Genomic DNA, 113,064 nt, shown 5'->3' with positions numbered 1-113,064 from the left:
GATGATCACGAACGGTGCACGGTTGTAGTACTGGTACACGGCCTGCACCATCGGCGTGCCGGGGTTCTGCGCGTTGAACTCGACCAGCGAGCTGATGTCGCCCAGCCCCAGCTGGTAGACGCCGCTGGCAATGCGAGTGATGGAGGCGACCGAGCCGGCGCCGGTGTCGATGCTCACGTCGAGCCCCTCGTCCTTGTAGTAGCCCTTGGCCAGCGCCAGGAAGAAGGGAGAGGTCTGCCCGTTGATGCGGAAGTCGAGCGTGAACTTTAGCGGGGTGAGCTTGCCGTTGCTGCCTTGAGCGAAGACGGCAGGGGCGGCAAGGGTGGCGGCACTGGCCGCGAGGAAGGATCGACGTTGCATGTGGGGCCTCGGAAGCTTCGGGTCTTGAATCCCCCTGCGCAGGGCAGAAGGCGTTTCAAGAGCAATTTCCGGGCGGGCGCACGTTCGTGGTGCGTGCGCTGCTGAACGCTTCTACTCTTGCAGCAGGTCATGCACGACGCATGCCAAGGGCCCTTTCGAGCATTTTGCTCGGGCATTGAGGGTGAGGGCTTGGAGGGGCAGCCTGGCCGGGCGCAAAATCCGGGCGCGCAATTTGCAAGGCATGTTGCGCAGAGTAGAAGCGTTCAGCCGCGCGATGCCCACGCATCCAGGCAGGAAATTGCTCTTTCACGTTCGTCCCCACGCAACAAAGAAGGAGTCCGCGCATGCTCGTTACCCAACAACCCGTCTTCCGCAAGTTCTGGCATGCCGTCATGCCGCTCACCGAACTGGCACAGGGCCCGAAGCCTTTCAGGCTGCTGGGCGAAGACATCGTTCTCTTCATCGATTCCGACGGCCAGCCCGCTGCGCTGCGCGATCGCTGCTGCCACCGCACCGCGAAGCTGTCGAAGGGCTGGTGCGTGGACAGCGAAGGCCAGGCCTGCGGCACCGGCGCCATCCAGTGCGGCTACCACGGCTGGACGTACGACCGCAGTGGGCAGGTCATCCGCATTCCGCAGTACGAAGCAGATCGCAAGATCTCGCCCGAGTACCGCACCGCTGCCTACCGCTGCACCGCGCGCTATGGCTATGCATGGGTGGCGCTCGAAGAGCCCATTGCCGACATTCCCGCCATTCCCGAATTCGACGACCCGGGCTACCGCACCATCTTCCAGTTCTACGAAGAGTGGCAGACCAGTCCGATGCGCGCGCTCGAAAACTCTTTCGACAACTCGCACTTCAGCTTCGTGCACCGCGCCACCTTCGGCGTGGCCGCGAGCCCGAAGCCGAGCAAGTACGAGCTGGTGGAAAACGAATCGGGCTTCTATGCCGAGACGGTCATCGAAGCGACCAACCCGGTGAAGTTCCATGCGATCAGCGGCGTGACCGACCCGATCACCACGCGCCACATGCGCAACGCCTACTTCCTGCCGTTCTCGCGCCGGCTCGACATCGAGTACCCGAGCGGCGTGCGCCACATCATCATCAACTGCTTCACGCCCATCGACGATGGTCGCATGCAGCTGTGCCAATGGCTGTTCCGCAACGACACCGAGGCCGACTGCACCGCGCAGATGCTGATCGACTTCGACGATGCGGTGACGCGCGAGGACAAAGACATCCTGGAATCGACCGACCCCGATGCGTTGGTCGATACGCGCCGGCGCGGCGTGGAGTATTCGATGGAGTCCGATCGGCCCGGCATGCTGATTCGCAAGCACCTGATGCAGCTGCTGGCGAAGCATGGCGAGGCGGAGGTTTATCGCGGCATGAGCAGTGCCGTGATTCCGATTGCAAAGGCCGCCTGAGCGGCCTCCGCATCAAGCAGGAGCAGTCGCCGGGTTCGGGCGCGTTGCGCGTGACGAGCCCTGTTCGTAGCGGTCCATCGCAAGACCGTCGGTGCGGATCTCCGGACGCTGCCCCATCACCATGTCGGAGATCAGCTTGCCCGAGCCGCAGGCCATGGTCCAGCCCAGTGTGCCGTGGCCCGTGTTGAGGAACAGGTTGCCGTAGCGCGTGCCGCCGACGATGGGCGTGCTGTCGGGCGTCATCGGGCGCAGGCCGGTCCAGAAGGTGGCGCGCGGCACGTCGCCGCCGGGGAACAGGTCGGTCACGACCTTCTCGAGCGTGGCGCGGCGGTTGGGGTTCAGGCGCAGGTCGAAGCCGCCGAGTTCGGCCATGCCGCCCACGCGGATGCGATTGTCGAAGCGCGTGACGGCGACCTTGTAGGTCTCGTCGAGCACGGTCGATTGCGGCGCGAGCGATTCGTCGAGCAGCGGCACGGTCAGCGAGTAGCCCTTGACCGGGTACACCGGGATGTCGAGCCCCAGCGAGGCGATGGCGGCGCGCGAGTAGCTGCCGAAGGCCATCACGTAGCGGTCGGCCGTAAGGATCTTGCCGGTGGTGGTGCGTACGCCGGTGATGCGGTTGCCGTCGGTTTCCAGTCCGTCGATGGTCTGGCCGAAGCGGAAATCCACGCCCAAGCCGCGCGCGATTTCGGCAAGGCCGCGCGTGAACAGGTGGCAGTCGCCGGTTTCGTCGTTGGGCAGGCGCAGGCCGCCTGTGAGGCGGTCGCGCGCGCCGGCCAGCGCGGGCTCGACGCCGGCGAGCGCATCGCGGTCGAGCAGTTCGTAAGGCACGCCGCATTCTTCGAGCACCGCGATGTCGCGCTGCGCCGCGTCGAGCTGCGCCTGCGTGCGAAACAGCTGCAGCGTGCCGCCGGTGCGCTGCTCGTACTGCAGGCCGGTGTCGGCGCGCAGCTGCTGCAGGCAGCCGCGGCTGTATTCGGCCACGCGCATCATGCGTTCCTTGTTCACCGCGTAGGCCTCGGGCGAGCAGTTGCGCAGCATCGCGGCCATCCAGCGCAGCTGGAACATCGTGCCGTCGGGGCGAATGGACAGCGGCGCGTGCTTCTTGAACATCCACTTGATCGCCTTCAGCGGAATGCCCGGCGCGGCCCACGGCGTGGAGTAGCCCGGCGACACCTGGCCGGCATTGCCGAAGCTGGTTTCCTCGGCGGGGCCGGCCTGCCGGTCGAGCAGGGTGACCTCGGCGCCAGAGCGCGCGAGATAGTAGGCCGTGGTGGTGCCGATCACGCCGCCGCCGAGAACGATGACTTTCATGGTGTATTCACTGATTCAGATGGAATGAGTGGAATCTAAAGTGCACAATGCAGTGGATTCCATTGTTTTCAGACGTTTGGCAGTGAAATACACTGCCGCCAATCGTCCAAAGCCGCGCGCGAAGTGAAATGCCCGAACTCGACCGAATCGACCGCAAGATCCTCGACCTGCTTCAGCGCCAGGGCCGTGTTTCCATGACCGAGTTGGCCGAGCACATCGGCCTGTCGGCCTCGCCCTGCGCCGAGCGCGTGAAGCGCATGGAGCGCGACGGCGTCATCACGGGCTACCACGCGCACGTGTCGCCCGAGGCGCTGGGCAAGACGCTGCTGGTGTTCGTCGAGATCAAGCTCTCGGCCAAGTCCGGCGACGTGTTCGACAAGGTGCGCAAGGAACTGCTTCACATGCCCGAGGTGCTCGAATGCCACCTGGTGTCAGGCAGCTTCGACTACCTCGTGAAGGCGCGGCTCAGCGGCATGAGCGAGTACCGGCACCTGCTGGGCGACATCCTGAAGAAGCTGCCGGTGGCGGCCGAGTCGCACAGCTACGTGGTGATGGAAGAAATCAAGGAAACGCTGATGCTGGCCGTCGACCGCTGAACCGATGAGCACGAACCACGACATTCCCGACATCGCCATCCGGCCCTGGCGCCTCGACGACTTCGACGCGGTGAAGGCCATCCTCGACGACACCTTCGCCGGCACCTGGCTGCCGCAGCTCACGCCCGAGGCCGCGAAGGCCTACAAGGAGAGCGGCGAGCCCGTGGGCTACATCGACGAGATGGGACCGGCCTTCTTCGTGGCGGAGATCGACGGCGAGGTGGTCGGCATGGTCCATTGGGAGCACGACTTCGTGCATGCGCTGCACGTGCCGGCCGAGCACCAGCGCAAGGGCATCGCCCGCGCCCTGATGGCCTTCGCGGAAGACGGCATGCGCGCCGACGGCGTGGCGCTCGCACGGCTCGAAACCGACACCTTCAACACGCAGAGCCAGGGCTTCTACCTCGCGCTCGGCTACCGCGAGGCCGACCGCTATCCCGATCTCGAATGGCACAGCGGGTTCACGACCATCCTGTACGTGAAGACGCTTTCCTCCTGAACCGCAACTCCCTACCAAGGACATCTGCATGACGATCTCGATCCACCGCGACGGCACCACCGGCACGCGCCACATCCTGAAGATCCGCAACCACGAGATTCCGGTCGATGCATCGCCCGCTGGCGGCGGCAGCGACGCCGGTCCCGAGCCGCATGACCTGTACGACGCATCGCTCGCGGCCTGCAAGGCGCTCACGGTGCTGATCTATGCGCGGCGCAAGGGCATTCCGGTGGAAGACATCGAGGTCGTGGTCGACCGCGACGACAGCGAGGAGCGCAAGGGCGTCTACCGCCTCAAGTCGGGCCTGCGGCTGAGCGGTGACCTGACGGCGGCGCAGCGCGACGAACTGTTGCGCGTGGCCGGCAAGTGCCCTGTGCACAAGCTCATGACCGAGGTGAAGACCGAGATCGAGACCGGCTGGGCGGACTGAGCTACCGCCGCATCGTCAATGCAGCACGCGGTAGGTGCGTACCGCGCGCAGCAGCGCCCATAGGCCGGCTTCGGCCGGCACCTTCTTCTCGTTGAACGACACGGCGATGTACACATCGTCGGCCGGCACGTAGGCCACGATGCTCGTGAAGCCCTCGATGCCGCCGCTGTGCCCGAGCATCAACCCGGGACCGTCGGGCACGTCGTAGAGCTGCACGCCCATGCCATAGAACGCGTTGCTCCCGACATAGGGGCCGAGCATGGCGGGCATGCCGGTGAACATGCGGTGTACCGCTTCGCCGGGCAGCACCTTGCCCGCGAGCAATGCGTGCCAGAACACCGCGAGATCGCCTGTGGTCGATGCCAGTGCACCCGCGGCATAGGGCGTGGCGTACTGGTCCGGTGCGTCGATTGGTCGGCCGGCTGCATGGCCCGTGGCGACGGGCAGTTCGACGCCCGGCTTGCGCATGGCTGTGTGCTTCAGCGCAAGGGGCTTGATGAGCCGCTTCGTGAGCACGTCTGCGAACGGCGCGCCGTCCACCTTCTCGACGATCACTCCGAGCATTGCGTAGCCGGTGTTGGTGTAGCTCCAATTCGTGCCGGGGCAGAACTGCGGCTTTTGCGACATGCCGAGTGCGATGACGTCGGCGGGCGTGCGGTAGGCCGTTCCCAGCGACGGTAGCGCGTTGAAGCTCACGAGGCCGCTGGTGTGGCGCAGCAGTTGCTCGATGGTTGTGAGCTTCGCATTCGGCGCGTCGGGAAACCACTTGTCTATGGTGTCGTCGAGCCTGAGCTTGCCTTCCTCGACGAGCTGCAGCACGACAGCGGCCGTGAAGGTCTTGGCGGTGCTCGCGACCTGAAAGGGCTGGTCGGGCACGACGGGTTGCGGCGGTTCCTTGCGCGCCAGGCCGCGCGTGGCGGACCAGATGCCTTCGCCGGGAATCGCGACAGCCACGCTGGCAGCGGGAATGTGCGCGAGCATCTTGTCGAGCGCGTCGCCGAGTGCCTTCTGCAGCTCGACAGGCAACTCGCCGTCGATGGAGCGCTTGAAGTCCTTCTGCCATACAGCTTCGGGCGCCGAGCGCATCGGCGGGCCGGCGTAGATGGGCGAGGGCGCGCACTGCGCCTGCGCGAGGCCCCACGCCACCGACGTGGCCAGCAGAACGGCCGATGAAATCTTCCGCAACGACATTCGGTGCTCCCGGTGTGCCGGCCTACTTGGCCGCTTCGGCTTTCGCGCGTGCGGTTTCAATGCGCTTGGCATTGCGGTCGCCCCAATCGGCCAGCGGCCCGAGTGCCGCATTGAGCGTGGCGCCCAGCTTGGTTGCCGAGTACTCCACGCGCGGCGGCACTTCGTGGAATACCTCCCGATGGACGATGCCGTCGGTTTCGAGTTCGCGCAGCTGCTGGATGAGCATCTTCTCGCTGATGTCGGGCAGCAGCCGCTTGAGCTCGCCGAAGCGATAGGCCTGCGCGTTCAGCTCCCAGAGGATGACGGCCTTCCATTTGCCGCCGATGACGTCGAACGCAGGCCCGATGCCGCAGTTGTAGGGTTTCTTAGATTTCATTTCTTATCCGTGGAATGCCCCGTAAATACCCAATACATACGTTTTGGTAAGTACCTGACTTTATTGTAGGTACTTGACCATATGGAAGCGAAATTTCTACGATTCGACCATCTTCACAGACAGTAGTCGAATCGTCATGAACAACAAGCGAGTTTCCGTTCTGGGCCTGGGCTCGATGGGTTTCACCATCGCGCAGCTCTATCTCGATCAGGGCTATGAGGTCACGGTATGGAACCGCACGCCCGGCAAGGCCGATGCGCTGGTCGCGAAGGGCGCTGTGCTCGCACGCGGTGCGGGCGAGGCGTTGCGTGCGAGCCGCGTCGCGGTGATGTGCGTCTACGACTACCGGGGCGCCGATGCGATCCTCGCGCTCGACGGAGTCGCGGCCGCCATGGACGGCCGCCTGCTGATACAGCTGACCACCGGCAGCCCGCAGGACGCGCGCGATGCAGAGGTCTGGGCTCACCGCCACGGCGCTGCGTATCTCGAAGGCGCGATCCAGGCCGCGCCGGATCAGATGGGCCGGCCCGATACGCCGCTGCTGGTGTCCGGCGCAAAGCACGTGTTCGACGAGGCCGAGCCGTGGCTGAAGGTGCTGGCCGGCGGCATCGTCTACCTGGGCGAGAAGGCGAGCGCCGCGGCGGCCATGGACCTCGCTACGCTCTCCACCATCTACGGCACGATGCTGGGTTTCATCCACGGCGCGCGCATTGCCGAGCACGAAGGCTTCGACGTGGCGGAATACGGCCGCATCGTCGCGGGCATCATGCCGACCTTCGCGGGCTTTCTTCAGCACGAGGGCTCCGTCATCCAGTCGGGCGATTTCAGCATCTCGCAGAGCCCGATGCGCATCTCGGTCGAGGCAACGCAGCGCATCCTGCAGGCGGCGCAGGCGTCGGGCATCAACACCGAGTTTCCGGCCTTCGCCGCGGGACTCTTCCAGCGGGCCGATGCGGCAGGGCTCGGCGGCGAGGAGCTCGCTGCGTTGATCAAGCTGCTGCGCGCTTGAAAGGCATCGGCATGGCTCAAGCCCATGTCATGAACTGGATGGCACGCAGCACATCGGCCTCGCGCTCCATGAAGAAGTCGGTGTGGTTGCTGTTGTCGAGGGTCAGCCGGTTCGGGGTGTTGAGCGCCGCCACGAGCTGGTTCGAATTCGTGATGGCCGCGCTACGGATCATGCGCACGTAGTCCGAGGCATCTTTCTGCGTCTTGGCATCGAGCGGCAGTTCCAGCCACGGGAACATGTCGCGGGTGTCCGCAGGCAGGGCGGTCACGACCAGCGAAGGTGCGCGCACGGCCTTGTAGTCGGGCGAGAACGAGTGGGCGGCTGTTTCCATGGCGTCATTCACTTCGCTGGGTGTGTTGAGACTCACGCTTCCGTCGGCATGGATGTCGAGGCTGTCGCGCAGGTTCGCTTCCAGCACAGGCCACCAGTTCTTCGAATTGCGGCGGGAGAAGGCGATGGCAGCCTGCAGCGAGCGGCCGTTCTCCGGCTTCGGTTTGGGTTCTTCGAGCAGTGAGTTCGTCGGTACGTCCTCGCCGCCACTGTCTGCGCCCACCGTGTAATCGAAGGTCGTGTCGAGATAGATCAGGCCCTGCGTCCGTTCGGGATACAGGCCCGCGAAGCGCGTGAGCTCGTTGCCTGCGATCGAATGGCCGCCCAGCACCGCGCGCCGTACGCCGAGGGCGTCAAGCACGGCCTTCAGGTCGGCCACGAGCGTGTCCACCTCGTAGTACTGCGTGGCGGTCTTCACGGGCAGCGGCTTGTCCGAGAGGCCGTAGCCGCGGCGGCTGATCGCGATCACGCGCGACTTGGCGGCCAGTGCGGGTGCGAGGCCGTCGAAGCTGCGCGCGTTGGCGCCAAGCCCGGGCAGAAATACAAAGACCGGGCCGGTGCTGCGGGGCGGCTGCCAGTCGCGCACCTGCAGCGAGACTTCGGGCGAGCTCGAGACCTTGATACGGCGGTCGATGACGGAGACTTTGCCTTCGCCACTGTCGTTCCTTGGGCTTCCATCGCCAACACCCGGGTTGGTGTTCGGGGGGGCATCCGGGTTGGCACCTGGGCCGGCAGCGGCGGGAGCAGCAGGACTGGCATCCGTGCCAATGCCGGGCCCGATGCCAACGCCGCCGCGGCCGCCGCCACCACCGCAGGCGGCGAGCCCTGCAGCACTGGTCAGTGCCATGGCATGGAGGATGTCCCGCCGCCGGAGGCGGTTGCGATCCGGCTGGTCGCGAGGGGCCAGGAGGGTGGGCGATCGATTCACGTCGGTGTTCCGTTTCTGTGTGGTGAGGAGTCGCTCCAGTGTCCGGGCCCCACCTGAAGGGCTGCTTCGGCATTCATGAAGATTTCCTGAAGTGCTTCACCGGCGTGTCGCTGATACTCCGGCCACATTCCGGAAACGGAGTGGTTCGTTCACGTGGAGGCTCATGAATCTCTTGCTTGTTGAGGACGACCTTGACCTGGGCAACGGCGTGCGCATCGCGCTGGCCAATCAAGGCATGGATGTGGTGTGGGTCCGCAGACTCGACGACGCCTTGCGCACCCTCGACGGCGGCACCTTCGACATGGTGCTGCTCGACCTCGGCCTGCCCGACGGCGACGGGCTCGACCTGCTGTTCCGCCTGCGCCGCGACCGGCAGATATTGCCGGTGCTGGTGCTGAGCGCTCGCGACGCGCTGACCGACCGGCTGCGCAGCCTGGACGACGGCGCGGACGACTATCTCGTCAAGCCCTTTGCGCTGGCCGAGCTGCTGTCGCGCGTGCGGGCGCTCGCGCGGCGCAGCTACGGCTTCAACGACGAGACCATCCGCATGCGCGGCCTGGCGCTGCACGAGCCCACGCGCGGCGTGATCGTCGATGGCGAGCCGGTGGAGCTTTCGCGCTGCGAGTTCGACCTGCTGGCCTTGCTGCTCAAGCGCACCGGCCGCGTGGTCACGCGCCGCGTGATGGAAGAGCAGGTGCTGCCCGGCGGCCAGGCCAACGGCAGCAATTCGCTCGAAGTGCATATCTCCAACCTGCGCAAGAAGATCGGCCAGGGCTACATCCGCACGGTGCGCGGCATCGGCTACGTGATCGACGTTCAGTCGCTCGTGCGGAGCACGCAAAAATGATGCAGGCGCTGGCGCAGCGCTGGAAGAACTGGAAACAACCTTCCCTGATGCGGCGCCTGCTGCTGGCGCAGATGGGGGTGGTCGCCTTGCTGTGGACCATGGCCATCGCGTTGCTGCTGTACGACTCCTACGACGACCCCGAGCTGCTGAAGTTCGACAAGATCTTCCAGTCGGTGATTGCAATCGCGAAGAACACGGCCGACCAGCCCGACAAGCAACAAGAAACCCTGGCCGCCTTCGAGGCTGCGCTGCTCGAAACCATGGGCGACGGCGACGCCGCTTCGGACACCTCGCCGGTGCTGCAGGTCTGGCAGGGCGACAAATTGATCTACCGCTCGACGGCGGCCGTGCCTGTCATTCTGAATACCGTGCCGAACCGCGTCGAGACCGTGAAGGCGGGCAACCGCGAGTGGCGCGCGCGCACGCTGGCCTCGCCCACCTCGGACGTTCGCGTGATGCTGGCCGAGCCCAGCGTCTGGCGGTTGACGGTCACCGTGATGTACCGCGGCTACTACCTGCTGCCGCTGGTCATCAGCTTGCCTTTTCTGGTGTTTCCCGCGTGGCTGTCGGTGCGCCTTGCGCTGCGGCCGTGGCGCCGGGTGAGCCAGGAAACCGCTGAGCGCGGGCCGGCCGACCTCACGCCGCTGTCGTACGCGCCGCCGCACAAGGAACTGCAGCCGCTGGTGCAGAGCATCAACAGCCTGCTGCAGCGGGTGCGCGACAGCACTTCGCGCGAGCGCAGCCTGATCGCCGACGCCGCGCACGAGCTGCGAACCCCGCTGGCGGCCATGCGCGTGAACGTGGAAGCGCTGAAAGAGCAGAGCACCGACGAACAGCAGCGCGAGCTCATGGGCAATCTGCTGCGCAGCAACGACCGCGCGGCGCGGCTGGTGGGGCAGCTGCTGCAGCTCATGCGCAGCGACGCGGTTTCGGACAACGCGCTACCCGTGATGCTGTCGCTCGACGCGCTGGTGCAAGACCGGCTGGCCATGATCGAAGGGCTGGCCAGCGCCCGCAACGTCGAGCTGGAACTGGTGAGCGAAGACCGCGTGCCGGTGCTCGGCGAGCGCGAAAGCCTGGTCTCGATGATCGACAACCTAATCAACAACGCCATCAAGTACAGCCCGCCGGGGAGTACGGTGGTCGTGCATGTGGCGCGCGAGGGCACCCAGGCACTTCTGACGGTGGCAGACGAGGGGCCCGGCATTCCGCCCGCGTTGCGCGAGCGGGTGTTCGACCGCTTCTTCCGCAATCCCGACCAGAGCCAGAGCGGCAGCGGGCTGGGGCTGGCCATCGTCAAGTCGGTGGTCGACCGGCACTGCGGCGAGGTCGCGCTTGGTGAAACCGCGCACGGCGGCCTGCTGGCCACCGTGCGGCTACCGCTGGCCATGGCCGATACGCCGCAGCCAATGCTCTGCAGCTGAAACCTCGCCTGGCGCACGGCCAAAGGACCAGGGCAGGGCCAATTTGGTGCAAAGAATTACACTACCCGGTGCTGTTTACAGGACACTTTCCAAATGAAGTGGGTCATTCTTGCCATCTTCGCGCTCAGTGCGCTCTACGTTCATTTCCGCGGCCAGGTGCGGCATCGCTTCTTCAGACAGCTCTCTGATCACTCGACCTTCCTGGCCCCGCTGAACGTCTTTATGTACCTTTTCTCGAAGGTGCCGGGTACGCCGTACCTGTCGCCCGCGCAGTTCCCCGAGATGCGCGTGCTCGAAGAAAACTGGGAAGTCATCCGCGAAGAAGCGCTGGCCATGCGCAATGGCGGCAGCATCAAGGCGTCGAGCCAGTTCAACGACGTGGGCTTCAACTCCTTCTTCAAGAGCGGCTGGAAGCGCTTCTACCTGAAGTGGTACGACGAGGCGCATCCCTCGGCCGCGGTGCTGTGCCCGCGCACCACAGAGCTGCTCAAGGGCATCGGCACCATCAAGGCCGCGATGTTCGCCGAGCTGCCACCGGGCAGCCGCCTCGTGCGCCACCGCGACCCCTTCGCCGGTTCGTTGCGCTACCACCTGGGCTTGTGGACGCCGGGTGTCGAAGGCTGCTACATCGACGTGGACGGCCAGCGCTATCACTGGCGCGACGGTGAAGCCGTGGTGTTCGACGAAACCTTCATCCACTACGCCGAGAACACGACCGACCACGACCGCGTGATCCTGTTCTGCGACATCGAGCGCCCGCTGAAGTACCGCTGGGCCAGCGCCGTGAACCGCTGGTTCGCGAAGAACCTGCTGGCCGCCGCCAGCTCGCCCAACGACGCGGGCGACAAGACGGGCGGCATCAATCGCGCCTTCAAGTACATCTACCAGATCCGCGTGATCGGCAAGCGCCTGAAGGCTTGGGACAAGCGCGTGTACTACCTCGTGAAATGGGCCATCTTCGGTGGCCTGGCCCTCTGGATCTTCTGGTAATGCCGGCTTTTCACGGCTTTCGCTGAAGGCCGAAGGCGGTTGCGAAGGCCTGTGCAACCGCCTCGACATTGCGGCTGCCTTCGTCCGAGTTTCGCCAGACCAGCGAGAGCTTGCGAAACGGAGCACGACTTCCCAGGCCCACTTCGCGCACCGCATAGGCATCGACCAGCGGACGCCTGGGCTGCGGGACGACGGAAACCCCCAGGCCCTGGGCGACCATTGCAACGATGGCGTCCATCGAGCGCAGCTCCATCACGCAGCGCGCATCGGGTTTCAGGCTGCGCACGTATCGCGCGGCGACGCGTCCTCCCGAAAGAGACAGGTCGTAGCCGATCCAGTCGTAGGCTTCCAGCAGTTGCCTGACGGTTTTACCGGAGGCATTCGGCGGCGCCAGCAACACGTAGGGCTGGCGATGCAGTTCCCGCCAGACCAGCCGGCGCGAGCCGCCGGCTTCCGGCCTGACGAGCAACGCGACGTCGAGCCGCGCCGCCTTCAGCTCGGAGATCATTTCGTCGCTGTCGTTCAGCGGGGGAACCACCACATCCAGCGACGGATGCTTCCGGCGAAGCTCATGCAGCGCCTGCGGCAGCACGTCGCTCTGCATGCTGGTGATCACGCCGACCCTGATGCGGCCCGCCACTTCCACCACCGGGCGGGAGCGAAGCATCTGCAGCCGGTGGGAGAAGTCGCCCACCGCGCTCACTACCTCATGGGCAAAGGCCGTTGGCGCCACCACGCGGGTGGAGCGGTCGAACAGCGGCTTGCCGAAATACTGCTCCAGCTGCTTGACCTGCAGGCTCACCGCGCTCGGGCTGCAGCCCACGACGCCGGCCGCGGCGGTGAAGCTGCCCTGTTCGAGGATGGTGCGCAGGGTGACCAGCATCGTGAGATTCATGAGAAATCCTCACAGTTGATATTTGTATATCTCGCTTTACTCATTTTATGGCGGGCCTAGGATTCGCTGAATTCATTCAACCTGCCCGATTGGAACCACCCGCTCATGAACGACATCCGACGCCATCGTCTCGCGCGCGCCAGGAGCCTGGCATGCACCTTGGGGCTCGCGCTCGCCGCAGCGCATGCGGCCGCCGCGGCGTGGGTGCCCGAGCGTCCCATTCACCTGGTCTCGCCGAGTCCCCCGGGTGGGGGCACGGATGCCGTCTGCCGCCTGCTTGCGGCCAAACTGGGCGAGCAGGCCAAGTGGCAGGTCGTCGTCGACACCAAGCCCGGTGCCGGCAACAACATCGGCCTGGAGTTCGGCGCGAAGTCGCCGCCCGACGGCTACACCGCAGTGCTGGGCGAAACCAGCAACCTTACGGTCAACCAGTTCCTCTACAAGAAGCTCAGCTTCGATCCCTCGAAGGACCTCGCGCCGGTTGCGCTGGTCGGCACGGGCGTGTCGGTGCTGGTGGTGAATGCCTCCAGTCCGTACGACAGCCTTGCTTCGCTGCTGGCGGGCTCGAAGAAGAAGCAACTTGCGTACGCATCGTCCGGCAACGGAACCGTCGGGCATCTGGTGGCCGAGAACCTGCGCGTGACGGCGGGAGCCAACGTTTTGCATGTGCCTTACAAGGGCGGTGGCCCGGCCATGACGGACATGCTGGGCGGGCAGGTCGACTTCTACATCTCCTCCCTCGTTTCGGCGCTGCCGCTCATCAAGGACCACAAGCTGCGGGCGCTCGCCGTGACTTCGGGAGCGCGGGATCCATCGCTGCCTGACGTTCCCACCTTCATCGAGAGCGGCTTCAAGGGCTTCGAGTACTACACGCTCTACGGCGTGGTGGTGCCCGCGAAGACGCCGGAGAACATCGTCCGGACCATGAACACGGAGATCAACCGGGTGCTCGATTCGGCGGATGTCCGCGCCAATCTCGCCGCGCGCGGCATCTATGTGCGGACCGGAACGCCGGAAGCGTTCAATACATTCCTGAACAGCGAGAGAAAGAAATGGGCGGAGGTCGTGAAAGCGACCGGCGCAACTGCCGAATGACCCAGGACAGCATGTATCCGCCGGTGGACCTTCGCAGCGACACGGTGACGCTGCCCACAGAGCAGATGTACGACCGCATCGCTTCCGCTCCTCTCGGCGACGACGGGCTCGACGGCGACCCGACCGCGCTGGAGCTGGAGGCCGAGGCCGCCCGACTGCTGGGCAAGGAGGCCGCGCTGTATGTCCCGAGCGCAACGATGGCCAACCTCCTTGCCATCCTCGCCCAGGCCGGGCGGCAGGAAGTCGTGCTTGCCGAAGCGGCATCGCACATCTACGTGACCGAGCGCGGCGCGGCCGCGCTGACCGGGTCGTTCTATCAGGGCATTGCCGGCGTCGACGGCGCCATGGACCTGGGCTTGCTCGCGCAGGCCTTGGGGCCGGGCCGCAACAAGCTGCGCACCGGGCTCGTCTGTCTGGAAACTTCCCACAACAACGCCGGCGGGGCGGTGCTGCCGCTCACCCACATGCAGGCGGTGTTTGCAGTGGCCAGGGATGCGGGCGCTGCCGTCCACCTGGACGGCGCACGTTTGATGAATGCGGCAGTGGCACTGGGCGTGCCAGCTGCGGAGATCACGGCCTTTGTCGATACCGTTTCGCTGTGCCTGTCCAAGGGCCTGAGCGCGCCCATGGGGGCTGTGCTCGCCGGGCCAACGGACACCATCCAGCGTGCCAGGTGGCACAGAAAGCTGCTCGGGGGCAGCCAGCGCCAGGTCGGGATCGCCGCGGCCGCGGGGCTGGTTGCCATCACCACCATGGTGGGCCGGCTTGCGGACGATCACGCGGTCGCGCGCCGCCTCGCTCACGGAATCGGCCAGCTCCGTGGGCTTTCCGCCAACGAGCCGCAGACCAACATCGTGCAGGTCGACGTGAGCGCCACCGGGCTCGACGCGGCTCAGTGGGAAGCCGCGCTGCGCAAGCTGGGCGTGCTGGCCCGGACTTGGGGCAGGCACAAGCTGCGCTGCGTCACCCATCGTCATACGGGCGAGCGCGAAATTGACACGGCCCTGGAGGTTTTCAGGTCCGTCGCCGCGAGCGCTGCTGCTTGACTGTCCGGTGTGCTGGGGCTCAGGCCTCGGTCCACACCAGCCAGTCGCGTGTGGTACCGGCCCAGCTCACGGCGGCCGCGAGCAGCGTGCCGCCGAGCACGTCGAGCAGCACGTGCTGTCGCGTTGCCAGCGTCGAGTAGACGATGCCGAAGGCCCACAGCAGGTTCAGTACGCGCAGCCATGTGGGCGCCTGCACGCTGCGCAGCTGGCGCTCCAGCAGCACGGCCGTCAGCACCGCGAACGCGACGTGCAGCGATGGAAACGCATTGCCACCCACGTCGGTGGCCTTGAGAAACTGCAGAGCCGGGTACTGCGCCCAGTCGACCGCAAACACCGGCACCGTCGTAGGAAAGAGCCAGAACACCACGAGGCCGACGGCGGCCATGATGGCGGCGTCGCGCGCACAGGCCCAGAGCTCTGCCTTGTTTTTCGCGAAGGCCGGCGCCAGCGAGATGTAGAACCACAGCGAGCCGTAGAGCACCATCGCGTCGTCGCTCACGCCCACCCAGTGATCGAGCCGCGTGAGCGGCATCACCATCGGCTCCGATGGCGGGTTGTGCATCACCCAGAAGTACACGACGAAGAAGCCCGAGATGCCGACCGTGGTGCCGATCATCTTCACCACCCAGAGCGTGGCGATCCGCTGGCCCAATGCCACGTACCAGGGTACGAAAGGGTGGAGGGAGGAAGTCGCCGGGCGGGAGGTCATGCAGTGCTCCAGCTTATGCAGCTGCATTGCGTGAACATTGCGCTTTCTGCAATGAGCTGCAATGAGGCCTCTCCTAGAATGGCCCGCTTCTTTTTTGCACACAGCCCTTGCCGCACCCCTCATGAGAATCCTGCTCGTCGAAGACGAAGTCGACCTGGCGCAAGCCCTGGCCTCGGCGCTGCGGCAGAACCAGGCAGTGGTCGACGTGGCGAGTTCGCTGCGCGGGGCCGAGGAGGCAGCGTTGTCGGCGCAGCACGACGTGATCGTGCTCGACCGTGGCCTGCCCGATGGCGATGGCCTTTCGCTCGTGGCCTTCCTGCGGCAGAACCACATCGCCACCGCGGTGCTGGTGCTCACGGCCATGACCGACGTGGCCGAGCGCGTGCTGAGCCTCGACGGCGGTGCGGACGACTACCTCGCCAAGCCCTTCTCGATGGACGAACTGATGGCGCGCGTGCGCGCACTGGCGCGGCGCCCAGCAGTGCGCGCGAACCTCGTCATGACGCTCGGGCAGCTACGCTTCGACCATCACACGCGGCAGGCCCATGTGGGCGAGCTGTGCCTCACGCTGCCGCGACGCGAGCTGCTGGTGCTCGAGGCACTGCTCGAACACCGTGGTCGCACCGTGCTGCGCGAGGCCATGCAAGACCGTGTGTACGGGCACAAGGACGAGATCCAGTCGAACGCGCTCGACACGCATGTGTCGCGGCTGCGCTCCAAGCTCGACAAGGCCGGTGCGCAGGTGGAGATCCATGCAATTCGCGGTGTCGGCTACCTGATCTGCGCCGCCCGCATGGCGGCATGACATGACACTGAGCCTGCTCTCGCTGCGCTGGCGGCTGATCTGGAGCCTGATCCTGCTGCAGGTGGTGGTCGGCTCGCTTGTGATGGGCGGCTTTCTCGGGCTGGCCTGGGTGCTGGGCCGCGTGGTCGACGAGACCGGGCAGGAGACCGTCACCGTGATCCAGCGCGCGCTGGCGCGCGGCCCCGATGGGCAACTGGTGGTCGAGCCGACGGCGGAAGTGCAGCGCCTGCAGAAGGCCGATCCGCCGTTCTGGTTCATCGCGCGCGATGCCCACGGCTCGGAAGTGCGCAGCGGCGACGTGCCGCCTGCCTATTCCGCGCTTTTCAACGCGCTCGGCGACATGGAGCGCATGGCCCTCAACCCCGAGGACGACAACACCCGGCCCAAGGCCCGCTTCGAGCGCGCGGAGACGCGTGCGGGCCTGGTGGCCGTGATGGTGCAGACCGGCGGCCCGCTGACGGTGAGGAACACGCTCAAGGGCACGGGCATCGCCTTTCTCTTTCTGGTGGCGCCGATGGCGCTGGTGACCTGCCTCGGCGTGATCCTGGCCACGCCCTTCGTGGTGAAGCGCGGCCTCAAGGGCGTGGTGGCTACGGCCGAGCATGCCGAGAGCATCGACGTGCACGAGCGCACCACGCGCCTGCCGCTGGCCAACGTGGCCAGCGAGATCCGCCCGCTGGTCAACGCCGTGAACCGCGCATTCGACCGGCTCAACGAAGGCTACGACCGGCAGGAGCGCTTCCTCGCTGACGCCGCACACGAGCTGCGCACGCCGATCACCACGCTGCAGATCCATCTCGAAGGACTGCAGGACGGCCCGCTCAAGGTCAAGCTGATGCAGGCCTCGGCACGGCTCGCCACGCTGGCCGAGCAACTGCTCGACCTCCAGCGGTTGGACCACGTCGCGGTGCACGACCAGCAGCAGGTCGACCTGAAGGCGCTGTGCGAGCGCGTGGCGGGCGACATCGCGCCGCTGGCGATCATGAATCGTTGCACGCTGTCGGTCGATGCGCCGCAACCGTTGTGGGTGCGCGGCGATGCGCCCTCGCTCGAACGCGCGCTGAGCAACCTGATCCAGAACGCCATCGAGCACGGCGGGCAGGGCTGCGACATCCAGGTGCGGCTGTGGGAGCCATCGGGCTTCGAGGTGCTCGACTCCGGGCCCGGCATTCCGGCAGCGGACCGCGAGCGCGTGGTGGCGCCGTTCCACCGGCTCGTGCCGCGCGGTCGCGGCGCGGGGCTCGGGCTGCACCTCGTGGCCGAGGTTGCGCGCCTGCACGGCGGGCAGCTCACGATCGGGTCGAGCGAATCGGGAGGCGCGAAGATGCGGCTGGAGCTGAACCTTGACGCATGAAGATCTGCCCGCCATGAACGCCATCGACCGGCTGCCCGAACCCACGAACCTCGCCGGCGCGCAAGCGCTCATCGCGCGCGTGCAGGCATTGCTCGATGCCGCAGGGCTTGCGATGCGCGCACCGCCGCCCGAGCCCACCACCTGCTGCGGGCGCGGCTGCAACGGCTGCGTGTGGGAAGGCTGGCTCGCCGCCGTGGCCTATTGGCGCGACGAGGCTTCGCTGCTGCTCGGTTGATGGCTCAGGCGATGCCGGCACCAAGGGCCATCACACGGCCTGCACGGCAAAGCCTTCGAGCGCAGCGGCCTACAACTCGAGCCGCTCCCAGTGCTTGTAAGCCCACTCGTATTTTCCGCATGCGTAGGACACCAGGGTGTCGACGGCCTGATCGGCGCTGACGGGCTCGGTGCTGCGGTAGTGCGCCCCGGTGGTGACCAACTGGTGCTCCAGATGAAAGCCCTTGGGATCGGCGAACACCTGCATGTATGTGCCGCCACGCAGTTCGATGACTGCGAACGCGTCTGCATCGTCTTGCAGCAAGGGGACCCAGTGACGGATGTTGGCTTCGTTCGCCGCCTCCGCCACGCCGAAATCGGGGCAATCCAGCATGGGCTGCTGGTACTCCGCGCCGATGTCGAAAAGAAGGTAGTCCTGCGCGGCGGGCGCACCGTTCCTGAATATGGCGATGAAGAAGCAATCGGGGATGCCGAGCGGAACATGAACCAGCAGTGCATCGTCCGCCTTGGAGCGGCGGGCGAAGACCTGCGCCAGCTCAGGAGCCTCCCATGCGTTCAATCGCAGGGGTTCACGAAGGCTGTGCACAAGCTCCACGGCACTGCGCTTGACCGCGTCGCTTGCGGCGTGATCCTCGGTGCCTCCCTCGAGAATGTCGAGGTACTCGTGGAGTTGAATGAGCCTCGAAGGAGGCTGCTTCGGTTTGCGAGAAAAGAACATGTGGATGTGGCTCCCATCGATCCTGGATTCTGTCGCAAGGCTGGGCAACCGCCGTTGGCCGTCAGTTGTCGTAGTTCGTGCCCGGCTCTTCGGTTCCGTCGAGATTCCAGAATCGCCACACGCCGACCTCCTGGCCCTCGCGATAGCGGCCCTCGGCTGCAGCCCGTCCGTCCGGATGGAAGTCGCGCCAAAGCCCATCCTCCTTGCCGTCGACGTACTGCCCTTCGGATGCAACCGTGCCATTCTCGTGATAAGCAACGAAGAGGCCGTGCCGAACCCATCGGGTCTTGTCGGGCGACAGCACCCTCGCATAGCGGAACTTGATCGCTCCCGATTCGTAGGGAATCTCGGCGATGTTGAGATCGGCTTCGATGCTCATGCCTTGGTGTTGGCGGGCGAATTGGCGAACATGCTGGCCCCCACCTCCGAGTTTCACCTCGGACCACGGTTCGCTTCAAGGTCTACTGATTCTGCGACCCGCGATGCGCCCAACCAGTCGTGTGCTTCTCGATCACGCTGAAAAGCTCGTACATCAGCATGGCCATTGCGCCCACCACCATCAGGCCCGCGAAGGCCAGGCCCATCTGCATGGCCGAGCCGGCGGAGATCAGCAGGTAGCCGATGCCTTCGTTGGCAGCGGTCATCTCGCTCACCGTGGTGCCGACAAAAGCCAGCGTGATCGCCACCTTCAGCGAGCCGAAGAAGTAGGGCATGGAGCGCGGCAGGCCGATCTTCATGAGCACGTCCCAGCGCTTGGCGCCGAGCACGCGCAGCACGTCTTCGAGCTCCGGCTCCAGCGTGGCCAAGCCGGTCGCAATGTTGACCATGATCGGGAAGAAGCTGATCAGAAAGGCCGTGAGAATCGCCGGCCCCACGCCGATGCCGAACCACACCACGAGGATAGGCACGAAGGCCGCCTTGGGCAGTGCGTTGAAGGCCGTCATCAGCGGGTAGATCGCCGCGTACGCGATGCGCGAGCTGCCGATCACGAAGCCCAGCAGCACGCCCACCACGATCGCCAGGCCAAAGCCGGCCATCGTGACCCAGAAGGTGCGCCACGCGTGGCCCGCGATGATTTCCTTGTATTCCCAGAACTGCGTCCAGATGCGCCAGGGGCTAGGGAAGATGAAGTCCGAAACCTCGAAGCCCGCACAGATGACCTGCCACAGGATGAGCACCGCGACCAGCAGCAGCCATGGCGACCAGCGTTCGATTTGCTTGGTGTTCTTCATGGTGCGCCCGCTCAGTGAGACACGGCCGCAGCCGTCTGCGCCGCGCTGATGCCGGTATTGCGGATGGCACCGATGTGCCCGCGCAGCTCCAGCACGATGTCGGTGAACTCCTTCGTGTAGGTGAGCTCGAGTTCGCGCGGACGCGGCAGGTCGATCTCGCGCTTGACCACGAAGCGCCCCGGGCTCTTGCTCATCACGTACACCGTGTCGGCGAGGAACACCGATTCGCGCAGGTCGTGCGTCACCAGGATCACGTTGAACTGCTGCTCGGTCCAGAGGTCGCGCAGGATGCACCACAGCTCTTCGCGCGTGAATGCGTCGAGAGCGCCGAAGGGCTCGTCGAGCAGCAGCATCTTGGGCTCGTGGATGAGCGCGCGGCAGATGCTCGCGCGCTGCTGCATGCCGCCCGAGAGCTGCCACGGAAACTTGTCTTCATAGCCCGCAAGGCCCACCTTCTGCAGCAGCTTGCGTGCGCGCTCGACGTATTCCTTGCGCTTGGCCTTGAAGTTCGAGCGGTAGGGCTCGACGATTTCCAGCGGCAGCAGCACGTTGTCGACCGTGGTGCGCCACGGCAGCAGCGACGGCGCCTGAAAGGCCATGCCCGATATCTTGAGCGGCCCGGTCACCGGCTGGCCGTCGATGCGGATCCTGCCCATCGACGGCATCTTCAGCCCCGTGGTGAGCTTCATGAAGGTCGACTTGCCGCAGCCCGAGGGGCCGACGATGGCGATGAATTCGCCACGCTTGACCTTCAGGTCGATGGCCTCGACCGCGAAGTGGTTGGCGCGCAGCAGCTCTTCGTTGTAAGCGAGCCAAACGTCCTGGAAATCGACGAAGGGGGCTGCAGCCGCGTCTTGCGATGCGTCCGCCATCACTTGCGCAGGATGTTCAGTTCAGCGGCGGGCGGCAGCAGCGAAGCGGTCCACACCGCGTCGGGGCTCACGCGCGTCTTGGTGTTGAAGGCGTCCGACACCTGCGAGGCCATCAGCGACATGCGGCCTGCGTTGACCGCGCCGAAGCCTTCGGCGCGTGCGTCAGGGCTGTTGATGACGGTGTCGATGGCCAGTTGCAGGCGGCGGGTTTCGAGCTTGCTGTCGATGATGCCGTCCCGCGCCTTCACCGATTCGATGGCCACGGCCGGGTTGGCAATGACTTCCTTCGCGCCCTTGGCAAAGGCCGAGAGGAATTTCTTCACCGCCGCCGGGTTCTCCTTGATGAGCTTGGGCGAGGCGATGATGACGTTGCCGTACAGCTTCACGCCGTAGTCGGGGTAGGGCAGCACCACCACGTCGGCCGTCTTGGCGCCGCGCGCCTCGAGGTTGAGCAGCGAGGTGAAGGTGAAGCCGGTGATGGCGTCGATGTCGCCGCGCATCAGCATGGTTTCGCGCAGCGTCGGGTCCATGGCGGTCCAGTTGACGGCGCCGATGTTGTTGGCCTTGGCGAAGATCGGGAACGCGCGGCGGCCCGCGTCGAACACCGGCGCGCCCAGCTTCTTGCCGGCAAGGTCGGCCGGCTTGGTGATGCCGCTCTTCTTGAGCGCCATGACCGAGGCCGGCGTGTTGTTGTAGACCATCATCACCGCGACCGGCTTGTTGGGGCTGTCGGGGTTGTTGGCGTGAAATTCCATCAGCGCCGCGAGGTCGGCAAAGCCCATGTCGTAGGCACCCGAGGCCACGCGCGTGACGGTGCCGCCCGAGCCGTTGCCCGCGTCGATGGTCACGTCAAGCCCGGCCGCCTTGAAGTAGCCCTTGGCCGCGGGGTGCAGGAACAGCGCGGCCGGCCCTTCGAAGCGCCAGTCGAGCTGGAACTTGATCGGCGTCGGGCTCTGTGCAAGGGCCGGTGTGAGGCCGAAGCAGATGGCCGAGGCGGCGAGGAAGGACTGGAGCAGTTGGCGCTTGTTCATGCGGAGATCGATCCGTTAGGGGAAGGTGAATGCTTCGGCATTCAAGCAAAAACGGTGCCCGCACGCGATTGGTGCGAACCCTTCCAGTGGATCGAGACGGTGCGCCTTTGCACCCCTCAAATGCAAAAACGCGGCGAGGCCGCGTTTTTGGCACCGAAGGCGGGCAAAAACACCCACCGGCTGAAGGCTCTTACTTGTCGACCGTGACCTTCGCCACCGCCAGCGCCGTCATGTTGATGATGCGGCGCACAGTCGACGAAGGCGTCAGCACGTGCGCCGAGCTCGCGGCGCCCAGCAGCACCGGGCCGACGGTGATGCCGTTGGCACCCGTCATCTTCAGCACGTTGTAGAGGATGTGCGCCGAGTCGAGGTTCGGGCACACGAGCAGGTTGGCTTCGCCGCTCAGCGTGGTTTCGGGCAGGGCGGTGCGGCGGATTTCTTCCGACAGCGCCGCGTCGCCGTGCATTTCGCCGTCGCATTCGATGTCGGGCGCCATCTGCGCGAACAGGTCGCGCGCCAGCCGCATCTTGCGGGCCGAGCCGCGGCTGGAGGTGCCGTAGTTCGAATGCGACAGGAAGGCCACCTTCGGCGGCAGGCCGAAGCGGCGCACTTCCTCGGCGGCCATCAGCGCGATGCTGGCCAGCAACTCGGCGCTGGGGTCTTCGTTCACGTTGGTGTCGGTGATGAACACCGTGCGCTTGTCGAGCGTGAGCGCGTTCAGCGTTGCGAAGCCCGGCGCACCGCGCTTCAGGCCGATCAGGTTGCGGATGTGCTCCAGGTGCACGTCGAAGCGACCGACCAGGCCGCAGATCATGGCGTCGGCGTCGCCCAGGTGCATCATCAGCGCGGCGATGGTGGTGTTCGAGCGGCGCACCATCGTCTTGGCGGCCTCCGGCGTCACGCCGCGGCGGCCCATGAGCTTGTGGAAGCTTTCCCAGTAGATGCGGAAGCGCGGATCGTCCTCGGGGTCGACGATCTCGAAGTCGATGCCCGTGCGGATGTGCAGGCCGGCTTTCTTGATGCGCGCCTCGATCACGGCGGGGCGGCCCACCAGGATGGGCTTGGCCAGGCCTTCGTCCACGGCCCACTGGGCGGCGCGCAGCACGCGCTCGTCTTCGCCTTCGGCGTAGGCCACGCGCTTGGCGGTGGCGATCTTGGCGGCGCTGAACACCGGGCGCATGAACATGCCGGTCTGGTAGACGAAGCGCGTCAGGTGCTGGCGGTAGGCGTCCATGTCTTCGATCGGGCGCGAGGCCACGCCCGAGGCGGCGGCGGCCTTGGCCACGGCCGGGGCGATGCGCAGGATCAGGCGCGAGTCGAAGGGCTTCGGAATGATGTAGTCGGGGCCGAAGGCCAGCTCCTGGCCGGCGTAGGCGGTGGCCACCTCTTCGCTGATGTCGGCCTTGGTCAGGTCGGCGATCTCGCGCACGCAGGCCAGCTTCATTTCTTCCGTGATCTTGCTGGCGCCGCAATCGAGCGCGCCGCGGAAGATGTACGGGAAGCACAGCACGTTGTTGACCTGGTTCGGGTAGTCCGAACGGCCCGTGGCAATGATGCAGTCCGGCCGTACGGCCTTGGCCAGCTCGGGGCGGATTTCAGGCTCGGGGTTGGCCAGCGCCAGGATGATGGGCTGCGTGCCCATGGTCTTGACCATGTCGGCCGTCATCACGCCCGGGGCCGAGCAGCCCAGGAACACATCGGCGTCCTTCACCACGTCGGCCAGGGTGCGGGCGCCGGTGTCTTTCTGGGCGTAGCGTGCCTTGGATTCGTCGAAGCCGCCCGCACGGCCCATGTAGATCAGGCCCTTGGAGTCGCAGGCGTAGATGTTGGCGGGCTTGGCGCCCAGGCCCACCATCACGTCGAGGCAGGCGATGGCTGCGGCGCCGGCGCCCGAGACTGCGATCTTCACGTCCTCGATCTTCTTGCCGACCAGCTCCAGGCCGTTGAGCAGCGCGGCGGCCGAGATGATGGCCGTGCCGTGCTGGTCGTCGTGGAACACCGGAATGTTCATGCGCTCGCGCAGCTTCTTCTCGATGTAGAAGCACTCGGGCGCCTTGATGTCCTCGAGGTTGATGCCGCCCAGCGTGGGCTCCAGCGCCGCGATGATGTCGACCAGCTTATCGGGGTCGTTCTCGGCCAGCTCGATGTCGAACACGTCGATGCCGGCGAATTTCTTGAACAGGCAGCCCTTGCCTTCCATCACCGGCTTGGCGGCCAGCGGGCCGATGTTGCCCAGGCCGAGCACGGCCGTGCCGTTGGTGATGACGCCCACGAGATTGCCGCGCGCGGTGTATTCGGAGGCCGTGGCCGGATCCGCGGCGATGTCGAGACAGGGGTACGCCACGCCCGGCGAATAGGCCAGCGACAGGTCGCGCTGGTTCAGCAGGGGCTTGGTCGGGGTGATCGAGATCTTGCCCTTGACGGGCGAGCGGTGGTATTCGCGCGCTGCCTCGCGAAGTGCTTCTTCTGCAGGGGAAAGGGGTGCAGCCATGAAAGTCTCCTTGTTTCTGACGGGCAATGAGGCTACCGCAAAAGCGTGGCCTCTTCTTACAGGGTGAATGCCGAAAACGCCTGGATCTATATCTTTAGCTTGATAAGGAGGGCTGGCCGGTTCGCTAAACTGCAGATCGTTACCTACGGTTAACAGGGTATTGGCCGGGGAATCTCCAACAACGACAAAACCAATGAGGGGCAACAGCGCATGACATCCGGACCTTTCACCAGCAACGACCCCGATGTCGTGGTCATCGGCGGCGGCCCTTCGGGCTCCACGGTGGCCGCGCTGCTCGCGGACAAGGGGCACGACGTGGTGCTGATCGAGAAGGCGCAGCATCCGCGCTTTCACATCGGCGAATCGCTGCTGCCGATGAACATGCCGCTGTTCGACCGGCTGGGCGTGCGCACCGAGGTCGAGGCCATCGGCATCCGCAAGCACGGCGCCGAGTTCGTCTCGCCCTGGCATGACCACACCAGCCACTTTCACTTTGCCGAGGCGATGGACAAGAGCTTTCCGTACGCGGTGCACGTGCGCCGCTCGGAGTTCGACGAACTGCTGTTCCGCCATGCCGGCAATCGCGGCGCGCGCACCTTCGAGGGCCAGCGCGTCACAGGCGTGGACATGGAGGCCGGCAAGGGCACGCCAGACAACCGTCCGCTGGTCAAGGTCAAGGCCGACGACGGCACCGAGACTGCCTGGCGCCCACGCTTCGTGATCGACGCGAGCGGACGCGACACCCTGCTGTCGAACCAGTTCGACGCCAAGCGCCGCAACCGCAAGCACGCCAGCGCCGCGCTGTTCGGCCACTTCGCCAACGCCGAGCGCCGGCCGGGCCGCTTCGAGGGCAACATCACGCTGTTCTGGTTCGACCACGGCTGGTTCTGGTACATCCCGCTGAAGGACGGCACCGTGAGCGTCGGCGCGGTGGCTTCGCCCGCGTACTTCAAGAACCGCAAGGGCACGCTCGAAGAATTCCTGATGGAAACCATCGCGCTCGCGCCCAAGCTGGCCGAGCGCCTGAAGAACGCCACGCTGATGGAAGGCGCCACCTCCACCGGCAACTACGCCTACGACTCCGCGTTCTGCCGCGGCGACCGCTTCATGATGGTGGGCGACGCCTACGCCTTCGTCGACCCGATGTTCTCCTCGGGCGTGTACCTGGCGATGAACAGCGGCTTCGAGGCCGCCACCGCGGCCGACCACTGGCTCAAGGGCGAGGCGAAGGAAGCCGAAAAGGCCTTCCGCCACTACGAGAAGGTGATGAAGCGCGGGCCGCAGATGTTCTCGTGGTTCATCTACCGCATTACCTCGCCGGCCATCCGCCGTCTGTTCATGAACCCGCGCAATGTCTGGCGGATGCAGGAGGCGCTGCTGTCCATCCTGGCCGGTGACCTGTTCCGCAACACTCCCATCGGCCCGCGCTTCTGGGGCTTCAAGGTGACGTACTACGCGTCGTGCCTGGGCATCCTGCCGCAGGCCATCAAGACCTGGGCATGGCGCCGGCGCAACCTCAAAGAGTCTCTGGAGGCTGCTGCGAAACCCTGAGGCTCAGTCAGGAGTGACGGTGTGCTGGGCGAGCGCTTCCAAAGCCCGCACCAGCGCCGAGTGGTCGAGCTGGCCGTAGCCCAGCGCCGCACACGCATTCATCAGCTGCGCGGCTCCCGCTGTCTGCGGCAGCGACACGCCCAGCGAGCGCGCGCTCTGCATGGCGAGGTTCAGGTCCTTCTGGTGCAGTGCGATGCGGAAGCCCGGCGCGAAGGTGCGCTTGATCATCCGCTCGCCATGCACTTCGAGGATGCGCGAGCTGGCGAAGCCGCCCATCAGCGCCTGGCGCACCTTGGCCGGATCGGCGCCGGCCTTGGAGGCGAACACCAGCGCCTCGCCCACGGCCGCGATGTTCAGCGCCACGATGATCTGGTTGGCCACCTTGCAGACCTGGCCGTCGCCAGCACCGCCCACCAGCGTCACGTTCTTGCCCATCTTGTCGAGCAGCGGCTTCACGCGCTCGAAGGTGCCTTCGTCGCCGCCGCACATGATCGTGAGGCTGGCGGCCTTGGCGCCCACTTCGCCGCCGGAGACAGGCGCGTCGATGTAGCCGGCGCCGAGCGCGATGATGCGCTTGGCGAAGCCCTTGGTGGCAATCGGGTCGATGGAGCTGCAGTCCACCACGATCTTGCCGCGCGAATCCTTCAGGCCCTCGGCCACGCCTTGCGTGCCCGGCTCGCCGAACAGCACCTTCTCGACGTCGGGCGTGTCCGGCACCATGATGAAGATGATGTCGGCCTGGCGCGCCACCTCGGCGGCCGAGGCGCAGATCGTGGCCTTCGAGATGAAAGGCTCGGGCGTGTTGCCCTGCGTGTTCACGAACAGCTGGTGACCCGCGTCGAGCAGGTGGCCCGCCATGGGCGCACCCATGATGCCGAGGCCGATGAATCCGATTTTTTGTTGGGTCGTCATGTCTCTGGTTTCCTTATCCGATGTTCTCGAGGTTCGCGATGTTCATTGCTTCTGCGTGAGCGCCTGGCGCCAGCCGAGGCCTTCCACGGTGGTCGCGCGGGGCTTGTATTCGCAGCCGATCCAGCCGTCGTAGCCGAGCGAATCGATGTGCTTGAACAGCCATGGGTAGTTGATTTCGCCCGTGCCCGGCTCGCCGCGGCCCGGGTTGTCGGCCAGCTGGATGTGGCCGATCTGCGCGAGGTGCTTCGTGAGCGTGTTGCCCAGCTCGCCTTCCATGCGCTGCGCGTGGTAGATGTCGTACTGCACGCGCAGGTTGGCCGAGCCGACTTCTTCGATCAGCACCAGTGCCTGCTCGGTGCGCGTGAGAAAGAAGCCCGGAATGTCGAAGGTGTTGATGGGCTCGATCAGCAGGCGCAGGCCCGCTGCCTCGAGCTCGCGCGCGGCAAGGCGAAGGTTGTCGACCACCGTCTTGTGCGCAAGCTCCCTGCTCACGCCGGCAGGCACCTTGCCCACGAGGCAGTTGACCTGCGGGCAGCCGAGCGCCGTCGCGTAGTCGATCGCCACGCCGATGCCTTCGGCGAATTCGCCCGTGCGGTCGGGGTGGCAGGCGATGCCGCGCTCGCCCTTGTCCCAGTCGCCAGCCGGCAGGTTGTGCAGCACCTGCCGCAGGCCGTTGTCGCGCAGGGCGGCGGCAAGCTCCTTCTTCTCGAAGGGGTAGGGGAAGAGGTACTCCACCCCTTCGAAGCCCGCCTTGGCGGCGGCCTCGAAGCGCTGCATGAAAGGCAGCTCGGTGAAGAGCATCGTGAGATTGGCTGCGAACTTTGGCATGTCGTTTTTCTTTCTTGCAGTCTCAATCCAGCATGGCCGCGACGGCGGTCGGCGCATCGGCGATGGTCTCGGCCAGCGGCTCGAACTCGGTGATGTTGTCGATCTCGGTGCCCATCGCGATGTTGGTCACGCGCTCGAGCATCACTTCGATCACCACCGGCACGCTGAACTCCGACATCAGCGCCTCGGCGCGGCGGATGGCCGGCGCGATCTCTTCCTGCTTGTTCACGCGAATGGCCTTGCAGCCCAGGCCCTCGACCACTTTCAGGTGGTCCACGCCATAGCTGCTTTCGATGCCTGCATCGGGGCCCGCGTTGATGTTGTCGAAGGCGAGCTGCACGCAGTAGTCCATCTCGAAGCCGCGCTGCGCCTGGCGGATCAGGCCGAGGTAGGAGTTGTTCACCACGATGTGGATGTACGGCAGCTTGAACTGCGCGCCCACGGCCAGCTCTTCGATCATGAACTGGAAGTCGTAGTCGCCCGAGAGCGCGACGATCTTGCGCGTCGGGTCGGCGGCGCGCACGCCCAGCGCGGCGGGAATGGTCCAGCCCAGCGGGCCGGCCTGGCCGCAGTTGATCCAGTGGCGCGGGTTGTACACGTGCAGGAACTGCGCGGCGGCGATCTGCGAGAGACCGATGGTGCTCACGTAGCAGGTGTCGTTGCTGAAGTTGTTGTTCATGCACTGGTACACGCGCTGCGGCTTCATCGGCACGTCGTCGAAATTGGTCTTGCGCAGCATGGTCTTCTTGCGCTCGATGCATTGCTTGGCCCAGCCGCGGCGGTCGGGCAGGCGGCCTGAAGCCTTCATTTCCTCAGCCACTTCGACGAAGAGTTCGAGCGCGGCCTTGGCGTCCGAGACGATGCCGAAGTCGGGCGTGAACACGCGGCCGATCTGCGTGGGCTCGATGTCGACGTGCACGAAGGTGCGGCCCTTGGTGTACACATCGACCGAGCCCGTGTGGCGGTTGGCCCAGCGGTTGCCGATGCCCAGCACGAAGTCGCTCGCCAGCATCGTCGCGTTGCCGTAGCGGTGGCTGGTCTGCAGGCCGCACATGCCGGCCATCAGCGGATGGTCGTCAGGGATCGCGCCCCAGCCCATCAGCGTGGGAATCACCGGCACGCCGGTGGCTTCGGCAAAGCGCACCAGCAGGTCGGCCGCATCTGCGTTGATGACGCCGCCGCCGGCCACGATCAGCGGGCGCTCGGCCGCATTCAGCATGCCGATGGCTTTTTCGATCTGGGCGCGCGTGGCGGCCGGCTTGTAGGGCTTGAGCGGTTCGTAGCTGTCGATGTCGAATTCGATCTGGGCCATCTGCACGTCGAAGGGCAGGTCGATCAGCACCGGGCCCGGGCGGCCCGAGCGCATCAGGTGAAAGGCCTGCTGGAACACCTGCGGCACCTGGCCCGGCTCGCGCACCGTGACCGACCACTTGGTGACGGGCTTGGAGATCGACTCGATGTCGACCGCCTGGAAGTCTTCCTTGTAGAGCCGCGCGCGCGGCGCCTGGCCGGTGATGCAGAGAATGGGGATCGAATCGGCCCAGGCCGAGTACAGGCCCGTGATCATGTCGGTGCCCGCCGGCCCCGAGGTGCCGATGCACACGCCGATGTTGCCGGCGATGGCACGGGTGTAGCCCTCGGCCATGTGCGAGGCGCCCTCGACGTGGCGCGCGAGGATGTGCGAGATGCTGCCGCGCTGGCGCAGCGCCGAATACATCGGGTTGATTGCCGCGCCTGGAACGCCGAAGGCCTGCGTCACGCCTTCTTTTTCCATCACCAGAACCGCGGCTTGCACCGCTGTCATCTTTGCCATTTGAGTCTCCTTGAGGTGGTCCCACTGTAGGAAGCGGGGGGCATTCGAAGAAGACGGCTGGGGACCATAAAACCTATTCCATGGCGGAATAAGTGACTACCATCCGGCCCATGGACAGATTGTTGGCAATGGAAATGTTCGTGCGCGTGGTCGAGACCGGCAGCTTCTCGAAGGCGGCGCGCGAGTTCAACACCACGCAGCCCACCGTGACCAAGCAGATAGCGGCCACCGAAGAGCGGCTGAAGGTGCGGCTGCTCAACCGCAACACGCGCGGCGTGAGCCTCACCGAGCCGGGCGCGCTGTACTACGAGAAGTGCAAGACCATCGTGCGCGAGGCCGAGGAGGCCGACAGCATCGTGCAGCTGCGGCAGAACCAGGCTCAGGGGCTGCTGCGCGTGGGCACGTCGGTGGCATTCGGGCGGCGCGTGGTGGTGCCGCTGGCGCTCGAATACATGCGTCGGCATCCGCAGGTGCAGCTCGACCTGAGCTTCGAGGACCGCTACGTGGATCTGATCGCGCAGGGCATCGACGTGGCGATCCGCATGGGCAAGCTGGCTGATTCTTCGCTGGGTGCGCGCTACCTGGGCGTCAACCCTTGGGCGATGGTCGCGTCACCGGCCTACCTGAAGAAACACGGCACGCCGAAGCGGGCGCAGGACCTGAGCGCGCATGTGGCGCTCATCTACAGCAGCGTGGTGGGCGACGAGTTCTGGCGCATGCACACGCCCAAGGGCGAGCCGGTGACAGTGCCTGTGTCCGGCCGCTTCCGCTCCAACAATCTTTCCGCCGTGCTGGCCGCGGCGCGCGACGGGCTGGGCATTGCGCTGATGCCGCGCTACGTGGCCAGCGACTCGCTGGCCACGGGCAAGGTGCGCGAAGTGCTCGGCGACCACGCGCTGCCCGAGCAGGAGATCCACGCCGTCTTTCCCTCGCCCAAGCTGGTGCCGGGCAAAGTGTCGGGCTTCGTGGCCTTCCTGCAGGGGCGCTTCGACGAAGGCTGGTGGGCGGCCTGAGCTTCTTCAGGCGGACACGAAGGCGCCGTGCAGGCCCAGCGGCAACGCGTAAGGCAGCGTGGCCTGCGCCACCGGCCCCGCCGCCAGGTTGTCGGCCGCGAAGCACGACAGCACCGTCTTCTGCCGGCCGAAGTCGAGCACCGTGCCCAGTACCCAGCCCGGCTTCGAGCCGTCTGGCACGAAGACATGCTCTTCCACCATGGCCTGCGCGCCATAGTTGAAGCGCTGGCTGCGGCCGGTTTCGACGTCGGTGCGCGCGATGGAGCCGAAGCCCGGAATATCAGGGCGGATCTGCGTGGCATGAACCACGTTGCGGTGGCGCATGCCCACGCGGCGCGGGTCGATGCGCGGAAACTCGGCCTCCAGCGGCAGGGCCTTCTGCGTGGCCTCCCCAGTGCCGAGATTCAGCGTGGCGACGGTTAGGTGTGGATGGGTGCTTCTCACAATGCGCGCGCGCATCACTTCGCGGTTGGTCGTGAACACCGAGTCGGCGTTGTCCGAACGCACGTAGTCGATGTGGATCTGCGTGCCGCGCGGCGTGTCTTCTTCCCAGGCATTGCCGACGTGAAAGAGGAAGCCGGCCGGCAGCGTGAGCATCTGGCGCTTTTCCCAGTTCTGCTTGTCGACCACCAGCGCGCGCATGCCGAGCTCGGGCCGCCAGACGTGTGCTTCGAGAAAGCTCGCGCCAGCCTCCTTGCGCTTGCCGTCGTAGACCAGTGGCGGCATCAGGAACACCAGGTGCCGCTCGGTCACGGCGAAGTCGTGGACCATCGGCATGTCGGCCACCAGCACTACGGCGGCGCGCCGCAGCGTGCCTTCGGGCGCGATCTCGTACAGCGCCAGCAGGCCCTGGCCGGAGCTCACGCCGAAGTTCCAGATCGTGCCGTTCGGGTCGACCTTCGGGTGGGCCGAGAACGGCATGCCCGCGAGGTCGGCGCGCCAGGTCTTCACGCCCAGCGTGTCCAGCGTGCGCGCATCGATGCGCGTGGCCGAGCCGCCTTCCCACAGCGCCAGCACCTCGCCGCGCATCGGCAGCACGCTGGTGTTGGCGACGTTGATGCTGTCGGCCGAGGTTGGCGATTCCACGCTCGGCGGCATGGTGCCGAAGGCCTCGAACAAGCGGCGGCCGGCCTTCGCCTCGGCCACGCGCTTGGGCGTGGCGACGTAGCGGCCCTGGTGGCGCACGTCGGCGCCGTCGATCACGAAGCTGTGCACCATGCCGTCACCGTCGAACCAGTGGTGGTAGCGCTCGCCACCCAGGTCGTGGCCGGCCGGGCCGATGCGAAACAGCGTGCCGGCAACGGCATCGGGAAAGCGCCCGCGCACCGTGGCGCGGGTCAGGGGCAGGTCGCCCGAGGGCGTGGTGAAGCCGGTCTTCCAGGGCGCGCTGGCGGCTTCGAACTGGGCTTGCCAGTCGTCGGTGCCGGCGGCGCGCGCCAGCGGTGCCAGCAAGGGCAGGGCGCCGGCCGAAACCAGCAGGCGCAGGAGTTCGCGTCGTTCCATGGCGGGTTCCTCCTCAGTGCAGGTGAATGACGGTCTGCAGGTCGGCGTCGACGCTGATCGCCGCGGCTTCGAAGGACGGCGGGGCGCGGTTGCCCTTGGCGTCGTTCGAGAAGCCGTAGCGCTCGGTCGGCATGCCCATGAGGTTGGTGTCGAGCTTGCCGTTGCCGTTCTCGTCGGCAAACACCCGCAACGCGTAGCGCCCTGGCGCCAGCCCCGCGAACACGAGCCGGGCCTTGCCTTCGCGCATCGGCGCGGTCTGCGAGGCCACGGCCTTGCTGTCGGCGTAGCCGGCGGCGTCGTTGTACAGCGCGACGTAGAGCGTGGCTTCGGCGGTGGGGCCGTCGGCGACGCTCAGGCTCAGGTCGGCGGCAAGGGCGCCGAAAGGCGCGAGGGCCACGGCGGTGCACAGGGCGCGCACGACCGGGCGGGACAGGAGGGCGGGAAGTTGCATGGCAGGCCTCGTTGGAAGTTGGAGGCCCGACGATCTCGCAGGCTGGGCGCGGTGCCCAGCGCCATGTGACGAAACGCAGGTTTGCGCGCGTGAAATGCGCGCGGGCGGGGACAGAACGGGCCGGCGCCCGTGCCTGCCTCAGCCCTTTTTCTTGTCTCCGGCGCTTTCCGCGCCCTCAGCCGCCTCGTGGCCGTTGCCCACGTGCCCCGAATCCGCGAACAGGCTCCACGCAGCCATGAACAGCGCCGCGATCACCGGCCCGATCACGAAGCCGTTGATGCCGAAGATCGCCATGCCGCCGATGGTCGACATCAGCACGATGTAGTCGGGCATCTGCGTGTCCTTGCCCACCAGCACGGGGCGCAGGATGTTGTCGACCAGGCCGATCACGAACACGCCAACGAAGATCAGCACGCCGCCCTGCCAGAAATGCCCCGTGGCCAGGAAGTAGATGGCCACCGGCCCCCAGATCAGCGCGGCACCCACGGCGGGCAGCAGCGAGAGGAATGCCATCAGCACCGCCCACAGCAGCGCGCCCTGCACGCCGAGGAACCAGAAGGCCAGCCCGCCGATGGTGCCCTGCGCAATGGCTACCGCCACGTTGCCCTTCACGGTGGCGCGGATCACGGTGGTGAACTTGTTGAGCAGGTAGTGCGTGTGCGGCTTGGCCAGCGGCACGGCATCGCGCATCGTCTTCGACAGCGTCGCGCCATCGCGCACCAGGAAGTACAGCAGGTACAGCATCACGAAGAAGCTCACGACAAAGTCGAAGGTGTTCTGCCCGATGGTGAGCGCCTGGCTCGCGATGATCTGGCTGGCCTGCCCCGCGATGGCCGACACGCGCGCCTGCCAGGCTGCCATGTCGCCGAGGTTGAAGCGCTCCACCAGGTTCAGCAGCCATTGCGGCGAGGCATCGAGGATCTGCTGGAAGTAGGCCGCGAAGTTGATCTGGCCCGAGCGGATGTTCTGCGTGACCAGCGCGATCTCTTGCACCAGCGACACGCCCACCATTGCCAGCGGCAGGATCACGATGAACAGGCAGATGGCCAGCGTCGACAGCGCAGCGGCATTGGGCTTGCCGCGCATCTTCTTCAGCAGCCACTTGTAGAGCGGCGTGAACAGGATCGCCAGCGCCACCCCCCACAGCACTGCGCCGAAGAACGGCATCAGCACCCAGAGGAAGGCGGCGGTCACGGCGGCGAGAAGGGCGAGGAACACGCCGCGCTGGAGTTGGGGTGAGTTCATAGTTGTCTCGGACTGTAGCCGAGCCGGAACCCACGGCCGTGTCAGCGGGCGCGCCCTTGTGCGGCGCAACAGGACTGGGGAGGAAATCCGCCGGAAGCGATGGCCCGGCAGGCTATGCCTGCTATCGAAAAGATAGCTACCACCGGTATTAATGCACGGCTTCAGCGCTTGGCGCGCGGCAACGCCACAGGCGCCAGCGTGGCGCGCAGCCGGCTCGGCGCGTCCGGCTCGGCGGCGGCATCGACCTCGAGCGAGCGCTCGACATTGCCGATGTGATCGAGCATCAGCCGGCGCGCCCTGGCCGTGTCGCCGGCTTCGAGCGCCGCGACGATGGCGCCGTGCTCCGAGCAAGACTGCCCCGCCTCGTGCTTCGACTGGTAGAGCGTGGCCGCCAGCGTGGTGCGCGCCGTGAGGTCGCGCAGCACGTCGACCAGCAGCTGGTGTCCCATCTGCTCGGCCAGGCACACGTGGAAGTCGGCCAGCAGGAAGGCGCGCGTGGCGGCATCGGCGCCTTCGATGGCGCGCTGCTCGTCGGCGATGTGGTCGCGCAGCTTGCGGATCACCTTCGACAGCGGCCGCCCCTCGCTCGCTTCGAGGATGCCGGCCTCGACGATGCGCCGTGCGGAGAAAGCATCGCGCGCCTCTTCGGCCGAAGGCTCCACCACGTACCAGCCGCGGCGCGATTGCACCTCGACGAAGCCGCGCGCCTGCAGCTGCATCAGCGCCTCGCGCACCATCGTGCGGCTCACCGAGAAGTTCTCGGCCAGCGCCTGCTCGCCGAGCCGCTCGCCCGGTGCGAGCTTCTGCGCGAGGATGGCTTCGACGACGCGTTCGGCAATGACGGTGGGGCTGACGTCGGCGGGCATGTCTCTTTTTTTTTTTTCTTCAGTGAGCGCTCGAGGCGGTGGCGGTGTTTACCACGGGCTCGGCCTCGGCCAGCGGCTCGTCGTCGGGCGAGTAGCGGCCGTCGAGCACTGCGTGTGCGCGCTCGCGATCGATGTCGCCTTCCCAGGCGGCGATGGCAACGGTCGCCACGCAGTTGCCGATCAGGTTGCCCAGTGCGCGGGCGATGCCCATGAACCAGTCGACCGACAGCACCAGCACCAGCCCGATGGCGGGAATCGCCGGAATGGCGTGCAGCGTGGCGGCCAGCACCACGATGGCCGAGCCCGGCACGCCGTGCGCGCCCTTGGACGTGACCAGCGCGATTGCCAGGATCGTCATCAGGTCGGTCATCGAGATCGGCGTGTTGGTGGCCTGTGCGATGAACACGGCCGCCAGCGTGATGTAGATGGAGAACGCGTCGAGGTTGAACGAGTAGCCCGTGGGAATCACCAGGCCGACCGTCGAATCGCGGATACCCATGCGGCGCAGCTTGGCCATGATCTGCGGCAGCACGCTGTCCGACGAGGTGGTGGCGAAGACGATGGTGAGCTCTTCGCGCAGGTAGCGCAGCAGCTTGATCAGGCTGAAGCCCGACATGCGCATCACCAGCCCGAGTACCACGAACACGAAGATCAGCACCGCGCCGTAGAAGAGCGCAACCAGCATGCCCAGCTGCTTGAGCGAGCCGATGCCGTACTGCCCGACCGTGAATGCAATGGCACCCAGCACGCCCAGCGGCGCCAGCTTGATGATGATTCCCATGATCTTGAACAGCACCAGCGAGAGTGCATCGACCACCACGGCCACCGGCTTGCCACGCTCGCCCAGCAGCGTGAGCGCGCAGCCGAAGAGCACCGCGAACAGCAGCACCTGCAGCACGTCGCCAGTGGCGAAGGCGTTGACCACCGTGGTCGGAATGAGCTTCATCAAAAACTCGACCGTGCCGCCGCTCGTGAGCTTGTCGGCGTTTGAGGCATAGGCACTCATCGCGGCCGGGTCGAGCTTCGACGGGTCGACGTTCATGCCCGCGCCGGGCTGGAACACGAAGGCCAGCACCAGGCCCATCGCCAGCGCGATGGTGGTCAGCACCTCGAAGTAGATGAGCGACTTCACGCCCACCCGGCCCACGCGCTTCAGGTCTCCCGCGCCGGCAATGCCATGCACCACCACGCAGAACACCAGCACCGGGATGATCATCTTGATCAGCTTGATGAACCCGTCACCCAGCGGCTTGAGCTTGACGGCGTACTCGGGCGCGAAGAGCCCCGCGAGCACGCCGAGCACCAGCGCGATGACCACCTGACCGAAAAGCGATTTGGCGAAGCGAGGCATGGAGTCTCCTGTCTGTCTTGTCTAGGTTTTGCATGCAAGCAACGCCTTGTCTTGCATACAAGAAATGTAGGCAAGAAGACTTTGGGAAGGTCAGAGGGTATTCCCGGGCCCGCCATTTGTTGATTGGAGTGAACTACTGCGGCTCGTCGTCCATACGCGGTTGTGACTCTCTCGTCAGCGTCTTGGCCAGCAACCGCAAGGTACTCGCGGAGGCTGCAGTGGCCTCGGAAAGAACGGCTCCGCGCCGGTAGGCCAGCCCCAGGTCCATCGAGGGCACCGCGCTCGACACCACCGTCCTGCGAATTCGCCCGCCGTCGTGAGACCAGGGGCGAAACACCAGATCCGACAAGATGGTCACACCCACGTTCTGTGCAACGAGGCTGCGCACGGCCTCGATCGATTTGGTGCGGAACACGACCTTGGGCTTGAGCTTCATCGCGCCCCAGTAGCGGCCAACGGTGTCCACGTGCTCGTCCATGTCCAGCAGCACGAAGGGCAGCTGCGCGATCTCACGCAGCGGCACCGACTTCTGCGCCACCAGCGGATGGTCGAACGACGTCCACAGGCGGCGCTGCGACTTCAGCAGGTTCTCGCGCCGGATGTCCGGCGCGCGAGAGAGGTTCGACACCAGTACCACGGCCAGGTCGAACTCGCCGCTGCGCAGGCCATCCTCGATCTCGAGCCGGTTGCGCTCCACGGGCTCGAACTCGACCAGCGGCAGTTGCCTGCGCATCGCGCCGATGATCTTCGGCAGCATGTATTCGGACACGGTGTCGGTGATGGCGATCTGCACCCGCCCCTCGACCGAGGACACCGAGTTGCGGGTTTCCTCCACCGCTGCCTCGAGCGTGTGCAGCATGTGCTCCGCGTGCCGGAGAAAGCCCTCGCCCTGCACCGTGAGCCGCAGCCCGTCGGAGTGCCGCGTAAAGAGCTGCACCTTCAGCGTGGACTCCAGGTTCTTGAGCGAAGTGGTCAGCGACGGCTGACTCACATAGCAGCGCTGGGCCGCGCGGGACACCTGCCCCGTGTGCGCGGCAGCCACGAAGTGTTGCAGCTGCTTGATCGTTATCGACATAGATGTGCCCTATATCGCTCTATTGAAAATAGAGATTATGAATTGTCGATGGTAGTTCCTAACATCCGCGCAGCACGCCATGTCAGGCGTGTGACGAGGACGCCCACAGTTCCAGCAGCAGTAGCAGGAGAAACCCATGCCATCGACATCACAGACTTCCGCCGGCCCCGGCATCCACCCTCCTGTACCCCAGGACGCCCAGGCCGATGCCGGGCTGCTGAGCCGCCTGGGCCTGCGCTTCACGGCTTGGGCCGAGCGCTGGTTTCCCGACGCCTTCGTGTTCGCGGCCATCGCCGTGGTGGTGGTCGCGGGCGCCGCGCTGCTCAACGGATCGAGCCCGCAGGCGGTGGCCAAGTCCTTCGGCGACGGCTTCTGGAGCCTGATTGTTTTCACGATGCAGATGGCGCTGGTGGCCATCGGCGGCTACGTGGTGGCGACCTCGCCGCCGGCCGCGCGGCTCATCCGCAAGCTGGCCGCACTGCCCGTGTCAGGGCGGCAGGCCATCGCATACGTGGCAGCGATCAGCATGATCCTGTCGCTCTTCAACTGGGGCATTTCGCTGATCTTCAGCGCGCTCTACGTACGCGCGCTGGCCGGCCGTCTCGACCTGCGCATGGACTACCGTGCCGGCGGCGCGGCCGCCTACCTCGGCATGGGCGCGACCTGGGCGTTGGGGCTCAGCTCGTCGGCGGCGCAGTTGCAGGCCAACGCCAGCAGTCTGCCCAAGAGCATTCTTGACATCACCGGCGTGATCCCGTTCAGCCAGACCATCTTCCTGTGGCAGTCGGTCGTCATGGCGCTGGTGTTGATCGTCGTGTCGGTGGCCATCGCGCTGTGGTCGGCGCCCGACGCGAAGCACGCGGTCACGGCGCAGGATCTGGGCGTGGACCTCACGGAAGCCAAGCCGGCCTCTCCCGATTCCGCCGCACGCCGCCCCGGCGAGTGGTTCGAACGCAGCCCGCTGCTCACGTTGCTCCTGTGCGCGCTGGGCTTCGGCTGGTTGGCGCAGGAGTTCATGGCCAAGAGCCCGTTGATCGCGATCTCGGGCCTCAACACCTACAACCTGCTGTTCCTCATGATCGGGCTGCTGCTGCACTGGCGCCCGCGCAGCTTTCTCGACGCGGTGTCGCGTTCGGTGCCGTCGACGGCGGGCGTGATCATCCAGTTCCCGCTGTACGGTGCCATCGCGGCCATGCTGACCGCCGCCAAGGGCGACGGAGGCATCACGCTGTCGGACCGCATCGCGCAGCTGTTCGTGAGCATCTCCAACGTCGACAGCTTCGCCGTGGTGATGGGGGCGTATTCCGCCGTGCTGGGCTTCTTCATTCCCTCGGGGGGCGGCAAGTGGATCATCGAGGCGCCCTACGTCATGCAGGCGGCCAACGACCTGAAGGTACACCTGGGCTGGGCCGTGCAGGTCTACAACGCGGCCGAGGCGCTGCCCAACCTGATCAACCCGTTCTGGATGCTGCCGCTGCTGGGCGTGCTCTCGCTCAAGGCACGCGACATCGTGGGCTTTACCTTCCTGCAACTGCTGGTGCATGCGCCGCTGGTGCTCTTCATGCTGTGGGTCTTCGGCCGCACGCTGAGCTATGTTGCGCCGGTGATTCCTTGAATGCCTTGAGTCACGCAGGTTCCGGATGCAAGTGACGACGACGGCGGCAACGCAAACCAAGCAGGGCTACTGCACGCTCTGCCGTTCGCGCTGCGGAACGCTCAACGAGGTGCGCGACGACATGCTGGTGTCGGTACGGCCCGACGCCTCGCACCCCACCGGCCAGGCGATGTGCATGAAGGGCAAGGCCGCGCCCGAGCTTGTGCACAGCCCGCACCGCCTGCGCTACCCGATGCGCCGCACCAGGCCCAAGACCGAAGCGGATCCGGGCTGGGTGCGCATCGGCTGGGACGAGGCGCTGGCCGAGACCGCGCAGCGGCTGGGCGCCATCAAGGCCGAGAGCGGCGCCGAGTCGGTGGTGTTCGCCGTGACCACGCCCAGCGGCACGCCACTGACGGACAGCATCGACTGGATCGAGCGCTTCGTGCGCCTCTTCGGCAGCCCCAACATCTGCTACGCGACCGAGGTGTGCAACTGGCACAAGGACTTCGCGCACGCCTTCACCTTCGGCTGCGGCATGCCCGCGGCCGACTACGCGCAGGCCGAACTGATCGTGCTGTGGGGTCACAACCCCGCGAACACCTGGCTGGCACAGGCCAATGCCATCGGCCGGGGTCGTGCGAAGGGGGCGAAGATGGTGGTGATCGATCCGCGCCCCACCGCGCTCGCGCGGCAGGCCGACACCTGGCTGCCCGTGCGACCCGGCACAGATGCGGCACTGGCGCTGGGGCTGATCCACCTGCTGATCGCGGACGCGCGCTTCGACGAAGACTTCGTACGCGCTTGGACCAATGCCCCGTTGCTGGTGCGCGGCGACAACGGACACTTCTTGCGTGAGCAGGACCTGTGGCCCGATGCCGAGGGCAACCGCTTCGTGGCGTGGAACGAGGCACTCGCTCGCGCGGTGCCTTATGACACGGCGCAGGCGGCGCAAGCCCAGGACGCAGCCCACTTCCGCCTGCGCGGCGCGGTTGAGATCGATGTGGGCGCACATCGCCTGTCGTGCGCTCCGGCTTTCGAGCTGCTGGCCCAGGGCTGCGCCGCCTATACGCCGCCGGATGTCGAACGCATCACCGGCGTTGCTGAAGCCTCGTTGCGCGCGGTCGCTGACCTCTTCGGCACTTGCCGCCGCGTGGCCTACCACGCCTGGACTGGCATCGGCCAGCACACCAACGCCACACAGGCCGAACGCGCGGTCGCCACGCTGTATGCGCTGTGCGGCAGCTTCGACCGCATCGGCGCGAACCGCGTTCGCGTCGGTCCGAGCGTCAATGCCGTCAACTCGCTCTCGCTGCTGCCCGACGCGCAGCGCGCCAAGGCGCTCGGTCTTGCGGAGCGACCGATCGGCCCCCCCGCGCACGGTTGGGTGACGGCGCGCGACACCTACCGCGCGATTCTCGAAGGCGAGCCTTACAAGGTGCGCGCGATGATGGCCTTCGGCACCAACCTGCCCGTGTCGCAGGCCGACACCGCGCTCGCGCACCGGGCGCTGTCGCAGCTCGAATTCCACGTGCACTGCGACTTGTTCGAAACACCCGCCGCCCGTTACGCCGACATCTTGCTGCCGGTCAACACGCCATGGGAGCGCGAAGGCCTGCGCATCGGCTTCGAGATCGACGACCGCGCGGCCGGTTGGGTGCAGTTGCGCCAGCGCATGGTTGTGCCGCGCGGCGAATCGCGCTCAGACAACGATGTGATCTTCGAACTGGCCACCCGCCTTGGCATGGGTGACGGCTTCTTCGGCGGCAGCCTCGACGCCGGCTGGAACCACATTCTCGAGCCGCTCGGCCTCACGGTTGACCAGTTGCGCGCCCGGCCCGAAGGCATTGCCTGCGCCATCGACGCAAGCGAGCAGAAATACGCCCGCGCCACGCCCGCCGGCGTGCGCGGCTTCGACACCCCGACGCGCCGCGTCGAGCTCTATTCCGAAACCCTGCTGCGCCACGGCCAGCCGCCGGTCGCCACCTTCGTCGAACCGGCCGACACGCCGCGCGATGCGGAGGCCACGCGCCAGGGCCGCTTCCCCTATGTGCTGAGTTCGGCCAAGAACGGCTTCTATTGCCATAGCCAACACCGCAGCCTGCCTTCGCTGCGCAAGCGCGCGCCCGATCCGGTGGCCGAGCTGAGCCCCGTACTGGCGGCCGCCAAGGGCATCGCGGACGGTGACTGGATGCGCATCCGCACGCGCGTGGGCGAAGCCCGCTTCGTCGCACGCGTCACGCCTCAACTGGCGGACGACGTCATCGTTGCCGAGTTCGGCTGGTGGCAGGGCTGCCCCGAGCTCGACCGCGACGGCCTGCCGATCGAAGGAGCACTGGGCAGCAACTTCAACGCGCTGATATCCGCCGACAGCTGCGACCCGGTGAGCGGCTCGGTGCCGCACCGCTCCTTTCTCTGCGACATCGAACGCGACCCGGCTACCGAGAGGCGGCAGCGCAAGTGGTCCGGCTACCGTCCCTTCCGCGTCAGCGAGCTGCGGCTCGAGGCCGATGGCGTGCTGGGTATCCACTTCGAGCCGGTCGACGACGGCAAGCTGCCCGACTACCGCCCCGGGCAGCACGTCGAGATGCAGTTGCATCTCGACGATGGCACGCAAGTCACGCGCGCCTACTCGCTCACGGGCGCGGCCGAGGTGCCGGGCCGGCGCAGCTACAGCGTGGCCGTGCGCCACCAGCGCGGCCGCTCGGCCGACGGCACGCCGCACGAGGGGCGCGTGTCGAGCCATCTGCACTGCGCGCTGAAGGTCGGCGACACCCTCACGCTACGTGCGCCGTCAGGCGGCTTCGTGCTGCCGCGCCACTCGCCGCAACCGCTGGTCTTCTTCGCGGGCGGCATCGGCATCACGCCCTTCATCAGCCTTCTCGAATCGCTTCCCGACGGCACGCAAGGGCCGGCCATCTGGCTCTACTACGCGAACCAGAACAGTACGACACACGCCTTTCGCGAGCGTATCGCGCAGCACCGCGCGCGTCTGCCGCAGTTGCGGGTCGTTGACCACTACAACGCACCACGGCCGCAGGAGCGCCCGGGCATCGACTACCAGTCGAACCGCTACATCGACGCAAGCGTGGTGGACGATGCGCTGATCGCGCAGCGCGCCCGTTTCTACATGTGCGGACCACCCGCCATGATGGACGCCGTGACCGACGGGCTGATGGCGCGGGGCGTCCCGCGCTTCGACATCTTCAGCGAAGTGTTCCGCTCGCCCACTGCGCCGCCCACCGACGGCGACCAGCACTTCACCGTCAACTTCGCGCGCTCGGGCCACGCCCCAGCGACGTGGACGCCCAGACAGGGCACGCTGCTGACTTTTGGCGAATCGCTCGGCCTGCAAATGGCCAGCGGCTGCCGCGTAGGCCAATGCGAGAGCTGCGCCGTGCGCCTGCTGGCCGGCAAGGTCCGTCATCTGCACGGCAGTGAGCCGGAAGACCCGTCCGTGTGCCTCGCCTGCCAAGCCGTCCCTCTCGAAGACGTGGTGCTCGAGGCATGACTGCGGGCACTTCCATCCACTTGATTCCATCCGCAACCCTATGAAAATCATCGATACGGAAAGCACCCGCCGTGCGCTGCCCTTCGAACGCCTGATCCCGGCGCTTCGGGAGATGTTCGTCGCTGGCTGCGAGGTGCCGTTACGGCACACGCATTCGCTCCAGGCCGGGGCGGACGACCCGCCCCGCACCGTGCTGGTCATGCCGGCGTGGCAGCGCGACCGCTACCTGGGCATCAAGACCGTGACCATCTTCCCGGGCAACGCGCAGCGCGGCCTGCCCGGACTGTTCTCGACCTATGTGCTGTACGACGCAAGCACCGGCGAGCCGCTGGCGCAGATCGACGGCAACGAGATCACTTCGCGGCGCACCGCTGCCGCATCGGCCCTGGCCGCGTCCTATCTCGCGCCTGCGGGTGCGCGCAGTCTGCTGGTCGTCGGCTGCGGGCGTGTCGGCAGTCTTGTTCCCGAGGCCTACTGTGCCGTGCTTCCCATCGAACGAGTAGTGGTGTGGGACCGCGACGAATCCGCAGCGAAGGCACTCGCTGCGCGGCTGTGCGCGCAGAACATCGAGGCGGCCGTCGCGCCGGACCTCGCCAAGGCGGTGAACGATGTCGACGTCGTGAGCTGTGCCACGCTCGCCACGCAGCCACTGGTGCAGGGCGCGTGGCTGCGGCCGCGCAGCCACCTCGACCTGATCGGCAGCTTCACGCCGCAGATGCGCGAAGCCGACGATGCCTGCTTTGCTGGCGCACGCCTGTTTGTCGATACGCAAGAAGCGTTGCACAAGAGCGGCGAACTGCTCGGGCCCATGTCGCGCGGCGTGTTCGCCGCCGCAGATGTAGCGGGGGAGTTGGCCGATCTGGCCGCGGGCAGGATTCAGGGACGAGCCGAAAGTGACGGGCGGACCGTCTTCAAGGCTGTGGGTACCGCGCTGGAGGACTTGGCCGCTGCAGTGCTGGTCTACGAGGCTTCCGATCCGAACTGAGGCACTTACCTTCGCAGGCCGTCGCTACATGATCTCAAAGAATCGCTTTTCTCGACCTCTCGTGTCCCAAACTTCACAGAAGTCGATCTGTCCCGTCGTTTCTGGACATGTCAGATGGCGTCTTGCGTATCAAAGTGCGCGCCGTTCATGCGGGCTACCTGATGCGCCTATGGTCCGTGGATCGGCTAGTCCAGAACATTGATACTTGCACAGCTGTCACTTGGAGTTTGGTCTAGAGGGGGCAGTCCACGACTTTGTTTTTTGCCTGCCTTTTTGCAGTACTGGCTGATCAACGGCCTACATGTCTTCTGGTCCATCGGTTTGTTCCCCTTGGGCAGCTGCCCAAGGGGGAACAAAGCGGCGGGATGCAAGCGGGGCACACGTCGCACCGAAGCGCCACGCTGGCTGAGAGAGGTCCTCGTCGGGTCTATGCGGAAGGAGGCGGGGGCGCGGTGGTAATCGTCGCCTGAGCCTGTTCCGCCTCGCAGCGTTTCTTGAACTCGGCGTGGAGCTCCAGGAAGTGTTCCAGGACGTGCTTGTCGAGATCGTGGCGAGCCTTGATCCATGCCTCGACCGCCGGGTTCTTCTTCGCATCGATGAAGTACGCCCACCAGTAGTTGTAGACCAGCTCTTTGTCGAAGGCTTTCTTCTTGACCAGGAGAGCCACGGTATCGAGCATGCCCAGCATGCTCTTTGCCGCATCGTCAAAGTCCTGGCCTTCTGCAACAGCCTTTTGCACGAGCTTCCAGTCGGCCATCAGCCCGGCGGTCCGCTTCTCGAGAAATCCGACGGTTTCCCGGTAGCGGGCGGACTTCGTGTCCGCGTAGAGCTTCCAGATGAATGTGCATATGCCTGCGACCAGCGCCAGCAGCGAAAGCCAGTCGCGAAACGCAACGCCATTCTGCTGCGTCATCTGCTGGGCACACGCCGAGAGAATTTCGTTCATGCCTTGTGCTCCTTCGTCGTGAAAGCAGGCCATGGAGGCCGTCCCGAGTCTGTGCTTTCTCGACGGATGCAGCATCCCTCGAATGCGGGAGGCGCCTGCTCGGCACGTTGCGGCGGCATGGCCGCCGTGCCGAAGACGCGGCCCCGGACGGGCAGGTCCGGTCCGGGGGCTTGCGAGGAAATCAGAGGGTATTTCCGGGCCCTCTGTCGCCCGGTTTGCAGGGGTGCTCTGTCGGGGCGCCTGCTTACTTGTCGTGATGCAGGTACGTCGCCTGCTTCGGCAGCAGCAGGCTGACGAGGAAGGCCACTCCCATCATTCCCGTCACGTACCAGTAGAAGTACGACTCGTGCCCGATCGACTTCAGCCCCAGCGCCACGTATTCCGCGCTGCCGCCGAAGATGGCATTGCCCACCGCGTACGACAGGCCTACGCCCAGTGCACGAATCTCGGGCGGGAACATCTCGGCCTTCACGATGCCGCTGATCGAGGTGTAGAAGCTCACCACCGCCAGCGCGAGCATGATCAGCATACCGGCCACCAGAGGGCTGCTCACGCTTTGCAGGTTGCTCAGCACCGGCACCGTCATCAGCGCGCCCAGTGCGCCGAACAGCAGCATGTTGGTGCGGCGGCCGATGCGGTCCGACAGCGCACCGAACAGCGGCTGCATGCACATGTAGATGAACAGGCAGGCCGTCATCACGTTGCTTGCGGTCTTGATCGACATGCCGGCCGAGTTCACCAGGTACTTCTGCATGTAGGTGGTGAAGGTGTAGAAGATCAGCGAGCCGCCGGCCGTGTAGCCCAGCACCACGAAGAAGGCGCGCTTGTGGTTCGTGAACAGTTCGCGCATCGAGCCGGCGCCCTTGGCGGCGCGGGTCTTGGTGCTGGCGGTTTCGGTCAGCGTGCGGCGCAGCATGAGTGCGACCACCGCGGCGATGGCGCCGATGACGAACGGAATGCGCCAGCCCCAGCTCTTGAGCTCGGCCTCGTCGAGCACCTGCTGCAGCACCACCACGACAACCACCGCCAGCAATTGGCCGCCGATCAGCGTGACGTACTGGAACGACGAGAAGAAGCCGCGCTGTCCGCGCATCGCCACTTCGCTCATGTAGGTGGCGGTGGTGCCGTATTCGCCACCGACCGACAGACCCTGCAGCAGCCGTGCGGCCAGCAGCAGCGCGGGCGCAGCGGCGCCGATCTGTGCATAGGTCGGCAGGCAGGCGATGACCAGCGAGCCCACGCACATCATGACGACCGAAGTCACCATCGAAGTCTTGCGACCCTTGCGGTCGGCCAGGCGGCCGAACAGCCAGCCGCCGATCGGGCGCATGAGGAAGCCGGCGGCGAACACGCCAGCGGTGTTCAGCAGCTGCACCGTGGGGTCGGACTTGGGGAAGAACGCCGGCGCGAAATAGATGGCGCAGAAAGCGTAGACGTAGAAGTCGAACCACTCCACCAGGTTGCCGGACGAGGCGGCAAAGATGGCGAAGATGCGCTTGCGCTTTTCTTCGAAGGTGTAGGGGGTGTTATTGGCGGTGGTCGCGTCGGGGCTGGAGGCGCCGGCGGTCGCACTGCTTGCGATGGCGGTCATGAAAATGGGTCCTTGCTTGTCTCTTGCTGCGGCCCGCCGCAAAGCCGCGCGAAGCCGTCCCGCCAAGTCTGTCCGGCCGCCGCCGGGTTGTCGTCCGTAGCCTGCCGCCGGGCGGCTACGTATCGGTACGCAAGGGTAAATACCTAGAATGGGGTGCCGCAAGCAAGCGGGCTCGCAATGGAGGTCGATGATGGAAGAGCAGAACATCCGGACGGCTATCGACAGACATTGGGCTGCGTCCGCTGCAGGCGACCAGGTCGTCGAGCATGAGATCTATCACGACGATGCCGTGTGCACCTACCCGCAGTCAGGCGAGGTCATCCACGGCCGGCACAACCTGCAAGCACTTCGCAGCCATCACCCCGGCAAGCCATCTGGGTTTGTGGTCCGGCGGATCGTGGGGGAGGGCAGTCTCTGGATAACCGAGTATGCGATCGACTACGGGGGCAAGAGCGCCTTCACCGTGAGCATCATGGAGTTCCGGGGTGGAAAGGTATCGCGCGAGACTCAATACTTTGCCGATCCCTTCGACGCCCCCGCTTGGCGCGCCCAGTGGGTCGAACGGGCAGCGTGATTGCGCACAAGCTGATGTTCAAATTCAGGAGACACCGCGCCCCGCCAGAAGGAGTTCTCGCCGCCATGACATGGTCACTGTTCTACCGCTTCGACAACGAGGTGCCCACCGACTTCCACGAATTGCGCCAGTTCGGCAGCTCACTGTGGGCCGTGAATGGCAAGGTGAAAACCATGGGGCGCTCCAGCGTCGCCGAGTTTGCCAGTCCGCAGGCCGCGAAGGACGCCTTCGCGCAGCGCAGCAGCGAGATCGAGGCCCAGGGCTACAAGCGGGTGCGCCAGGGCACACACGACCCGGCTCGCATCGACTTCCCCCTGCTCACCGCCGAGATTCGCGATGGTGCTCGCCGCGCCTTCCAGGCCATTCGCGCAGCCCACCCCGACGAAACCATCCGCCTCTTCGCGCTCGGCAGTGACGACAGCGCGATGACCATCGTCCACGCCGCCGGCGTTCTTGCGCTGGGCGAGCCCGGCGACATGGACGACGAAAGCGAGATCTGGTGCTCCGCCGAGTGGCCCCATTCGGAGGGCGACGAGTTCCTCGACATCGCCTACCGCATGATTCTGCCCTGCCACCGCAACGACTTGCCCTGCAGTGTTGAGTTCGACGTCTTGCACGCGGGCCTCTTCGAAGCCTGCGTCGCTGCGATGGAACAACTTGATCGCGAAGGGTTCTTTGGTACTGGCGCGGTGCGTGAAGAGGTTGTACTGCTGTGCCAGAGCGAAGGCGCCGAGGACATGGAAGGGTCGATTGCCCGGCTCAATACTCCGCGTGTGGTGGGGCGACTTGAACGCTGGATCAAGCTCTGCGAGTGAGTTCCGATGGGGATGGTCTTGGCGGGTTAACGGTCAGCGGAAACGTCGAAATCCGCAAAGCGGTCATCTTTCAGCGTGTGCAAGAAACTGGACTGGCTGATCTAGGCAAGGGAGGAGCCAAGGGTCGGCGAGGAAAGCCTCGACAGGACTGCAGTGCGGCAGACATCCAGAATTTCATCGGCGAGTGGTGAGTCGTCAGGACACGCCCGTGACAGCACTATTGCGCCGATTACCTGTGCAATGACGTCGATCCGCTTGGCACGCGCGTCGCCGCACTGACCGCCTTCCTCTGTCGCGCCGCACTGGTTTGCCAGGTTCGCCAGCAAGCTTTCAACGCCGGCCGCAAAAGCCGTCTTGATCGACTCCGTCTGACGCGCGGCATCTCCACATAGTGCGGCCATCGTGCAACCGTCACCAGGAGCATCGCGGTGCTCACGGGACAAGTAGTGCTTGACGAACTCCATCGCATCGACGCCTTCGGCCTTGGCCGCCGTCTGCGCAAAACCGCATGTTGCCGCTTCTGCCATCAGGTCGGCCTTGGACCCGAAGTGCTTGTAGAAGCCACCATGGGTGAACCCTGCGCCCGCCATCAAGTCCGCAATCCCCACCCCGTCATAGCCTCGCTCGCGAAACAGCGTGGAGGCCGTCTCGACGATGTGTGCCCGGTTCGCCTGGGCCTGCGCTTTGGTGACCTTCATGTCCAGGATCTCTCTAGATGTGCCATCAGTGAAGTCATGAATATACATTGATGTTAATCATCATCAAACCCCTTGACAACAAAGATGACAATCGACATCATTAAGCCGACTCACCTCGGAAGGCTTCTGGAAATGAGCGATGCCCACCTGACTGCCCCCCCTTCTTCGAGGTGGATGGCGACAAATTCGCCTCTAGCCGCCGGGGGCAACACGCGATCCAGTTCCTGAAGGAGTGATGCCGCCCGCATCCCCTTTTTCTGCCTGACCAACGACCTTTTCGATCAAGAGAAAACACATGACATCCCATTCCACTGTTCTCATCACGGGCGCCTCGACCGGCATTGGCGCCATCTATGCCGACCGCTTCGCACGCCGCGGCCACGACCTTGTGCTGGTGGCGCGCGACAAGGCGCGGCTGGAAACGCTCGCTGCGCGCCTGCGCGAGGAAACCGGCGCTGCCGTCGATATCCTTCCGGCCGACCTGACCCAGCCCGGCGATCTGGCCGCAGTCGAGACGCGCCTGCGCGAGGACACCAGGATCGAAACCCTGATCAACAACGCCGGGGCCGCACTATCCGGTCACTTCATCGACCAATCGACAGACGATGTCGCCCGACTGGTCAGTCTCAACACCACCGCACTCGTCAGGCTGGCGAGCGCCGTCGCCCCGCGCCTGGCGCAGGCTGGCAAAGGCGCGATCGTCAACATCGGCTCGGTGGTCGGCCTGGCGCCCGAGTTCGGCATGTCGGTCTACGGCGCGACCAAGGCCTTCGTGCTGTTCCTGTCCCAGGGGCTGAGCCTGGAGCTCACGCCCAAGGGTGTCTACGTGCAGGCGGTGTTGCCAGCCGGAACCCGTACCGAGATATGGGAGCGCGCGGGCATCGACAGCAGTTCGATGCCTGATCTGATGGGAGTGGAAGAACTGGTAGATGCCGCACTGGTCGGATTCGACCGCCGCGAACTCGTGACCATCCCGCCGCTGCATGATGGCGCGCGCTGGGAGGTGCTGAACGCGGCACGGCAGACCTTGATCGGGGACATCCGGCAGGCGCATGTGGCAGAGCGCTATCGAACCGTCGCCTGAAACGGCAAAAAGCTTCAGAACGGAACGGACGGCACATGACATTCAAGGCACTGCTCGCCAGCAAGACCGGCGACACCATTTCAAGCAGCCTGGTCGACTTCAAGGACGAAGATCTGATGCCGGGTGATGTCACCGTCGCGATCGAGTACTCGACGGTGAACTACAAGGACGCGATGGCGCTCAGTGGCCGGTCACCGGTCATTCGCCAGTTTCCGCTGATTCCGGGCATCGACTTTGCCGGTGTCGTCGAGTCGTCGACCTACCCCGGCCTCGTCGCCGGCGACCGTGTGCTGGCGACCGGCTGGGGACTGAGCCAGACGCACCACGGCGGCTTCGCACAGAAGGCGCGAGTGAGCGGTGATTGGCTGGTCAAGATCCCGGAGGTCTTTTCGACCCGGGATGCCATGGCCATCGGCACCGCCGGGTTCACCGCCATGTTGGCCGTGCTCGCACTGGAACATGGCGGTCTGACGCCCGAGCGTGGAGACATCCTGGTGACCGGCGCCAATGGCGGCTCCGGCTCTGTGGCCATCGCATTGCTGTCGGGCCTGGGCTATCGCGTGATCGCATCGACCGGCCGACTCGACGAAGCCGCCTACCTGCGTGCGCTGGGCGCGGCGGACGTCATCGACCGCCACACCCTGTCCGAAGCGGGCGCACCGATCGCCAAGGAGCGGTGGGCCGGGGCCATCGATTCGGTCGGCAGCCATACGTTGGCGAACGTCCTGGCGCAGACCCGGTATCGCGGGGTGGTCGCGGCTTTCGGTCTTGCACAGGGCGCGGATCTGCCGGCATCGGTTCTGCCCTTCATCCTGCGCAACATCACCCTCGCAGGCATCGACTCGGTCAATGCGCCGCAGCCTGTGCGGCTGCAGGCGTGGTCGCGTCTGGCCAGCGACCTGGATCTGGGCAAGCTTGCACGGACCACCAAGGTGATTGGCCTAGCAGAGGTTCCTGATGTCGCCAGTCAAGTCCTCGCAGGGAAGGTTCAGGGGCGCACCATCGTCGATGTGAACGCCTGACCGCCAATACGATGACGATGACGTTGACCCCTACCGACTGGCACCCAGGATCGAGCGTGCCCTACATCGACACCACCACCCGATCGATCGATGTCGACGGGACTGCATTCGCGTACCGTGACCTCGGGCCGCGCAGTGGCGTGCCGCTGGTTCTGCTCAACCACTGGGGCGCGGTACTCGACAATTTCGACCCGCGTATCGTCGATGGGCTTTCCCGCAGGCATCGCATCATCGCCATCGACTACCGGGGAATTGGCGCTTCGGGCGGAACGGCACCTGTGAGCATCGATGCGATGGCCCAGGACGCGATCGCTCTGATCCACGCACTGGGTTTCGAGAAGGTCGATCTGCTTGGCTTCTCTCTCGGAGGATTCGTGGCGCAGGACATTGTGCTGAAAGCCCCCGGCCTGGTGCGCCGGCTCATCCTGACCGGTACGGGGCCGGCGGGCGGCAAAGGCATCGACCAGGTAGGGGCGGTCTCCTGGCCGCTGATGGTCAAAGGCTTGTTGACGCTGCGCGATCCGAAGACCTACCTGTTCTTCACCTCCACGGCCAATGGTCGTCAAGCCGCCAAAGCCTTCCTGGAGCGGTTGAAGGAGCGCAAGGCGGATCGGGACAGGGGGCCAACGCCCAGTGCCTTCCTGCGACAGCTGAAGGCAATCAAGGCCTGGGGCCAACAGGCGCCGCAGGATCTGGGCGGCATCCGCATCCCTGTGCTGATCGCCAATGGCGACAACGACATCATGGTGCCCACCGTGAACAGTCATGACATGGCGCGTCGCATTCCTGGCTCACAACTGGTCATCTACAAGGACGCCGGACATGGCGGGATCTTCCAGTACCACGGCGAGTTTGTGCCCAAGGCGCTGGCCTTCCTCAATGACTGAAAAAAGTACCCCATGAAAGCTTTCATCATCGATCGCTACGGAAAGAAAGAAGTTGGCCGCATCGGCGAAATGCCCGACCCCGAGGTCCGGGACGATGACGTCCTGATCCGGATCCACGCGGCGAGCATCAATCCCCTGGACACGAAGACCAGGAGCGGTGAATTCAAGCTGATTCTTCCCTACCGCCTCCCCCTGATCCTGGGCAACGACATGGCCGGAACGGTCGTGCGGGTCGGCGCTCGCGTTCGCAACTTCAAGCCCGGTGATGAGGTCTATGCACGCCCTGACGACGATCGCATCGGCACCTTCGCCGAGTTCATTGCCGTCAAGGAGTCGTCGCTGGCGCTGAAGCCCGCGAATCTCGGCATGGTCGAGGCCGCCTCCGTTCCTCTGGCGGCCCTGACGGCCTGGCAGGTGCTGGTCGAAACTGCCAAGCTGAAGAAGGGGCAGAAGGTGCTGATCCATGCCGGCTCCGGCGGCGTCGGCACCATCGCCATCCAGCTTGCCAAGCACCTCGGCGCGTTCGTGGCCACGACCACCAGTACGGCCAACATCGGCTGGGTGAAGGCCTTGGGCGCGGACGTCGTCATCGACTACAAGCAGCAGGACTTCGCCACGGTGCTTCGCGGCTACGACGTGGTGCTGAACAGCCTCGGCACCAACGAGCTGAACAAATCCCTCCAGGTTCTCAAGCCGGGCGGGCATCTCATCTCCATCTCCGGGCCACCCACCCCGACGTTCGCCGTCGCGCGAGGACTGGCCTGGCCGCTCCGGCAGGTGCTGCGCCTGCTGAGTTTCGGCATCAGGAAGAAGGCAAAAAAGATCGGGGGTGAATACACCTTCGTCTTCATGCGGGCCGATGGGGCGCAGTTGCGCGAGATCACCGCCCTCGTCGAATCTGGTGCGATCCGTCCGGTCGTCGACAAAGTATTCCCGTTTCAGGACACCCACAAAGCTCTGGCTTACGTCGACAGTGGGCGCGCCAAGGGCAAGGTCGTGGTGCAGATGATTTAGCTGCCGCGCGATGTTGCGCGGAAAGCGCACGGTTGTGCCCGGGCTGTTCAACAAGCTGTCGTGCTTCGGCGTGCGTTTCTTGATACGGCGGTTCGCATCGCGGGTGGCGACTCAAGTGCTTGGCAAGCCGCGGTTCGAGCTGCCGACACGCTCCAAGCAGACAAGCCGCGTGATCCAAGTAGCGAGTACGAGCAGCTCACCTTTAGCTTCGGTGGAAATGCCGTCCAAACCGCTGGCGTATTGAGTACCCCGGCGGCAACGAGAGAGATGCCGGTCTGCGGGCCGATTGCTCAATACGCCCTGCAACGAGATGTCCCGAAGGCATATGCCCTTCTGCCTATGCCTTTCTCTATTTGCGCGGCAATTGAACCTCTGCGTCACGAGCGTCAGCGCCAAACCGAACCGGTAGTGAGCAACGAGAGAGCGGCTTAATCGCTCATCAGTTCGATCAGGACCTGTGTGGCTCTCCGGTGGAGACATGCGTGATTTCAATGCCGCCCTGCTGCTTAAGGCGTTCCATCCAAAGATGCAGGATGGTGTCGATATGGGGAAACGTCGCGCGATGTTGTGAAGCCCGAACCTCCTACCGATGGCAGATGTTGCTCATGGCAGAGCCGCGGATCTCATGACTTTGGTCATTTCAGGTTCGCAGCCATCCGCACTAAGATGCCCGGACCATGGCTACTGCCACCCCCCTGCCGCTGCATGCCGCGCCGTTGCGTAGCGAAGCCAGCGTTGCCATACCGGCGCGGGGCATCCTGGTGGTCGACGACCACGAGTTGGTGCGCCTGGGCCTGAGGGCGCTGCTGCTTGCGGAGACCGGCAGCGTGCCGGTGTACGAGGCACGCTCCCTGGCCGACGCATTGCGTTTGTACGAGTTCCATCTCACGTCGCATCTTCTGGTGCTGCTCGATCTCGATCTGCCCGACTCTCAGGGGCTGGATACCCTGGTGCGTTTCAGGCGCGCCTTTCCTGCATCGCGCGTGGTCGTGCTATCGGGCAAGGACAGCCATGCATTGATGCAAGGGGTGATGGCGCTCGGGGCGCAGGCCTTCCTGCCCAAGACAGGTCACCTGGGCGAAGTGTTGCGCTACGTGAGGGACAACGATCTGGTCGCTCTGCCAGCCTCGCCGTCCACAGCTCCTGTCGCTGTCCGCACGACGCCGGCGACGGCGACGACTGAGTTGCAGCCGCAGCTCAATGTGCGCCAGGTCGAAATCCTCGACTGGCTGCTGGCCGGCAAGTCGAACAAAGAGATTGCACAGCTGTCGCACCTGACCGAGGGCACGGTCAAGAACCATGTGTCTACCCTGTTGTTGCTGTTCGGCGTGCGCTCGCGAGCCCAGCTCATCAGCAGTCTGAAGTGAGCCCACCGCGCCATGCGGCCTTCGACGTGGCGATGCCCCGCATGCCTGCAATGAATGACTTGCATCCGCCCGAATTGGCCGAGCGGGTGCTGCGCGAACAGGTGGCCGCGGTCCATGCCAACGCGCCGGCAGCCTATCTCGCGGACTTCCTCACGGCACAGTCGCTGGGCATCGGCCTGTTCGTGGCCACGTGGCGCTGGCAAGTCCTGCTGTGGATGGCACTGCACCTGGCGTTAACGCTGCGACGAGCCTATCGGCGCTACCAGCGCAGTCCTGATGCTGCCGCCCATCCCGAGTACTGGGCACGCTTCAATGCGCGCAACGTGCTGCTGCGCTCCTGTGTCTGGGGCCTGGCGCCGTGGCTGTGCGTTCCGCCGGGGCGCAACCTGGGGCTCTGGGTCATGGTCATCGTGATGATGATGGGCGGCTGCGCCGGCGGAGCACTGTCGCTGGCGGTTCTCAAGCGCAACATTCCACGCTTCATCGTGCCCAGCATGGCGAGCCTGACCTTGGCGCTGGCCTGGCGCGGCGACAGCACGCACCTGTTCCTGGCCACCGGCTGCCTGCTGTACATGTGCGTCATGATCATGTTCGCGCTGCAGCATCATCGACTGTTGACAGCTGCGCTGACCATGCGTTTCGAAAAGGAGGCGCTGGCCGAGCAGCTGAGCCATCAGATTGCCGCAACCCAGCGTGTCAGCGAGGAGAAGACGCGCTTTCTTGCCGCGGCGAGCCACGATCTGCGACAGCCTCTGCACGCCATCGCATTGTTCGGAGCCGTCATTGAAAAGAAGCTCAAGGGCACCGAGGAATGGAATCACGCGGTGCGGTTGATGGATGCGGTCGGAACGCTCGGCGATTCGCTCGACATCCTGCTGGACATCTCGCGACTTGATGCCGGCGAGGTGGCGCCGCAGATTCGACCCGTGGAGCTCAATCCGCTGTTCCTCGCGCTCAACAATGTGTTCGTGGCGCAGGCGGCCGACCGGGATCTGCAACTGCGGCTGCGTGCCACGCCTTGCTGGGTGCTGAGTGATCCGCAGCTGTTGCAGCGGCTGCTGTCCAATCTCGTGGACAACGCGCTCAAGTACACGGCGCGCGGCGGCGTGGTGGTGGCTACCCGCGCACGCGGTCCGCTGGTGTGGATCGACGTATGCGATACCGGCATCGGCATCGCGGACGAGCATCTCGGCCGCATCTTCGACGAGTTCTACCAGATCGGTAATCCGGGGCGCGATCGAGCACAGGGACTGGGCATCGGCCTGTCCATCGTGCAGCGGCTCTCACGCCTGCTGGCGCACCCGCTGCAGGTGCGCTCGCGCCTGCATCACGGCAGTCGCTTTCGCCTGGTGCTTCCGGCGGTGACCGCCTCGGGTGTCGTGCCACTCGCTGCATGCCCAGGCGCTGCCTTGCCATTGCCGCAGCGCGTGCTGCTCATCGATGATGAAGCCGCGATCCGCCAGGCCGTTACCGGGCTGCTGCAGGCCCACGGCGTAACCATCGATGCAGTGGCCAGCGAGGCCGAAGCCGAGGCCGTGCTGGTGCAAGCCGCACATGGAAGTACCCCTGTCGAAGTTCTGTTGTGCGACGTGCGGCTGGCCGACGGTGCCGACGGACTTGCCGCGGCGCAGCGACTGAGCGCGCGCTTCAGCCCTGGCTTGCAGGTACTGTTGATCACCGGGGAAACCGCGCCGCAACGACAGCGGCAGATGCTCGACTCCGGGTTGCAGGTGCTACTCAAGCCGGTGGCTGCCGACAGGCTGCTGCAGGCCCTTGCATCGCTGACGCGGCACGATACGACGCACGCTTGCATGCGCTCCTGAGCATCTTTTTTTGCTGCTCGGCGATGACCTTCGACACTAGATCGCAGGCGTTGCCGACCCTACCGTGGAGGCCTTCTCGTTCACTCCACTTGAAAAAAGGAAGGCCCATCATGAATACCACTCGTACCGTTTCCCGCGCATGGCGTGCACCTGCCGCGCTGCTGATGATGAACCTCGTGCTGGCCGCCTGCGGCGGCGGTGGGGGCGGAGGCGGCGGCTTCCCCGGCTTCGCTGTCGCTCCTGCACCTGCTCCTCAGGGAACGCAGACGCCGGCACCGACGCAGGAAGACACCGCGCCCTCCATCACGACACAGCCATCGGATACCACCATTGGCCAGGGCGTGACCGCCATGTTGAAGGTACAGGCTGTGCGTGCCACGACCTACCAGTGGCAGCGCAGCGTTGATGGCGGTGCCAACTGGACCGATGTCTCCGGCGCCACCAGCGACAGCTTCACCACAGCTGCCAATCAACTGGCCGACAGCGGCCAGCAGCTGCGCGTGCAAGTGACGGGCCCCAATGGCAGTGTGACCAGCCATGCCGCCACGCTGACGGTCAAACCCTGGGTCGCCAACGTGCTGGCGACCACCGGGGTGACATACAACCGTCCCTATCAACTCGTTCTGGATGCCAGCGGCGCGAACCTCTACGTGGCCATGGGAGGCAATGGTTCGGTCTACAGGATCGACACGGCCAGCGGCAGCGGCGCGGAAGTAACGCCGGGGACGACCATGAACACGCCGTATGGCCTGGCACTGGCCGCCGACGGTACCCTGTACGTGAGCGACCAGCATCGCATCAACAAGATCGCCCCCAACGCCACAACCTACAGCACCTGGGTGGGCAGTGGCACCAGCGGGTACGCCGACAGCCCGGCCGCTGCAATGTTCAACGACCCCGCCGGCATTGCGCTGGACAGCGCAGGCAACCTGTTCGTGGCAGACCTGGAAAACAAGCGCGTGCGCAAGGTCGCAGCCGATGGCACCACGAGCACGCTCGCGGGCGACGGCACGCAGGCCTACCTCGACGGAGTCGGCACGGCCGCCCAGCTGGCGCGCCCACAGGGCCTGGCGATCAGCCGCGATGGCAGCACGTTGTACGACACGGACACCGACGGCACATGCTTGCGCAAGATCGATGTGGCCAGCGCCACAGTGAGCACGCTGCTGGGCGATTGCAACGGCAACGCTGTTTCCAATGTGGTCGACGGAACGGCCGCCACGCCGGCCAAGCTCGGCTATTCCTACGGCGTAACGGTGGATGCACATGACAACGTGTTCCTGACGCATGCCTGGGATGGCGTGGCGCGAGTGGTCACGCCTGCGGGCGAGATCAGCACACTGCGGGACAGCACCGGCGCGGCGATGAGGTTCAATTTTCCGATTGGTGTGGCGGTCGCCAGCGACGGGACCATCTACGTGGGCGCATCCAACGGCAACCAGATCTTCAAGCTCACGCTGGCGCCCTGAGCCGTTGATCTTGTCTGCCCGATGCGGCTTCGCACGCCCGCTTCGCCGCGGATCAGGTGGCCTGCCTCTTTGGCCGAGCAGATTTTGGCGCCTCGCTTCGCGCCAGCCACAGTCCGCTCGCAACGATCAATGCCCCGCCGCCCAGCGTCCATGCGTCGGGCGCGGCCTGCCAGAACACCCAGTCCAGCACAAGCGCCCAGGCCAGGGCGCTGTATTCGAAGGGGGCGATGGCGGCGGCCTGGCCGTGACGGAAGGCCTCGGCGATAGCCATCTGGCCCAGAAAGCCGCTGATGGCCAAACCCGCAAGCACCCACGTGTGTTCAGCCTGGATTGGCACCCATTGCGGCGCCGACAGCAGACCGCCGCCCACTGCCATGCCGGCCGTAGTCCAGAAGACCAGCGCGGCGCTCGATTCGGTGCGGCTGATGAGCCGGCCAAGCATGTTCGACAGCGCATAGCAGACTGCGGCCACCAGAATCGCCAGAGCGCCCACCGAGAGGAAGGCACCCTGCTCAGGCCGAAGTGCGATCACGACACCGACGAAGCCCAGCCCGATCGCGATCCAGTGCCGCGGCTGGACCGACTCGCCCAGCATCGGCACGGCGATGAGCACCATCAGCATCGGAGCGATGAAAGTGAGTGTGTAGGCCTCTGCCAGGCCCAGGGTCTTCAGGCCATGGACGAAGAGCACGAGCATCGTCATGTTCAGCGCAGTGCGCAGCAGGTGCAGGCGCCAACGCAGCCGACGGCTGAAAACGCCGGCCGCCTCGCGCCGCCAGGCGATGTACAGGCACACCAGGGGCAGAGCCGTGAGACCGCGCAGTGCCATCACCTGCACCGGCGGGTAGTGCCCGGCCAGGTTCTTGAGCAGCGCGTCCATGCAGGCAAAGAAGGCGCAAGCCAACAGCATCGCGGCGATGCCGCGCAGGGTTCCGGTCGAGTGCATGGTCGGGTTGTCTCGCGGCAGTGGCCGGGGAGGGGACTTGTTCTTGACCGCCTAGCATAGGCGCTGCGAACGCTTGGTCCTGGCCGAAATTTGCCATCGACTCGAGAGCAGCGCTGCGATGCAGCGACACTGAAACGGCACGGCCTTGGTGAAGTCCCCGGACCAGAAGACGTCGCAAAGCCCGCCCCAGGTCAGTTCGATATGCAGCCGAGAAATGTCAGGTCTTGTTGTCAGTCCGGCTCAGCTTCAGCCGGCGAATCTCGGCGAGCTGAAACCTGAAGGCACCGACCGCTTCCTTGGCCTTGGGCTCCCAGGTGTCGGTCTTCATGTGCGCGAGAACCGCCTCCAGCGCATCACCGAGTTGTCCAATCTGCCGTCCGTAGCTTCCGACGTCATCCAGAATCTGCTGCTCCAGAGCAGGGTCTGACGACTTGCCCATATTGATGTTGATGAACCCAAGCTGCCCATTGGCGATCTTGGTAAACCAAGTCCAGGGATTGATTTCCTGGCGCACGTTGCCAGAGAGCGGCAAGTAAAAGTTCGGCATCGGAGTCCTCCTGCGCAACGCGACTGGCTGCTGCGATGAGGTCAAGCAAGAAGCTCGCCGAGCCACTTCCGGTCCTGCCATGGGCTCGCGCATTGGGCCCCCTTGCTTCCAGCCGGGTCGCTACAGGGCGTGTTCCCGCAGGAACCGGTCCAACTGATGGCTGTTCGCCAATCCCAGCTTGGCGAACACATGCGCGCGGTGGGTTTCCACGGTGCGCTGCTCCAGCGGCGCGAGCTCCTGCGCGATCTGCTTGTTGGGCTTGCCCTCGGCCACCAGCCGGGCCACCTGCATCTCGCGCGGCGTCAGCTTGTCCCACAGTGCCTGCGCGGCCTGGCGGGCCTGCCGGCGCGCGGCGATCTCGCCGGCTTGCTTCAAGGCTTTGGCGATGCTGTCGAGCAGGCGCTCGTCGTTGCAGGGCTTTTCGAGCCAGCCGAAGGCGCCGTTCTGCACGGCCTCGACGGCCATCGGTATGTCTCCGTGGCCGGACAGGAAGATCACCACCAGCGGGCTGTCCTGTGCGCGCAGCGCATCGAACACCTGCAGGCCGCTCACGCCTTCCATGCGCAGGTCCAGGATCACGCAGCCCGCGCGCTGCAAATCGGCGCCGGCCAGAAAGGCGTCGCCCGAGGCAAAGGTCTGCACCGCGTAGCCGCGCGACAGCAGCAGCAGGCCCAGCGAACGGCGCACGGCCTCGTCGTCGTCCACCACGCACAGGTTGTTGGCAAGAGCGCTCATGGCGTTCATGGGGGTGTGATTTCCAGTTCGAGGGTGAAAACTGTGCCACCGCCGGCCCGGTTGGCAAAGGACAGCCGGCCGCGATGGGCCTCGACGATGGTGCGGCAGATGTTCAGCCCCAGCCCCAGCCCGCCGGTCTTGGTGGTGAAGAAGGGCGCGAACACCTGCTCGGCCAGCGCGGCGTCGATGCCCGGCCCGCGGTCGGCCACGCGGATGTGCACGCGCCCTTCGAGCACCTCGGCCTCGATCTCCACGAGCCGCTGTTCCGGCGGCGTGGCCTGCATGGCGTGCAGGCTGTTGGACAGCAGGTTCAGCAGCACCTGTTCGAGCAGCACGCGGTCGCCGCGCACCTCGGGCAGCCCTGCCGGTATGCGAACCTCGGCGCGCGCCTGGCGCATGCGCATCTCGCCCTGCAGCAGCGCCAGCGCGTTGCTGACCAGCGCCGCCACCGCGCAGTCTTCGGTGCCTGCGGTGCGCTGGCGCACGAAGCCGCGGATGCGCCGCACGATCTCGGCGCTGCGCTGGGCCTGGGCCATGGTCTCGTCGAGGCTGCTGACCAGCAGCGACTGGTTGCCCTGCTCTGCAAAAGCCTTGGCGGCGCTCGCGAAGTTGCTCAGCGCCATCAGCGGCTGGTTCAGCTCGTGGGCCAGCGTGGAGGCCATCTCGCCGAGGCTGGCCAGGCGCTGGGCGTGCTGCAGCTGTTCGTCGTTCTGGCGCTGGCGCAGTTCGGCGCGCTTCTGCTCGGTGATGTCCACCACCGAGCTCATCCAGCCGCTGTGCTTGCCGTCGGCGTCGATCAGCGCAGCGGTGTAGACCATGGTGATCACCTCGTGCCCGTCGCGGTGCCGCAGGCGCGACTCGAAGCCCGCGTGCGCGGGCTCGCCGCTCATCATGGCGTCGTAGTGGCGCCAGTGCAGCGTCACGTCGTCAGGGTGCCAGTAGGGGTAGGGCGGCAGCCGGCCGAGCAGTTCGTCGGCACCGTAGCCGGTCATTTCGCAGAAGGCCAGGTTGACGTAGATGATGCGGCCGTCGAGGTCGCGTGCGCGCATGCCCACCAGCAGCGAATCTTCCATCGCCTTGCGGAAGGCGTGGGCCTCGTCGAGTTCGTGGGTGCGCTCGCGCACGCGCAGCTCCAGGTCGCGCCGCGCATCGCGCTGCTCCGCGAAGCGGCGTTCGCGCAGCTGCCAATACAGGCCGCCCAGCAGCAGCAGGCTGGCACACAGCAGGCCCAGCATCCAGGCGCGTTCGCGCGCGCGAGTGACTTCGGCATGGTCGGCCATCACCGTCAGCGTCCAGCCGAGATCGGGCAGCGGCTCGTCCACCGCCAGGAAGCGGCGCGGCTGGCCGCCGAGGTCGGTGCGCACGAGGTAGCCGGGCCCGCCTTCGTCGCGATCGACCTTCCACGGCAGCGCCGGAAAGTTCGTGCGCGAGCCGTACTGCTGGTCGCGCCGCATGCCTTCGATCTCGGCGGCGCCCAGGGCTCGCGTGGCCTGGTACATCCATGACTGCACCGAACTCAGGAACACGATGCCGCGCGCGTCGGTCAGCAAGATGGGGTCGCGCGCGAAGGTCCAGGCATCCTGCAACTGGCGCAGGCTGACCTTGACCGTCACCACGCCCAGCACCGCGCCGCCGTCCGGCCGCACCGGTGCCGAAATGAAGAGCCCCGGCTCGCCGGTCGTCTGGCCCACACCGTAGAACAAGCCGTTGCGTCCCGCGCGGGCGTCGATGAAGTAGGGCCGATTGGCATACGACTCGCCGACGAAGGTCTGCGGCGTTGCCCAGTTGCTGGCCGCCAGCGTCATGCCCTGCAGGTCGATCAGGTAGAGCGCATCAGAGCCCGCCTGGCGGTTCACTTCCTCGATGTAGCGGTTGGCGCGCTGCTTCACCGCCGCGTCTTGCGGATGGGCCAGCGCGGCCAGCACGTCCGGATGCAGGCTTGCCGTGAACGGGAGGTAGCTGTACTTGCCGGCGGCATCGCGCAGGCCCAGCACGTGGACTTCCATGGCGCGGCGGATCGAGTCGGCCTGGAAGTTAGCTTCGCGGCTCGCGGCCCATTGGGCTGCGAGGCCGATCAGCAGCAGCGCCAGTGCGAGTACGGCCGCCCATGCGGCTGCCGCGCGGTAGCGGCGGCGCGGGCGGGTTGGGGGTGGCGCAGGAGCGGGCGTGATTGGCGGCATGAGAGACAGGGGCCGACCGGCGCGGCGATCAGAATTTTGCCCTGATCGCCGGCAGGCCCCCTCGAATGCCGCTGGCTCGGGGCTCAGGCCGCCACGGGCTGCGCCTGCTCCGGAGTGCGTGCACGGGAAGCAGGCGCCATGTCCAGTTGCTTCACCAGCGCACCCCATCGCACGCGCGCCGACACCACGCTCTCTTCCTTCACATGCCCGAAGCCGCGGATCTGCTCGGGTAGCCGTGCCAGCGACAGCGCGGTGTCGAAGTCGATGCGATCGAAACGCGCAAGCACGTCCTCGACCATCGCACGGTAGTCCTCGATCAGCTGCCGCTCCATGCGCCGTTCGGCGGTACGGCCAAACGGGTCGAGCGCCGTGCCGCGCAGGCCGCGCAACTTCGCGAGCAGGCGGAACGCGCCCATCATCCAGGGCCCGAAGCTCGTCTTCACCGCGCGGCCTTCGGCGTTGTGGCGGCCGAGCACCGGCGGGGCGAGGTGGAAGCGCAGCACCGGCTTGCCTTCGAACTGCTCCTCCAGCTTTTCCATGAAGCGCTTGTCGGTGTAGAGCCGCGCGACCTCGTACTCGTCCTTGTAGGCCATCAGCTTGTAGAGGCTCGACGCGACGGCCTTCGCCAGCAGCATGCTGCCGCGCTCGCGCTGTTCGACCACGCGCACGCGTTCCACCAGCTCGGCATAGCGCTGCGCATACGCCGCGTTCTGGTACGCCGTGAGGAATGCGGTGCGGTCCGCCACCAGCGCCTCGAAGCTCTGCGGCCGCTGCAGCGCCACCACCTTCGAAGGCGCGGCTTCACGCGTTACTGCGGCAAGATCCAGCGCCGCCTTGCGGCCCCAGCGGAACGCGGCCTGGTTCGCCTTCACGGCTACGCCGTTGATCTCGATGGCCTTGTTCAATGCCTGGGCGGACAGCGGCACAAAGCCCTTCTGGAACGCAAAGCCCAGCAGGAACAGGTTTGCCGCAATCGCATCGCCCATGAGCCGTGTTGCAAGCTGCATCGCATCGATGAAGTCCGCGCGGCCTTCGACTGATTCCTCGATCAGAGCGCGCACCTGCGCGGCCGGAAACTCCCAGTCGGGTTGCTGCGCGAAATGCCCCGTCGGCTGCTCGAAGGTGTTGACCAGCGCATAGGTGCGCCCCGGCCGCATGCGCGCGATGGCATCGGGCGCGCCGGCCGTGAGCATGTCGCAGCCCAGGATCAGGTCGGCCTCGCCGGTAGGAATGCGCTGCGCCTTCAGCTGCGCCGCGTCGCGCGCGATGCGCACGTGCGACGTTACCGAGCCGTTCTTCTGCGACATGCCCGTCATGTCGAGCACGCTCACGCCCTTGCCCTCGAGGTGCGCCGCCATGCCGATCAGTGCGCCGATGGTGATGACGCCCGTGCCGCCGATGCCGGTGATCAGGATGTTGTGCATGCCTTCGAGCGCGAGCGGTGCCGGATCGGGCAGGGCGGCTTCTTCCGCTGGAGCCTTTGCCGCCACCGGCGCCTGCTTGCGCGGCTTCACGCCTTCCACCGTCACGAAGCTCGGGCAGAAGCCCTTGATGCACGACTCGTCGGCATTGCACGCGCTCTGGTCCACGCTGCGCTTCAGGCCCAGGTCGGTCTGCTTTGGCAGCAGCGCGGTGCAGTTCGACTGCTCGCCGCAATCGCCGCAGCCTTCGCACACCGCGTCGTTGATGAACACGCGCCGCGCGGCCTGCGGAAACTCGCCCTTCTTGCGGCGGCGGCGCTTCTCGGCTGCGCACACCTGGTCGTAGATGAGCACCGACACGCCCTCGAACTCGCGCAGCTCGCGCTGCACCGCGTCCATGTCGTCGCGGTGGTGCACGGTGAGCATGAAGCCGTCGCGCTCCGGCGGCAGCACGCTGCGGTCGGCCCAGCGCGTCGGGTCTTCTGCCACCAGCGCGAGGCGCTTCACGCCCTCGGCCGCCATCTGGTGCGCGATGCGCGGCACGGTGATGGGCCCGTCGAGCGGCTGCCCGCCCGTCATCGCGACCGCGTCGTTGTAGAGGATCTTGTAGGTGATGCTCACGCCAGCAGCCACCGCCGCGCGGATGGCGAGCGAGCCCGAGTGGTAGTACGTGCCGTCGCCGAGGTTCGCGAACACGTGCTTGCGCTTGGAGAACCACGCCTGCCCCAGCCATGGGGCACCTTCGCCGCCCATGTGCGTGGTCGTCTTGTTGTGCTCGGGGTAGATGGCCGTCGCCATCACGTGGCAGCCGATGCCGGCCAGCGCGAGGCTGCCTTCGGGCACCTTGGTCGAGGTGTTGTGCGGGCAGCCCGAGCAGTACCAGGCTGGCCGCGAGGGCGTGGCCACGGCCTTGCCCAACACCACGTCCTTCGCGTCAAGAATGGCGAGCCGCATGCGGATGCGGTCGCTGGTGTGAAAGCGCGCCACGCGCCCTGCGATCACGCGCGCGATCTGCGCCACCGAGAAGTCGGCCGTTGCCGGCAACAGCCAGCGGCCGCGCGGATGCACCCACTCGCCCTGTTCGTCGAACTTGCCGATCACGCGCGGGCGCACGTTTTCGCGCCAGTTGTAGAGATGCTCCTTGAGCTGGTACTCGACGATCTGGCGCTTTTCTTCCACCACCAGGATCTCTTCGAGCCCGTCGGCAAACTCGCGGATCGAGTCGGGCTCCAGCGGCCACGGCATCGACACCTTGAAGAGGCGAATGCCGATGCGCGCGGCCTCGTCTGCATCGATGCCGAGTTCTTCCAGCGCTTCGAGCACATCGCGGTACGACTTGCCCGAGGCCACGATGCCCAGCCGCGCCTTGGGTGAGTCGATGGTCACGCGGTTCAGCCGGTTGGCGCGCGCATAGGCGATGGCGGCGTAGATCTTGTAGTCCTGCATCAGCGCTTCCTGCTTGCGCGCCTGCACGCCGAGCGTGTCGGTCGACAGGCGCGCGTGCACGCCGCCGGGCGGGAACACGAAGTCCGAAGGCAGCCGCGTGTGCACGTCGAGCGCGCCGGCCGGTATGGAGCCGGAAGATTCGACCGTGTCGGCCAGCGCCTTGAAGCCCACCGGCAGCCCTGCGAAGCGCGACATCGCGAAGCCGTGCAGGCCCAGCTCGATGTATTCCTCCACGCTCTGAGGGTAGAGCATCGGGATCATCGAGGCGGCGAACAGGTGGTCGCTCTGGTTGGGCAGCGTGGAAGAAGACGCGCCGTGGTCGTCGCCCGCCACCAGCAAAATGCCGCCGTTGGGTGAGGTGCTCGCATGGCTCATGTGCTTGAACACGTCGCCGCATCGGTCCACGCCGGGTGCCTTGCCGTACCACATGGCAAAGACACCATCGACGGCGCTCTCGCCGGTCAGGTGCACCTGCTGCGTGCCCCAGACGGCGGTGGCGGCCAGCTCCTCGTTTACGCCGGGCAAGAACTTGACTGCGTTGGCTTCGAGCTGCGGCTGCGCCTTCCACAGAGCTTCGTCCAGGCCGCCGAGCGGCGAGCCGCGGTAGCCGGAGACAAAGCCCGCGGTGTTCAGCCCCGCCTTCTGGTCGCGCCATTTCTGCACGAGCATGAGGCGCACCAGCGCCTGGATGCCGCTGAGGTAGATCCGGCCTTCGGTGGCCGTGTATTTGTCGTCCAGCGCAACGCTGGCCAGTTCGTGGGATGCCATGGCTGAAAAAGACTCCGGGTAGGACTCGTTGAAATGCGGGCGTGGCCCCGGTAGAGGGCCGGCTCGCGAGATGCCTTGCCGGGGTAGACGGCGAGGCAGCAACGATTCTTCCGCCTTGTCTTCTGAAAGTGCTTCTTCGTTTTGGCAAAGCGCGGCGCTTTACGGAAGATCTATCTTTCGCAGGTGCGATCGACCGAAAGGATTTCGGCAGGCTCGGAGCCTCCCGCTGGCCCGACAATGGCGACCCCCGCAGCACGACGAGAACCCGATGAGACCCGACCTCGATTCGCTGGCGCTTTTCCTGCGCGCCATTGAGCACGGCAGCCTGTCGAAGGCGGCCGCCGAGAGCCACATGGTGCTGTCGGCCGCGAGCCGCCGCCTGTCCATTCTTGAAGGCCACCTGGGCGTTGCGCTGCTGAACCGCACCTCGAAGGGCGTGACGCCCACCGGCGCCGGCGAGTCGCTCGCCATGCATGCACGCCAGATCCTGCGCGACGTAGACCGCATGCGCGCCGACCTGTCCGACTACGCACAGGGCGCCACCGGCCGCGTGCGGCTGCATGCCAATGCCTCGGCCATGGGCCAGTTCTTGCCTGACGACGTGGCGAGCTTTCGCCAGCGCTACCCCGAGATCCGCGTGAGCGTGGAAGAGCACCGCAGCGTCTACATCGTGCAGGCCATCCGCGACCGGCAGGCCGACGTAGGCGTCATCACCAGCGAGGCGGCCGACCCGGCGCTCAACTTCATTCCCTACCGCACCGACCGGCTGGTGGCCATCGTGCGGCAGAAGCATCCGTGGCGCGGGCGCGAGGTGTCGTTCGAAGAACTGCTCGACTTCGATTTCGTGGGGCTGGAAGACGACTCGGCCATCTCCCGCACGATGGAAGACGCCGCCATGAGTGCGCGCAAGGTGTTGAAGCTGCGCGTGCGGGTGAAGAGCTTCGAGGCCGTGTGCCGGATGATCGAAGCGGGCATGGGCGTGGGCATCTTGCCCGAGGGGGCTGCGGTGACCTATCGCAAGGAGATGAAGCTGCGCTTTATCAACCTTACCGATGCTTGGGCTTCACGGCGGATGTATCTGTGCACGCGGCAGGAGGCATTGAGTTTTCCGCAGCGTCGGCTTGTCGATCATTTGCTGGCGCGGGGGATGCCTTAGGGATCGGGATCGGGTTCATTCAGGGCGACGCTCACGCCGACGGGGTACCTTGCTCCGCGAATGTCCCCCGGCCTGCGGCCTCCTCCTTTATTTCGCTGCGCAAGGCACCCCATCGGCGTGATCGTTCAGAGCCGCTGCGGAAGCTGCATTTGTTGGCGGTCGCCGAGACTTCGTGCCGCATGGAACGGCTATTTCGCCGGGTTCTTCTCTAGAGTGGATGCCCCTGTCACTCGATACCCCACCAAGGGAAGAAGAAAGGCGCAACACACACAGCCACCGAGATGTTTGAAGGCTGCTTGCCTCGCGGCAGGTTATCGGTGCGAAAGCAGCGATGCAGATGCGAGGTATCAAAAGGCGACGGCCAGGGCGTTATCAGCACCCCGACCGTCTAACCAAGTTCGTGCAACACCCACTAAAGGACCGCACAAAAATGGCTACCAAGACTATAGCCCGGCCTCGCACGCCGGTAGCTTCCGAAGACAACGCCCAAGACCCGGCGGATCTTCTCGAAAACACACTCTCTCAGCTTGAAGCTCTACTGTGGGTCTGCCATGGGGAAGACATCGACTGGTGCAGTGGTGACGGGCCTCGGCAACTGGACAACCTGCTTTGGCTTGCGGCTGAACTTGCTCGCAAGGCTGGAGAACTGTTTCAGATGAGCGAGAAGGCGCGGCGCGGAGCGCCTGAGATCGGCAGTTAGCGGCTGGTCCCGCCTGGCGAACGGGTTCTTTGGGGTACGACGGCTGAAGCCTTCGTGATGGAGGGAATTCGGTTTGGTTGAGGCTGCTTGTGGATAGGCCTCGGGATCAGCCATGCGCTCCATGCTGATCGTCTACAGACAATGCGAGCATCCGCTTTGCAGGGCGGAAGCGGACTGTCGCTGCTCGAGGCTAGACTTCCGAGTCCGGCCAATAGCCGCCTCTCGCCGTCATCAACCAATCTGAGAGTTTTATGCCTTCTTCGCCGCCAGCAGCGAACTCATGCCCTCGATGTCACAGCGATGCGCAAGTCAAGGCGAAGCTTGTTCTCATCGGTAGAGCTAGTCCACGCCTGCTGTTTCCCGATGAGGAGCGAGTCGGCTATAGGCGGCGTGACCAGTTGGCCATCGACGAGTGCAGCACCGAGAACCTGCAGAAGGCGCCCTTGCAGCAGTTTGTCCCCGGGTTCTACTGTCATGCCTGCGGTGTCGGCTTTGTTGCCAACAGCATATTGAAGTGAGGCAAAAAGGCAGTCATGAGCTGCACAGTTCGGCCGACTATAGTCGGCCACGAGCAGACATCCAAACTGACCATGAAGGCAATCGCAAGAGAGGGTACATGGCTGTACGACGGACAAATTCCTACGGGTGTTCGTGTCGTGCAGTGCAACGTCCGCTACGGCACAGGAGACCGCCAAGATCCACCAGAAATCTGCAACGACTCCTTGGTCGCTGGTTTCGATGTCCAGTGGGCGTCTCCAGTGTCACCAAGTACATATCCCGTACACGCGTCCGCGGTTTTCCCCACGCTTGCCGAGGCCGTCGCGTATGCGGAAGGCACGGCTTGGGCCGCAGGATCTCTTAAATGGTCGCAGGGGGTCGAGTGATCGCTCTCCAGTTCGGTCGGTCGAGCTACTGTTGTCAGACAGTAGTGGCTGTTGAACATGCGGGAGAACTCATTGCCTAAGAAGATGGCCCACTTATTGCCGGTCGACAAGCACGACCTGCCGAAGGCCGAAGCGATCGTCGCTCTTGGCTATCCGGCTGTCGACGCGCTTCTCCCTGAGTTGATCGCTTGGATGCAAGACATCAACTGGCCTGTTGCGAAGGTCTTGATTCCCTTTCTGGCTGGCATAGGTGAACCACTGGCACCTCATCTGTGCATGATCTTCGAGTCTGAAGACCATATCTGGAAGTACTGGGTGCTCGACAAACTTGTCGCTCCGTCACCCAGGCTCGCAGTGGCCGTCGGGCCGTACCTTTTGCGCCTGGCCTTGAACCCGAGCCCAGGAGAAAGCGAGGAAGGGGTTGATGAGATCGCTCGAAGGATCCTAGCGGAGAACGCAGCCTGAGTAGGCCAGTACAACGTCTTTCGGATGTCTGCTATCGAGGATCGGGGACGTCTCTTTTGGGCCCTGTGCTGCCGTCCACCCGACCGTTACGGATGTCTGCTTTGCAGTCTGAAGCGGGCATCGAACGCAGTCATACCAATGTCGACCGTGGCCGACGCCAGCCCTTCGCCGCAGCGGTCGAACCGCCAACGCCACAGCCGCGCTCATCGTGCGCAGGGCATCGGGTGCTCCCCGCAGCGAAATAAAGGAGGAGGGGCGCAGCCCCGGGGGACATTCGCGGAGGGGAGTACCCGGTGTCCTGTGCACGCGCCCTGAACAACGGCGCACAGAACGCAACAAGAAATCAGCGCAGCGCTTCGACCAGATCAAGCACCATCCGGTCAGGCCCGAACTTCTCGACACCCTGAGTCAACAGCGCATCGACAGCCTGCGCAATGCCATGGCTGGAAGAAGACTGCTCAGCCATGTCGTTGTAGTACCCCAGGTCCTTCTTGGCATTGGCCATCGAGAACTTCAGCGAATCGGTGCTGCCGGTCAGCAGCTTGGGCTTGACGCGCTCCAGCGCCACACCGTTGCCGCCGCCCTTGGCGAGCACGTCGACGAACACATCGGGCTTCACGCCGGCGCGCTCCGCGCAAGCAGCCGCTTCGCACAGCAGCGCCACGGTGCCCAGCGACACAAAGTTGTGCAGCAGCTTCATCGCGTGACCTGCGCCGATGCCGCCCACGTGCGTGACGTTCTCGGCAAAGCAGCGCAGCAACGGCAGGCACGAGGCCAGCACCTCGGCGTCGCCACCCACCAGCAGGTTCAGCCGGCCTTCGGCGGCTTCCTTCGCGGTGCGCGTCATCGGCGCATCGATGAACTTACCGCCCTTCGCGCTCACTGCTTCCGCCACCTTGGCGGTGGAAGCGGGCACGGCCGTCGAGCAGTCGATTACCACCGTGCCGGGGCGCAGCGCAGTCAATGCGCCCTTGTCGCCCAGCATCACCGCCTCGACCTGCGGCGTGCCGGTTACGCAGAGGATCAGCACGTCGACCTGCGCAGCGAGCGCGGCCACGTCCTTCACCGAAGTGGCGCCGGCCTTCAGCAGGCCGTCGATGGGCTGGTTGCCCGCGTGCTCCAGCACGGTGAGCTGGTGGCCGTGCTTGACGATGTTGCTGGCAATGCCGTGGCCCATCAGGCCGACGCCGACGAGGCCGACTTTGCGCGGCGCTTGCTGTTCAGTGGTTGTCATGTGTTGTCTTCATCCGTGCTTGATGGCGATGGTCTTGAGGGTCGTGAATCCGAGCAGGGCCTCGAAGCCCTTCTCGCGGCCGAAGCCGCTCGATTTCACGCCGCCGAAAGGCAGTTCTACACCACCCGCCGCACCGTAATTGTTGACGAAGACCTGGCCGCAGTGCAGCTTGTGCGCCATGCGGAGCTGGCGCGCGCCGTCGCGGGTCCACACGCCGGCCACCAGTCCGAAGTCCGTGCCGTTGGCCAGGCGCACTGCCTCGGCCTCGTCGGCGAAGGGCATCACGACCAGTACGGGGCCGAAGATTTCGTGCTGCGCCAGGTCGCTGTCGTGCGGCACGTCGCGGAACAGCACGGCCTCCTGGTAGTAGCCGGTGGCCGACGCGTTGGGTGACACCGTGCCCCGCGCCGCCACCTTCAGGCCATTCGCCTCGGCCGTCGAGACCATGTCGCGCACCTGGCGAAACTGCTTCTCGTTGATGAGCGGACCCATGTCCAGGTCTTCGGCGGGCGTGCCCGCGCGCACGGCCGTGAAGCGCTTCGCGAGCCGCTGCACCACCTCTTCGTAGACCGATTGCTCCACCAGCACGCGGCTACCCGCTGAGCAGGTCTGGCCGGCGTTCTGGATGATGGCGTTGAGCAGCACTGGCTCGGCCGCATCCAGGTCGGCGTCGGCGAACACGATCTGCGGCGACTTGCCGCCCAGCTCCAGCGTCACCGGGCAATGGCGCTCGGCTGCGGCCAGGCCCACGCTGCGGCCGGTCATGGTCGAGCCGGTGAACGAGATGTGGTCGATGCCCGGGTGCGCACACAGCGCCGCGCCGGCTTCCTTGCCGTAGCCCGTCACCACGTTGAGCGCGCCGGCCGGAAAGCCCACCTCCGTCGCAATCTCCGCCAGGCGCAGCAGCGACAGGCTCGCGTCTTCCGCCGGCTTCACCACACAGGCGTTGCCCGCGGCGAGCGAGGCGCCAACGCTGCGGCCTGCGATCTGCATCGGGTAGTTCCAGGGAATGATGTGGCCCGTCACGCCGTGCGGAATGCGCACCGTCAGCACGGTGTAGCCGCGCTCGTAGGGCAGGGTGTCGCCGTGCAGCTTGTCGCAGGCACCGGCGTAGTACTCCATGTAGCGGGCCAGCGCGGTCGCGTCGTTGCGCGCCACGCGCAGCGCCTTGCCGGTGTCGCGAGCTTCGAGCTGCGCGAGCTCTTCGTGGTGCTGCATCACGGCGGCGCCCAGCTTGGCGAGCAGGCGTCCACGCTCCAGCGCGGTCATCGCGCCCCAGGGGCCGTCGAAGTTCTCGCCCATTGCCTTGCGCGCGGCGCGCACGGCCGTGTCCACGTCGGCGGCGGTGCCGCGCGCGATCTGGCCGAATTTCTGGCCATCGCTCGGGTCGATCACGTCGATGGTGGCGTTGCCTTCGGACGGCACGTGGTGGCCGTCGATGTAGTGGGTTGCGCTCATTTGCTTTGTCTCCTTGCGGCCGGTCACTTGGGTTCCGGCCAGGGGTGTTGTGCTTCGCGGATCTGCTCGAAGGCGCGGCTGAACTGCAGCACGCCCAGGTCGTCGAAACGGCGCCCGGCAATCTGCAGGCCGATGGGCAGGCCCTTGGCCGAGTAGCCGCAGTTGATCGAGGCGGCAGGCTGCTCCGACATGTTGTAGGGCACCGTGAAGCCGATGTGCTCCAGCGGCAGCATCGGGTCGTTGGTCGGCGAGGCATGGTCCGCCGGCGCGGGCATGTTGGGCGACACCGGCGAGATCACGAAGTCGTAGCCCTTGGTGGCGGCAACGGTGGCCGCACGCGTGGCGATGAACTGGCTGTAGGCCTCGAAGATGTGCGCGCCGGAGAACCCGGCCGCGCTCTCGGCCCAGTCGCGGATGTACGGCAGGATCTTCGCGCGCCTCTCCGGCGTCATCGCCTGCATGTCGATGCACGAGCGCATGCGCCAGAAGTGGTCCATGCCCTGCAGCATCTTCGGCGTCATGAAGGGCTTGATTTCTTCCACCAGCGCGCCGGCCGCCTCGATGCGCTTCGCAGCGCGGCGCACCGCCTCGGCGATCTGCGGGTCCAGCGGCAGTCCGCAGCCCGCGTCCATGTGCAGCGCCACGCGCTTGCCCTTGATGAACGACGGGTCGACTTCGAAGGCCGTCCAGTCGATGCCCGGCGCCGGCAGTTCCGAATAATCGCGGTCGTCGGGCTGTGCGACCGAGGCCATCATCAGCGCCGAGTCGGCCACCGTGCGCGTCATCGGTCCGGCGCAGCGGCCCATGTAGGGCGTGCTCAGCGGAATGCGGCCGAAGCTGGGCTTGAGCGTGTAGATGCCGCACCAGCTGGCCGGCAGGCGCAGCGAGCCGCCGATGTCGGTGCCCACGTGCAGCGGGCCGTAGCCTGCGGCAGCCGCCGCACCGGCACCCGCGCTGGAGCCGCCCGGCGTGCGTGACAGGTCCCACGGGTTGCGCGAGAGTTCATGAAAGCTCGACAGGCCCGACGACAGCATGCCCAGGTCGGGCATGGTGGTCTTGGCGACCAGCACCGTGCCGTCTTCCTTCAGGCGCGCGGCGGGAGGGGAGTCCTGCGTCATCGGCACGAGGTCGTAGGCGGCGGTGCCCAGCGGCATCGGGTCGCCTTCGGTCGCGAGGTTGTCCTTGATGGTCACGGGAACGCCGTCGAGCGTGCCGCGCGGCGTGCCGGCCAGCCAGCGCGCCTCGGAGGCGCGGGCCTGCTCGAGCGCAAGCTCGGGGCGGAAGAGCCAGGTCGCGTGCAGCTCGGGTTCGTAGGCCGCGATGCGTTCGTTGACCGAGCGCACCACTTCCACCGGCGAGAGCTCCTTGGCGGCGTAGGCCGCGTGCAGCTCCTGCACGCTCAGGGAGTACAGGGGCTTGGTCATCGCATCAGCTCCACGAGATAGCGGCCAGGTCGTTCACCACGATCGGCATGCTCGGCCACAGGCCCTTCACTTCCTTGCGTGCGATGGTCGGGAACACCGCCTGGTACAGGAAGCCGTTGACTGCGTCGGTTGCCAACTGGCGCTGCGCCTCGGCGAGCAGGTCGGCGCGGCGCTTCTTGTTCTCTTCGTTCTGGATGCTGACGAACAGGTCGCGGAACTTCTTCGAGTCGTAGCCCCAGTAGTAGTCGGGCTCGGTGTACTTCACAAGGTCGAAGGGCTCCACGTGCGCGACCATGGTCAGGTCGAAGTCGTGCGCGCCGCCGAAGGTGCCGCTGAGCCACTGGGCCCACTCGACGTTCTGGATCTTCACGTTGATGCCGATCTGCGCGAGCTGCGCCGCGATCATCTCGCCGCCCTGCCGCGCATACGAGGGCGGAGGCAGCTGCAGGCGCAGTTCGAGCGGCGTCTTCACGCCGGCCTCGGCCAGCAGCTTCTTCGCCTTCTCGATGTCGAAGGGGTTCATCGCAGTGGTGTCGATGAAGCCCGGCGCGCCCAATGCGTAGTGGCTGCCGATGGGCCTGCCGAAGCCGTCCGCCGCGCCCTGGACGATGGCGTTGCGGTCGATGGCCGCGAGGATGGCGCGGCGCACGCGCACGTCGTCCAGCGGCTTCTTGCGGTTGTTGATGGTCAGGATCACCTTGCCGCGCGTGCCGACCTCGATCACCTGGAAGCGCGGGTTGCCCTTGAACTGGCTCACCGAGCGGGTGCCCGCGCGCGGGAAGATGTCGATGTCGTTCGACAGCAGTGCGGCGGTCTGCGCGGCCGTGTCAGACATGAATCGGAAGACGAATTTCTCGGTCTTCGCAAGATTCGGGTCGCGATAGGTCGGCGACTTCACCAGCGTGCACGAGGCGCCGCGCTGCCATGCGCTCAGCTTGTACGGGCCGGTGCCGACTGGCGCAGTGACGTTGGTCTCTGCGCTCTTGGGCTCCACGATGCAGGCGGTCGATTGCCCCAGCATGAACGGCAGGTCGGGGTTGGGCAGCGTGCTGTTCACGCCCACCATGTACTCGTCGAGCACCACGGTGCCGATCTCGCTGAAGAAGCGCTTGTCCTTGTTGGTGCTCTTGGCATTGCCCGCGCGGTCGAACGAGAACTTCACCACCGATGCGTTGAAAGGCTGGCCGTTCTCGAAGCGCACGCCCTTGCGCAGCTTGAAGACGAAGGTCTTCATGTCGGGCGACGACGTCCAGCTCTCGGCCAGCATCGGCGTGACCGAGCCGTCGGCGTTCACCTTGGTGAGCGTCTCGAAGATGTTGTACTGCGTGATCTCCGCGATGGCCGATGCGGCGCCGCTCGTCGGGTCCAGGCCTGGCGGTTCGAGCGGCATGCCGATCGTCAGCGTGTTCTTGCCGGCCTGCGCGCGCGCCTGGGGCAGGAAGACACCCGGGATTGCCGCGGCCATGGCGGAAGTCATGAGTGTGCGTCGCTTCAACATTCGATAGTTCCTGGAGGTGAGGGTGGAGGAAAAGAAAGCCTTGCCCGGCTAGCGGGACGGCGTGTGCAGAACGGCGGAAAGCAGGGTGCGCGTGTATTCGTGCTGGGCGTGCTGGAACAGGTCGGCCGGGCGGCCTCGTTCGACGATGCGGCCCTTGAAGACCACGCAGACCTCGTCGCACAGATGGTTGACCACCGCGAGGTCGTGACTGATGAGCAGATAGCTGATGCCGAACTGCTGCTGCAAGTCCTGCATGAGGTTGAGCACTTGCGCCTGCACCGACACGTCGAGCGCGCTGACGGGTTCGTCGGCGACTATGAGCTTGGGGCGCGTGATGAGCGCGCGGGCAATCGCGATGCGCTGGCGCTGTCCGCCCGAGAACTCGTGCGGGTACTTGTCCATGTCTGTTGTGCGCAGGCCGACCGCTGCCAATGCTTCGGAAGCACGCTCGCGCTGCACGGCACGGCTGGTCTCGGCCAGCGCCTCGAGCGGTTCGGCGACGATGCGCGCCACGGTCTGGCGCGGGTCGAGCGAGCCGTAGGGGTCCTGGAACACCATCTGGAAGTCGCGCCGCGCGGTGCGCAGTTCGGCCTTGGGCAGCGCATGCAGGTTGCGGCCTTCGAGCGAGACAGTGCCGGAGGTAGGCGTGTCGAGCGCCATCACAAGGCGCGCGATGGTCGACTTGCCCGAACCCGATTCGCCGACGATGCCGACGCTCTTGCCGGCCTGCACCTCGAAGCTCACTCCATTGAGCGCCTTCACGGTGGGCGGCGGGCCGAAGAGCTTCTCGCGCGGCAGCGCGTAATGGCGGTAGAGGTTGTTCACGGCCAGCAGGGGCTGGCCGGCGGTGATGGGCTTGCTCATGCGGCGGCCGCCTTGGCATTCAACGCGGCGATTTCGCCCAGCCGCAGGCAGCGCACCGTGTGGTCGTTCGGCAGCATCGTGGCTTTGGGTCGCGTGCTTTGGCACAGGTCGATGGTGTGGGCGCAGCGGCCGGCAAAGGCGCAGCCGCGCGGCATGTCGACCAGCTCGGGCACGCTGCCGCGGATGGTCGGCAAGCGGCCGGCGCGCACTGCGCCGATGGCGGGCCGCGCAGCGAACAAGCCGCGTGTGTAGGGATGTGCACGGCCGGCAAAGACCGTGTCGGTCGGGCCGCTTTCCACCGCGCTGCCGCCGTACATCACGAGCATGCGCTGCACGCTGTTGGCGATCACGCCGAGGTCGTGCGAGATCAGGATCAGCGCCATGCCCATTTCCTTGACCAGGCCCTGGATCAGGTCGAGCACCTGTTTCTGGATGGTCACGTCGAGCGCCGTGGTGGGCTCATCGGCAATCAGCAGGTCGGGCCCGCAGGCGAGCGCCATCGCGATGCCGATGCGCTGACGCTGCCCGCCGGAGAACTGGTGCGGATAGGCATCAAGGCGCGAGGCCGCATCGGGAATGCCCACGCGGTCGAGCAGGCTCAGTGCTTCCTTGCGCGCCTGCGCCTTCGTCAGCCCGCGATGCAGTTGCAGCGGCTCGCCGACCTGGCGCGCGATGGTGTGCACCGGATTCAGTGCAGTCATCGGCTCCTGGAAGATCATGCCGATGCGGTTGCCGCGGATCTGGCACATCTGCTTTTCGGGCAGGCCGACGAGCTCCTGCCCGTCGAGCTTGATGCTGCCCGCGACCTTGGCGCTGGACGGCAGCAGGCCCATGAGCGACATCACGGTGATCGACTTGCCGCAGCCCGATTCGCCGACGATGCCCAGCGTTTCGCCGCGCTCCAGCGAGAACGAAATGCCGCGCACGGCCTGCGCCGGCCCACGCTGGGTCTGCAGGCCAATCTGGAGGTTGTTGACTTCGAGGAGGGGCATGGCGCTTACCGGGCTCTGGCGAGGCGGGGGTCGAGCAAGTCGCGCAGCCCGTCGCCAAGGAGGTTCAGCCCGAGCACTGCGAGGGCGATCGCCATGCCGGGGAAGACGGCCAGCAGCGGCTGCTGGAACATGAGGGTCTGTGCTTCGCTGAGCATGCGGCCCCACGAGGGTTGCGGTGGTTGCGTGCCCAGGCCGAGGTAGGAGAGGGCGGCTTCGGCCAGGATGGCGATGGCGAAGCGGATGGTGATCTGCACGATCAGCACGGCCGAGATGTTGGGCAGCACGTGCTGCATCGTGATCGCGAACGGGCCCTTGCCGCAGGCGCGTGCGGCGGCCACGTACTCGCGCGACCAGATTGCGTTGGCCGAGGCGCGCGTGATGCGCGCGAAGGTCGGAATGTTGTAGATGCCGATGGCCACGATGGCATTCACGATGCCCGCGCCGAACACGGCGGTCATCATGATGGCCGACAGGATCGCAGGGAAGGCCAGCGTGAAGTCCGACAGCCGCATCACCGCTTCTTCGACCCAGCCGCGTTTTGCAGCCGCGAGCAGGCCCAAGGCGGTGCCGACCACCAGGCCGATACCGACTGCGATCACGCCGACGAGGATGGACGCGCGCGCACCGACCAGCAGCAACGAAGCCACGTCGCGGCCGAACGCATCGGTGCCGAGCCAGTGCGAGGCCGAAGGGGCCTGCATCTTGTTCGGCATGTCCATCGCATAGGGCGACCAAGGCGTCCACACGAAGGACACGAGGGCGGCCAGGAGCAGCAGGGCGGCAAGCACGCCGCCGATGACGAAGCTTCGGTGCTTCAGCGCGCGCTGCCAGAAGCCGGGGACCTTGAGCGCCGCAGCGCCTGGACTTGGAATAGCAAGAGTGCTCATATGTCGCTGGCCTTGATGCGCGGGTCGATCACGGCATACAGCACGTCGACCACGAAGTTCACGATGACCACCATGGCCGCCAGCAGCATCACGCAGTTGCGCACCACGATCAGGTCGCGGTTGCTGATGGCCTGGAAGATCAGCCGGCCCAGGCCCGGCAGGTAGAACACGTTCTCCACCACGATGGTGCCGGCCAGCAGCTCGGAGAACTGCATGCCCATCACGGTGATGACGGGGATCATGGCGTTGCGCAGCACGTGGGTCCACAGCACCGCGCGCTGCGAGACGCCCTTGGCGCGGGCGGTGCGCACGAAGTCTTCGCGCATCACTTCGAGCACGGCCGAGCGGGTGATGCGCGCGAGGATCGCGGCTTGAACGACGGCAAGAGACAGTGCCGGCAGCAGCAGCGACTTGATGCCCGAGAAGATGCCTTCGCCCCAGCCCTCGAAGCCGCCAGCGGAGAACCACTGCAGCTGCACCGAGAACACGAGGATCAGCAGGATGGCGAACCAGAAGTTCGGAATGGCGATGCCGACCTGGGCCATGCCCATCAGGCCGACGTCGCCGAGCTTGTTGTGGCGCGCAGCGGCCGTAACGCCGACGAGCAGCGCAATCACGACGGTGAGGGCCATCGCCAGCATGGCCAGCGGCACGGTGAGCGCGAGGCGCTCCAGGATCAGGTCGAGCACCGGCGAGCTGTAGGCGTAGCTGTCGCCGAGGTTGCCGGTGAGCAGGCCGCCTATCCAGTGCCAGTAGCGTGTCCACGCCGGCAAGTCGAGGCCCAGCTTGGTGGCCAGCGCTGCGACGGCTTCAGGAGAGGCATCCGGTCCCATCAGCATCTGCGCTGCATTGCCCGGAAGGATCTCCAGCACCAGGAACACGATGATCGATGCGCCCACCAGGGTGCCGATGAGCGTCAGTGTGCGTTTCAGCAGGAACAGGCCCATTTCAGTGACTCCGCTCTGCGTTGTGTCGTTGGGTGTTCTTGTTCAGGGCGAGTGCGAATAACACCGGATGCTCCCCTCCGCGAATGTCCCCCGCCTTCGGCTCCTCCTTTATTTCGCTGCGGGGAGCACCCGGTGCCATTCGCACATGAGCGCGCCTTGAACAAGAGCGAGATTTCATGCCGAGATGCAGCTAGCAATCGCGCGGCCGACGTCCACAGTCGAAGCAGTGCCGCCCATGTCGCGAGTGCGCGGACCTTCGCTCAGCACAGTCTCGATGGCCGAGATCACCGCAGCCGAAGCCTCTGCGTACACGGGGTCGTTGTTGCCCAGATGGTCGAGCATCAGCGCGGCCGACCAGATCTGGCCGATCGGATTGGCGATGCCCTTGCCCGCGATGTCGGGCGCCGAGCCGTGCACCGGTTCGAACAGCGACGGGAATTTGCGCTCGGGATTCAGGTTGGCCGAGGGCGCGATGCCGATGGTGCCGGTGCAGGCCGGGCCCAGATCGGAGAGGATGTCTCCGAACAGGTTGGAAGCCACCACCACGTCGAACCAGTCGGGGTGCTGCACGAAATGCGCGCACAGGATGTCGATGTGGTACTTGCTCGTCGCCACGTTGGGGTAGCGCGTGGCGATCTCGGCCAGGCGCTCGTCCCAATAGGGCATGGTGATCGAGATGCCGTTCGACTTGGTGGCGGCCACCAGGTTCTTGCGCTTGCGGCGATTGGCGAGCTGGAACGCGTAGTCGATGATGCGGTCCACGCCGGTGCGGGTGAACACGGCCTCCTGGATCGCCATCTCGCGCGGCGTGCCTTCGAACAGGCGCCCACCCACCGAGGTGTACTCGCCCTCGGTGTTCTCGCGCACCACCAGAAAGTCGATGTCACCGGGCTTGCGGTGCGCCAGCGGGCCAGGCACGCCGGGCATCAGGCGCACGGGGCGCAGGTTGACGTACTGGTCGAAGTCACGGCGGATCTTGATGAGCAGGCCCCACACGGCGATGTGATCGGGCACCTTGTCGGGCGCACCCACCGCACCGAAATAGATCGCGTCGTGGCCCTGGATCTTGTCGGCCCAGTCGGCCGGCATCATCAGGCCGGTGCGCACATAGTGGTCGGAGCCCCAGTCGAAGTGGTCGTACGAGAAATCGATGCCGAAGCGGCGACCGACCGCATCGAGTACGCGCAACCCTTCGGGCATGACCTCGACGCCGATGCCGTCTCCGGGAATGACGGCAATCCTGTGCTTTTTCTGCATTGACTCAACCTGTTCCAAGTTCGTTTCGTTCGGTGCACCAGCGCTCGTGACGCAGGGCTTGCCAAAAAATTCTAGAAGCGAGAACCGGGCCTGAAGAGGGGGTTGGCACTCAAATGGCATTGACAAAATCAGAAGGCAAAGGGGAATGCCTTCGCAGGGAATTCCGAGAATTCCTTGTCATTAAATTGACTTTGACTTCAGAAAATTAGAAGGCGACAAGCATCCGCGACCGACTGCTCGCCAGCTCCGACAACCGGTTCATGAAGGTTTTCTGAAGCCCTCGGCGCGGGCGTGCCGGATACTCCACGCGCTTGCGATGCGCTCCGCAGAGACCGCCGCCTGGAGGACCATGAATCTTTTGCCTGTCGCCATGACGGCGCTTGCCCGGCGCTGGAAGCGGTGGTTGCAGCCCTCGCTGCTGCGGCGCCTGCTGCTGGCGCAGATCGCAGTGGTCGTGCTGCTGTGGGGCGCCATCCTGGCGCTGTTCCTGTACGACTCCAACCGCGTGACGGATCTGGTGCGCTACGACAAGATCTTCGATAGCGTCATCACGATTGCGCAGAACCTCGCGGCCGACCCCGCCCGTCAGCAGGAGGCCCTGAAGGCCTTCGACATGGCGCTGCTCGAAACCTCGGGTGACTTCAGTTCGGAGACGGACAAGGCGCCCGTCATGCAGGTGTGGCAGCGGGGGCGGCTCATCTTCAACTCCACAGCTGCCGCGCCGGTCATGCACACGGCAGTGCCGGGTCGGGTGGAGAACGTGCGCGTCGGCGAGCGCATGTGGCGCGCGCGCATGATGACTTCGCCGGGGCTCGACACCCGCGTGCTGCTGGCCGAGCCGAAAGTCCTGCGTTTCAGCTTCACCGTCGACCACCGCAGCTACTACCTGCTGCCGCTGGCCATCAGCCTGCCGTTTCTCGTCTTTCCGGCGTGGCTGTCGGTGCTGTTCGCGCTGCGGCCCTGGCGGCAGGTAACGCAAGAGACTGCCGAGCGTGGCCCGGCCGACCTGACGCCGCTGAGCTTCGAACCGCGGCACAAGGAGTTGCAGCCGCTGGTGCGCAGCATCAATGGCCTGCTGCGCAGCGTGCGCGACCGGGCATCGCGCGAGCGCGTGCTGATCGCCGATGCAGCGAATGAACTGCGCACGCCGCTCGATGCGATGCGCGTGAATGTCGAAGCGCTGAAGGAGCAGACCGCCGACGCGGGCCAGCGCGAACTCATGATCAACCTGCTGCGCAGCAACGACCGCGCCGCGCGGCTGGTGGGCCAGTTGCAGCAGTTGATGCGCAGCGACGAGATGCCGCAGGACGCGGTGCCCATGCGGCTCGCGTTCGATGCGCTGGTGCAGGAGCGCATCCCGTTCGTGGAGGACCTTGCACGCGTGCGCGGCATCGGGCTGGACTTCGTGTCCGAAGGCGCGGTGCTGGTGTTCGGCGAACGCGAGAGCCTGATCTCGATGGTGAGCAATCTCATCGAGAACGCCATCAAGTACAGCCCGGATGGCGGCACTGTCACCGTGCGCGTTGCGTGCGAACCGGAATCGTCGAAGGCCGTGCTGCGCGTGACGGACCAGGGGCCGGGCATTCCGCCGGAGCTGCGCGAGCGCGTGTTCGACCGCTTCTTTCGCAACCCGGACCAGACGCAGTCGGGCAGCGGACTGGGGTTGGCGATCGTTCGCTCGGTGCTGAACAAGCATGGCGGCCGGATCGAACTGGCAGCCGGTGAAGACGGGAGCGGCCTGCTCGCGACCGTGTGGCTGCCGTTGTCGACGGGCTGACAGGGCCTTGCGTCCCCCGTACCATGGCCCGATGCGAACACTCCAACTCCCCACCGGCGGCGAGATGCCGGTCCTCGGTCTCGGCACCTGGCGCATGGGCGAAGACGCGGGGCATCGCGCGGCCGAAGTGAAGGCGGTGCGCGAGGCCATCGCGCTCGGCTACCGCCTCATCGACACCGCCGAGATGTACGGCGAAGGCGGCGCCGAAACCGTCCTGGGCCAGGCCATCGGCGAGGCCTTGCGTGCGGGCGACGTGCGGCGTGAAGAGCTCTTCGTCGTCAGCAAGGTCTACCCGCACAACGCCAGCAGGCGCGGCACGCGCGATGCCTGCGAGCGCAGCCTGAAGCGGCTGGGGCTCGACGCCGTCGATCTCTACCTGCTGCACTGGCGCGGCAGCCATCCGCTGAGCGAGACGGTCGCGGCAATGCATTCGCTGGTAGCAGACGGGCGCATAGCCCACTGGGGCGTGAGCAACTTCGACACCGACGATATGGAAGAGCTGGCGCAGGCCGTGGGCGATGGCCCGGAGTGCGCGGCCAATCAGGTTTACTTGTCGCTCGGCGAGCGCGGCCCGGAGTTCAGTCTGCTGCCCTGGCTGCGCGAACATGGCATGCCGCTGATGGCCTACAGCCCGATCGACCAGGGCGCGCTGGCCGAAGACGACGGGCTGGGCGAATTGGCCGAGCGGCTCGGCGTGACGGCCGCGCAACTGGCGCTGGCTGCGGTGATCGCGCGGCCCGGCGTGGCGGCGATTCCGAAGGCGGTGCGCAGCGCGCACCTGAAGGAGAACCTGGCGGCAGCGGAGTTGAAGCTCGATGCGGCAACTCTCGAAGAACTCGACCGATTGCACCCACCGCCGCGGCGCAAGGGGCCGCTGGCGATGATCTAGCAAAGGCTCAATGGGCTTCGGCTTGCTTGGCCGCAGCAATCACGGCTTGCTCGTCGTGCTTTGCACCATTGAGGAACAGGTTCAGCAGCACAGCCGCAATCGACGCCAGCAAGATGCCCGACTCGATCAGCGAGTGAATGGCATGCGGCATCCACTGCTTGAAGTTGGGCGCAATCAGCGGAATCATGCCGACGCCAATCGACACCGCGACGATCATCGCGTTGTGGCGGTTGGTCTTGAAGTCCACGCCCGACAAAATGCGGATGCCGGTGGCCGCGACCATGCCGAACATCACGAGGCCCGCACCGCCGAGCACCACCGTGGGCAGCGACTCGACCAGCGCGGCCATCTTCGGCAGCAGGCCCAGCACGATCAGGATCGCGCCGCCGGCCACGCACACATAGCGGCTCTTGATGCCGGTGACGGCCACGAGGCCCACGTTCTGCGAGAAGCTGGTGTACGGAAAGGTGTTGAAGATGCCGCCAATCAGCGTGCCCAGGCCGTCGGTGCGAAGGCCGCGGGCCAGGTCCTTCTGGCTGATCTTGCGGTCGGTCATTTCACCGAGCGCGAGGAACATGCCGGTCGATTCGATCATCACCACGATCATGATGAGGGTCATCGTCAAGATCAGGATCGGGTCGAATTGCGGCATGCCGAAGTGAAAGGGCAGCACGATGTCGACCCACGCGGCCTTGCCCACCTTCTCGTAGGTCATGAGCCCGGTGATCGAGGCCACCACGGCGCCGATCACGATGCCGAGCAGCACCGAGATGTTGGCGATGAAGCCCTTGGCGTACTTGACGATCAGCAGGATCGACACCAGCACCAGCGCAGCCACGCCGAAGCCCGACAGGTCTGCGTACTTGGGGTTGGGCACGGTGGGCATGATCGCGAAGCCCTTGGGCACGGCGGGAATGGAGCTGCCGGGCGAGGTCACTTCTGCCAGCCACCTCGCGTAGACCGGGTCGACCAGCGCGGGCGCCGTCGGGCCCACGGGGTTGCCGAAGATCCAGTTGATGCCTACGCGCATCAGGCTGATGCCGATGACCGCGATGATGGTGCCGGTGACCACTGGCGGAAAGAAGCGCAGCATTCGGCTCACCAGCGGCGCGATCAGTATCGACACCACACCCGCGCCGATGATGGCGCCGAACAGCAACTGCGCGCCGTTCTGGCCGGGGTTGGCATTGGCGATGGCGACCATCGGCGCGACCGACGCGAAAGTCACGCCCATCATCACCGGCAGCTTGATGCCGAAGAACTGCGTGGCGCCCAGCGCCTGGATCAGCGTGGCGATGCCGCAGCAGAAGAGGTCGGCCGAGATCAGCAGCGCGACCTCGTCGGGCGTGAGCTTGAGCGCGCGCCCGACGATCAGCGGCACCGCGACGGCGCCCGCATACATCACCAGCACATGCTGCAGGCCGAGGGCCGCGAGCTTGCCCGAAGGCAGGCGCTGGTCCACGGGATGGACTGTTGAGAGAGAACTGTCGGCCGTCATCGTTGGGCTCCTGCTGCGGCGAGAAGGAAGGTGGGCGACACGGCTTGGCATGCGCACACCCCGTTGTGTACGCCAAACTGTATACAACTTATGCAACAATCCAGACTCTGGAAAACCCGCATCCGCGCAGGGGCCTCGCCGAGCGGTCAAGGCCGCAAGACTGTCGCTGGCCGCCGGGACCATCGACGCATGAATCCCTGCGCTATGCGCGCGGCTGGGCCTCGCGCACCGTGAGGCCCGAGGCCGCCTGCTTGGCATCGTGCTTCGCAATGGCCGCTTCGCTCGCCACATCCTCGGCATGGCTGAACATTCCCGGCGGAATGCGCACCGCGCCGATGGACAGCGTGGAGAAGGGCGTGAACCGGACCACGCCATGCCGGTCCTCGCCTTCGATGCCACCGGACTGTCTTTCCGCTTCGTCGTAGAGGCCGGGCGCCTGCCGGTTGAAGTCGTCGATCAGAGCGGTGCAGCGCCGGTGCCAGTCAGGGCTCTGGAACAGCACCAGGAAGTCGTCGCCGCCGATGTGGCCGACGAAGTCGCGATGGGCGTCTGCATGCTGCGTCGCCAGTCGCGCGAGCAGCAAAATCATTTCGTCGCCGCGCCAGTAGCCGTAGTGGTCGTTGAACACCTTGAAGTTGTTCAGGTCGGCATAGCAGGCAGCAAAGTCGGCACCGCTGTCGAGCAGGCGCGCGATGTGGATGTTGATGGGGATGTTGCCCGGCAACGAGGTCAGCGGATTGGCGTGCCGCGCGGCCTCGATGCGCGCCTCGGTCACGGCGCGCACGAGCTGGTCGCCCGTGCCCAGGCCAACGTAGCGCTTCTTCTCCGTGACGATGAAACCTTCGCTCAGGTAGCGCTGGTCTTCAGACATCAGGATGCCGAGCAGGCTCTCGACGTTCTCCTCGCGCTCCACGATGCGCGGGGTGCTGCTGCCGTAGGCCAGGCAGGGGCGGCGGCCGTGGACCTCGCGGAAGTACATTCGCGCGTAGTCGTTCATGAACGACTGCCGGTTGATCAGCGAGACGGGGGTGCCCTTGTCGACCACGGCGAGCGCATGCAGCTCGGGGTGCTTCTGGAAGATTGCGGAGACCTCGTCGATCGGCGTCTGCGGGCTGAGCGCAGGCGCCTGGATGACCGACAGGCTGCGCAGCACGTTGGGCTGCGACGGTTGCGACGCGTGCGGCATCACGGCGATGCGGGTGTCGCGGATGGTGGCCGCCATGGGCTCGGGCAGCGCCGGCTGTAGCGCCGGCGCCGGCCGGCCGAACAGGTAGCCCTGGCCATGGGCAATGCCGAGGTCGCGCAGCACGTGCAGGTCTTTCGCGTCTTCCACGCCCTCGGCAATGAGCTCGGTGCCCAGCGCGTTGCCGAAGCCGACGATGGCGCGCACCAGCGCCACGCTCTGCGGGCTGTTGGCGATGCCCTGGGTGAGCAGCTTGTCGATCTTCACGAAGTCTGGCTGCAGGTCTTTCCAGCGCCGCAGGTTGGAATGGCCTTCGCCGAAATCGTCGAGCGCAACACGTGCGCCCAGCGCATGCAGCGTCTCGACCGCGCGCCCAAGCGCCTCGGGGCTGCCGGTGGCCCGCTGCTCGGTGAGCTCCACGGTCACGTCGCGGGCACTGACGTTGTGGTGCGCGAGCATGCGTTCGAGCCAGCACGCCGTGCCCGCGCCGCCCATGGCCGCGACCAGCGCGTCGGCGCTCATGTTCACGAACAGCCTGCCCGCATCGGGCAGGCGGCCCCATTGGGCGAGGATGACTTCCACGCACAGCAGCTCGAACTCGGTCAGCCGCGACTCGGCCGCGGCAAGTGCAAGCAGCGCCTGCGGGCTGTGGAGCGGGGTGCCGGTCGGTCCGCGAATGAGGGCTTCATGGCCGAAGACCGTGCCCTTGCGCAGATCCACGATGGGCTGGAAGAAGGGCGAGATCGCAGGAGGCGAGGCAGGGGTGGCGTTGGGCCGTGTTTGCCGGGGCATGCTGTGGAAGTTGTTCGTCGGCGGCGATCGCGCACGGGAAAAACGCGTAAGCCATTCGGGCTACAGCATGACGCAGTTGTGTGACAGCCGCACCGGCTCTGCCGGCCGTGTGGGGTCAGGCGAGCAGCGCCTTGACCAGATCGAGCTGGCGGTCGGGCTTTTCGGTGCCGAGTTCGAGGCTGGACTCGATGCGCTCCAGGTGGTCGATCATGCTCGTCACGGCTGCCTCCACGTCGCCCTTGCGGCACAGGCGCAGGAAATCGGCGTGCTCGTCCGACGAGCAATGCGGGTCGTTCGACGAGTGGTAGAGCATCGCAATCAGCGAGCTGCGTGCGACCAGTTCACGCACCAGTTCGGCGAGCGTGCGGTTGCCCGTGGCCTCGGCCAGCGCCACGTGGAAGTCGCCCAGCAGCTTCTCGCGCACGGTGCCAGTGGTGGTGGTCTGGCGCAGTGCGGTGCGCTCGAACTTGATGTGCTGCTCCAGCACCTGGTAGTCGCGCGGCCGCGCGGCGGCGATGAACAGGCGCACCACTTCGCTTTCGAGGATGCGGCGCACCGCGAACACCTCGCGGGCCTCTTCCACCGAGGGCTGGCAGACGAAGGCGCCCTTGTCGGGAATCATCTCGATGAGCTTGTCTTTCGACAGCATCAGCAGCGCGGCGCGTACCTTGGTGCGGCTCACCGAATACACCCGGCCCAGCGCTTCTTCGCGCAGCCAGGTGCCGGGCGGCAGGCGCTTCTCGACGATCGCGGTGGCGATGTCGTTGGCGATGCTTTCGATGGAGCTGTTCTTGTCGGCTGCAGCCACGCCGTTCTCGTCCGGAACGGCGGTGGCAGGGGAAGCGGAGGGTTTGGAACTGGCGCGGGGCATGCGCGGATTGTGGCCTAGCGCGGGAGAGTGAAGCCCTCGAGCGCACCAATGATGGGCTTGGGCAGGGGCTTTGCCAATTCGCCGCGCTTGCTGGTGCGCAGCTTCAGGGCGACGAGCGATTCGATCAGCTTGGTGCCCGCGGCCACGCCGTCGATCACGGGCACGCCGAGCACCTGCTCGATGTGCGCGCACAGGTCGGTCATGCCGGCGCAGCCGAGCACGATGCAGTCGGAGCCGTCTTCTTCGAGCGCGCGCCGGCATTCGTCGACGATGCGTTCCCGCGCGCCCGAGCCCGGCTCTTCCAGTTCGAGCACGGGCAGTTCGCAGGCGCGCACGTTGGCGCAGAAGCGCTCCATGCCGTAGATCTCGGCCAGGTGCCAGGCCTGGCCCATGGTGCGGCCCAGCGTGGTCACCACGCTGAAGCGGCTGCCGATCATGCTGGCCAGGTGCATCGCCGCCTCGGCGATGCCCACCACCGGGCCGCGTGCCAGCTCGCGCGCGGCCTTCAGGCCCGGGTCGCCGAAGCAGGCGATCACGTAGCCGTCGATCCCGTCGCGCTCGCCCGAAGCGATCTCCTGCAGCAAGCCCGGCACGGCCAGCGCCTCGTCGTAGTGGCTTTCGATGGAGACCGGCCCCATGGCCGGGCTCACGGCCACGATCTCGGTGCCGGCATGCGCCACCGCGCGGGCGCAGGCGCCGATCTTCTCGGTCATGCTCCAGGTGGTGTTGGGATTGATGATCTTGATGCGCACGGCGCGGTCCCTTTCTTTCTCTTTCAGTTCAAGTCTTGCTGTTGCGGTTCAGCAGGGCATAGAGGACGAAGCCCAGGCCCATGCCGATGAACCAAGCATAGTTGGCGCCACCGCGCAGCGCAGGCACCATCACGCACAGGATCGGCACGAGGGCCGACGGCACCAGCGCCTGGATCGCCTTCGGGTTGTAGCCGCCGCTGTACCAGTATTCGCCCTTGGGGCTCATCGTGTAGAGCGCGTCCACGTCGATGCGCTGCTTGCGCACGATGTAGTAGTCGGCAATCAGGATGCCGAACAGCGGGCCGATGAACGAACCCAGTACGTCCAGTGTGTAGTGAATGACCTCGGGGCTGTTGTAGAGGTTCCAAGGCGTAAGAAACACCGAGCCCACCGCGGCGATCATGCCGCCCGTGCGCCAGCTGATGTGCTGCGGCGCCACGTTCGAGAAATCGAAGGCCGGCGAGACGAAGTTGGCCACGATGTTGATGCCGATGGTGGCGATCATGAAGGTCAGTGCGCCCAGCACCACGGCGGTGGTGCTGTCGATCTTGCCCACGGTGTGCACCGGATCGGTGATGAGTTCACCAAACACGGGCAGCGTGGCGGCGGTGGTGATGACGGTCAGCAGCGAGAAGAACACGAAGTTCACCGGCAGGCCCCAGAAGTTGCCCTTCTTCACCGCATCGAAGCTCTTGCCGTAGCGCGAGAAATCGCCGAAGTTGAGCATCGGGCCGCTGAAGTAGCTCACCACCAGCGCAATGGCCGAGAGCATCACGGGCAGCGCGTCCCAGCCCTGGAACTTGATGCCGCCCAGGTTCAGGTCGATGTTGCTCCAGCCGGCCTTCCACACCAGCCAGCCGCAGAGCACCGCCATCACCACGTACACCGCCGGGCCGGCCCAGTCGATGAACTTGCGGATGGCGTCCATGCCGCGCCAGAACACGAAGGCCTGCAGCACCCACATGACCATGAACGCGACCCAGCCAAGCGCCGAGAGGCCGACGAAGCCGTACTGCGCGACATCGGCATACGGCGCTAGGCCCGGGGCCATGTGCAGCGCCAGCACCATGAAGGCCGCCGACGCGAGATACGTCTGCACGCCGTACCAGGCCACCGCGATCAACCCGCGGATGATGGCCGGAATGTTCGCGCCCAGCACGCCGAAGGGCGCGCGGCACACCACGGGGTAGGGCACGCCCGTCACCTGGCTGGGCTTGGCTACCAGGTTGCAGAAGAACTGCACGATCACGATGCCCACCAGCAGCGACACCAGCACCTGCCAGCTCGACAGGCCCAGTGCGAACAGGCTGCCGGCCGTGATGTAGCCGCCCACGCTGTGCACGTCGGACATCCAGAAGGCAAAGATGTTGTATTGGCCCCAGGTCTGCTTCTTCAGCGGAGCGAGGTCTTCGTTGGTCAGGCGCGGGTGGTAGCCGGGCTTGATGAGGGCGTTCGATTCCGCGTGCGGCGCAATGCCTGCTTCGCTTGCCCCCGCGGGGGGCTGGCTGACGACTGTGCTCATGGTCTTTCCTCGTGCGAGTGGGGTGGGATTGAGTGCCTGCTTTTCGGATGCGTTATTTGTATACAAAAAATGCACTCAATCAAGACCATTCGGGGAATCATATATCCGTAGATTCCCTGATGCGCTGTAGACGTTGCGGGGTGAACCCCGTGGCGTGCGTAGCGCGCCGCTATGCTGCGGCAAACATTTGGAGGTGGAGATGCAAAGAGAAAACTGGGGGCGTGCCGCCCGGTGCATGGCGGTGCTGCTTTGCTGTGCCGCGTTGGGAGGCTGTGGTCTCTATTCCGTCAACCGCGAGGCGAAGCTGTACCGCGCCGAGATGGCCGAGGAGATGAGGCGTGAGGTGGAAGAGTGCCGCAATGGCTCGTCACCGGAAAAGCGGCACGTTCTGGACCATCGCTACCGGGATACCGACGCGTCCGACTGCTACAGCGCGGTGATCTCCGCTGCCAGCCGCTCGCTCGAGGGAGCGAGGGTCGATAGGATTCAGAAACCGACGATAGGCAGTTCGCCGTCCGCCGTTGCAATACGCAAGCCGTGGACGCCCCAGGAAGTGGCCCAGGCAACCTCCGCGGCCGAAGTGCTCGGCCAGATGGCGTGGCCTGCAGTGCTGAGCAAAGTGGTCTACCGACGGTATGCGCCTGAGGCAAGCCGGGGCGACTGCGCCTACAGGCCGGATCTGCATCCGCTGGAGCGGCTGAAGAGGGTCCCGTCCGCCGGTGCCGGCAAATGGGAGTCATGGGAGCACTCGGGGGTCGGCTGCAAAGCCGTGGGAGGCCTGTACTACGAGACCTTCGTTTATCGCCTGCCCGACGGGCCGATCACACAAGCGTTCATTGTCTTTCGCGGTACGGAGAACTACAGCGGCCAGTTGTTGCCCGATTGGGAAGCGAATCTGGCGATGGCGCTGAATCTCGAACCACAGCAGTTCGTGCAGGTCCGGATCGGATTGAAAGAGATCGTCAGAAAATTGAAGAAAGACGCCCCGAATGTCGAGATCTACACAGCCGGGCATTCCTTGGGGGGCAGCATGGCGCAACTGGCCGCATACATGAGTGAGGACGTGAAGATCGCCTACGCCTTCAACACGTCGCCGGTGAGCGGCTGGACGTGGTTGCGCAAGCAGCAGAGCGAAAACCCGGGAGAAGTCGTGATGCCGAGAAAGGATCCCCCGATCATCAGGGTCATGCAGGACGATGAGGCTCTGGGGTTCATCCGGGTGTTCTCCAACGCGGCGAACTCGACAGTGCGCCGTACAGGCCGCACCGACGTGGCGCTGGATTTCCCTTCGAGCCGCGACGTGCTGAAAATCTCCAAGGTGTCGGGGCGTCTGAGCGCTGGCGTGGCCCTGCACTCCATTACTTTGCTCGCGTGCAACTTGACGGCTCGCGTCGCGAATGGAGCTCCCGGTGCATTTGGCTTCACGAAGGAGCAGGCTGAAGCGGTTATCAGCGAGCGAGATGGAGCCTATTCGGTAACGAGCGCCGAAAGGACAGAAGGCCTATGCCAGGTGGTTGACCGTGGCGCGAATTGCACGGTGAACTGGACCGGCGCAGGTTGGCCGACAAACTGCAGGTCGGACCAGGCGCCCTCGCTCAGCCCGTCGCCATGAGGTTTTCACATCCCGACGGTCGCGCGGATTGCATCGGGGGAGCCGGCCGTTTCTGTCGCTCTCGATCTCATTGACTGATCGAAATCCGTGTGGCTCAGAGAAAAAATATATCGCTTTCAGTTGTGAGACGCGCTGCTTAGAGTCCCGTCCATCCCCCACTTCCGATGGCAAGAACCATGAGCAACACAACCACCCGCATCCCCTTTCATCTCGCGTTTCCGGTGCGCGACATCGCCGAGGCGCGCGCCTTCTACGGCGAACTGCTGGGATGCCCCGAAGGCCGCAGCGCGCCCGAATGGGTGGACTTCGATTTCTACGGCCATCAGATCGTGGCGCACCTGGCGCCCGACGAATGCGGCCACCACCAGAGCAGTTCGGTCGACGGTCACGACGTGCCTGTGCGTCACTTCGGCGCGATCGTTCCCATGGACCAATGGCAGGCCATGGCCGACAAGCTCATCGCCCGCCAGACCAAGTTCGTCATCGAGCCCTATATCCGGTTCAAGGGCGAGCCCGGCGAGCAGGCGACGATGTTCTTCCTGGACCCCTCCGGGAACGCCATCGAGATGAAGTCGTTCGCGGACCTGAGCTCGCTTTTCGCCCGCTGAACGGGCAATGGCCCATGGGTCGCGGGGGCGCTGGCGCCATGTGCGTGCGCGCCTTTAAGATGCGCTCGCCCGCCGCGGTCGCCGACCGCGCGTTGACGCAACAGAGTCGCGCCCATGCTCCAACTTCTCTCCGATCCCCAGGTCTGGATCGCCTTCGCTACCCTGACCGCGCTTGAGCTGGTCCTCGGGATCGACAACATCATCTTCATCTCGATCCTGGTCGACAAGCTGCCGCTGGCCCAGCGCGAATTCGCACGGCGCATCGGCCTTTTCATGGCCATGTTCATGCGCATCGGCCTGCTGCTGGTGCTGGCATGGATCGTCGGGCTGGTGAAGCCGCTCTTCGTGGTGTTCGGCCAGGAGATCTCGGGCCGCGACCTGATCCTGATCCTGGGCGGGCTGTTCCTGATCTGGAAGAGTACGAGCGAGGTTCACCAGTCGCTGGAAGGCGAACACGAGCACAAGCAGAGCACGGCCAAGGCGACCTTCGCCTCGGTGATCCTGCAGATCATGCTCATCGACCTGGTGTTCTCGCTCGATTCGATCATCACCGCGGTCGGCATGGTGGACGACGTGCGCGTCATGATCGCGGCGGTGATCGCCTCGGTGCTGCTCATGATGCTGTTCGCCGGGCCGATCGGCCGCTTCGTCTCCAACCATCCCACCATCAAGATGCTGGCGCTGTCCTTCCTGGTGGTAGTGGGTGTCGTGCTGGTTGCCGAAGGCTTCGAGCATCACGTGCCCAAGGGGTATGTGTACTTCGCAATGGCTTTCTCGCTGAGCGTGGAAATGCTCAACATCCGCATGCGCAAGAAGTCGGCGAAGCCCGTGGTGCTGAATCCGCCCCACATACCGGGCGATTGAGGGGCCGAGCCGGTCAAGTCGGCACTACGCCGAACGTCGGCGAGTCGGTGCCGTCGCGTCGACCGCATCGCGCAGGCATTGGGCGAAGTGCGCCACCACGGGCGGACTGGCCCGGGGCTTGCGATGAAGCAGCCCGATCTCGCGATGGAAAGTGAACTCGCCCAGCGGGACGATGCGCACCCCCGCAGGCATCGGAAGATGCGCCTCGACCAGCGGCACAAGCGCCACGCCCAGGCCCCTGGAGGCCAGATGGATCAACCCGGGAATCTCGTCGATCTCGATGGCGTCGTTGACCGCAAGGCCTTCCCGGCGAAGAAACGCCTCGACCATCCGCCCTCCGAACGAAGCCCTGTCGTAGCGAAGGAACGGCTGTTCCTGTATGAGCGCGCGCCAGTTCTTGGTTGCAGGCACGGCCTTGGGCACGACCAGCACAAAGGGCTCCTGCACCAATGCCTGCCACGTCAGGTCGGGAGGCATTCCGAAGGGCGGGCGGATGATCACGGCCGCATCGATCTTGCCGGCGTCCAGGTCGTCCATCAGGCGCATCGAAACACCGGGCGACACATGGACGCGCACAAGGGGGAATGATTTGCGCAGCTGCTCGAGCGCACGCGCGAGCAGCGTAGGCTGTGCCGAGGCAATCGAGCCGATGCGAAGGAGCCCCCGGGTGGCGTCGTCGTGAGGAAGTTCGCCTAGCTTGGCGAACAGGGCGCAGATTTCTTCCGCCCGCGGCAAGGTCGTCTGGCCCGCGACGTTCAAGGTGGCCGATCGGCCCGTCCGGTCGAAGAGCTCGAAGCCCAGGGCCTCTTCGAGCCGCTTCATCTGGCTGCTCACTGCCGATTGCGTGAGGCCGATGCGGTCGCCGGCTGCCGCGAAGGTGCCGAGCTTGCACACCGCAATGAAGGTCTTGAGTTCGTTGATCACGCCCGGAGCATCGCAAACATCGATGCTCGGGTCAATCGAGCTTCAACAGAAGTGATGGATGTCCGACTGTCCAACGGGCATGGGCTATTCTTCGCACCCTTCAAAGCAGGTATCCGCCTCGCACCGATCGATGCCTTCCATCAAATTCCGCTCGCGGCTCTCACTGGCCTTTGCAGCGCTCGTTGCGCTGGTCTGCGTGCAGGCTGCCTTCATCTACCTGGGCTCCGAGCGCGTCACCTTCTATGCGCAGCACAGCCGGCTGGCGAGCGACATCCAGTCCGACCTGCTGGAGCTGTCCGCCAACAAGCAGCGGCTGCGAGTCTGGGCCTCGCAGCGGCTGATGAACGGCGACGCACCCATCGAGTCGCGCGACCGCTGGCTGGCCGGCATGCGCTCCAGCGCAGCCAGCCTGCGGGACCTGACACAGCGCGACCTGGCCTGGTGGACCACCGTGACCTCGGCGCGGGGCACACAGGTGCCCGAAGCGGTGACCCAGCTGGCGGCCAGCATCGACCTGCTCGATGCCAACATCGCCGCGGTCCAGGATCGCCTGCTGCAGCTCACGCCACTGCAGCCGGGAGCGGAGTTTTCGTCGGTGTGGCAGCAGATCAACCAGGTGTTCGACGTGACGCGCGGGCGCGACCTGCGCGAACTCGTCAACGGCGCAATCGAGCGCCAGAAGCAGGCGGTGCCGGCCGCGCGCCTGGCCACCGAGCACGCGATCGAGGTGCTGCGCCTGCAGGCCATCGGCCTCGCTGTGTTGACCCTGGCAGCGGCGGTGCTGCTCGCCATTCGCCTGAACCGGCGGCTGCAGGCGCCCATCGCCAGCCTGCTGACCGGCACGCAGGCTTTGCAGGCGGGCCAGATGGACCATCGCATGGCGGTCGGCTCGGGTGACGAATTCGGCCAGGTGGCCGAGAACTTCAACGCCATGGCCGCCGAACTGCAGCAGCGCCGAAGCGATGCCGAAGCCGCGCGGCACAAGCTCGAAGAAGCAGTGGGTGCGCGCACGGCCGAGTTGCAGACCGCGCACGTCACGCTGCAGAACATCGACCAGCGCCGCCGCCAGTTGTTTGCCGACCTCAGCCACGAGCTGCGCACGCCGGCCACCGCCATCCGCGGCGAGGCCGAGATTGCGCTGCGCGGCACCGACAAGCCACTGGCCGAATACAAGGAAACGCTGTCGCGCATCGTCGGCGGCGTGGAGCAGCTCGCGCGGGTGATCGACGACCTGATGCTGATCGCGCGCGCCGAGGCCGATCAGCTCGTCATGCGGCAGGACCAGGTGGACCTCGGCCTGCTGGTCGGCGATGCCACCGAGCAGGCCGAGGCGCTGGGTGCGCTGCACGGCGTTGGGGTTCGCCTCGATGCCTCGCACGACGCACAGCCAGGGCTGCTCTACGTGCATGCCGATGCCGACCGGCTGCGCCAGGCCTTGGTGATCGTGCTCGACAACGCGGTGCGCTATTCGCGCTCGGGCGGCGAGGTCCGCATCGGCTGGCGTGAAGTCGACGGATGCGCGGAGATCGCGGTGCGCGACAAGGGCATCGGCATCGATGCCGACGAGCTGCCCACGGTGTTCCAGCGCTTCACGCGCGGCCAGCGCGCGCGGGCGCACCGGGTCGATGGCACCGGCATTGGCCTGTCGATTGCGCAGGCCATCGTTGTCGCGCACGAAGGCCGCATCGACATAGACAGCGAACCGTTCGTGGGCACGACGGTTCGCATCCGGCTGCCGCGCTTTGATGGCGCAGCCAGCCCCACAACGCCGGAGGCCGCATGAATAACATCCTCGTGGTCGAAGACGATCCGCGCGTGGCCGACTTTCTGCAGCGCGGCCTGCGCGCCGAAGGCTATGGCGTGCAGCTGGCGCGCACCGGCACCGAGGGCCTGGCATTGGCGCGCGGCGGTGAGCCGGCGCTGCTCATCCTCGACCTGATGCTGCCCGGCATCAGCGGCCTGGAGCTCTGCCAGACGATGCGCGCCGAAGGCCATCATGTGCCGGTGCTGATGCTCACGGCCATGAGCTCGCTGGAGGACAAGGTCAACGGCCTGCGGCTGGGCGCGGACGACTATCTGACCAAGCCCTTCGCCTTCGAGGAACTGCTCGCGCGCATCGAGGCGCTGCTGCGGCGCGGACGCGAACAGCGCGTGAAAGCGAGCAGCCTGCAGGTGGCCGACCTCGTGCTGGACCGCGAACGCATGCAGGTCACGCGGGCCGGACAGCCGATTGCGCTGACGGCGAAGGAGCTGGCCTTCCTGGAGCTGCTGATGAGCGCGCCCGGCCGCGTCTACAGCCGCGAGCGCATCCTCTCGAACGTGTGGGGCACCAACGAGGACCCGCTGACCAATGTGGTCGACGTCTACGTGCGCCGCCTCAGGGCCAAGATCGACGAGGGCCACCCGCTCGCGCTGCTCAAGACCGTGCGCGGCTTCGGCTACCGGCTCGACGCGCAGGAGGCCTGAACAACTGGACGCCCGGGCGCGCGTTCATCCGTTGTTCATCTGCGCTTCAACCTGCGTTCATGGCCCGGCACGGGTCGTGTTCATCTCTGCGCCAGAGACTTGATTCCTGCCTCGCGAATGCGGTGCAGCGCCGGCAGACACCGGTGCTTCAACACTTTCACAACAAGGAATCTCCGTGAAGAAAAGTCTCGTCACCAGTGCCGCCCTCGGCGTTCTTTCTTTCACTCTCGCCACCGGTGCGCTGGCCCAGGGTTCGGGCGCCGTTGCTTGTGCGCCGACCAATGAAGCGCAGATCGGCGCGCTGTTCGACCGCTGGAACAACTCGCTGCGCACGCTGGACCCCGACAAGGTGGTCGCCAACTACGCACCCGACGGCGTGCTGCTGGCGACCGTGTCGAACCAGCCGCGCACCAACCCGGCGGAGATCCGCGACTACTTCGTCAAGTTCCTCAAGAGCGAGCCGCAAGGCACGATCGACAAGCGCATCGTCAAGATCGGCTGCAATGTGGCGCAGGACGTCGGCACCTACACCTTCCGCTTCAAGGATGGCGGCACGGTGCATGCCCGCTACACCTATGTCTACGAATGGGTGAACGGGCAGTGGCTGATCGCGCATCACCACTCGTCGGCGATGCCGGAGGCGCGCGCCGCGAAGAACTGATCGATGCGGGTGGGCTCCGGCTCGCTCGCTACAGCGCCGCGACCTTCACGAACACCGGGTTCGAGTAGAACCACAGGTCGCTGTAGTTGCGCACGTTGATCGCATTGAAGCGCGCCACGTTGTCGGTGCCGGTGGTCTGCGCATCGGGCAGCGGCTCACCGGCGGCGGTTTCGTTGGGCACGTCGGTTCCCAGGTTGGTGCCGCGCAGGCGGAAGTACTGGTTGTTGCCGGCCTTCACCGTGTAGCTCACCGAGAAGTAGCCGTCGGCATCGAGCTTCCAGTCGTTGCGGGTGAAGCGCTTGAGCACGCGCGTCGACGGGTTGGTGTCGCGCGCATAGCCCGGCGTGCCCGCCAGCTCGGGGCCGGTCACGTCGCCGCCGATCAGGTCGATGTGGTCGACCACCGGCTTCACGTTGGCGAAGTTGCCGCTGCCGAGCTGGTATTCGAAGTTGTTGCGCTCGGGGCTCTTGAAGCGGATGGTGATCTTCAGGTCTTCACCGGCCTTGGCCGTCACGTCCGAACCCATCTCGCCAGCACCTTTGGCGCTTTGCACCTTGAAGTCGAGCGCGTCGATCAGGCCGCCGTTCACAGCGAAGAGCTTGCCTGAGCGCAGGGCCGAGAGCAGCGACTTCGGATCCTTGACGTCGCCCCACAGGTGGTTCCTGGCGTATTCGCCCGGCGCGTAGCCGCTGCTGTACTGGCCTTGCGAGGTGGTGAAGTGGTAGTCGGAGTCGGCCACGTTCCAGATGTGGCGGCCTTCGGACAGCAGCGCGTCCCAGGTGCCGCCGAGCTTGGCGACGAGGTAGTCGACGCCGCCGTAGGTGCGCGAGGGCAGGTTGGCCGGAATGTAGGCGCTGTTGTAGCCGCCGCGGTCGGGCTCCATCTGGTTGCCGACCATGCCTTCGAGCGAGAACACGATGTTCGGCGCGAGGTCGTTCATCTCGCGCAGCTGGGCGATCGTGTACTTGCCGGGGTTGCGCGAAGGATGGTTGATCTGCAGGTAGCTGGTGTCGGGGTAGTTCTTCTTGAGCCAGGCGATAGCGGCGAGCGTCTCGGCGTGCGTGTCGTAGTTGACGCCGGCCTTCGGGCCCCAGGCGGTGACGTCGCCGGCCGGGAAGAGTGCGGCGGCCCGGTTGGTGAAGAGGTATTCGAACTGGCTCGCGGCCTTGAGCGCGGCATCCGACATGGGGTTGTCGGTCAGGATGCCGACGTTGCCGTGGTCGTGCGAGGGCATGTCCCATTCGAAGGACGCGAAGATCGTCTTGTCGGCATATTTGCCGCCGGCCTGCAGCGCCTTGATGCGCGGCACCTGGTACTTGGCCATGCCTTCCGAGAACGGAATCTGCGCCGGCAGCTTGGTGCCGTTGTTGTCGTAGGAGGACAGGCGCAGGTGGTCGGACAGCGCCGCCCAGTCGAGCCCGAACTGGTCGAAGGCCTTGGCCAGCACCTGGTCGAGCGTGGAAATCTGCTGCGTGTCGTCCGACTGGATCGTGTGGATGTGCAGGTCGCCCACGGTCCAGCGGCCTGGCGGCACCGACGGGCCTGGATCGGCCGCGGGAGCGGGAGCGGGCGCGACGGCCGCCGGGGTGCTGGGCGCCACGGGGAAGAAGGCCGGGCCGCTGGAGTCTCCGCCGCCGCAGCCGGCCAGCATGAGCGTGCCGATGGCGAGGGTGGAAAACAGCGTGCGGCGGAACGGGAGGGGCGTCGAGAGGGCGGTCGGAAGAATGAACATGGCGGTCTGAAAAAAATGACGCGCACCTGAAGTGCGCGTGTCGAAGGAAGTCGCCGAGTCTCGAATGGCGCGATGACGCTTCGATGAAAGCAGAACGAAAGTTCGTTGTTTTCGCGCCAGCAACCGGGCCGCCGGAGGGCTTGCCCTCTATAAACTGTGCCCCTTCCATGATCCCCAGCGCGCCCGTCCCCCTGCCCACCGCATCCATCGACGATGGGGTGCTGTCGCGCATGGTGCGCACCGACCAGCTCGTGACGGTGCGCCGCAGCGTTCTCTCGGCCATTCCGATCAGCGTGGTGCTGAGCTTCACCGCGGCGCTGGTCGCCCTCAATGCCGGCCGCGCGTTCGAAGGGATGAGCTGGCTGCTGCTGTCGCTCATGGTGAACGGGATGCGCAGCTACATCTGCCGCTGGCCGTTCGCGCCTTCGCCCGGTGCCGAGCCCGGCAGTGATGTCCTGACCTCGCCTGACGGCCGCCCGGTCGAATGGCACCTGCGCATTGCTGCGGTCCTGGCTGCGGTGTCGGGCTGTGTGTGGGCCCTCATTCCGTTTCTGTGCGACGGCTACTCATCGCCGCAAGCGGTGTTCTATCTCACGGTGGTGTGCGGCATCTGCGCGGGGGCTGTCACCTATGGCATTGCCTATGCGCTCGTGCCCATCAGCTTCATCACGCCGGCGCTGCTGTCGGTGGTCGGTTGCCTTGTTTATGCAGGCGGCTTCGACAATCTGAGCCTGGCGGCGATGGTGCTGCTGTACCTCGCGGCACTGGTGCGCGGTGCGCTGCACAGCGACAGGACCTTCCGCGAAGGAAGCCGCCTGCGCAACGAAGCCACAGCCATGGCCGCGCAGCTGCGGCTGGTGCACGCGCTGTCGCTGGACGCCACGCAGCAGCTGGCCTTCCGGGCCTCGCACGATTCGCTCACGGGCCTGCTCAACCGCGAAGGCTTCACCGAGGCGGCGACGCTGCACATCGCCGCACCCGGCGGCCGCCAGCACGGCCTGCTGCTGCTGGACCTCGACGGCTTCAAGGCGGTGAACGACGCCTTCGGCCACAAGGTCGGCGACCGCGTGCTGCAGGACGTGGCCCGCTGGCTGCAGCGGGAGACCGCCGACATGCAGGCCGTGCTCGGCCGCTGGGGCGGCGACGAGTTCGCGGTGCTCTACAGCCTGCAGGACGAGCGGCAGGCGCCCACGGCGATTGCGCAGGCGCTGATCCGTTCGATCTCATTCGCCACTGCGCACTACGGCGGCCACCTGGGCGTGAGCATCGGCATCTCAGTCTCGGGCGAGGCCGAGATTGCCGACATGATCAGCTTTGCCGACGAGGCCGTCTACGAGGCCAAGCGCACCGGGCGCAACCGCTACCAGGTCTTCGACAAGGCGCTCAACCAGCGGCTTGCCACGCGCCGGGACGTGGAGCGCGACCTGCTCCATGCCATCGAGGCGCGCGACATCGGCGTGTGGTACCAGCCGATCATGAACAGCGACGGCCGGGAAGTTCACAGCCTCGAGGCATTGATGCGCTGGAACCATCCGCGCCATGGCCACATTGCCCCCGAAGAGGTGATCTACGCGGCAGCGAGCACCGGCGTGGCCGAGCCGCTGCTGCGGCATCTGGTCGACGAGGTCTGCCTGGGCATGCGCCAGCTGGAGGCCGTAGGCTCCAGCCTGGCCGCCGTGCCGGTTGCCATCAATGTCTCGCCGCGCGAGATGGCGCAGCTGGCGGTCGACGACATCGTGCTCGGCATGCTGAAGGCGCGCGGCGTGGCACCGCGCCGGCTGCAGATCGAGATCACGGAAGAGGTGGCGCTCGACACGCATGCCACGCGCAGCCGGCTGAGCGCGCTGTCGGCCGCGGGCGTGGCAATCGTGGTCGACGACTTCGGCGTGGGTTATTCGTCGCTGGCGTCGCTGCGCAGCGAGTACGTGCGGCAGGTGAAGATCGACCGCAGCTTCATTCTCGACCTGTCGTCCTCGCCGGGCAACGTGGTGCTGGTGGACGCCATCGTCCAGCTCGGCCGCTCGCTGAACATCCAGGTGGTTGCCGAAGGCGTGGAAACGCAGGACGAGCTCGATGCCCTGCACGCGATAGGTTGCCGGCTGGTGCAGGGCTATCACCTGGCGCGGCCCGCGCCGCTGCCCGATGTGATGGCGTGGGCCGCGGCGCGCCTGGCGCCCGCGGCCGTCAAGGTCATCTGAGCCGGATCAGGATCAGGCCAGCAGGTCGCTGAGCGTGCGCGCGATCACCTTGGTGGCGCGGCGCAGGTCTTCGAGCACCACGCGCTCGTCGCTGCGCTTGGCGTGCGATTCGAGCACCGTGCGCGGGCCGGCGCCGTAGATCACGCCGGGAATGCCGGCTTCGACGTACAGGCGCACGTCGGTGTACAGCGGCGTGCCCATGGCCTTGATGGGCTCGCCGAACAGTTCGCCGCCGTGCTTCTGGATCGCATCGACCAGCGGCTTGTTGCCGGCCAGCGGCTTCATCGAATTGGCGAGCAGCAGGCGCTTGATCTCGACCGTGATGCCCGCGCTCTCGGCGGCGGCATCGGCAATCACCTTGCGGATCGCGGCTTCGACTTCGACCGGGTTCTCTTCGGGGATCATGCGGCGGTCGAGCTTGAACACGACCTTGCCGGGCACCACGTTGGTGTTGGTGCCGCCCTCGATGCGGCCGACGTTGAGGTACGGGTGCGTGATGCCCTCGACCTTCGACGTGACCTGCTGGTAGAGCGTGTTCTGCGCATACAGCGCGTTGAGGATCTTCACGGCGCCTTGCAGCGCGTCGATGCCGGTGGCCGGCACGGCGGCGTGGGCCATCTTGCCGTGCACCGTCACTTCCATCTGCAGGCAGCCGTTGTGCGCGGTGACCACTTCGTAGCTGAAGCCGGCCGCGATCATCAGGTCGGGCTTGGTCAGGCCCTTGTCGAGCAGCCAGCCCGGGCCGAGGATGCCGCCGAACTCTTCGTCGTAGGTGAAGTGCAGCTCGACGCTGCCCTTGGTCGGCTTGGCCACTGCTTCGAGCGCACGCAGCGCGAAGGTGAAGCTTGCGAAGTCGCTCTTGCTGACTGCTGCAGCACGGCCGTAGAGGCTGCCGTCAGCGATCTCGCCGCCATACGGGTCGTGCGTCCAGCCTTCGCCGGGGGGCACCACGTCGCCGTGGGCGTTCAGCGCCACGGTGCGGCCTTCGTTTCCGTACTTGCGGCGCACGATCAGGTTGGTGATCGATTCGAGGCCGTAGTCCTTCACTTCCTGCGCGGGCACGGCGTGTTTTTCGGCGTCCAGGCCGAAGTCTTTCAGCAGCTCGGCGGTGCGCTCGGCGTGCGGCGCGTTGTTGCCCGGTGGCGTGTCTGTGGGCACCTGTACGAGTTGCTGCAGGAATTGCACTTCTTCGTCGAAGTGGGCGTCGATCCAGGCGTCGAGCTTGGCGTAGTCGGTCATGGTTGTTCTTCTGTGAATCAGTGGGCTTGTTCGGCGGTGAGGTTTTCCAGAAGCAGCTGGAAGGCCTGCACTGCGAGCTGGATGTCGTCGTTGGTGCTCGATTCGAGCGGGTTGTGGCTGATGCCCGAGTTGATGCCGCGCACGAACAGCATGGCCTGCGGCATCACCTCGTGCAGCTTCATCGCGTCGTGGCCGGCGCCGCTGGGCATGCGAAAGAGCGGAATGCCCAGCGCGTCGACGGCCTTTTCCCAGCGCTGCTGCCAGGCGGGTGCGCTGGGCGCGGCGGCGGCGCGCATGGTTTCTTCGAGCTCGTAGCGCACGCCGCGGCGCTCGCAGATGTCCTTCAGCGCGTTGACCACGTCGGTGGCCAGCGCGTCACGCTGCGCGTTGTTGGGCGCGCGCAGGTCGAGGCTGAACTTGCAGCGGCCCGGCACCACGTTGATGGAGCCGCTGGGCACTTCGAGCATGCCGACGGTACCGACCGAGTCGCCGTCTTTGGCGGCGCGCTGCTCGGTGTAGAGGATCAGCTCGGCCACTGCGGCCGCGGCGTCGCGGCGGCGGTCCATGGGCGTGGTGCCGGCGTGGCTGGCCATGCCGATCACTTCGCCCACGTAGCGCACGCTGCCGTTGATGGAGGTGACGATGCCCAACGGCAGGTCGAGCTCGGTGAGCACCGGGCCCTGCTCGATGTGCACTTCGACGAAGCCGAGGTAGCGCGCCGGGTCGCGCTGGATCTTTGGGATGTCTTCTTCCTTCAGGCCTGCCTGCTGCATGGCCTCGCGCATGGTGATGCCGTCGGCATCCTTCTGGTCGAGCCAGCGCTGGTCGAAGTGGCCGATGAGCGCGCCCGAGCCCAGGAAGGTCGCCTTGTAGCGCTGGCCTTCCTCTTCGGCGAAGCCCACCACCTCGAAGGCGAAGGGCAGGCGCTTGTTCTGACGCTTGAGTTCGCGCACGCAGGCCATCGGCACGAAGATGCCCAGGCGGCCGTCGTACTTGCCGCCGTTGCGCACGGTGTCGTAGTGCGAGCCGGTGAGCAGGGTCTTGGCGCCGGGCGTCGCGCCTTCATAGCGGCCCACCACGTTGCCGACCGCGTCGATGTGCACCGAGTCGAAGCCCACGTCGCGCATCAGCGCGCTGATCTGCGCGGCGCAGGCGCGGTGCGCATCGGTCAGGTAGGTGACGGTGAGCTGGCCCTTCTCGGCATAGCCCGGGTCGGTGTGCACCGAGAGCTGTTCCTGCCAGTCCCACACGTCGTTGCCGAGCGTGACGTCGGCAGCGAACTTGTCGTCGAGGCGAATCTCCGCAATGCGATGGATGTTGCGCAGCGCCTCGCCGAGTTCGAAGTCGGGGTGGTTGTAGAGCCGGCGCGCGAAGGTGTCGATGATCTCGCGCTTGGCAAGCCCCGTGCCGCGCGGGCCGCGCACCGCGAGGATGAACGGAAAGCCGAACTTCGCGTTGTAGTCGGCGTTGAGCTGCTGGATCTTCGCGAACTCCTCGGGCGTGCAGTCGGTCAGGCCGGCCTTGCTCTGCTCGTTGGTCGATTCGGCCGTCAGCGTCTTGCTGACCATGGCCTTGCCGGCGAGTTCGGGGTGGGCGCGGATCAGGCCGATCTGCTCGTCGGCCGACGAAGCGGCCAGCGCCTGCACGAGCGCATGCTTGAGATGCGCGAGCGAGCGGAACGGGCGAGCGGCCAGCGCGCGCTGAGCGATCCAGGGCGAGTGCTCGTAGATGCCGTCGAGCAGCGCGACGGCTGCGGCCGGCACCGCGGCGTTGAGTTGGGCGATGGTGAGGCTCATGATGCGGCTCCGGCTTCAAAGGGGTGCGCCTGCTTCCAGTGGCGCGCGATGTCGACGCGCCGGCAGACCCACACGCGGTCGTGTTGTGCGATGTGATCGAGAAAACGCTGCAGCGCCGTGATGCGGCCCGGCCGCCCGAGCAGGCGGCAGTGCATGCCGATGCTCATCATCTTCGGGCTGTTGTCGCCGTTCGGGTCGCCTTCGGCATACAGCGCGTCGAAGGTGTCCTTCATGTACTGGAAGAACGGGTCGGCGTGCGAATAGCCCTGCGGCAGCGCGAAGCGCATGTCGTTGCAATCGAGCGTGTAGGGCACGATGAGCTGCGGCACCACGGTGCCGTCGGTCTTTTGCACCTTCATCCAGAAGGGCAGGTCGTCGCCGTAGTAGTCGCTGTCGTATTCGAAGCCGCCGTAGTCGGCCACGAGGCGGCGCGTGCGCGGGCTGTCGCGGCCGGTGTACCAGCCCAGGGCGCGTTCGCCGGTGAGCTTTTCAATGGCTTCCATGCCCAGGCGCATGTGTTCGCGCTCGGTGGCTTCGTCGAGGTTCTGGTAGTGGATCCAGCGCCAGCCGTGGCAGGCGATCTCGTGGCCCAGCTCTTTAAAGGCGGCGGTCAGCTCGGGGTAGCGCTCAAGCGCCATGCCCACGCCGAACACGGTCAGCGGCAGGCCGCGTTTTTCGAACTCGCGCAGGATGCGCCACACGCCGGCACGCGAGCCGTACTCGTAGATGCCTTCCATGCTGATGTGCCGGTCTGGAAAGCTCGCCGGGTTGAACATCTCGGAGAGGAACTGCTCGGAGCCCGCATCGCCGTGCAGCGTGGCGTTCTCGCCGCCTTCTTCGTAGTTGAGGACGAACTGCACCGCGACACGCGCACCGCCCGGCCATTGGGCGTGGGGCGGGTTGCGGCCGTAGCCGACGAGGTCGCGCGGGTAGGGCAGGGTGGTGTCGTAGACGGTCATGGTTTGGATCAGGACAGCGCGAGGGAGATGTCGTTGGTGGGCACCTTGCGGTCGAACGTGAGATTGGCCTCGACGTGCTCCAGGTGTTCGGTCATGAGGCGCACGGCGCGCTCTTCGTCGCGCGCGGCCAGCGCCTTCACGATGTCTGCGTGCTCGTCGTTGGAGTGCTCGGCCGCGCTGGCGCTCTGGTACATCAGCGTGATGAGGGCGCAGCGCGAGATGAGTTCGCCCAGGATCTGCGCCAGCACCTGGTTGCCCATGAGCTCGGCCATGCGCACGTGGAAGTCGCCGAGCAGCTCGGTGCGGCCCGAGATGTCTTCGCCCGACACGGCTGATTTTTCGAGCGCAACGTGCTCCTTCAGCGCCTTGATCTTGGCGGGCGTGACGGTGCGCACGAACTCGCGCGTCATCTCGGCTTCGAGCATGCGGCGCACGGCGAACACCTGCTTGGCCTCGTCGACGGCCGGTGCGGCCACGAAGGCGCCGCGTGCGGGCTCGAGCCGTATGAGCTTGTTCTGCGACAGCTGGAACAGCGCCTGGCGCACCAGCGTGCGCGAGACGCCGAAATGATCGGCCAGCTTCTGCTCGGCCAGCTTGGTGCCGGGCTGAAGCCGGTGCTCGACGATGGCCTTCGTGAGGGCATCGACGATCGAACGGGTGGTGGAGGACTCCATGTTTTTCATGATAGACCCAAAGCCGGTAACTGTATACACTTTTGTCCACCGGAATTTCCCGCACCCATTTCAAGGAGCGCCCCATGGGCTTGAGCACTCACGTACTGGACACGATGCATGGCGGCCCCGCAGCCGGCATGGAGGTCGCGCTGTACACCACCGACGGCGACGCCGCGACGCTGGTGAAGCGCTTCACGCTGAATTCGGACGGCCGCAGCGACGGCCCGCTGTACGACAACAACTCGCTGAAGGCCGGCACCTACCGGCTGGTGTTCGACGTGGCGGGTTACTTCAAGGCTCGCGGCGTCAAGCTGCCTGAGCCGAATTTCCTGAACAAGGTAGCGCTGGATTTCGGCGTGGCGCACACCGACCAGCACTATCACGTGCCCCTGCTCGTCAGTCCGTGGAGCTACTCCACGTACCGGGGCTCCTGAGGTCAGTCGCCTTGTTGCTGGCCTTCTGTCAGGGTGTCGAGCTGGAAGCGCCCGCTCTTGTCCCACAGCCAGGTGTCGGTCCACGTGACCGCTCCGAGGCGCGTGGCGGCGGGGAAGGGCGCGGCCTGCAGCACGGCACGCTCGATCTCGGCGATCACTTCGGGCGCATGCTGGGGCGCGCGCAACCAGTGCATCGACACCACCTTGCCACCCGCATCCAGGTTCACCTGCAGCGTACCGACCGCATAGAGCATCGGCGGCAATTGCCCGCCGTAGATGCGCGAGCGGTTGATCTCGTAGATGTGGCGCGCCGCATCGCGGCGGTAGTCGCGCGCCGTGGCGGCGTTCGATGCACGAGGCACCCGGCCGGATGCGCTGGAAGGAGAGGCGCTGCTCAACTGGCCGGGCACGGCGCCAGGGCTGCCGCAGCCGGCCAGCCAGAGGGCGGAAAGAACGGAAGCAGCAAGTGCAAGGCGGCGGGGCGTAAGCTGGCGATTCATCGCCGGGTTTATACCGTGAGTCTTCACGGGCCAGGCAACCGAAGGTATCGACAACGATGAGCGGTGCGGTCGATCAACTGCTGGCACGTCTTCGCCACGAAGACGCGGTGCTGGTGCGCGTCGAATCGACGCAGGGCTCGGCGCCGCGCGAGGCCGGCACCTGGATGGCGGTGTGGGCCGATGCGCTCACGGCCACCATCGGCGGTGGGCAGCTCGAATTCCAGGCCACGAAGGAAGCACGCGAAATGCTGGCCGGCTCGCGCAAGCCCTTCGATGGCATCCAGCGCTACCCGCTGGGCCCGAGCCTGGGACAGTGCTGCGGCGGCGTGATGTTCCTGTCGTACGAGCGCATCACGGCCGCTGATGCGCCAAGGCTGCAGCGCGAACTGGTCGCGCAACTCAAGCCCGTGGCGCTGTTCGGCGGCGGCCATGTGGGCGCCGCACTGGCAAGGCTGCTGGCTGCGCTGCCGTTTGCGGTGCGCTGGATCGACAGCCGCGACGGCGTGTTTCCCGACGAATTGCCCGCGCAGATCGACACCGAACATTCAGAACCCGTGCAGGACGCCGTGGCCGCGCTGGTGCCGGGCAGCCGCGTGCTCATCATGAGCTTCAGCCATGCCGAAGACCTGGACATCGTCATCGCCTGCCTGAAGCGCCTGCGCGAGCGCAACGACCTGCCCTACGTCGGCCTGATCGGCAGCAAGACCAAGTGGGCCACTTTCAGCCATCGGCTCGAGGCGCGGGGCTTCACGGCCGACGAACTGGCCCGCATCACCTGCCCGATCGGCGTGCCCGGCATCACGGGCAAGGAGCCCGAGGTGATCGCCGTGGCGGTGGCGGCACAGTTGTTGCAATCGCTGGGCTGAACAGGGTTTTCCCGGCGGCCACGCCCTAAAAAACAGCCCCGTCCCTTGCCAAAACTGTATACACTTTCGGTCCACAACAAGCCGCAGCGGAGCGAGGCCCATTTTTTCATGGAGCCTGCGTTCGCGGCACTTTCTCTGCTTACAGCGCCCGCGGTGGTGAGCAGGCTGAAACCCCTCCTTGGTGCCCCCACGCGCCAATCGGGTTGAGAGAGAAGCATATGGAAAGTTATTACCTCGACTGGGCCAACCTGCTGCTGCGCTGGGTCCACGTCATCACCGCCATCGCCTGGATCGGCGCTTCCTTCTACTTCGTGATGCTGGACAACAGCCTCGAGAAGCCGCAGGACCAGGAATCGCTCGACAAGGGCGTGGGCGGCGAGCAATGGGCCGTGCACGGCGGCGGCTTCTACAACATGCAGAAGTACGCGCTGGCGCCCAAGAAGCTGCCGGACCACCTGCACTGGTCGTACTGGGAGAGTTATTCGACCTGGATCACGGGTTTCACGCTCTTCACCATGTCGTACTTGTGGAACGCGAGCACGTACCTCATCGACAAGTCGAAGATGGACTGGCAGCCCGGCGCCGCCATTGCCGTGGCGCTGGCCTTCTTCGTGGTGTTCTGGATGGTGTACGACGGCATCTGCCAGATCTTCGGCCGGCGCAAGCACGGCGACACCATCGTCGGCGTGCTGATCGCCATCTTCATCGCCTTCGCGACCTGGCTGGCCTGCCAGTGGTTCGCGGGCCGCGCGGCCTTCTTGCTGGTGGGCGCCATGATGGCCACGACCATGAGCGGCAACGTGTTCTTCTGGATCATTCCCGGCCAGCGCAAGAACGTGGCGGCGCTGCGCGAAGGCAAGCCGGTGGACCCGGTGCATGGCCAGCGCGGCAAGCAGCGCAGCGTGCACAACACCTACTTCACGCTGCCGGTGCTGTTCGCGATGCTGAGCAACCACTACAGCTTTACGTACACGCACAAGTACAACTGGATCGTGCTGCTGCTGATCATGCTCGGCGGTGCGGCCATTCGTCAGTTCTTCGTGGTGCGGCACCGCTTCAAGCTGGGCAATGCGGGCAACCCGCTGCCCTATGCGCTGGTCGGCATCGTGGTGCTGGGCCTGACCATCGTCTGGATGAAGCCTGAACCCGTGGCGGCCCCCGCGGTGGCTGCCGCTGCGCCTGCCGTTCCGTTCAAGGACGTGCAGAAGGTGCTCGAACAGCGCTGCTTCATGTGCCACGGCGCGGCCGTTCAGATGAAGAACGTGCGCGTCGATTCGCCGGAGCAAGTGGCCGCGCATTCACAGGCGATCTACCAGCAGGTGGTGGTCACGAAGATCATGCCGATGAACAACGCTACGGGTATCACCGACGAAGAGCGGGCCCTCATCAGCCGCTGGTTCCAGGCTGGCGCAAAGACCAACTAGACAGACAGAAGTTGACCGGCGGCAAGAGGGCGGGTCACGGTCCGCAGCACAATCGCCGGATTGGAGACAAAGCAGCAATGACCGCATCGAACCCCGCCTTCGGCCCCGCTCCCGATCCGCGCGAAGCCCCGCGCGCCTTCCTCGAACATCTCTACCGTGTGGCGGTGGACCGCGCGCTGCCGCTGTCCACGCTGGGCGCCCATCTGCCGCCGCCGCCCAAGGGCCGTACGCTGGTGCTGGGCGCAGGCAAGGCCGGCGGCTCGATGGTGCAGGCGCTCGAGGCCCTGTGGCCGGCCGATGCGCCGCTGTCGGGGCTTGTCGTCACGCGCTACGACCACATTCCGCCGCGGCCCGAAGGCGTGCCGCAGCGCATCGAGATCGTCGAGGCCGCACACCCCGTGCCCGACGCAGCAGGCCAGCAGGCCGCCGAGCGCATCCTCGCGCTGACGCAGGGCCTCACGGCCGACGACCTTGTGCTGTGCCTGATCTCGGGTGGCGGTTCGTCGCTGCTGGTGCTGCCGGCCGAAGGCCTGACGCTGGCCGACAAGCAGCGCATCAACAAGCAACTGCTCGAAAGCGGCGCAGGCATCGGCGAGATGAACTGCGTGCGCAAGCACCTGTCGCGCATCAAGGGTGGCCGGCTGGCGGCGGCATGCGCGCCGGCCCGCGTGGTGACGCTGACGATCAGCGACGTGCCAGGCGACGACGCAGCCGTCATCGCCAGCGGCCCGACGGTGCCCGACGCCACCACCTGCGCCAATGCGCTCGCCATCCTCGACCGCTATGGCATCGAAGTGCCGGCGCCGGTGCGCGCGCAACTCGAAAGCGGTGAACTCGAAACGCCCAAGCCGCACGACGCCGTGTTCAAGGGCCACGAGACGCACATGATCGCCACGCCGCAGCAGTCGCTCGAAGCGGCGGCCAAGGCTGCGCGCGAGGCCGGCATCGAGGCGCACATCCTCAGCGACGAAATGGAAGGCGAATCGCGCGAAGTCGGCAAGGTGCACGCTGCGCTCGCGCGCGCCGTGGCGCACCGCGGCGAGCCGTTCGCGCGGCCCTGCGTGATTCTTTCGGGCGGCGAGACCACGGTGACGATCCGCCCACGCCAGCCGGGCCAGGCCAAAGGCCGCGGCGGGCGGGCCGGCGAGTTCTGCATGGGGCTGGCCGGTGCGCTCATGGGCCAGCCACAGGTGTGGGCGCTCGCCGCCGACACCGACGGCATCGACGGTGTGGAGGACAACGCTGGCGCCTTCGTCACGCCCGACACGCTGGCGCGCGCCACCGCTGCCGGGAAGAAGCTGTCGGACCATCTCGATCGCAATGACGCCTACGGCTACTTCGACGCCATCGGCGACCTGTTCGTGACCGGCCCGACCCACACCAACGTCAACGACTTCCGCGCGCTGCTGGTGCTGTAAGGAGCTTTACTCCTTCAGCACCATGTCGATGCACATCACCGCCGCCACGATCAGCAGGCGGCGGGCATCGTTGGCCGGCACGCCCGGGTCGATCGACAGCATGTAGTTGTCGGCGGTGGTGAAGAGCTCCTTGCCCAGCCCCGCCCATTTCTTGGACACGGCGGCGAACTCGGTGCTGCCCTGCACGAAGCGGAAATCCCAGCTGGTCCACTTGCCCTTGAGCGTGCAGGCAATCTGCTCCTGAGCGTCGAGCACGTCGAACTTGCCGCCGATGGAAAAGAGCTTCTGCTTGAACGAACCGACGACCTGGTCGTTGCCGTCGAGCACCTGCACCTTCGACAGGAAGATGGATACGCCGCGCTTGACCGACAGCACCTTCTGCCCTTCGGGCGTCGACACCACCACGTCGAATGGCGTGAAGCGCTTGTAGTCGGTGAAGCGCAGCAGCTTGCTGAAGAAGCCGAGGTTCGGCTCACGGCACTCCAGAATTTTCTGTTGCGAATTCGGGTCGAAGATGTCGTAGTTGTTGGCGGCCTTGAAGATGCCGACGTGTTCCTTGATGAAAAACAGGTTGTTGCGCAGCGCTGCGTGCATGGATTTCCCTCGTCCTCTGTGTGTTTGTGTGACGGGGATTATGTTCGGCGCGCATGACGACCCCGTTCCTCCCCCGTGACCGCCGGCGGGCGAGGTTTGTGAACTCGGGTTAATCTATGCCCCCGGCGGCCTGTGGCTGCCGTTGAAGCCGGCGCATCCTTTCGGGTGCAGAGCCGCACAGCACCTCCAGAATTCCCCATTCTTCTTTTCATCATCCAGTCCCCGAAGGAAAGTTCGCCATGACCGCCACCTACACCGACACCCGCCTGCTGATCGACAACGAATGGGTCGACGCCACCGGCGGCAAGACGCTGGACGTCGTGAACCCCGCCACCGGCAAGGCCATCGGCAAGGTGGCTCACGCCAGCATCGCCGACCTCGACCGCGCCCTGGCCGCCGCACAACGCGGTTTCGAGACCTGGCGCAATACCCCCGCGAACGAGCGCGCCGCCGTCATGCGCCGCGCCGCCGGCCTGATCCGCGAACGCGCCCCCGAAATCGCCAAGCTCCTGACGCAAGAGCAGGGCAAGCCGCTGGCCGAAGCCAAGGGCGAAACGCTGGCTGCCGCTGACATCATCGAATGGTTCGCCGACGAAGGCCGCCGCGTCTACGGCCGCATCGTGCCCTCGCGCAACCTGGCCGCGCAGCAACTCGTGCTGAAGGAGCCGCTGGGCCCCGTCGCCGCGTTCACGCCGTGGAACTTCCCGATCAACCAGATCGTGCGCAAGCTCGGCGCTGCGCTGGCCACCGGCTGCTCGTTCCTGGTGAAGGCCCCTGAAGAAACCCCGGCATCGCCCGCTGCGCTGCTGCAGGCTTTTGTCGATGCAGGCATTCCGCCCGGCACCGTGGGCCTGGTGTTCGGCAACCCCGCTGAAATCTCGAACTACCTGATCGCCCACCCGATCATCCGTAAGGTCACCTTCACCGGCTCGACCCCGGTCGGCAAGCAACTCGCCGCGCTGGCCGGTTCGCACATGAAGCGCGTGACGATGGAACTGGGCGGTCACGCCCCGGTGATCGTGGCCGAAGACGCCGACGTGGCGCTGGCCGTCAAGGCTGCGGGCGCAGCCAAGTTCCGCAATGCGGGCCAGGTCTGCATCTCGCCGACCCGCTTCCTGGTGCACAACAGCCTGCGCGAAGAATTCGCCCGCACGCTGGTCAAGTACACCGAAGGCCTGAAGCTCGGCGATGGCCTCGCCGAAGGCACGACCATCGGCCCGCTCGCCAACGCGCGTCGCCTCACCGCAATGGCCCATGTGCTGGAAGACGCGCGCAAGAAGGGCGCCACCGTGGCGGCTGGCGGCGAACGCATCGGCGACACCGGCAACTTCTTCGCCCCCACCGTGCTGACCAACGTGCCGCTGGACGCCGACGTGTTCAACAACGAACCCTTCGGCCCCATCGCCGCCATCCGCGGCTTCGACAAGCTCGAAGAAGCGATCGCCGAAGCCAACCGCCTGCCCTTCGGCCTGGCCGGCTATGCCTTCACCAAGTCGATCAAGAACGCGCACCTGCTGAGCCAGAAGCTCGAACTGGGCATGCTGTGGATCAACCAGCCCGCCACGCCGTCGCCCGAAATGCCGTTCGGCGGTGTGAAGGATTCGGGCTACGGTTCGGAAGGCGGCCCTGAAGCGCTCGAGGCCTACCTGAACACCAAGGCCGTTTCGATCCTGGGCGTTTGATCGGCGCCTAGTCTTCGGCGGAGGCGTTCCAGAACGCCTGCTGTACGCCGTCGAGCGTTTCGAGCTCGGCAATCACCTGGTCGAGCTCCAGCGGCTCGACTGCGGTAGCGTACAGCGTCGCCTCGATTTCCGTGTCGGCCGGCCCGAAGGCGTGCTGGTCGACGTCGCGCACCGGGTAGTTCGCGGCTTCCAGGAGCAGCAGTAACTGGTCCATTACCTCGGGCCGCGCCGCGCGCGAGCAGATCACGCGCACCGCATAGGTCGCCTCGCTCGATTCTTCGCTGATCGGGCGACGGTTGATCCGATTGACCACCGGCCGCAGCAGCGTGTTGCTGGCCAGCACGAACAGCGCGGCGATCATCGCCTCACCCAGCAGATCGGCACCCGCGCAGGCGCCCACCGCCGCCGACCCCCACAGCGTGGCCGCCGTGTTCAGGCCCGTGATGTTGGCGCCTTCCTTCATGATCGCGCCCGCGCCCAGGAACCCGATGCCCGAGACCACGTAGGCCACCACGTGCACGGCCCCGTCCTGGCCGTGCAGCCGATTGGCCATATCGACGAACACCGCCGCACCCACGGCCACCAGCGTGTTGGTGCGCAGGCCCGCGGTGCGCTGCCGTATCTGCCGCTCGAGGCCGATCAGCGAGCCGAGGACGAACGCGGCCGCGACGCTGATGAAAGTGTCGAGCAGCGAGAGCAGGTTGATGTTCTGGATGGCTTGCATCGAAAGGTTCTTTCTTGTCGGTAGGCCCCGCATCGGGAGCCAGGGCATATTTGACGTTGCCAGGATGAAACCTTGTTGGCGAGTTGCTCGGGGCACTAGTTGCTCGGCGAGCATTCATCTCACTGCCACCCATACCGCCGCGCATACCACCCCTTCACCGCCTGCGTCAGCACTGCATAGCCGACCAGCATGGCGACAAGCCAGGGGAAGTACATCAACGGCAGCGCCTGCAGCTTGAAGTAGTGCGCCAGCGGCCCCATCGGCAGCCAGATGCCCACCGCCGCAATCGCCGCACCCATGATCAGCAGCGGCCATGCCGCGCGGCTTTGCAGGAAAGGAATCTTGCGCGTGCGGATCAGATGCACGATCAGCGTCTGCGACAGCAGGCCCTCGACGAACCATCCCGACTGGAACAGCGTCTGGTGGCCCACCGTGTTGGCCGCGAAGACGAACCACATCACCGCGAACGTGAGGATGTCGAACACCGAACTCAGCGGGCCGAAGAACACCATGAAACGGCCCAGGTCCGCCGGGTTCCAGCGCTGCGGGCTCTTGAGGAACTCCTCGTCCACGTTGTCGAACGGAATCGCGATCTGCGACACGTCGTACAGCAGGTTCTGCACCAGCAGGTGCAGCGGCAGCATCGGCAGGAACGGAAGGAACGCGCTCGCCACCAGCACCGAGAACACATTGCCGAAGTTCGAACTGGCAGTGAGCTTGATGTACTTGAGCATGTTCGCAAAAGTGCGGCGCCCCTGGATCACGCCTTGCTCCAGCACCATCAGGCTCTTCTCCAGCAGGATGATGTCGGCCGACTCCTTGGCCACGTCCACCGCGCCATCCACCGAGATGCCGATGTCCGCGGCGCGCAGCGCGGGCGCGTCGTTGATGCCGTCGCCCATGAAGCCCACCACATGGCCATTGGCATGCAGCGCGTGCACGATGCGCTCCTTGTGGGCAGGCGTGAGCTTGGCGAACACTTGGTGCGCTTCGACCACCAGGCGCAGGTCGGCATCGGCCATGTCCTCGATCTCTCGGCCGAGCACGATGCGGCCGACTTCCAGGCCCACGTCGGCGCAGACCTTGCGCGTGACCAGTTCGTTGTCGCCCGTCAGCACCTTCACGGCCACGCCGTGTTCGGCCAGCGCGCGCAATGCGGGCGCGGTCGATTCCTTCGGCGGATCGAGGAAGGCGACGTAGCCCAAGAGCGTGAGCCCCGATTCGTCGGCCACGCCATAGGCCGGCTTCCGTGCCTCGGTCTTCAGCGAACGGCTGGCCACGGCCACCACACGCAGGCCCTGGGCATTGAGCTCCGACGCCACGCGATGGATGCGCGCCAGCACCTCCGCATCGAGCGCCAGCACTTCAGCGCCACGCTCGACCGAGGTGCATACCGACAGAATCTCTTCCAGCGCGCCCTTGCAGATCAGCAGGTGCTCGCTGCCGCCATTGGCCACCACCACCGACATGCGCCGGCGCGAGAAATCGAAGGGCACTTCGTCGATCTTGCGATAGGCCGTCTGCAGACGCGTTTCGAGTTGCAGCTCGGCATGGCTCAGCACGGCTTTGTCGAGCAGGTTCTTCAGACCCGTCTGGTGAAAGCTGTTGAGGTAGGCCAGCTGCAACACGTGGTCCGAGCCTTCGCCCCAGGCGTTGGTGTGGCGCTCGAGCACGATGCGATCCTGCGTCAGGGTGCCGGTCTTGTCGGTGCACAGCACGTCCATTGCGCCGAAGTTGTGGATGGCTTCGAGCCGCTTCACGATCACCTTCTGGCGCGACATCACGACCGCACCCTTGGCCAGCGTGGCCGTCACGATCATCGGCAGCATCTCGGGCGTGAGGCCGACCGCGATAGACAGCGCGAACAGCGCCGCCTCCCACCAGTCGCCCTTGGCAACGCCATTGATCACCAGCACCAGCGGCGCCATCACCAGCATGAAGCGGATCAGCACCCAGCTCACGCGGTTGATGCCTGCCTGGAACGCGCTGGTGCCGCGATCAGTGGCTGTCACGCGTTGCGCCAGCGCACCGAAGAATGTGCGATCGCCCGTGTGCACGATGAGCGCGGTGGCGGTGCCGCTGATCACGTTGGTGCCCATGAAGAGCAGGTTCTCGCGTTCGAGCACGCCCGCCGCGTGGTCACCGCGATCGACGACGAATTTTTCCACCGGCATGGCCTCGCCCGTCAGCGCGGACTGGCTGATGAACAGGTCCTTGGCGGTGAGCAGTCGGCAATCGGCCGGGATCATGTCGCCGGCCGACAGCGCGATCACCTCGCCCGGCACCAGGTCGCGCATCGGCACTTCGACGCGCACCGTACCGGCGTGCGTGGTGTCGAAGCCCTCGTCGCCAGCGGCACCCGCCTTGTAGCCCGGCGCAGGCCGCAGCACGGTGGAGGTGTTGCT

Annotated in this window: 99 protein-coding genes (2 of these 99 running past the window's edge); 45 read left to right on the top strand and 54 right to left on the bottom strand. The window is 65.9% G+C overall.

Translation table 11 applies throughout. The annotated features are described in order from the left end of the window. Positions 1-360 carry the start of an ABC transporter substrate-binding protein gene (locus ACZYSP_RS27075; protein ID WP_489017621.1) on the bottom strand. 669 nt of this gene lie to the left of the window's left edge, so 360 of the gene's 1,029 nt are visible here — the first part of the coding sequence; it begins with the start codon at positions 358-360; its stop codon lies off the left edge, out of view. Between the two features lie 344 nt (positions 361-704). Between ACZYSP_RS27075 and ACZYSP_RS27070 the strand changes: the two genes are divergently transcribed. Beyond that, the gene (locus ACZYSP_RS27070; RefSeq protein ID WP_093080616.1) at positions 705-1,787 is read left to right on the top strand and encodes an aromatic ring-hydroxylating dioxygenase subunit alpha; all 1,083 of its coding nucleotides are present in this window, start codon (positions 705-707) and stop codon (positions 1,785-1,787) included. 12 nt (positions 1,788-1,799) lie between these two features. Here ACZYSP_RS27070 and ACZYSP_RS27065 read toward each other — a convergent pair whose 3' ends face one another. Beyond that, the gene (locus ACZYSP_RS27065) at positions 1,800-3,101 is read right to left on the bottom strand and encodes a D-amino acid dehydrogenase (protein WP_489017619.1); all 1,302 of its coding nucleotides are present in this window, start codon (positions 3,099-3,101) and stop codon (positions 1,800-1,802) included. A gap of 128 nt (positions 3,102-3,229) precedes the next feature. Here ACZYSP_RS27065 and ACZYSP_RS27060 point away from each other — a divergent pair, with 128 nt between their 5' ends. The 3 genes from ACZYSP_RS27060 to ACZYSP_RS27050 are packed head-to-tail and all read left to right on the top strand — an operon-like array spanning position 3,230 to position 4,626. Further along, positions 3,230-3,697 (top strand): Lrp/AsnC ligand binding domain-containing protein, encoded by a 468-nt coding sequence (locus tag ACZYSP_RS27060; RefSeq protein ID WP_093058103.1) that lies wholly within the window; start codon positions 3,230-3,232, stop codon positions 3,695-3,697. 4 nt (positions 3,698-3,701) lie between these two features. Then, positions 3,702-4,196, top strand: a complete 495-nt coding sequence (locus ACZYSP_RS27055; protein WP_093080611.1) for a GNAT family N-acetyltransferase — start codon at positions 3,702-3,704, stop codon at positions 4,194-4,196. A gap of 28 nt (positions 4,197-4,224) precedes the next feature. Further along, a complete protein-coding gene (locus ACZYSP_RS27050) occupies positions 4,225-4,626 on the top strand; it encodes an OsmC family protein (RefSeq protein ID WP_489017616.1) in 402 nt (133 codons plus the stop codon). 15 nt (positions 4,627-4,641) lie between these two features. Here ACZYSP_RS27050 and ACZYSP_RS27045 read toward each other — a convergent pair whose 3' ends face one another. Continuing rightward, complete coding sequence (locus ACZYSP_RS27045; RefSeq protein WP_489017614.1) at positions 4,642-5,817, bottom strand: serine hydrolase domain-containing protein; 1,176 nt, start codon at positions 5,815-5,817, stop codon at positions 4,642-4,644. Positions 5,818-5,839: 22 nt separating this feature from the next. Continuing rightward, on the bottom strand, positions 5,840-6,193 hold the full coding sequence (locus ACZYSP_RS27040) for a winged helix-turn-helix transcriptional regulator (RefSeq protein ID WP_093058107.1): 354 nt from the start codon (positions 6,191-6,193) through the stop codon (positions 5,840-5,842). 136 nt (positions 6,194-6,329) lie between these two features. Here ACZYSP_RS27040 and ACZYSP_RS27035 point away from each other — a divergent pair, with 136 nt between their 5' ends. Further along, positions 6,330-7,202 carry an NAD(P)-dependent oxidoreductase gene (locus ACZYSP_RS27035; protein WP_489017612.1) on the top strand — a complete coding sequence of 291 codons (873 nt, stop codon included), beginning with the start codon at positions 6,330-6,332 and terminating at the stop codon, positions 7,200-7,202. A 16-nt stretch (positions 7,203-7,218) separates the two neighbouring features. On the opposite strand, the gene ACZYSP_RS27030 is transcribed toward ACZYSP_RS27035, so the two are convergent. Continuing rightward, on the bottom strand, positions 7,219-8,379 hold the full coding sequence (locus ACZYSP_RS27030) for an alpha/beta fold hydrolase (protein WP_093058109.1): 1,161 nt from the start codon (positions 8,377-8,379) through the stop codon (positions 7,219-7,221). A 244-nt stretch (positions 8,380-8,623) separates the two neighbouring features. Between ACZYSP_RS27030 and ACZYSP_RS27025 the strand changes: the two genes are divergently transcribed. The 3 genes from ACZYSP_RS27025 (at position 8,624) to lpxO (ending at position 11,721) form a co-directional block, all read left to right on the top strand. Beyond that, on the top strand, positions 8,624-9,307 hold the full coding sequence (locus ACZYSP_RS27025; protein WP_093058110.1) for a response regulator: 684 nt from the start codon (positions 8,624-8,626) through the stop codon (positions 9,305-9,307). Further along, positions 9,304-10,731: a sensor histidine kinase gene (locus ACZYSP_RS27020; protein ID WP_489017609.1), complete on the top strand. Its 1,428-nt coding sequence runs from the start codon at positions 9,304-9,306 to the stop codon at positions 10,729-10,731. The genes ACZYSP_RS27025 and ACZYSP_RS27020 overlap by 4 nt, the downstream gene beginning before the upstream one ends. Before the next feature lie 93 nt (positions 10,732-10,824). Further along, positions 10,825-11,721, top strand: coding sequence for a lipid A hydroxylase LpxO (lpxO, locus tag ACZYSP_RS27015; protein WP_093058112.1), 897 nt, complete (start codon positions 10,825-10,827; stop codon positions 11,719-11,721). 10 nt (positions 11,722-11,731) lie between these two features. On the opposite strand, the gene ACZYSP_RS27010 is transcribed toward lpxO, so the two are convergent. Beyond that, a complete protein-coding gene (locus ACZYSP_RS27010) occupies positions 11,732-12,616 on the bottom strand; it encodes a LysR family transcriptional regulator (RefSeq protein WP_093058113.1) in 885 nt (294 codons plus the stop codon). Positions 12,617-12,721: 105 nt separating this feature from the next. Here ACZYSP_RS27010 and ACZYSP_RS27005 point away from each other — a divergent pair, with 105 nt between their 5' ends. Together ACZYSP_RS27005 and ACZYSP_RS27000 are read left to right on the top strand one after the other, a co-directional pair. Further along, the gene (locus ACZYSP_RS27005; RefSeq protein WP_093058114.1) at positions 12,722-13,711 is read left to right on the top strand and encodes a Bug family tripartite tricarboxylate transporter substrate binding protein; all 990 of its coding nucleotides are present in this window, start codon (positions 12,722-12,724) and stop codon (positions 13,709-13,711) included. Beyond that, positions 13,708-14,757 (top strand): threonine aldolase family protein, encoded by a 1,050-nt coding sequence (locus ACZYSP_RS27000; protein ID WP_489017606.1) that lies wholly within the window; start codon positions 13,708-13,710, stop codon positions 14,755-14,757. Before ACZYSP_RS27005 ends, ACZYSP_RS27000 begins: the two co-directional genes overlap by 4 nt. A 19-nt stretch (positions 14,758-14,776) precedes the next feature. On the opposite strand, the gene ACZYSP_RS26995 is transcribed toward ACZYSP_RS27000, so the two are convergent. Beyond that, entirely contained in the window at positions 14,777-15,466 is a 690-nt protein-coding gene (locus tag ACZYSP_RS26995) for a phosphatase PAP2 family protein (protein ID WP_489017604.1), read from the bottom strand. Positions 15,467-15,587: 121 nt separating this feature from the next. On the opposite strand from ACZYSP_RS26995, the gene ACZYSP_RS26990 reads away from it, so the two are divergent. From ACZYSP_RS26990 to ACZYSP_RS26980, 3 genes are read left to right on the top strand one after another with little or no spacing between them, the layout of a single operon-like run. Continuing rightward, the gene (locus ACZYSP_RS26990) at positions 15,588-16,271 is read left to right on the top strand and encodes a response regulator (protein ID WP_489017602.1); all 684 of its coding nucleotides are present in this window, start codon (positions 15,588-15,590) and stop codon (positions 16,269-16,271) included. A 1-nt stretch (position 16,272) separates the two neighbouring features. Next, positions 16,273-17,625, top strand: coding sequence for a sensor histidine kinase (locus ACZYSP_RS26985; protein WP_097198438.1), 1,353 nt, complete (start codon positions 16,273-16,275; stop codon positions 17,623-17,625). Positions 17,626-17,638: 13 nt separating this feature from the next. Further along, on the top strand, positions 17,639-17,860 hold the full coding sequence (locus ACZYSP_RS26980) for an oxidoreductase-like domain-containing protein (protein WP_093058118.1): 222 nt from the start codon (positions 17,639-17,641) through the stop codon (positions 17,858-17,860). A 69-nt stretch (positions 17,861-17,929) separates the two neighbouring features. On the opposite strand, the gene ACZYSP_RS26975 is transcribed toward ACZYSP_RS26980, so the two are convergent. The 5 genes from ACZYSP_RS26975 to ACZYSP_RS26955 all read right to left on the bottom strand — a co-directional run bounded on the left by ACZYSP_RS26975 (position 17,930) and on the right by ACZYSP_RS26955 (position 21,712). After that, entirely contained in the window at positions 17,930-18,577 is a 648-nt protein-coding gene (locus tag ACZYSP_RS26975; RefSeq protein ID WP_489017600.1) for a hypothetical protein, read from the bottom strand. Positions 18,578-18,638: 61 nt separating this feature from the next. Continuing rightward, entirely contained in the window at positions 18,639-18,956 is a 318-nt protein-coding gene (locus tag ACZYSP_RS26970; protein WP_489017598.1) for a toxin-antitoxin system YwqK family antitoxin, read from the bottom strand. A gap of 82 nt (positions 18,957-19,038) precedes the next feature. Continuing rightward, positions 19,039-19,809, bottom strand: coding sequence for an ABC transporter permease (locus ACZYSP_RS26965; protein ID WP_093058140.1), 771 nt, complete (start codon positions 19,807-19,809; stop codon positions 19,039-19,041). 11 nt (positions 19,810-19,820) lie between these two features. Beyond that, complete coding sequence (locus tag ACZYSP_RS26960) at positions 19,821-20,681, bottom strand: ABC transporter ATP-binding protein (protein WP_440532251.1); 861 nt, start codon at positions 20,679-20,681, stop codon at positions 19,821-19,823. Continuing rightward, complete coding sequence (locus ACZYSP_RS26955; protein WP_093058142.1) at positions 20,681-21,712, bottom strand: ABC transporter substrate-binding protein; 1,032 nt, start codon at positions 21,710-21,712, stop codon at positions 20,681-20,683. The genes ACZYSP_RS26960 and ACZYSP_RS26955 overlap by 1 nt, the downstream gene beginning before the upstream one ends. Here ACZYSP_RS26955 and ACZYSP_RS26950 point away from each other — a divergent pair. After that, complete coding sequence (locus ACZYSP_RS26950; RefSeq protein WP_435461260.1) at positions 21,698-21,919, top strand: hypothetical protein; 222 nt, start codon at positions 21,698-21,700, stop codon at positions 21,917-21,919. The two genes, ACZYSP_RS26955 and ACZYSP_RS26950, sit on opposite strands and share 15 nt — an antisense overlap. Here the strand turns inward: ACZYSP_RS26950 and ACZYSP_RS26945 are convergent. Beyond that, positions 21,903-24,203, bottom strand: a complete 2,301-nt coding sequence (locus tag ACZYSP_RS26945) for an NADP-dependent malic enzyme (protein ID WP_093080533.1) — start codon at positions 24,201-24,203, stop codon at positions 21,903-21,905. The genes ACZYSP_RS26950 and ACZYSP_RS26945 overlap by 17 nt on opposite strands. Before the next feature lie 210 nt (positions 24,204-24,413). On the opposite strand from ACZYSP_RS26945, the gene ACZYSP_RS26940 reads away from it, so the two are divergent. Further along, positions 24,414-25,754, top strand: a complete 1,341-nt coding sequence (locus ACZYSP_RS26940) for an NAD(P)/FAD-dependent oxidoreductase (protein ID WP_093080531.1) — start codon at positions 24,414-24,416, stop codon at positions 25,752-25,754. A 3-nt stretch (positions 25,755-25,757) separates the two neighbouring features. On the opposite strand, the gene ACZYSP_RS26935 is transcribed toward ACZYSP_RS26940, so the two are convergent. From ACZYSP_RS26935 to gcl, 3 genes are read right to left on the bottom strand one after another with little or no spacing between them, the layout of a single operon-like run. Then, positions 25,758-26,666, bottom strand: a complete 909-nt coding sequence (locus ACZYSP_RS26935; RefSeq protein WP_093178036.1) for a 2-hydroxy-3-oxopropionate reductase — start codon at positions 26,664-26,666, stop codon at positions 25,758-25,760. A gap of 42 nt (positions 26,667-26,708) precedes the next feature. Continuing rightward, the gene (hyi, locus tag ACZYSP_RS26930) at positions 26,709-27,494 is read right to left on the bottom strand and encodes a hydroxypyruvate isomerase (RefSeq protein ID WP_093178035.1); all 786 of its coding nucleotides are present in this window, start codon (positions 27,492-27,494) and stop codon (positions 26,709-26,711) included. 22 nt (positions 27,495-27,516) lie between these two features. Next, positions 27,517-29,307 carry a glyoxylate carboligase gene (gene gcl, locus ACZYSP_RS26925; RefSeq protein WP_435461264.1) on the bottom strand — a complete coding sequence of 597 codons (1,791 nt, stop codon included), beginning with the start codon at positions 29,305-29,307 and terminating at the stop codon, positions 27,517-27,519. Positions 29,308-29,417: 110 nt separating this feature from the next. Here gcl and ACZYSP_RS26920 point away from each other — a divergent pair, with 110 nt between their 5' ends. Continuing rightward, positions 29,418-30,320 (top strand): LysR family transcriptional regulator, encoded by a 903-nt coding sequence (locus tag ACZYSP_RS26920; protein WP_093058148.1) that lies wholly within the window; start codon positions 29,418-29,420, stop codon positions 30,318-30,320. A gap of 6 nt (positions 30,321-30,326) precedes the next feature. On the opposite strand, the gene ACZYSP_RS26915 is transcribed toward ACZYSP_RS26920, so the two are convergent. From ACZYSP_RS26915 to ACZYSP_RS26890, 6 genes are all read right to left on the bottom strand, one after another. Further along, positions 30,327-31,823, bottom strand: coding sequence for a carotenoid oxygenase family protein (locus ACZYSP_RS26915; RefSeq protein WP_489017592.1), 1,497 nt, complete (start codon positions 31,821-31,823; stop codon positions 30,327-30,329). 13 nt (positions 31,824-31,836) lie between these two features. Beyond that, positions 31,837-32,274 carry a DUF2141 domain-containing protein gene (locus ACZYSP_RS26910; RefSeq protein ID WP_093058150.1) on the bottom strand — a complete coding sequence of 146 codons (438 nt, stop codon included), beginning with the start codon at positions 32,272-32,274 and terminating at the stop codon, positions 31,837-31,839. A 138-nt stretch (positions 32,275-32,412) separates the two neighbouring features. Then, positions 32,413-33,519: an AI-2E family transporter gene (locus tag ACZYSP_RS26905; RefSeq protein WP_093080517.1), complete on the bottom strand. Its 1,107-nt coding sequence runs from the start codon at positions 33,517-33,519 to the stop codon at positions 32,413-32,415. A gap of 161 nt (positions 33,520-33,680) precedes the next feature. Then, positions 33,681-34,385 carry a GntR family transcriptional regulator gene (locus ACZYSP_RS26900; protein ID WP_307616522.1) on the bottom strand — a complete coding sequence of 235 codons (705 nt, stop codon included), beginning with the start codon at positions 34,383-34,385 and terminating at the stop codon, positions 33,681-33,683. 19 nt (positions 34,386-34,404) lie between these two features. After that, positions 34,405-35,736, bottom strand: a complete 1,332-nt coding sequence (locus ACZYSP_RS26895; protein WP_489017589.1) for a C4-dicarboxylate transporter DctA — start codon at positions 35,734-35,736, stop codon at positions 34,405-34,407. A gap of 133 nt (positions 35,737-35,869) precedes the next feature. Then, a complete protein-coding gene (locus tag ACZYSP_RS26890; protein ID WP_489017587.1) occupies positions 35,870-36,811 on the bottom strand; it encodes a LysR family transcriptional regulator in 942 nt (313 codons plus the stop codon). A gap of 136 nt (positions 36,812-36,947) precedes the next feature. On the opposite strand from ACZYSP_RS26890, the gene ACZYSP_RS26885 reads away from it, so the two are divergent. The 3 genes from ACZYSP_RS26885 to lhpI are packed head-to-tail and all read left to right on the top strand — an operon-like array spanning position 36,948 to position 42,901. Beyond that, the gene (locus tag ACZYSP_RS26885; RefSeq protein ID WP_489017585.1) at positions 36,948-38,426 is read left to right on the top strand and encodes a short-chain fatty acid transporter; all 1,479 of its coding nucleotides are present in this window, start codon (positions 36,948-36,950) and stop codon (positions 38,424-38,426) included. 25 nt (positions 38,427-38,451) lie between these two features. Then, complete coding sequence (locus ACZYSP_RS26880; protein WP_489017583.1) at positions 38,452-41,916, top strand: molybdopterin-dependent oxidoreductase; 3,465 nt, start codon at positions 38,452-38,454, stop codon at positions 41,914-41,916. Between the two features lie 40 nt (positions 41,917-41,956). Further along, positions 41,957-42,901 (top strand): bifunctional Delta(1)-pyrroline-2-carboxylate/Delta(1)-piperideine-2-carboxylate reductase, encoded by a 945-nt coding sequence (gene lhpI / locus ACZYSP_RS26875; RefSeq protein ID WP_489017581.1) that lies wholly within the window; start codon positions 41,957-41,959, stop codon positions 42,899-42,901. A gap of 427 nt (positions 42,902-43,328) precedes the next feature. Here lhpI and ACZYSP_RS26870 read toward each other — a convergent pair whose 3' ends face one another. Beyond that, on the bottom strand, positions 43,329-43,847 hold the full coding sequence (locus ACZYSP_RS26870; RefSeq protein WP_093080505.1) for a DUF4760 domain-containing protein: 519 nt from the start codon (positions 43,845-43,847) through the stop codon (positions 43,329-43,331). Positions 43,848-44,091: 244 nt separating this feature from the next. Then, on the bottom strand, positions 44,092-45,438 hold the full coding sequence (locus ACZYSP_RS26865; RefSeq protein WP_489017579.1) for an MFS family transporter: 1,347 nt from the start codon (positions 45,436-45,438) through the stop codon (positions 44,092-44,094). A gap of 190 nt (positions 45,439-45,628) precedes the next feature. Here ACZYSP_RS26865 and ACZYSP_RS26860 point away from each other — a divergent pair, with 190 nt between their 5' ends. Next, the gene (locus ACZYSP_RS26860) at positions 45,629-46,012 is read left to right on the top strand and encodes a nuclear transport factor 2 family protein (protein ID WP_093178199.1); all 384 of its coding nucleotides are present in this window, start codon (positions 45,629-45,631) and stop codon (positions 46,010-46,012) included. Next, positions 46,009-46,827 (top strand): DUF4303 domain-containing protein, encoded by an 819-nt coding sequence (locus ACZYSP_RS26855; RefSeq protein WP_489017577.1) that lies wholly within the window; start codon positions 46,009-46,011, stop codon positions 46,825-46,827. The genes ACZYSP_RS26860 and ACZYSP_RS26855 overlap by 4 nt, the downstream gene beginning before the upstream one ends. Before the next feature lie 101 nt (positions 46,828-46,928). Here ACZYSP_RS26855 and ACZYSP_RS26850 read toward each other — a convergent pair whose 3' ends face one another. Continuing rightward, entirely contained in the window at positions 46,929-47,525 is a 597-nt protein-coding gene (locus ACZYSP_RS26850; protein WP_489017575.1) for a TetR/AcrR family transcriptional regulator, read from the bottom strand. Between the two features lie 295 nt (positions 47,526-47,820). On the opposite strand from ACZYSP_RS26850, the gene ACZYSP_RS26845 reads away from it, so the two are divergent. The 7 genes from ACZYSP_RS26845 to ACZYSP_RS26815 all read left to right on the top strand — a co-directional run bounded on the left by ACZYSP_RS26845 (position 47,821) and on the right by ACZYSP_RS26815 (position 56,191). Continuing rightward, positions 47,821-48,609 carry an SDR family NAD(P)-dependent oxidoreductase gene (locus ACZYSP_RS26845; protein WP_097198466.1) on the top strand — a complete coding sequence of 263 codons (789 nt, stop codon included), beginning with the start codon at positions 47,821-47,823 and terminating at the stop codon, positions 48,607-48,609. 35 nt (positions 48,610-48,644) lie between these two features. Further along, positions 48,645-49,631 (top strand): acrylyl-CoA reductase (NADPH), encoded by a 987-nt coding sequence (gene acuI / locus ACZYSP_RS26840; protein WP_489017573.1) that lies wholly within the window; start codon positions 48,645-48,647, stop codon positions 49,629-49,631. A gap of 56 nt (positions 49,632-49,687) precedes the next feature. After that, entirely contained in the window at positions 49,688-50,518 is an 831-nt protein-coding gene (locus tag ACZYSP_RS26835) for an alpha/beta fold hydrolase (protein WP_489017571.1), read from the top strand. Between the two features lie 12 nt (positions 50,519-50,530). Next, on the top strand, positions 50,531-51,532 hold the full coding sequence (locus tag ACZYSP_RS26830; protein ID WP_489017569.1) for an NADP-dependent oxidoreductase: 1,002 nt from the start codon (positions 50,531-50,533) through the stop codon (positions 51,530-51,532). Between the two features lie 677 nt (positions 51,533-52,209). Then, complete coding sequence (locus ACZYSP_RS26825; protein ID WP_097198470.1) at positions 52,210-52,899, top strand: response regulator transcription factor; 690 nt, start codon at positions 52,210-52,212, stop codon at positions 52,897-52,899. Next, positions 52,896-54,722, top strand: coding sequence for an ATP-binding response regulator (locus tag ACZYSP_RS26820; RefSeq protein ID WP_489017567.1), 1,827 nt, complete (start codon positions 52,896-52,898; stop codon positions 54,720-54,722). The genes ACZYSP_RS26825 and ACZYSP_RS26820 overlap by 4 nt, the downstream gene beginning before the upstream one ends. Before the next feature lie 110 nt (positions 54,723-54,832). Beyond that, a complete protein-coding gene (locus ACZYSP_RS26815; protein WP_489017565.1) occupies positions 54,833-56,191 on the top strand; it encodes a DUF8696 domain-containing protein in 1,359 nt (452 codons plus the stop codon). Positions 56,192-56,243: 52 nt separating this feature from the next. On the opposite strand, the gene ACZYSP_RS26810 is transcribed toward ACZYSP_RS26815, so the two are convergent. The 5 genes from ACZYSP_RS26810 to ACZYSP_RS26790 all read right to left on the bottom strand — a co-directional run bounded on the left by ACZYSP_RS26810 (position 56,244) and on the right by ACZYSP_RS26790 (position 64,234). Beyond that, a complete protein-coding gene (locus tag ACZYSP_RS26810; RefSeq protein ID WP_093178014.1) occupies positions 56,244-57,137 on the bottom strand; it encodes a DMT family transporter in 894 nt (297 codons plus the stop codon). Between the two features lie 217 nt (positions 57,138-57,354). Then, the gene (locus ACZYSP_RS26805; protein WP_489017562.1) at positions 57,355-57,684 is read right to left on the bottom strand and encodes a hypothetical protein; all 330 of its coding nucleotides are present in this window, start codon (positions 57,682-57,684) and stop codon (positions 57,355-57,357) included. 120 nt (positions 57,685-57,804) lie between these two features. Continuing rightward, positions 57,805-58,419 (bottom strand): response regulator transcription factor, encoded by a 615-nt coding sequence (locus ACZYSP_RS26800; protein WP_489017560.1) that lies wholly within the window; start codon positions 58,417-58,419, stop codon positions 57,805-57,807. Positions 58,420-58,424: 5 nt separating this feature from the next. Beyond that, complete coding sequence (locus ACZYSP_RS26795; RefSeq protein ID WP_489017558.1) at positions 58,425-60,599, bottom strand: sensor histidine kinase; 2,175 nt, start codon at positions 60,597-60,599, stop codon at positions 58,425-58,427. 83 nt (positions 60,600-60,682) lie between these two features. Further along, positions 60,683-64,234: an indolepyruvate ferredoxin oxidoreductase family protein gene (locus tag ACZYSP_RS26790; protein WP_489017556.1), complete on the bottom strand. Its 3,552-nt coding sequence runs from the start codon at positions 64,232-64,234 to the stop codon at positions 60,683-60,685. 268 nt (positions 64,235-64,502) lie between these two features. Between ACZYSP_RS26790 and ACZYSP_RS26785 the strand changes: the two genes are divergently transcribed. The 3 genes from ACZYSP_RS26785 to ACZYSP_RS26775 all read left to right on the top strand — a co-directional run bounded on the left by ACZYSP_RS26785 (position 64,503) and on the right by ACZYSP_RS26775 (position 67,439). Next, complete coding sequence (locus tag ACZYSP_RS26785; RefSeq protein ID WP_093058171.1) at positions 64,503-65,390, top strand: LysR family transcriptional regulator; 888 nt, start codon at positions 64,503-64,505, stop codon at positions 65,388-65,390. 430 nt (positions 65,391-65,820) lie between these two features. Next, entirely contained in the window at positions 65,821-66,090 is a 270-nt protein-coding gene (locus ACZYSP_RS26780) for a hypothetical protein (protein WP_354339574.1), read from the top strand. A 956-nt stretch (positions 66,091-67,046) separates the two neighbouring features. Further along, complete coding sequence (locus tag ACZYSP_RS26775; RefSeq protein WP_177192932.1) at positions 67,047-67,439, top strand: DUF5071 domain-containing protein; 393 nt, start codon at positions 67,047-67,049, stop codon at positions 67,437-67,439. A 343-nt stretch (positions 67,440-67,782) separates the two neighbouring features. On the opposite strand, the gene ACZYSP_RS26770 is transcribed toward ACZYSP_RS26775, so the two are convergent. The 9 genes from ACZYSP_RS26770 to ACZYSP_RS26730 form a co-directional block, all read right to left on the bottom strand. Continuing rightward, positions 67,783-68,673, bottom strand: coding sequence for an NAD(P)-dependent oxidoreductase (locus ACZYSP_RS26770; protein ID WP_093180225.1), 891 nt, complete (start codon positions 68,671-68,673; stop codon positions 67,783-67,785). A 9-nt stretch (positions 68,674-68,682) separates the two neighbouring features. Further along, complete coding sequence (locus ACZYSP_RS26765) at positions 68,683-70,131, bottom strand: aldehyde dehydrogenase family protein (protein WP_354339324.1); 1,449 nt, start codon at positions 70,129-70,131, stop codon at positions 68,683-68,685. Positions 70,132-70,154: 23 nt separating this feature from the next. Beyond that, a complete protein-coding gene (locus ACZYSP_RS26760; protein ID WP_354339323.1) occupies positions 70,155-71,555 on the bottom strand; it encodes an amidase in 1,401 nt (466 codons plus the stop codon). A 4-nt stretch (positions 71,556-71,559) separates the two neighbouring features. Next, entirely contained in the window at positions 71,560-73,053 is a 1,494-nt protein-coding gene (locus ACZYSP_RS26755) for an ABC transporter substrate-binding protein (protein WP_354339322.1), read from the bottom strand. A 48-nt stretch (positions 73,054-73,101) separates the two neighbouring features. Continuing rightward, the gene (locus tag ACZYSP_RS26750) at positions 73,102-73,917 is read right to left on the bottom strand and encodes an ATP-binding cassette domain-containing protein (RefSeq protein ID WP_097198478.1); all 816 of its coding nucleotides are present in this window, start codon (positions 73,915-73,917) and stop codon (positions 73,102-73,104) included. Beyond that, positions 73,914-74,909, bottom strand: coding sequence for an ABC transporter ATP-binding protein (locus tag ACZYSP_RS26745; protein WP_354339321.1), 996 nt, complete (start codon positions 74,907-74,909; stop codon positions 73,914-73,916). The genes ACZYSP_RS26750 and ACZYSP_RS26745 overlap by 4 nt, the downstream gene beginning before the upstream one ends. 5 nt (positions 74,910-74,914) lie before the next feature. Further along, entirely contained in the window at positions 74,915-75,796 is an 882-nt protein-coding gene (locus ACZYSP_RS26740) for an ABC transporter permease (protein ID WP_093058179.1), read from the bottom strand. Continuing rightward, positions 75,793-76,743: an ABC transporter permease gene (locus tag ACZYSP_RS26735; RefSeq protein WP_093179669.1), complete on the bottom strand. Its 951-nt coding sequence runs from the start codon at positions 76,741-76,743 to the stop codon at positions 75,793-75,795. The genes ACZYSP_RS26740 and ACZYSP_RS26735 overlap by 4 nt, the downstream gene beginning before the upstream one ends. A gap of 174 nt (positions 76,744-76,917) precedes the next feature. Continuing rightward, on the bottom strand, positions 76,918-78,000 hold the full coding sequence (locus ACZYSP_RS26730; RefSeq protein WP_354339320.1) for a tartrate dehydrogenase: 1,083 nt from the start codon (positions 77,998-78,000) through the stop codon (positions 76,918-76,920). A 349-nt stretch (positions 78,001-78,349) separates the two neighbouring features. Between ACZYSP_RS26730 and ACZYSP_RS26725 the strand changes: the two genes are divergently transcribed. Both ACZYSP_RS26725 and ACZYSP_RS26720 read left to right on the top strand, forming a co-directional pair. Beyond that, positions 78,350-79,777, top strand: coding sequence for a sensor histidine kinase (locus tag ACZYSP_RS26725; RefSeq protein WP_489017549.1), 1,428 nt, complete (start codon positions 78,350-78,352; stop codon positions 79,775-79,777). Positions 79,778-79,808: 31 nt separating this feature from the next. After that, a complete protein-coding gene (locus tag ACZYSP_RS26720) occupies positions 79,809-80,666 on the top strand; it encodes an aldo/keto reductase (protein ID WP_354339319.1) in 858 nt (285 codons plus the stop codon). Between the two features lie 7 nt (positions 80,667-80,673). Here ACZYSP_RS26720 and ACZYSP_RS26715 read toward each other — a convergent pair whose 3' ends face one another. From ACZYSP_RS26715 to ACZYSP_RS26695, 5 genes are all read right to left on the bottom strand, one after another. Next, positions 80,674-82,164 carry a nucleobase:cation symporter-2 family protein gene (locus ACZYSP_RS26715; RefSeq protein WP_354339318.1) on the bottom strand — a complete coding sequence of 497 codons (1,491 nt, stop codon included), beginning with the start codon at positions 82,162-82,164 and terminating at the stop codon, positions 80,674-80,676. A 202-nt stretch (positions 82,165-82,366) separates the two neighbouring features. Next, entirely contained in the window at positions 82,367-84,139 is a 1,773-nt protein-coding gene (locus ACZYSP_RS26710; RefSeq protein ID WP_354339317.1) for an EAL domain-containing protein, read from the bottom strand. A gap of 115 nt (positions 84,140-84,254) precedes the next feature. Then, positions 84,255-85,010: a GntR family transcriptional regulator gene (locus tag ACZYSP_RS26705; RefSeq protein ID WP_093058878.1), complete on the bottom strand. Its 756-nt coding sequence runs from the start codon at positions 85,008-85,010 to the stop codon at positions 84,255-84,257. Between the two features lie 14 nt (positions 85,011-85,024). Further along, the gene (locus ACZYSP_RS26700; RefSeq protein WP_093058877.1) at positions 85,025-85,762 is read right to left on the bottom strand and encodes an aspartate/glutamate racemase family protein; all 738 of its coding nucleotides are present in this window, start codon (positions 85,760-85,762) and stop codon (positions 85,025-85,027) included. Positions 85,763-85,790: 28 nt separating this feature from the next. Beyond that, positions 85,791-87,284 (bottom strand): NCS1 family nucleobase:cation symporter-1, encoded by a 1,494-nt coding sequence (locus tag ACZYSP_RS26695; RefSeq protein ID WP_354339316.1) that lies wholly within the window; start codon positions 87,282-87,284, stop codon positions 85,791-85,793. A 199-nt stretch (positions 87,285-87,483) separates the two neighbouring features. On the opposite strand from ACZYSP_RS26695, the gene ACZYSP_RS26690 reads away from it, so the two are divergent. From ACZYSP_RS26690 to ACZYSP_RS26680, 3 genes are all read left to right on the top strand, one after another. Next, on the top strand, positions 87,484-88,896 hold the full coding sequence (locus tag ACZYSP_RS26690; RefSeq protein ID WP_354339315.1) for a Tle-like phospholipase domain-containing protein: 1,413 nt from the start codon (positions 87,484-87,486) through the stop codon (positions 88,894-88,896). A gap of 221 nt (positions 88,897-89,117) precedes the next feature. Further along, positions 89,118-89,504, top strand: a complete 387-nt coding sequence (locus ACZYSP_RS26685; protein WP_436318430.1) for a VOC family protein — start codon at positions 89,118-89,120, stop codon at positions 89,502-89,504. 114 nt (positions 89,505-89,618) lie between these two features. Then, positions 89,619-90,368, top strand: coding sequence for a TerC family protein (locus ACZYSP_RS26680; RefSeq protein WP_093081345.1), 750 nt, complete (start codon positions 89,619-89,621; stop codon positions 90,366-90,368). Positions 90,369-90,392: 24 nt separating this feature from the next. On the opposite strand, the gene ACZYSP_RS26675 is transcribed toward ACZYSP_RS26680, so the two are convergent. Continuing rightward, positions 90,393-91,292 carry a LysR family transcriptional regulator gene (locus ACZYSP_RS26675; protein ID WP_354339314.1) on the bottom strand — a complete coding sequence of 300 codons (900 nt, stop codon included), beginning with the start codon at positions 91,290-91,292 and terminating at the stop codon, positions 90,393-90,395. A gap of 130 nt (positions 91,293-91,422) precedes the next feature. Here ACZYSP_RS26675 and ACZYSP_RS26670 point away from each other — a divergent pair, with 130 nt between their 5' ends. From ACZYSP_RS26670 to ACZYSP_RS26660, 3 genes are all read left to right on the top strand, one after another. After that, entirely contained in the window at positions 91,423-93,075 is a 1,653-nt protein-coding gene (locus ACZYSP_RS26670; protein ID WP_489017543.1) for a sensor histidine kinase, read from the top strand. After that, a complete protein-coding gene (locus tag ACZYSP_RS26665) occupies positions 93,072-93,758 on the top strand; it encodes a response regulator transcription factor (protein ID WP_093058870.1) in 687 nt (228 codons plus the stop codon). The genes ACZYSP_RS26670 and ACZYSP_RS26665 overlap by 4 nt, the downstream gene beginning before the upstream one ends. Before the next feature lie 175 nt (positions 93,759-93,933). After that, positions 93,934-94,419, top strand: coding sequence for an SgcJ/EcaC family oxidoreductase (locus tag ACZYSP_RS26660; RefSeq protein ID WP_093081350.1), 486 nt, complete (start codon positions 93,934-93,936; stop codon positions 94,417-94,419). Positions 94,420-94,447: 28 nt separating this feature from the next. Here the strand turns inward: ACZYSP_RS26660 and ACZYSP_RS26655 are convergent, their stop codons facing one another. Then, positions 94,448-96,151: a CehA/McbA family metallohydrolase domain-containing protein gene (locus ACZYSP_RS26655; RefSeq protein ID WP_489017540.1), complete on the bottom strand. Its 1,704-nt coding sequence runs from the start codon at positions 96,149-96,151 to the stop codon at positions 94,448-94,450. A 167-nt stretch (positions 96,152-96,318) separates the two neighbouring features. On the opposite strand from ACZYSP_RS26655, the gene ACZYSP_RS26650 reads away from it, so the two are divergent. Further along, on the top strand, positions 96,319-98,349 hold the full coding sequence (locus tag ACZYSP_RS26650; protein ID WP_093081355.1) for a putative bifunctional diguanylate cyclase/phosphodiesterase: 2,031 nt from the start codon (positions 96,319-96,321) through the stop codon (positions 98,347-98,349). 12 nt (positions 98,350-98,361) lie between these two features. On the opposite strand, the gene ACZYSP_RS26645 is transcribed toward ACZYSP_RS26650, so the two are convergent. From ACZYSP_RS26645 to ACZYSP_RS26630, 4 genes are read right to left on the bottom strand one after another with little or no spacing between them, the layout of a single operon-like run. Then, positions 98,362-99,588: a M20 family metallopeptidase gene (locus ACZYSP_RS26645; protein WP_093058866.1), complete on the bottom strand. Its 1,227-nt coding sequence runs from the start codon at positions 99,586-99,588 to the stop codon at positions 98,362-98,364. 17 nt (positions 99,589-99,605) lie between these two features. Then, positions 99,606-101,384, bottom strand: coding sequence for a 2-oxo-4-hydroxy-4-carboxy-5-ureidoimidazoline decarboxylase (uraD, locus tag ACZYSP_RS26640; RefSeq protein WP_489017537.1), 1,779 nt, complete (start codon positions 101,382-101,384; stop codon positions 99,606-99,608). After that, positions 101,381-102,343 (bottom strand): allantoinase PuuE, encoded by a 963-nt coding sequence (puuE, locus tag ACZYSP_RS26635; protein ID WP_097198491.1) that lies wholly within the window; start codon positions 102,341-102,343, stop codon positions 101,381-101,383. Before puuE ends, uraD begins: the two co-directional genes overlap by 4 nt. Positions 102,344-102,351: 8 nt before the next feature. Then, positions 102,352-103,026: a GntR family transcriptional regulator gene (locus tag ACZYSP_RS26630; protein WP_093058863.1), complete on the bottom strand. Its 675-nt coding sequence runs from the start codon at positions 103,024-103,026 to the stop codon at positions 102,352-102,354. Between the two features lie 74 nt (positions 103,027-103,100). On the opposite strand from ACZYSP_RS26630, the gene uraH reads away from it, so the two are divergent. After that, positions 103,101-103,451 (top strand): hydroxyisourate hydrolase, encoded by a 351-nt coding sequence (gene uraH / locus ACZYSP_RS26625; protein ID WP_489017534.1) that lies wholly within the window; start codon positions 103,101-103,103, stop codon positions 103,449-103,451. Between the two features lie 2 nt (positions 103,452-103,453). On the opposite strand, the gene ACZYSP_RS26620 is transcribed toward uraH, so the two are convergent. Next, positions 103,454-103,951: a hypothetical protein gene (locus ACZYSP_RS26620; RefSeq protein ID WP_093081362.1), complete on the bottom strand. Its 498-nt coding sequence runs from the start codon at positions 103,949-103,951 to the stop codon at positions 103,454-103,456. Between the two features lie 56 nt (positions 103,952-104,007). Between ACZYSP_RS26620 and xdhC the strand changes: the two genes are divergently transcribed. The 3 genes from xdhC to ACZYSP_RS26605 all read left to right on the top strand — a co-directional run bounded on the left by xdhC (position 104,008) and on the right by ACZYSP_RS26605 (position 107,659). After that, entirely contained in the window at positions 104,008-104,817 is an 810-nt protein-coding gene (gene xdhC, locus ACZYSP_RS26615) for a xanthine dehydrogenase accessory protein XdhC (RefSeq protein ID WP_093179696.1), read from the top strand. 218 nt (positions 104,818-105,035) lie between these two features. After that, positions 105,036-106,241 (top strand): urate hydroxylase PuuD, encoded by a 1,206-nt coding sequence (locus ACZYSP_RS26610; RefSeq protein ID WP_093058860.1) that lies wholly within the window; start codon positions 105,036-105,038, stop codon positions 106,239-106,241. Between the two features lie 77 nt (positions 106,242-106,318). After that, positions 106,319-107,659: a glycerate kinase type-2 family protein gene (locus ACZYSP_RS26605; RefSeq protein ID WP_093081367.1), complete on the top strand. Its 1,341-nt coding sequence runs from the start codon at positions 106,319-106,321 to the stop codon at positions 107,657-107,659. 6 nt (positions 107,660-107,665) lie between these two features. On the opposite strand, the gene ACZYSP_RS26600 is transcribed toward ACZYSP_RS26605, so the two are convergent. Then, entirely contained in the window at positions 107,666-108,253 is a 588-nt protein-coding gene (locus ACZYSP_RS26600) for an LURP-one-related family protein (RefSeq protein ID WP_426389727.1), read from the bottom strand. Between the two features lie 239 nt (positions 108,254-108,492). Here ACZYSP_RS26600 and ACZYSP_RS26595 point away from each other — a divergent pair, with 239 nt between their 5' ends. Then, positions 108,493-109,935 (top strand): NAD-dependent succinate-semialdehyde dehydrogenase, encoded by a 1,443-nt coding sequence (locus ACZYSP_RS26595; protein ID WP_489017530.1) that lies wholly within the window; start codon positions 108,493-108,495, stop codon positions 109,933-109,935. Between the two features lie 7 nt (positions 109,936-109,942). On the opposite strand, the gene ACZYSP_RS26590 is transcribed toward ACZYSP_RS26595, so the two are convergent. Then, positions 109,943-110,659: an MgtC/SapB family protein gene (locus tag ACZYSP_RS26590; RefSeq protein WP_093058856.1), complete on the bottom strand. Its 717-nt coding sequence runs from the start codon at positions 110,657-110,659 to the stop codon at positions 109,943-109,945. 119 nt (positions 110,660-110,778) lie between these two features. Further along, positions 110,779-113,064, bottom strand: partial view of a magnesium-translocating P-type ATPase gene (gene mgtA / locus ACZYSP_RS26585; protein ID WP_093081372.1) — the 3' portion only. Its footprint extends 483 nt past the window's final position; the window shows 2,286 of its 2,769 coding nt (coding positions 484-2,769); its start codon lies beyond the right edge, outside the window; the stop codon is at positions 110,779-110,781.

Source organism: Variovorax sp. F042, from assembly GCF_057814215.1.
The sequence above is the reverse complement of the archived record's forward strand: the minus strand, read 5'-3'. Positions and strand labels throughout refer to the sequence as shown.

Bases quoted from the DNA above. Each gene is read 5' to 3' on its own strand.
- ACZYSP_RS26680 (WP_093081345.1), top strand. From the start codon at position 89,619: ATGCTCCAACTTCTCTCCGATCCCCAGGTCTGGATCGCCTTCGCTACC.
- ACZYSP_RS26905 (WP_093080517.1), bottom strand. From the start codon at position 33,519: ATGAACTCACCCCAACTCCAGCGCGGCGTGTTCCTCGCCCTTCTCGCC.
- ACZYSP_RS26740 (WP_093058179.1), bottom strand. From the start codon at position 75,796: ATGAGCACTCTTGCTATTCCAAGTCCAGGCGCTGCGGCGCTCAAGGTC.
- gcl (WP_435461264.1), bottom strand. From the start codon at position 29,307: ATGGCAAAGATGACAGCGGTGCAAGCCGCGGTTCTGGTGATGGAAAAA.
- ACZYSP_RS26805 (WP_489017562.1), bottom strand. From the start codon at position 57,684: ATGCCGAACTTTTACTTGCCGCTCTCTGGCAACGTGCGCCAGGAAATC.
- ACZYSP_RS26630 (WP_093058863.1), bottom strand. From the start codon at position 103,026: ATGAAAAACATGGAGTCCTCCACCACCCGTTCGATCGTCGATGCCCTC.
- ACZYSP_RS26735 (WP_093179669.1), bottom strand. From the start codon at position 76,743: ATGGGCCTGTTCCTGCTGAAACGCACACTGACGCTCATCGGCACCCTG.
- acuI (WP_489017573.1), top strand. From the start codon at position 48,645: ATGACATTCAAGGCACTGCTCGCCAGCAAGACCGGCGACACCATTTCA.
- ACZYSP_RS26695 (WP_354339316.1), bottom strand. From the start codon at position 87,284: ATGAGCACAGTCGTCAGCCAGCCCCCCGCGGGGGCAAGCGAAGCAGGC.
- ACZYSP_RS27055 (WP_093080611.1), top strand. From the start codon at position 3,702: ATGAGCACGAACCACGACATTCCCGACATCGCCATCCGGCCCTGGCGC.
- ACZYSP_RS26755 (WP_354339322.1), bottom strand. From the start codon at position 73,053: ATGTTGAAGCGACGCACACTCATGACTTCCGCCATGGCCGCGGCAATC.
- ACZYSP_RS27060 (WP_093058103.1), top strand. From the start codon at position 3,230: ATGCCCGAACTCGACCGAATCGACCGCAAGATCCTCGACCTGCTTCAG.
- hyi (WP_093178035.1), bottom strand. From the start codon at position 27,494: ATGCCAAAGTTCGCAGCCAATCTCACGATGCTCTTCACCGAGCTGCCT.
- ACZYSP_RS26960 (WP_440532251.1), bottom strand. From the start codon at position 20,681: ATGGCGGACGCATCGCAAGACGCGGCTGCAGCCCCCTTCGTCGATTTC.
- ACZYSP_RS26720 (WP_354339319.1), top strand. From the start codon at position 79,809: ATGCGAACACTCCAACTCCCCACCGGCGGCGAGATGCCGGTCCTCGGT.
- ACZYSP_RS26965 (WP_093058140.1), bottom strand. From the start codon at position 19,809: ATGAAGAACACCAAGCAAATCGAACGCTGGTCGCCATGGCTGCTGCTG.
- lpxO (WP_093058112.1), top strand. From the start codon at position 10,825: ATGAAGTGGGTCATTCTTGCCATCTTCGCGCTCAGTGCGCTCTACGTT.
- ACZYSP_RS26975 (WP_489017600.1), bottom strand. From the start codon at position 18,577: ATGTTCTTTTCTCGCAAACCGAAGCAGCCTCCTTCGAGGCTCATTCAA.
- ACZYSP_RS27030 (WP_093058109.1), bottom strand. From the start codon at position 8,379: ATGGCACTGACCAGTGCTGCAGGGCTCGCCGCCTGCGGTGGTGGCGGC.
- ACZYSP_RS26995 (WP_489017604.1), bottom strand. From the start codon at position 15,466: ATGACCTCCCGCCCGGCGACTTCCTCCCTCCACCCTTTCGTACCCTGG.
- ACZYSP_RS26665 (WP_093058870.1), top strand. From the start codon at position 93,072: ATGAATAACATCCTCGTGGTCGAAGACGATCCGCGCGTGGCCGACTTT.
- ACZYSP_RS26880 (WP_489017583.1), top strand. From the start codon at position 38,452: ATGCAAGTGACGACGACGGCGGCAACGCAAACCAAGCAGGGCTACTGC.
- ACZYSP_RS26605 (WP_093081367.1), top strand. From the start codon at position 106,319: ATGACCGCATCGAACCCCGCCTTCGGCCCCGCTCCCGATCCGCGCGAA.
- ACZYSP_RS27025 (WP_093058110.1), top strand. From the start codon at position 8,624: ATGAATCTCTTGCTTGTTGAGGACGACCTTGACCTGGGCAACGGCGTG.
- ACZYSP_RS26620 (WP_093081362.1), bottom strand. From the start codon at position 103,951: ATGAATCGCCAGCTTACGCCCCGCCGCCTTGCACTTGCTGCTTCCGTT.
- ACZYSP_RS26860 (WP_093178199.1), top strand. From the start codon at position 45,629: ATGGAAGAGCAGAACATCCGGACGGCTATCGACAGACATTGGGCTGCG.
- ACZYSP_RS27035 (WP_489017612.1), top strand. From the start codon at position 6,330: ATGAACAACAAGCGAGTTTCCGTTCTGGGCCTGGGCTCGATGGGTTTC.
- ACZYSP_RS26895 (WP_489017589.1), bottom strand. From the start codon at position 35,736: ATGCCTCGCTTCGCCAAATCGCTTTTCGGTCAGGTGGTCATCGCGCTG.
- ACZYSP_RS26940 (WP_093080531.1), top strand. From the start codon at position 24,414: ATGACATCCGGACCTTTCACCAGCAACGACCCCGATGTCGTGGTCATC.
- ACZYSP_RS26910 (WP_093058150.1), bottom strand. From the start codon at position 32,274: ATGCAACTTCCCGCCCTCCTGTCCCGCCCGGTCGTGCGCGCCCTGTGC.
- ACZYSP_RS26725 (WP_489017549.1), top strand. From the start codon at position 78,350: ATGAATCTTTTGCCTGTCGCCATGACGGCGCTTGCCCGGCGCTGGAAG.
- ACZYSP_RS26900 (WP_307616522.1), bottom strand. From the start codon at position 34,385: ATGCCCGCCGACGTCAGCCCCACCGTCATTGCCGAACGCGTCGTCGAA.
- ACZYSP_RS26920 (WP_093058148.1), top strand. From the start codon at position 29,418: ATGGACAGATTGTTGGCAATGGAAATGTTCGTGCGCGTGGTCGAGACC.
- ACZYSP_RS26890 (WP_489017587.1), bottom strand. From the start codon at position 36,811: ATGTCGATAACGATCAAGCAGCTGCAACACTTCGTGGCTGCCGCGCAC.
- ACZYSP_RS26590 (WP_093058856.1), bottom strand. From the start codon at position 110,659: ATGCAAGCCATCCAGAACATCAACCTGCTCTCGCTGCTCGACACTTTC.
- uraH (WP_489017534.1), top strand. From the start codon at position 103,101: ATGGGCTTGAGCACTCACGTACTGGACACGATGCATGGCGGCCCCGCA.
- ACZYSP_RS26945 (WP_093080533.1), bottom strand. From the start codon at position 24,203: ATGGCTGCACCCCTTTCCCCTGCAGAAGAAGCACTTCGCGAGGCAGCG.
- ACZYSP_RS26750 (WP_097198478.1), bottom strand. From the start codon at position 73,917: ATGAGCAAGCCCATCACCGCCGGCCAGCCCCTGCTGGCCGTGAACAAC.
- ACZYSP_RS26935 (WP_093178036.1), bottom strand. From the start codon at position 26,666: ATGACGACCCAACAAAAAATCGGATTCATCGGCCTCGGCATCATGGGT.
- ACZYSP_RS26690 (WP_354339315.1), top strand. From the start codon at position 87,484: ATGCAAAGAGAAAACTGGGGGCGTGCCGCCCGGTGCATGGCGGTGCTG.
- ACZYSP_RS26710 (WP_354339317.1), bottom strand. From the start codon at position 84,139: ATGCCCCGGCAAACACGGCCCAACGCCACCCCTGCCTCGCCTCCTGCG.
- ACZYSP_RS26795 (WP_489017558.1), bottom strand. From the start codon at position 60,599: ATGCCGCCAATCACGCCCGCTCCTGCGCCACCCCCAACCCGCCCGCGC.
- puuE (WP_097198491.1), bottom strand. From the start codon at position 102,343: ATGACCGTCTACGACACCACCCTGCCCTACCCGCGCGACCTCGTCGGC.
- ACZYSP_RS26745 (WP_354339321.1), bottom strand. From the start codon at position 74,909: ATGCCCCTCCTCGAAGTCAACAACCTCCAGATTGGCCTGCAGACCCAG.
- ACZYSP_RS26970 (WP_489017598.1), bottom strand. From the start codon at position 18,956: ATGAGCATCGAAGCCGATCTCAACATCGCCGAGATTCCCTACGAATCG.
- ACZYSP_RS26655 (WP_489017540.1), bottom strand. From the start codon at position 96,151: ATGTTCATTCTTCCGACCGCCCTCTCGACGCCCCTCCCGTTCCGCCGC.
- ACZYSP_RS26800 (WP_489017560.1), bottom strand. From the start codon at position 58,419: ATGAGCGCTCTTGCCAACAACCTGTGCGTGGTGGACGACGACGAGGCC.
- ACZYSP_RS26990 (WP_489017602.1), top strand. From the start codon at position 15,588: ATGAGAATCCTGCTCGTCGAAGACGAAGTCGACCTGGCGCAAGCCCTG.
- ACZYSP_RS27065 (WP_489017619.1), bottom strand. From the start codon at position 3,101: ATGAAAGTCATCGTTCTCGGCGGCGGCGTGATCGGCACCACCACGGCC.
- ACZYSP_RS26780 (WP_354339574.1), top strand. From the start codon at position 65,821: ATGGCTACCAAGACTATAGCCCGGCCTCGCACGCCGGTAGCTTCCGAA.
- ACZYSP_RS26885 (WP_489017585.1), top strand. From the start codon at position 36,948: ATGCCATCGACATCACAGACTTCCGCCGGCCCCGGCATCCACCCTCCT.
- ACZYSP_RS26730 (WP_354339320.1), bottom strand. From the start codon at position 78,000: ATGCAGAAAAAGCACAGGATTGCCGTCATTCCCGGAGACGGCATCGGC.
- ACZYSP_RS27010 (WP_093058113.1), bottom strand. From the start codon at position 12,616: ATGAATCTCACGATGCTGGTCACCCTGCGCACCATCCTCGAACAGGGC.
- ACZYSP_RS27005 (WP_093058114.1), top strand. From the start codon at position 12,722: ATGAACGACATCCGACGCCATCGTCTCGCGCGCGCCAGGAGCCTGGCA.
- xdhC (WP_093179696.1), top strand. From the start codon at position 104,008: ATGAGCGGTGCGGTCGATCAACTGCTGGCACGTCTTCGCCACGAAGAC.
- ACZYSP_RS26600 (WP_426389727.1), bottom strand. From the start codon at position 108,253: ATGCACGCAGCGCTGCGCAACAACCTGTTTTTCATCAAGGAACACGTC.
- ACZYSP_RS26790 (WP_489017556.1), bottom strand. From the start codon at position 64,234: ATGGCATCCCACGAACTGGCCAGCGTTGCGCTGGACGACAAATACACG.
- ACZYSP_RS26670 (WP_489017543.1), top strand. From the start codon at position 91,423: ATGCCTTCCATCAAATTCCGCTCGCGGCTCTCACTGGCCTTTGCAGCG.
- uraD (WP_489017537.1), bottom strand. From the start codon at position 101,384: ATGAGCCTCACCATCGCCCAACTCAACGCCGCGGTGCCGGCCGCAGCC.
- ACZYSP_RS26850 (WP_489017575.1), bottom strand. From the start codon at position 47,525: ATGAAGGTCACCAAAGCGCAGGCCCAGGCGAACCGGGCACACATCGTC.
- ACZYSP_RS26770 (WP_093180225.1), bottom strand. From the start codon at position 68,673: ATGACAACCACTGAACAGCAAGCGCCGCGCAAAGTCGGCCTCGTCGGC.
- ACZYSP_RS27000 (WP_489017606.1), top strand. From the start codon at position 13,708: ATGACCCAGGACAGCATGTATCCGCCGGTGGACCTTCGCAGCGACACG.
- ACZYSP_RS26765 (WP_354339324.1), bottom strand. From the start codon at position 70,131: ATGAGCGCAACCCACTACATCGACGGCCACCACGTGCCGTCCGAAGGC.
- ACZYSP_RS26705 (WP_093058878.1), bottom strand. From the start codon at position 85,010: ATGCCCCGCGCCAGTTCCAAACCCTCCGCTTCCCCTGCCACCGCCGTT.
- lhpI (WP_489017581.1), top strand. From the start codon at position 41,957: ATGAAAATCATCGATACGGAAAGCACCCGCCGTGCGCTGCCCTTCGAA.
- ACZYSP_RS27020 (WP_489017609.1), top strand. From the start codon at position 9,304: ATGATGCAGGCGCTGGCGCAGCGCTGGAAGAACTGGAAACAACCTTCC.
- ACZYSP_RS26980 (WP_093058118.1), top strand. From the start codon at position 17,639: ATGAACGCCATCGACCGGCTGCCCGAACCCACGAACCTCGCCGGCGCG.
- ACZYSP_RS26610 (WP_093058860.1), top strand. From the start codon at position 105,036: ATGGAAAGTTATTACCTCGACTGGGCCAACCTGCTGCTGCGCTGGGTC.
- ACZYSP_RS26810 (WP_093178014.1), bottom strand. From the start codon at position 57,137: ATGCACTCGACCGGAACCCTGCGCGGCATCGCCGCGATGCTGTTGGCT.
- ACZYSP_RS26985 (WP_097198438.1), top strand. From the start codon at position 16,273: ATGACACTGAGCCTGCTCTCGCTGCGCTGGCGGCTGATCTGGAGCCTG.
- ACZYSP_RS27070 (WP_093080616.1), top strand. From the start codon at position 705: ATGCTCGTTACCCAACAACCCGTCTTCCGCAAGTTCTGGCATGCCGTC.
- ACZYSP_RS27050 (WP_489017616.1), top strand. From the start codon at position 4,225: ATGACGATCTCGATCCACCGCGACGGCACCACCGGCACGCGCCACATC.
- ACZYSP_RS26865 (WP_489017579.1), bottom strand. From the start codon at position 45,438: ATGACCGCCATCGCAAGCAGTGCGACCGCCGGCGCCTCCAGCCCCGAC.
- ACZYSP_RS26650 (WP_093081355.1), top strand. From the start codon at position 96,319: ATGATCCCCAGCGCGCCCGTCCCCCTGCCCACCGCATCCATCGACGAT.
- ACZYSP_RS26845 (WP_097198466.1), top strand. From the start codon at position 47,821: ATGACATCCCATTCCACTGTTCTCATCACGGGCGCCTCGACCGGCATT.
- ACZYSP_RS26955 (WP_093058142.1), bottom strand. From the start codon at position 21,712: ATGAACAAGCGCCAACTGCTCCAGTCCTTCCTCGCCGCCTCGGCCATC.
- ACZYSP_RS26815 (WP_489017565.1), top strand. From the start codon at position 54,833: ATGAATACCACTCGTACCGTTTCCCGCGCATGGCGTGCACCTGCCGCG.
- ACZYSP_RS27045 (WP_489017614.1), bottom strand. From the start codon at position 5,817: ATGTCGTTGCGGAAGATTTCATCGGCCGTTCTGCTGGCCACGTCGGTG.
- ACZYSP_RS26760 (WP_354339323.1), bottom strand. From the start codon at position 71,555: ATGACCAAGCCCCTGTACTCCCTGAGCGTGCAGGAGCTGCACGCGGCC.
- ACZYSP_RS26830 (WP_489017569.1), top strand. From the start codon at position 50,531: ATGAAAGCTTTCATCATCGATCGCTACGGAAAGAAAGAAGTTGGCCGC.
- ACZYSP_RS26785 (WP_093058171.1), top strand. From the start codon at position 64,503: ATGAGACCCGACCTCGATTCGCTGGCGCTTTTCCTGCGCGCCATTGAG.
- ACZYSP_RS27040 (WP_093058107.1), bottom strand. From the start codon at position 6,193: ATGAAATCTAAGAAACCCTACAACTGCGGCATCGGGCCTGCGTTCGAC.
- ACZYSP_RS26825 (WP_097198470.1), top strand. From the start codon at position 52,210: ATGGCTACTGCCACCCCCCTGCCGCTGCATGCCGCGCCGTTGCGTAGC.
- ACZYSP_RS26645 (WP_093058866.1), bottom strand. From the start codon at position 99,588: ATGACCGACTACGCCAAGCTCGACGCCTGGATCGACGCCCACTTCGAC.
- ACZYSP_RS26715 (WP_354339318.1), bottom strand. From the start codon at position 82,164: ATGACGGCCGACAGTTCTCTCTCAACAGTCCATCCCGTGGACCAGCGC.
- ACZYSP_RS26915 (WP_489017592.1), bottom strand. From the start codon at position 31,823: ATGGAACGACGCGAACTCCTGCGCCTGCTGGTTTCGGCCGGCGCCCTG.
- ACZYSP_RS26870 (WP_093080505.1), bottom strand. From the start codon at position 43,847: ATGAACGAAATTCTCTCGGCGTGTGCCCAGCAGATGACGCAGCAGAAT.
- ACZYSP_RS26595 (WP_489017530.1), top strand. From the start codon at position 108,493: ATGACCGCCACCTACACCGACACCCGCCTGCTGATCGACAACGAATGG.